The sequence below is a fragment of the Hymenobacter arizonensis genome (genome assembly GCF_900115775.1).
GTDB lineage: Bacteria > Bacteroidota > Bacteroidia > Cytophagales > Hymenobacteraceae > Hymenobacter > Hymenobacter arizonensis.
This window is the reverse complement of record NZ_FOXS01000001.1, coordinates 1,435,952-1,551,294: the sequence shown is the minus strand read 5'-3', so window position 1 is coordinate 1,551,294 and position 115,343 is coordinate 1,435,952. Positions and strand designations below refer to the sequence as shown.

Below are 115,343 nucleotides of genomic sequence, written 5' to 3'. Positions count from 1 at the left end.
CGCAGGAGCGTGCCAGTAGCTGAGCAGGCTACTTGGGGCGGAGCGGCCGTGCCGATGAAGAAAGATGGCGTGGTGGTGAGCTCGATGCCTTGGCCCGGCTGCGAGGTTTTGGTGCCGTTGAGGGAGTAATCCCACTCGTAGCGCTCCACGGTGCCCACATTGGTAGCAGCTGGGAAGCTATAGGTGGCATTGGCCTCTTCAACGTTGTCGATTAGGGCCTTGGCCCACAATACATATATGTACTGGCCGTCTTTGCGAAAAGCAGCTCCGTCGATGTTGCTGGGGAGGGCAAGGGCGGTGGTGCGGGCGGCATCGTAGTAGTAGCCGTAGAGGAGTTTGGAAGTGGTGGAGAAGGCGCGGCCTAGCTGGAGGATTTTGGTGGAGCCGGGCCCGTCGCGCTTAAGGTTTTCGTAGAGGCCCATCAGGCCAATTTCTTCGCCGCCTGACACAGAAGTGCCCGGGGCAGGCGCGTTTACGGTTTCGCCAATTTGGTACAGGTAGAATTGCTTGATATCATGCTTCTGGGTGAGCACCAAGGCCTTGATGCCAAAGTTGCGCTGCCGCTCGTCAGAGCTAGTGCGGTCGCCGGAAGTGCGGCGGCTGACGTTGGATTCGCTCAGCGTCAGCAGTTTCTTGGGGTGGGTGGTGCCGTTGTAGCCATACTTGTCGAGCACGGCCACCATTTCGTCTTTGTATTGAATGACTCTGTTGGCCGAATAGTCAGAAGTGCGGGTGTAGCGGAAACCGCCCAAGTCGTTGTCCCATTTGTGTAGCGCATAGTTGGGATAGGCGTGGTAGCTGAGCACGTCGAAGTAAGCGCCGCCCTTGCGGGAATATTCGGGGGTGACAGCGCCTTCGTTGGGGTTGTCGGTGTAGCGCATCAGGGCATCCACGTACTCTGGGTAACCCACGCTGGTCGATACGTAGGCCTCGGGGTGGTACTTCTTAACCACCTCGTAGGTGATGCGCAGCATGCGGATGTAGTGGTAGAACGGGGCCCGGGTGTTCAACTGCTCGTCGGGGGTAGGGGCACGGGTAAGCCAAGCGGCGGCGCTAGCGCCGTTGGCAAAGTCGGGCTCGTTGAGTACCTCCCAGAAACGAACCTTGTCGCCGTAGTTGAGCAGCAATTTGTAAACGTAGATGGCGTAGTAATTGGTCGGATTGACGGTGCCATCGCTGTTCCAGATAGGAGCGTATAGATTGGCAAACAATTTTGAAGAGACGGCCTTGTCAGAATAAGTATTCCAGTCGCGGTGCGAATCGGAAGGTCCTTCGATGAAGCAGGTCAGTTCCTTCATGCCCAGTTTATTAACGTAGTTGTCAAACTCGTTGACGCGAATTTTGTAGCCGAACGCTTCAACAAACCACTCGGGCAGGGTAGGGCGCACCGAGTGGCCGCCCGTTGCCTGCAGCAAACCAGCGAGGGCTTCATCAGTCCAAGTGGTACCATAGTAGCCGAGGTTAGCGCCGTACTGGTAGTTTTCGGTGTATGGCCGCACGTATTCGTCGGCGGTTTGGGCCAGGGCCGAAGGCCCGGCAAGACACAGCCAACAAAGGGCAATGAAGGTTAGCTTTTGGAAGAGGTGTTTCATGCGCTAATAATGATGAGTGAGGTAAGTGAATAGATTATGAATCGAAAAGAATTAAACTAATTGCATATTAAAATGTATTATGCTATTGTTCGACTGTCTCTGATTCGCTACTTGAACTTATGAAGAAACCTTGTGAAGTCGTCGTAAAACTTTAAATTTCCTTGGAATATTATATGATAAGCCATTTATTATATCTTTTGTACAAAATAGGATGAAGAAAATATAACAGCTAAATCTTGCCGTGAATTTGGACAAAGGAGGCAGGGCCTAGGCAGGTTCAACAGCCAGTTAACACAGGCTATTGGGCATATAAAATTGCGAGGGATGTATGCCGGGCGCAGGGCAGCAAGGGTTGACTCACGGCTTGCCCGTACCCCGCTTCGGCTTTTTGCGTAACCTCAAGAGTTGATAACCTTTTCAGTTCGCATGAAAATTGTTCTTACGCTTGCCCTTCTGCTGGCCACAATCAGTTGTTCTTCGCCGTCGGCGCAATCGATGGACGCCGGCGGAGTGCCAACAGCGCCCGTGCCCACCGGCGAGCCAGGCTATGTGAACGGGGTGCTGCCCCTGGACCTAAGCACCATAGTGTACCAGCAAAACAACGTGAATGGACCGCCCACTGAGCTGTTTTTCCCGAAGGATAAGGACCCCACCAACACGTTTAATCCCGGCCACGGGCTGCTGCTGAATGAGCACACCATTGTGATTGACTTTCCGCCGCAGTGGGACACCAAGAACCTAAAGCTGCGTATTCTGGACGGCAAGGGCGAATTTGACCCCGGGCAGCGTTATTACGCTGTGGCTCGTGGCAGCGGAGGCGCCGAGAAGCTGGTGCACACCTTTACGGGCAAGCGCTACAACGAAGTGGAAACCGTGGAGCTACCCCGCGATGTGGTGTACGAGCGGCTGGTGCTGCGCGGGCCGAAAAACGCGCAGCCTGCCAAGCTTGAGATTGTGGGCGACTACCGGCCGTTTAAGCCGGTTAAGTACCAGCGGCCGCGAGCCCCGCTGGCCGATTTCACGGGGACCAATGCCTTCCCCTGGAATTTCAATATGCCCGACGGCGGCTCCATTAGCGAAGCGAAATATGGAGCCATGCGCGACGTGTTTGGGGGCGTGCTGCGCATGTACATAGAGCTGGAAAAGTTTGTCCCGGCAGTGGGGCAGCACCAGTTCCGGTACTGGAATCTGGACAAGGTGGCCGGCCGGGCCCGTGCCGATAGGAAGGAATTGATGCTCACGTTTGTGCATGCCACCAAGCCAGAAATGGAGACCTGGCCCAAAAACAGCTACGAGGGCAAGGAGTTTCTCGACGTGGATGCGTCACCCCACAACTTTACCGCCGACTACATGCAGGAGGCGGCCTACAAACCCTCGGGCGAAGCGGCCTACCAAATGGCGGCTCGCTATGGGTTCAACAAAAGCATTCCGGATGCCAACCTGAAGCTATATACCGTGCCGGAATACCCCAACGCGCCGGTGGCCCAGCCCCGCAAGGGCCTAGGCTACGTGCGCTATTACGAGGCGCACAACGAGCTCGACAAAGACTGGAAAGGCCTGAGCCACTACATGAGCGGCTGGAAAATGGGCCTGCACCAGTCGGTGGTGTACGACGGGGCTCAGGGGCGCCTGGGACCTACCTGCGGCATCAAAACCGCCGACCCCAGCGCCATTGTGCTGAATGCTGGCCTAGCCAAAGCCACGCCCGATGCCTTCCGGGGCATGATAGACTGCTGGAAAAAAACGCGCGGCTACAAGCCAGACGGCACCCTCGACATTCCGCTGGACCAGTGGAACTACCACCAGTATGCCACCGACGGCGGCGGGGCCCAGCACAACGGCAAGCAGACTCGGGGCATTGCCCCAGAGAACAGCCGGTTGGGGGCAGCAGCCAAGCGTATGGTCGATTTCTCGAATATCTACGGCGGGGGCAAGCCCGTGGTGATTACTGAAACCGGCTACGACGTGCACCCGCAGTCGCCGCTGGCGGCGGTCCGGGCCAGTGATTTGACTGCTTACCCCAAGCGCGAGCTGATTCCGCAGGCCCGCATTCACCTAACGCAAGGGGTGTGGTCGTTGCGAACGCTGCTGGAGGTAGCGGCCCACGGCATCGACGGCATTGCGTGGTACCAAGCGTTCGACGATAATGGCAAGGTGCCTTATATATACCAGTCCTGCGGCATGCTGAACTCGGACAACACCCGCCGGCCGGCGGCTGATTTTCTGATGCAGACCCAGGCGCTGATGGGCAAATACAAGTTTCAGGAAAGAAAGAGTGAGAACCCGCGGGTTGATATCTGGGCTGATGGGATGGAGCGCATGGCGGTGCTATGGCTGCCGGTGGAAGATGATAAGAAAAGCACGTATGCGCTGACTCTTGAATCGAAGGGAGTATACTTTACCCCGGTGGTAGGGGCCGACCGGATGGCCCAGGCCAAGCTGACGACGAAGAACGGCGCGGCGGCCGTGCCGCTTAGTGAGCTGCCCGTGTTTGTGCCATTGGCGGGTGTTGCGGCTACCAGCGGCCCAGCGCAGCCCCAGGCTGCCAAGAAGAAATGAGGCGGTAAGACTTTTGGATGGCGCCGCAGTGCTCTTGCTGCACCGCGGCCAGTAGCTTTACCCGCCTGCCAGCTCGAAGGTGGCGCGGGATTCCCACTGCTGCCCGTTGTGGCGAAAGAGCGTGAAGGTGCGCACCTCGAAGGTGGCCTCGTAGGTGCGAGCGGCAAAGAGCTGGCGCAGTTCCGGAACCTGGGCGGGGGGCAGGTCGCGGGTGGCCAGGGTAAGGTGGGGCGTAAATGGTCGGCTTTCAGGCTTGACGTCGGGCAGCTGGGTGCGGCACCACTCCATGAGGGCCGCGTGGAATTGCTTTGCAGAGGCGGGCTCACTCACATGTACGAAAAGCGTGCGATTGCCGAACCAGGCAAAATTGCTGAGCCCGACCCGGAAGGACGGCTGTGTTGCGGCGAAAGCAGCAAGCGAGGCTGTGCAGCGGGCTTCAAAGTCGTCGTCGGCCCGCAGCGGGGGCACTAGGGTGATATGGGGCGGCAGGCGCACAGCATTGCGGCTGCCGGTAAGGCGATGCACCTCCTGCTTTAGCGCCCAGGTTTCGGAAAACACGGGCTCGAGTGGGAGGAGCGCAACCAGGTAGAGCGTCTTCATTACTGGTAACTATGATGGACAAGGCTTCTTACGAGAAGACTTAAGCCACCGGCGGCCTATTGACTTTGCTTTGCTGAATAGCAAATTCCATGACTTAGGAGCAGGATAGTTGGTAGCACATAGCTTGCTAGTCAGCATAAAGCAGACTTCGAGCAGGTATGTTGTCGCGCAAAGTCACGAAACCTCACGGCCAGGATTTCAAAGTAACGAGGAGAGAGGGAGGGATTGCTCTGACAATTGCAGACTCATCAAAGAACGAAGCATAAATCATTAGTATCAGGTAGATAATGGTTATTAAACCATAAATTATAGACATAACAAGTAAAATAATTAAAATAATTATTGGAAAAATGTTGATTTAGGTAATTAGTGTTGTTAACTTAGGGTACTCTAAAGAAAAACTATAGTCTTCTGTGTGCAACAGTTCAGCTATGGTTCATGACCTCGCGTGCCGACCAAGACTATGGGCGGAGTAACGGACAAAAGCACTGACAAATGACCCGAATAAGTCGGGCGAAGCTTAGTGTCGATTGCAGAGTGCGTCTTAATGCTTGCGCCCGAAAATGCTTCAGGGCCAGCGCAGGTAGACCCCAAATAACATCACCATGTATGGGCTTTTCATAGCTGTCAGCTATGAAACAGGGCTTTTTTGCCCTGCGATTTTAGCGCTGTGAGCGCCGGGGCACTGTGTGTGCACCCCAGGCCAACTGCTGTCTGGCAGGGTTTATCCCCAATTCAATTTTTTACCCTTTTCACTTTCACTTATGTAATCATGAGAATTACACGCCTCACACCTAATCTTTCGCAAAGCGGATGTTGCCCGGTCCCAGTCAGGACATATACTTCCGCGCTGCCCCTGAGGGCCAGTATTGCCTCCAGAGGGATTAAAGTGGCCACGAGCTGGCTGCACTTTCTGCTATTTGTGTTCACGGTATTATCATTCTCTGGTTCAGCACTAGCACAGACAAGTACATTCAATCTGCCACCGGCCGACCGCTGTACTTCCAAGGACCTGGTGGTAGAATCGGCGTCTGTGGCGGGGCCAGGGTGCCCCACCTGTGCACCCGGTACCCCAATCACGGCGCCGCTGACCATAGCCATTAACAACAAAACGGGCTCAATACGAACCTCTTTTGCCTTTTTTGGTACCATAACCCGAACAACAAGCGCGGGTGTAACCACTACTGAAAGCATTACGGGTTGCGTAGGTCCTGTGCCCGCCAACACAATTACATCTTTTACGTCGGGCACCCCCACCGGAGGTACCCTTCAACCCATTACCTATGTATGTGGCCAAACCTTGACCCTAACTGACCTCTACCTGGCCTGGACTGACGCCTCCGATGGTGCAGCCCGGCAATGCCCACTCGACCCATCTAAAATTGCCCCCAAATGCGGAACCGCTCCTTCTATTTTAATTAAAACCCCGCTGACCGCTTCGTTGAGCGCTGCTCCAACTTGCACGGGAGGCAGCATCACGGTTAGTGCCAGTGGCGGTACTGGTCCTTATGAGTACAGCATCAACGGAGGCTCGTCTTATCAGAACAACGCCACTTTCAGTGGTCTTTCGGCCGGTAGTTACAGCGTAATCGTTCGGGATGCCTCGAGCCCAACGCGCTGCACTTACACTGCCGGGCCTATTGTCCTGACGCCTCTGCCCACGCCCGCTGCTCCTACTGTGAGCGTGAGTGCGGCTACCTGCACCGCGGGTTCGGTGGCCACCATCACCTCAAGCACTGCGGGCCTGGAGTTTAGCCTCGACGGTGGGGCGTATGCTGGTTACCCTGCGGGCGGCTATGCCAACCTAAGCGCCGGGCCGCATACGCTTAGGGCTCGGAGCACCGACGGCTGCATCTCGGGCCCTACATCCTTCACTATCCAGGGCAAATTGCCCTCGCCCGGCGTACCGGCAGCTACCGTGGTGCAGCCCACCTGCGTTTCGGGCAGCGGCACCGTGAACGTGACTTCGCCCGTGAGCGGGGTGGTCTACACGCTGACCAGCGGCGGCACGACCCTGACGGCGGTTAGCGGCGTGTTCAGCAATGTGGCTCCGGGTTCCTATACCCTGACGGCTACCCTTGGGATCTGTTCTACTAGTGCGCCCAGCCCCATTGTGGTGAACCCGCAGCCCGGCACTCCTGCCACGCCAGCAGCTACGGTGGTGCAGCCTACGTGCTCAGTGGCCACCGGCACAGTAAACATTACCTCTCCGGCTTCCGGAGTAACCTACACCCTGACTGGGCCGAGCCCGGCTACTACCGTCCGCACTGCTAGCACGAACCCTTATAGCTTCGCCAATCTGGCCCCCGGCACCTACAGCCTGACGGCCAGCAATGCTGCCGGCTGTGTAGCCGGACCGGTTAGCGTGGTGGTGAACCCGCAACCCGTAACTCCAGCCACTCCAGCCGCAACCGTAGTGCAACCAACCTGCCTGTCGGGCAGTGGCACTGTGACGGTGACTTCGCCCGTGAGCGGGGTGACCTACACGCTGACCAGCGGCGGCCCCACTCTAACGGCTGTAAACGGCGTGTTTAGCAACGTGGCTCCCGGGTCTTATACCCTGACAGCTACGGTAGGAGCCTGCTCGGCCAGCGCGCCCAGCCCAATTGTGGTGAACCCGCAGCCCGGCACTCCTGCCGTGCCTGTAGCCACGGTGGTGCAGCCTACATGCACGGTAGCCACCGGCACTATTAGCGTCAGTGAGCCCATTGCCGGCTACACGTATACCCTGACTGGACCGAGCCCGGCTACTACCGCCCGCACCGCTAGCGCAGCCCCCTATAGCTTCGCTAATCTGGCCCCCGGCACTTACAGCCTGACGGCTACCACCGCAGCCGGCTGTGTATCCGGCGCACGCAGCGTAGTGGTGAGCCCCGAGCTGGCGACCCCCGGCGCGCCTACTGCTACCGTTGTGCAGCCCACGTGCGTTACCCCAACAGGGACCATCAACGTAACTAGCCCCAACAACACCTACACGTATACCCTCACCGGCACCGCTCCTGTGCGGGCATCCATTACCAGCACTACTGGTATCTTCAGCGGGGTGGCCAGTGGTGTGTATAACCTCACCGCTACCCTCGGCAGCTGCACATCGGGCGGTACTTCCGTAACCGTTAATGGCACGCCCAGTGACTGCTTTGGCAAGTTCTGCACCCTTACGCAGGGCGGTTACGGCAATGCCAACGGCCGGTTCTGCGGCGGTCCCCGCCGTACCGACTTGGTTAACTCACTCCTGGCTCAGGGCTCGCTCACCATTGGTTTTGGCTCCCGTACCATCACCTTCCTGAGCAACCAGGCCGACTGCATCATCGCCCACCTGCCTGCTGGCGGAACGGCCAGCGCCTTCCCCAGCAGCTTAGGCAACCAGAACGGCTGCACCGGCAACCTGACATCGGTACTCGACAGCAGAACCGACCGCTTCAACAACGTGCTCATTGGCCAGACCCTGACCCTGAGCCTGAACACCCGCCTCGACGCCAACCTGGGCGGGGTGCAGTTGACCCCAACAATGGTTACCTATGGGGCTACCTCCTGCGGCAACGATGCCCAGCCCATCCTCACCGACGTAGTCACGCGCACCATACCGCAGTCGGTTATCACTTACCTCAACGCTACTGGAGGTGCCACCGTGGCCAACCTGCTGAACCTTGCTAACCAAGCTCTGAGCGGTGCCAGTGGCCTGCCCAGCCACAGCGATATCAACGCTGCAGTGAGCGCCATCAACGAACTCTTCGACAACTGCCGCTTCACTGGCCAGCCCCCGGTGTGCAATGTTATGCCTCCAATGGGCACGGTGGCGCAGCCCACTTGCGCCGTAGCCACCGGCACGATTAGCGTTACGGCGCCCATTGCCGGCTACACCTACACGCTGACCGGCCCCAGCCCCGCTACCACTACGCGCACTGCCGCCGCGGCACCCTTCAGCTTCGCCAACCTGGCCCCTGGCGATTACCGCCTGACGGCTACCAATGCCGCTCGCTGCACCTCGCCGCCCACTATACTCACTGTGAATCCGCAGCCGGTTACGCCTGCTACTCCGCAGTTCACTATCACGCAGCCAACCTGCACGGTGGCAACTGGCTCGCTGTCCGTTAACAACCCCGTAGCCGGCTACACTTACACCCTGACTGGCACCTTGCCTGCGCGGGCACCGGTATCAAACACCACGGGCATATTCCCGAATTTGCCCGGCGGCTCGCAGTACTCGCTTACTGCAACCCTGGGGGCTTGCACTTCCCTCCCCGCAAACATCCAAATCCAGCCACAGCCCATCACGCCAACTGCTCCAGCAGGCACGGTGGTGCAGCCAACCTGCACGGTGGCAACGGGTACCGTGAACGTGACTTCGCCAGTAGGAGGCTTTGCGTACTACCTCACCGGCACCAACCCGGTACGGGCCGCAGTTAGCAACACCACGGGTATTTTCACCAGTGTAGAGCCCGGCATCTACAGCCTGACGCGGCTCAGCACTGCCGGCCCTGGCCCTGCTTGCATGTCGCCCGGCACGCCAATAACCGTGAATCCCGCGCCCATTTGCCCCATCCAAGGGTGCACGCTGGGTTACTGGAAAAACCACACCGACCGCTGGTGCAATACTTATAGCACCACTACGCTCTACGGCTCGGTGTTCACCAGCGCCCCCAGCCAAGTTCGGAGCCTCAACCTACTGGAGGCCCTCAACCTGGGCGGTGGCGGCATCGAGAACCTGGCCCGGCAATCGGTAGCAGCGCTGCTGAACATCTGCAGCAACGATGTGAACTACAACCCGATGTACGAAGGCAACACTGCGAAACTCATCGTCGATGTAAACGCTGCTTATATGAATGCCACTGCTGGCTCGCTGGCTAGCACGCTGGATTCCTACAACAACGCGGGCTGCCCCATGGGCGGTACCTCGGCCACCACGGCCAGCCTGACCTTGGGCGATGGCAGCGCAGCTGAAAGAGCCATGGGCATCTACCCGAACCCCTTCTCGTATCAGGCTTCGGTAGAGTTCACGCTCGGCAAATCAGAGCGCTACAACCTGCAAGTGCTGGATATGAGCGGCCGTGTGGTGAGCAAAGTGGCCACCGGCGTGGCCGAGGCTGGAACGGCCTACCGCTTCCAGATTGAAGGCCGCGATTTGGCCGAAGGTGTGTACATGGTTCGTCTGATTACCGACAAGTCGATTCAGACGCAGCGCTTGGTGCTGAAGAAATAGCCAAGCCAGGGTGAACAAAAAGACCGGCAGCTGCCAAGCTGCCGGTCTTTTTGTGTGAATACTTTGGGCCAGTTACCTGAAGCTTACGACAGACGTCGCAACCCCATTACCCCAATGATGATGAGGCTGGTAAAGAACAAGTGTTGAAGCGTAAACGGCTGCTTCAGCACGAGGGAGTCAACTACCATCAGGCCGACTACCGCCAGTGCCATCCACGCAGCATAGGCCGTGGCCGTGGGAATCTGGCGCATGGCCATCGAGAGGAAAATGACATTGCCGAGCCCGAAGGCGATGTAGGCCAGCAGGGGAATAATGGGCGCGAGGGTGGAAGGCTCCGATAGCGAGTTTACCCAATCCACTTCCTTGATTTTCTGCATATTCAGGGCTTTCAAACTATAGGTCCAGCAGACCTCCAACAGCGAAGCCACGAATAAGTAAAACCAATGCATAAGTACGCGTACTAGAAAAGGAAAGAGCGGCTTAGGCCGAAACTCTTGAGGGATTGGTGTCGGTGGTCACGACTGGTGTGCTGCCGGGGCCGCGTCGCTTGGCCAGGGTGCGCAGACGGCGCCCCAGCACCGGCAAAAACAGCTGGTAGCGCCGGTAAAATGGATAGCGCCGCTGCAGCTCCCGGTCATCGAAGCGCTTCACCGAAAACACGTGCTGCATGAAATAGTCCTTGGGAAAGGCGTAGTAGAGGCCCCACTTATCCGGCTTGTGGCCGGGCAGGTAAGCGGTGCCAAACATCCAGTCCCAGAACGCGAACTTAGTCGAGAAATTGGCGTGGTATACTTCCTGGTGGTCGGCGTGGTGCCAGAGGTGCATCTCGGGGCCGTTGAAGAAATACTGCAGCCGCCCGGATTTCACGTCGACGTTCGAGTGAATCCAGATGCCCCACACCGCATCAATCAGCGCCTTGATGGGCACCACCACCGGGTCGGCCCCCAGCAAAATGATGGGCGCAAACTCTATGGTTTGGTTGATGAGGATTTCGACGGCGTGGGAGCGGGAGCCCGCCAGCCAGTCGACCTGCTTGCCGGAGTGGTGCGCCTCGTGGGTGCGCCACAGCACGGGGCTGTGGTGCTGCCAGCGGTGAAACCAGTAGATGTAGAAGTCGTGGGTAATCAGGAAAAACAGCACCTGCACCCACACCGGCCAGCCGGTGACGAAGTTCAGCTTCGAAAACGAAAAGTGCTGGTCGAGGGGCAGGATGATGTAGTCGAAGATGATAATCTTCAGGAAGAAGCTTTGCACGAGGGTGTAGAGCACCAAATCGGTCCAGAAGCCCTCGCGGAAAAACGGCAGTCCCTTGCGGTAGGGAAAGCGCCGCTCCAGCATAATGACCACGACCACCCAGCTTAGCAGGATGGCCGTGGTGACGATTTCGACTTGTTTCATATCCTCAGCCAGCTAGTTGCCAAAACATTCCTTGTTTCAGACGCCCTCAGCCGCGTTTTGTTTTTCAGAAGCTGCAATTTTATCGGCCGGGGCCCTAGGCACCCACCGACGACTGCTCGCGCCGGAGCCGGCGGCGCGGCTCCAGTTCGCTGTCGTACACCTTCTTGATGCCGTCGCCGAAGCCGGCTTCCACGTCGCGGATGTCGCGCACGAGCTTGGCCATGCCACCGGGCTCCACCGAAGCGGCATGGTCGGAGCCCCACATGGCGCGGTCCAGGGTGAAGTGGCGCTCCACAAAGCAGGCACCCAGGGCTACTGCCGCCACGGTGGTGGCCAAGCCGGTTTCGTGGCCCGAGTAGCCAATGGGCGTGGTGGGGAACATGGCTTGCAGGGCGGGCACCATGCGCAGGTTCAGCTCCTGGGGCGGGCAGGGGTAGGAGGAAGTGGAGTGGGCAATCATCAGGTCCTGATGTCCGACCCATTCCACGGCCTGGTTGATTTCGTTCAGCGTCGACATGCCGGTGCTGAGCATAAGCGGCCGGCCGGTGGCGCGCACGCGGTCGAGCAGGGGCCGGTCGGTGAGGGAAGCGGAGGCCATTTTGTAGAGCACGGGCTTAAACTGCTCCATGAAATCGACGGAGGGCTCGTCCCAGCAGGAGGCAAACCAGTCCACGCCCAAGGCCCGGCAATAGTCGTCGATGGCGGTGTATTCTTCGATGCCGAACTCGGTGCGGCGCTTGTAGTCGATGTAGGTCATGCGGCCCCAGGGGGTGTCGCGCTCCTTTTCCCACTGGTCTTTGGGCACGCACAGCTCGGGGGTACGCTTCTGAAACTTCACGGCATCGCAGCCGGCGCGCACGGCCTCGGCAATGAGCTGCTTGGCCAGGTCCAGCGACCCGTTGTGGTTGATGCCGATTTCGGCGATGATGTAGGCGGGGTGACCGGCTCCGATGAAGCGGTTCTTTCCGATTTCGACAGCATTCATAATGCGTAGGGTTAAGGCGTTCGGGGTGGGTGGGTTGAGGGAAAGGAGTACTGGCCGGGGCGGCTAGTACTGGCTGCGGAGCAGTTGGCGCTCGATAAAAACTCGTTGGCGCCCCGCGTTGTCGGGGCTCTTGCTGGCGATGATGAGTTCGGCCAGCTCCCGGAAACAGCCGTGGCCGCCGGGAGTAGTGCAGTGGTAGTGGGCCACGTGGCGGGCAAAGTCGGTGGCATCGGCCGGGCAAGCCGCCAGCCCCACCAGGCTCATAATTTCCACGTCGTTGGTGTCGTCGCCAATGAAAGCGACTTCAGCCGGAGTAAGTTGTAAGCGGGTAAGAATTTCCTGCAGGCAGGCGGCCTTGTCTTTCACGCCCAGGTGCAGCTCGGTGATGCGCAGCTTGTGGGCGCGCTTCACCACTGAGGGCGAAGTTTCGCCGGTAATGATGCCCGTGGCGATGCCCTGGTTGCGCAAGCGCTCCACGCCCATGCCGTCGCGAATGGAAAACTGTTTCATTTCCTCGCCGTGGGCGGAGTAATACACCCCGTTGTCGGTCAGGACGCCGTCCGAATCGGTGAGCACCAGCTTGATGTGGCGGGCCTTGGCTTGAATGAGGGCAGTTTCCATAGGTAGCAGGGTGAGAGTTGAATAAACAGCAAAAGTGACTGTTTAGCTTATAGAGGACTCTAGATGTAAGTTTATGAAATAGTTACGAAATAGATTGTCCCTTTATTCAACCGAAATCAGATGGCTGTCCACCCCCCATCAACGACCAAGTTGGCCCCGGTCATATAAGCGGAAGCATCGGAAGCTAGAAATACCACAGCCCCTTGATAATCCGTTGCTGCGGCCATGCGACCCAGCGGCGTCTTGGCGCTGTACTGTTGAACAAAAAAATTATCCTGATTATTTTCCACGCCGCCCGGCGACAGCGTGTTTACCCGCACGCCGCGCTTGCCCCAATACGCCGCCAAATAGCGCGTGAAGCTGATAACGGCGCCCTTCGTGGCGGGGTAGGAGGGTGACTTGTAGAAGGTCTGCTCGCCCTGAGCGTTGATGTAGATGCTTTGGTCGGGTCCCACGATGCCGTAGGTGCTGGCCACGTTGATGATGCTGCCGTGGCCCTGCTCGGCCATGGGCGTGCCCAGCACCTGCGCCGCCAGGAAAACCCCCGTCACGTTCACCTCAAGGGATTTCTGCCAGGTATCGAGCGGGAAGTTCTCGAACTTAGATAAGTCGGCCGCCAGCGCAGGGTTCTCGAACATGTCGTTGATGGCAGCATTATTGACCAGCACATCGATGTGGCCGAACTGCGCCAGAATCTGGTCGCGCGCTGCTGTGAGTGATTCTTTGCTAATCACATTCACGGAAAGCGGCAAGTGCGGGCCGCCAGGTAGCTCGCTTGCTACTGCGGCACAGGCTTCGGCGTTGAGGTCGGCTACTACGACGTTGGCGCCAGCCGCGGCGAGGGCGGCGCAGTGCTGGCGGCCAATGAGCCCGCAGGCGCCGGTGACGATGGCGGTTTTGTTGGTTAGGGAGAAAAGGTCCATGTATGGGGACGTTCAAACGGGCGCCTCACCCCCTAGCCCCCTCTCCGAAAAGGAGGGGGGGAACTAGACTTCTAGTTGTTTATAGTCTAGAAGTAGTGAGAACAGCGACTCGTTTATGAAAATGCTAAAACTAGAAGCTAGTCCCCCCTCTCCTTTTCGGAGAGGGGGCTAGGGGGTGAGGCGCCCGTCAGAACGACCTACTTCGCCTTCACCGGCGCCGCATTCGTCACCTTGCGGAACACCGCTTCCACAGGTTCGCCCAGCAGGCGGCTGGCCACGTCACCGGCTTCAATGGCCTCTTTCAGCAACGGCAGCACGTCGCGATAAGCATCGAGAGTGTGGGCCACGTCGGCATCGGAGTGCGAGAAGCACATGTTGTGGAAGCCGCCCCACATAATGCCGCGCTTGAACAGCTCCTGCTGCATGAAGGCCTTAATCTCCATGGGGTTGCCGGCCGAAGCATCGAAGGTTACTATCGTGCGGCAGTCGTAGCCGTAGCACTTGGTGTACTGGGTCAGGCCCAACTCGGCGGCGATTTCGTTGTAGCCGTCCTTGAGCTTTTTGCCTTGCTCGGCGAGGCGGGCGGGCACGTTCTGCTCGCGCATTTCGGCGATGGTGGCCATGGCGGCGGCCATGCTCAGGGCTTCGCCTCCGAAGGTGGTGAAGAAGAAAACGTCTTGCTCAAAGAGCTCCATCACGTCGCGGCGGCCAGTGAGCAGGGCAATGGGCATGCCGTTGGCGAAGGCTTTGGAGTACACGGCCAGGTCGGGCGTGATGCCGAAGTACTCCTGCGCGCCACCCACGGCGATGCGGAAGCCGGTCCACATCTCATCGAAGATGAGCAGCGTACCGTTGGCCTTGCACAGGGCGGCTACCTCGTGCAGGAAGTTGTCTTTGGGCGCGTCGAAGATGAAGGGCTCCAGAATGACGCAGGCCACATCCTCGTCCAGCAGGGCTTTCAGCGAGTCGAGGTTGTTGTACTCGAAGGCAGCAGTCAGCTCCTTTATTTCCTTCGGAATGCCTTTGTCGCGGCTAGTGGTGCCGATGTACCAGTCGTGCCAGCCGTGGTAGCCGCAGCACAGCACCTTGCCGCGCCCGGTGAAGGCGCGGGCCACCCGTACTGCCGCCGAGCACACATCGGCACCGGTCTTGCTGATGCGGATGCTTTCAGCATTGGGAATGATTTCGTGAATAAGCTCCGAGAGCTGCACTTCCAGCTCGTGCATCATCGAGAAAGTGATGCCGTCCTGCAGCTGGGCCCGGATGGCATCATCGACGCGCGGGTAAGCATAGCCCAGCGAGATGGGGCCGATGCCCATCTGGTAGTCGATGTACTTATTGCCGTCTACGTCCCAGATGTGGGCGCCTGAGCCGCGCTTCACGTACTTCGGCGACACGCCTTTAGTGTACTGGCCGGGGCCTTTGGCGAGCGTTTGCGTCACGGGCGTCATGATTTTTTGCGCGCGGGCATACAGCTCATCCGACTTCGTGATGTCGGGATAATTCTCGTTGAAGGAAACGGTGTTGGGCATGGCTATTTTGTCATCCTGAGCGCAGCGAAGGACCTTATCACCTTCGCGCAGCATGTGTTAGTAATTCTGACGAAAGCAGCCGTGATAAGATGCTTGCTTCGTCAACATGACAGACGATTTTGTTACTCGGCAAATTGATTTTCCAGCACGGCGGGTCCGGCTGAAATAGTAGCGCCCGACTCGCCCAGCGCTTCGGCAACGCGGCGGGCAATGTGCTGACCGGTAAAGCCTTCGTGCTCCAGCACGGCGCTCAGGCGGCCGGGGCGGTACCACCGCTCTTCCAGGGCCAGGGGCAGCACCCGAGTTGTGAGCTGGTTGCGCAGCAGCACCTCAGCCAGAATAGAATACAGCCCGCCGGTGATGAAATGGTCTTCCACTGTCACGATGAGCGAGCCGCGGCGCACTACCTCAAGCAGCGCTGCTTCGTCTATCGGCTTGAGACTGCGTAGGTTGATGAGACCCACGGATTTGCCCTGGGCCTGCAGCAGCTCGCGGGCTACTAGGGTTTGCTCGAAGAGCATGCCGTAGGTGAGAATGGTTACGTCGGTGCCTTCGGCCACGATTTCGGCCTTGCCCATTTCGAACGGGGCGTGCTCGTAGGTGGCGGGGCGGGTGTTGATGCGCACGTAAGCCGGAGCGGGCGAGGCCCAGATGGCGGGCAGCATGGCGAGCATGTCGGCTTCGTCGGCTGGGGCAAATACCGTCATGCCGGGGATGCCGCGCATCAAGCTTACGTCCTCAATGGCCTGGTGGGTGGGGCCGTTGCCATCAGATAGGAAGCCGGGCACGAAGCCGCTCAGCTTCACGGGCAGCTGGCCAATGCCCACGTCGGTGCGGATGAATTCGAAGGCCCGCAGCGTGAGGAAGGTGGCCAAGGCGTGCACCACCGGCACGCGGCCGCGCAGGGCCAGCCCGGCCGCGGCGCCAATGAGGGTTTGCTCAGTAATGCCGGTGTCGATGAAGCGCGGGCCCAGCACGGCGGGCAGGTTGCGGATGAGGGCGCGGTTTTCGGCCGTCATCACCACCAGTCGCTCATCGGCGAGGGCGGTTTCTTTGATGAGTTCTTCGTAGGTCATAGAGTGTAGCGTTAAAACTTCTGTCATCCTGAGCTTGCGAAGGACCTTATCACGTTCGCATCAGCTATGAATACTGCGAGGCGTGCTGGCGTAATAAGGTCCTTCGCAAGCTCAGGATGACAAATGGGAATAGGTCAGCGTACCGTGAGCGTTTCGCTGGTCAGCGTGGTGGCTTCCTGGCTGTGCAGCTCGCGCAGTAGCTCTTCCACTTCCTCGCTAGAGAAATTGCAGAACCAGCGGTCGGCGCGGGCCTCGATGCTGGGGAGGCCGCGGCCGCGCACCGTGTCGCAAATGATGACGGAGGGCTTGGTGTCGGAGAAGGGCAGGGCCGAGAAAGCAGCTTCCAACTGCTCGAAATCGTGGCCGTCGATGCGGCGGACTTCGCAGCCGAAGGCTTCGAACTTGGGTGCCAGGGGCTCGAGCGGAATCAGGTCTTCGGTAGCTACGTTGGCCTGGAAGTGGTTGCGGTCGACTACCAGCGTGAGGTTGTTGACTTTATGGGCGCTGGCTACGAGTAGCGACTCCCACACCGTGCCTTCGTTCAATTCGCCGTCGCCGGTAATGACGATGACCTTGTTGTCCTGACCGCGCATGCGGCAGTCCATGGCCACGCCCAGGGCCACGCTGGGCAGGTGGCCCAGGGAGCCGGAGTGAAACTCCACGCCGGGCACGTTGCGGTTGGGGTGCCAGTAAATGTGGTCGTCGGTGCTCAGGTGCTGGTTCAGCCGGTCCTTATCGAGGAAGCCCAGTTCCACGAAGGTGCCGTAGAGGGCCGGCACGTCGTGCCCCTTCGAGAGAAACAGGTAATCGCGCGTGGGGTCGGTGAGGTTGTCGGGGCGCACGTTCAGGCAGTCGGCGTAGAGGTATACCAGCAGGTCGGCGCAGGAGAGGGAGGCGCCCGTGAAGCAACCGCCATCGGTGCTGAGGCGCACAATGTGCTCGCGCACGCGCAGGGCCAGTTGTTGGAGGTGCTCTTTTTGCTCTAGTTTCATAGGTTGGGGAATGGTCAGTTGCCAGTTCAAGCTGTTTAGTTGATTAAGTAAATCATCTTGAATGTCATGCAGAGCGCAGCGAAGCATCTCGCGTGCTTAAGTAATTAGCTACCCCAAGCGAGATGCTTCGCTGCGCTCTGCATGACATTCAAGATGACAACTAAATTTTACGAGTTTGAGAAGGGTCGACGGTTTTCAATTCGTCGAGGTGGTTACGGTACCAGTTTACTCCGGCATAGCGGGCATTGAGCTGCGCAATGTCGGGCCGCTTGTTGAGTAGTGTCAGAATGTCGTCGAGGCCGAACGCTGGGTTGCTCGCGTAGAGCGCCTCGTAAACGGCATTGATGAAGTCATAGTCTTCGGGGTAGTCAATGGTCCAGCGGTGGCTCATGGAGTAGTCCTGGCCGGTGTCCCAGGCCACGTTGCCGAGGCGGAAGCGGTCGGAGTTTTCCCAGAAAAAGGGCGTGGTGTGCTCACGCTCCAGCGGGCGGCGGGCTTCGCGCCAGGCAGTTTCCAGAGCCGTAAAGGGCATTACTTCTACGTCGTTGCCATCGGGGAAAGTGGCGGGGTGCAGGTTGCTCACGAAGTCGTAGCGGTCGGCGAAGTGCAGGTAGTAGCCCACTACTTCGTCAATAATAGCCGGGTCGATGAGCGGGCAGTCGGATGGGATTTTCAGCACCACATCGGCGCCGTAGTGGCGGGCGGCTTGGTAGTGGCGGTCGAGCAAGTCGAGGGCATCGCCGCGGAAGCATTCCAGGCCGTGAGCGGCGCAGCACTCGGCTACGGCATCATCAGCAGCGTCGGTGGTTGTGGCTACCACCACAGTGCCAGCCAGATGGGCGCGCTGTACTCGCTCTACCATGCGCACCAGTAGGGGCTGGCCGGCCAGGGGCAGCAGTATCTTTCCCGGCAGGCGGGATGAACCCATGCGGGCCTGCACAACAGTCAGGATACTTGGTAAGTGCATGATTTAGAGAATTCTGATTTCCAGTTTAGTACTAGGAGGTATACGATTGGTATTAGGAAGTTTAAACAACCTTGTTCGGCACAAAGCTTCGTTGGGATATCCAGTTCATTGCACTGCAAACGAACTGTCGGCTTCCGTAGAAGTGGCGAAGGCCTCGGGCTGATACTGGCGCAGGAAGGCGGGGCCACTGCCTCCAAAGCGGCTAAAGCTGCGGCAAATGGCGGCGATGCGCCGGGCTGAGGTACCGCCATTCTGCCAGGGCTGCTTGCGCTTTAGGTCTTCGACATCGAAGTAGGAGTGCACCGGCTTGCCCAGGCCCAGGCCCACGTACACCACGGTGGAGTACTGCGTAATTAGCTCCGAGCAATTGGCAATCATGTGGTCGGTGTTGCCTTCGGTATAAATCATGGTGTCAGCCGGGGCGTTGGCTCTGATTTCGGCCACGGCGCGGTCCATTTTCTCATTGGGGTGCAGCTTGAAGAGCAGGGGCCGGCCGGCCGCAATGCGCACGCACTCCCGAATAAACTTGGGGCGGTTTTCGGGGGTGAAGGTTTCGCGCAGGTCGGAGGTGGCCACCATCACGTAGCCGTGGTGCGGAAAGTCGTTGTGGCGCAGCTGCTCCACGTTGTCGAAGTTGGGGATGCCCGTTACGATGAGCTTGTCGCGGTCGACGCCCACGTAGGCAAAATGCTCTTTGTACCCTTCCGAGGCCACGCAGTAGATGTCGCAGCAGTTGGCCAGGCCATTGAGCGCCGTGCCAATGGCTAGAATGGGCATCCAGTTGAGCTTGCGGACGAGGCGGGCCCACCAGTTGAGCGGGTCGGTCATGCCTTCCTGCACGAAGATGGTTTTGGTGCGGCGCACCAGCGGCCAGGGCACTATCACGTCGGAGCAGCACACCACCAGGTCGTAGGTGTTGCCGAATTGCCGGGCCTCAAAATCGTTGTTGAGGCCGTGCTCGGCCAGGTATTTATCGGCCTTGGCCTTGATGGCGCCGGTGACAATGGTTTTGTCGAGCCCGCCGGTTTTTAGCAGAAACTCATAGAAGGGGCGCTGCCAGCCGTCGTAATAGAGCTGGCTGAAGTAAGGGTCAAATTCGTCTTCCAGCAGCTGTGCAATCTGGTGCATCTGCGTGGTTTGGTTGGGCGAACCAATGAGAAAGAGAACCTTTTTTCGAGACATGCAGAAAAGAGAGAAGCGGGCAGACAATGGAGTTGGCAGCCACTGGTTATCAGGCCGGCCAACACGGCTTTGCTAGCAGCCAGCAGCTCGCCACCAAGCACGCAGCGCAAGCCAATGGTCTTGCTGGTAGCAGGGTTGCGGCTGAGGCGGAAACCAAAGCGTATGGGCAAGGTACTGAACAGCCGGCGAAGTAAGCAAACGGCCCTGGCCAGGGCAAAGCGCCTGCATTAAGCAATTGAGAAGGTTCTCACACCCTTAGCCGGCCGTATCAATAAACAAATAGATTTTATCAATTAATGCTCATTGCTAAGGAGAAAGCCAAGGTTTGGGAAGCAGGGCAGAAGCCGGCCTAGGATGCCGCCGCTGGCCTGGCCCCAAAGCCAAGCGCGCGCGTACCCAGCCACAACGTTTCACTCGGCATTATACTTTAGCCTAGGGCAATTTTGGGACGGCGTTCAGGTCGGATTTTGCTCCGGCTGAATTACGGGGAGGCTGAGGGAAGCAATGGTGCCGCGGCCGGGGCGAGACACCAGCTCGAAGTGCCCGCCCAGAAGCGCCGCACGGTTGTAGAGGCCGGCCAAGCCAATGCCCTGGGCGCTGCCTACCGCGGTGGCTACGTTGAAGCCGCCACCGTCGTCCTCCATGCTGATGTGCACGTGGTTGTCTTCGTAGGCCACGTGCAGGGTGGCTTCCTCGGCGCGGGAGTGCTTTATCACGTTGTTCAGCAGCTCCTGCACCATGCGGTAGATGGCCACCGTGAGCACCTGCGGCAGGGGGCGCTCCAGGCCGGTGAGGTAGAGGCTGAGGAGCAGCTTGGCGGGCGCCACGCTTTTGGCCAGCTTTTGCAGGGCCACGGCCAAGCCAAAATCTTCAAGAATGCCCGGGGTGAGCTCAAACGAGACCGTGCGCGTGGCTTTGATGGCGGTTTCCAGCAGCTCCAGCGCCTCGGTAGTGGTGGCGGCAGTGGGCGCGCTGCCGTGTTTCTCCAGGTGCAGCTTGGTGGCGTAGAGCAGCTGCCCCACGCCGTTGTGCAGGGCTTCGGCAATGCGCTTGCGCTCCACTTCCTGGGCCATGAGTATCATGCGGAAGGTTTCGGCCTGCTGCTGGGCTTTAAACGAGGCCGCAGTGGCGTGCAGGCGGTTGCGCTCCGTCACGTCGCGCAGCAGGAGCAGGCCGCCGGACTTGTCGGCGGCCTTGGGGTTGGGCAGCGGAATAGCCGTCAGCTCAAAATCGCGCGGGGGGCCATCGAGGGAAAAAGCTTGCTGGAAGCGGGGCCGGCGAGTGCCCGCGTCCAGCAGGTGCTCTACAATGTGGCCGGGCGGCGAGTCGCGACTAAACGGCAGGCAGGCAAACACATCCTGGCCCAGCGCCTCGGCTTCGGGGCGGCCGGTGAGGGCTTGCATGGCCCGGTTCCAGGCGGTGAGGCGGCCGGCATGGTCGAAGGCCGCCACGCAGTCTACGTGGTGGTCGAGCAGGCTTTTGGTAAACTTTTGCTCCTCGCACAGCTGGGCCTTCGCTTGCTCAGATTCGGTGACGTCGATAGAAAACAGGACGCCCTGCTGGCTGTGCTCGTCAAAGAAGCCGTGGTTCTGAAAATGCACGCGCTGCTGCGGCGTATCGGTGCTGCCCAGAAAGCTGACGGGCTGGCCGCTCAGCATGCGCTGCATGGGCTCGGTGAGCGCCGGAAAGGCCTCGTACACGGTGCGGCCCTGCAGGGAGTTGTCGGGCAGGGAGAGGCGGTGCAGGCCGGCCCCGGTCAGCTCCAGGCACTCGCCCGCGGCCGAGAGGCGCATAAACACCACGGGCAGGTTCTGCAGAAACTCCTGAAACTGGCGGTTGCGGTAGCGCAGGGCTTCTTCGGCCAGGCAGCGCTCGGTCACGTCCCGCACTAGCCCAACCAGGCACTCGGGCCGGCCCTGGGCATCGTACTGCACCTTGGCGTGCGCGGCCAGGTAGTGCACCGAGCCGTCGGGCCAGAGCACGCGGTGCTCAATGTCGAGCGGCAGGCCGTGGCGAATGGTGGCCTGCAGGGCCTGCTGCATGAGCACGACGTCGGTGGGGTGCACGGCATCCTGCAGCACGGCAAACGACGTGGGGCTGGGGTCATGGGGCCGCCCGAAGCAGGCCTGGGCCTGGGCGTCCCACTCCAGGGCGTTGGTGGCAAAGGCCCACACCCACACCCCGGTGCCGGAAGCGGCCAGGGCCAGGTTCAGGCGGTCGTCGCTGCGCTGCCGGCGCTCTACTTCCTCGCTCAGAGGCGTTATGTCCATCACGGCCAGCTGCACGGCGGGGGCGCCGGCCAGGTTGGTGCCCACCACGCCATCCACGTGCGCCACCAAGCGGGAGCCGGCGGCCGTTTGCAACACAAACTCGGCGGCATGGCGCTGCCGGGTGCTCAGCACCGTGCCGAAGAACTCCAGGAAGGCGTCGCGGCTCTCGGGGCTCACAAACAGCAACAGGCGCCGGCCGCTCAGCTGCCCGGCCGTGGTGCCCAGCAAGCGGCCGGCGCGTTCGTTGAGCTGGGCAATGGTGCCATCGGTCCCAACGGTGAACAGGGCCGCTGGGGCAAAGTCGTAGAGGGCGGCAAACTGGGCCCGCGCCGCTTCGGCCTGGGCCCGCGCCGCTTCGGCCTGGGCCCGCGCCGCTTCGGCCGCCAGATGGGTGGCGGCCAGCTGCTCGTTCTGCATTTCCAGCTCTAGCTGGTGCAGCTGCAGCGCCTCAATTAGTCGTTGCTCTTCGGCGAAGGTGCCGGGCGGGGCCGGGGTGCTGGGGGCTGATGGGTTGGGCATGGCAAGCGAAGAGCAAAGGCCCGTTACTTAATCAAGCCATCGGCTAGCGCGATTTTGACCAAGGCGGCCGTATTCTTGGCCTGCGTCTTCTCCAGAATGTTCTGGCGGTGGGTTTCCACGGTGCGCTTGCTGGTAAACAGCTGGTCGGCGATTTCGGCGTTGGTCAGGCCTTCGGCAATCAATTGCAGCACTTCCATCTCGCGCTTCGACAGCAGCTGGCTGCGCACCGCGCTGGCCGGGGTGACGTTGGCGTTCCAGTCCAGCACCTTGCGCAGCATGCCCAAGCCAATCTCGGAGCACAGAAACAGTTTGCCGTCCATCACCATGCGGATGGCGTGAATGATTTCGTCTTTGCCGGTGCTTTTGAGCAGGTAGCCGCTGGCGCCCGCGTCCAGCATGCGGCCAATGTAGAGCTCCTCGATGAGCATGGACAAGGCCAGTATCCGCACCTCCGGGTACTCCTCGCGCAGGCGCAGCGTGGTCTCGTAGCCGTCCATAACGGGCATGTTGACGTCGATGAGCACCAGGTCGGTTGGGGTGTCGGGCAGCTGGTCGAGCAGCTCCTGGCCATTGCCGGCCGTACCCACTACCTGCACGGCCGCTTCCCGTTCCAATAACGACCGAATGCCGTCCCGCACAATGGGATGGTCATCGACTAAAAAGATACGAATCATGGCGGTACAGATTAAGAGTAGCAGAAACCAGCACTGTCTCAAGAAGAGCGCCGAATTCTTCTTTAAACGTTAAGTACGCGGGCTTAACCCTCTTATTTGGGTTGATATCAGTACTTAACCAATGGGAAATCAGTAATGAACAATTCTAGTTAAGTATTTCACGCGCCAAGCCTACGTATGCTGGCTTCGAGCTAGTTCAATAAAGCTGGGCCGGGTTTGGCTTACTCGTCCTCGTCGGGCAGGGCCTGCCAGAAGGCCAACACCGAAGGCGAAAGGCGAGCCGCCAAAAACTCGGTCAGGGAGAAGCCACGCCCCTCCAGCAGAAACCGCTTGAAATCGGGAATTGCGCGGGCCGAGGCCAACCCGCGCGACTCGGCGTGGGCACGGCGCGCGGCCGACAAGGTGGCCAGCCACGCCGCAAAGTCAGCCGGGGTAGCTGCCAGGTGGCGGGCCTCGCGGTAGTAGAGGTAGGTAGTGAAGGCAATGTCGCCCAAGGCGCCATGTGGCATGGCGAAGTCCGGGTTTGTGTTCATCGGAAACCAAAAACCATAGATTCTGCCCCGACTCAGGACCCGGCCGGGGAGTTCCACAGTGGAACTGTTACAAAGTTCCATTGGGTTTTCGCGCAGTTTATCCCACCAAATACGGGTTGTGAATGAGACGTTTACTGATATTGGCTGCGCATAAGTCGCCGCAAGGCCAACGCAAACGCCGTAGGCCAACCTACTTGTTTAGCACCCGAATGCTGGTTCGCCGGTTCAGGGCGCGGTTGGTAGGCGTGGTGTTGGGCACCAGGAAGCTCTGGGGGCCATAGCCCCGCGTTTGCAAGCGGGCAGCGGGCACGCCCATGCGGGTCAGGGCCTGCATGGTGGCGCGTGCCCGTTCGGCGCTGATTTGGTAGTTGAACACCATGCGCCCGGTGCTGTCGGTGTAGCTCCCAATGAGGAGTTGGGCGCGCGGGAAGGCTTTGAGCAAGCGGGCCAGATTGCCGAGTTGCTCCGCCGACTCGGGCAGGAGCGTGGCCGTGCCGGGCTCGAAGCCAATGCGGTCCAACACAATCCAGCGCCTGCTGGGGCCGATGGTATCGAGTAAAGAGGCCGACCCCAGCAGCCGGTAGAGCCGTCTCTCCGTCGAGTTAGCCCCTGCCAACAAGCGAGTGCCATCGGGCAGTGTGATAACGGTTTCGGGGCCCGTGTTGTAAATAAATACGTCGCGCGAGGCATCGTAGCTGCCAGCAGCAGATGCCAATGCCGATGTACGGCTTGCCCCCCGGGCCGTCAGTTTGCCCGCCGGGGCCGTCGCCTTGTTTGGAGTATTGGGGCCGGTGGCATTGTCAGGGCCCGGGGCTTGGTCTGCCGCCAATGGGTTGTCAGCGGTTTGTGTTTGCCCAATAAAGCTGCGGGCCAAAAAATACCCTGCGCCCATGGCCAGCAGCAGAAGCAAGCCCCAGCGCCAGTTTTGCCGCAGCAGCTCCCAGCCCGGCGCCGAGGACAACTTTGCCGCCCGCGCCGGCCGAGGCGATGAAGCCGGAGCAGCACCAACGGGAGCGGAACTGACGGGCGACGGTGGCAACGCAGGCTTAGCCGGGGGCGGGGTTTGAGCCGCAGGCATGGGCTTGGCGGGCGGAGTGGGTGCAGCCGTCACCGTCGGCGCTGCGGGCGCTGGCACCTCCGGAGGCCTAGCAGCTACTGGCGGCGCAGGGGCCTTGGCCGGCGACGCTGGCGCGACAACTGGTGCCACAGGCTTTGGGGTCAGTGGCACTGCTTCCTTCGCCTCCACTGGCGGCGCTTTAGGCGGCGAGTCTGGTTGCGCTAATGGCGCGGCAACGGGCTTTGCCATCGGTGCCGGCTCTGGCTTAGCTTCAGCTGTGGCAGGGTACGTATCGCCCAGCAGCACGGGAGCAGGCCGGGTGAATTGATTGGCCGATGATGTTGGGGCCGGCATCGCTGGCTGCGCAGGCTTCACAGTTGGTGGCGCAGTAACGACTGGAGCAGGTGGTGCTGGCGGGGGCGAAGCCGGTGGCTCTGGCACAACCGCTGCTGGCACGGGCGCAGGTGGCGCGGGCAGCGGAGCAGCCACTACTATGGGCGCGGGCACCGTCTCTTCCTTAGCCACTGCTATAGGCTTGGCCGGCGGTGTCGGGTCAGGTAGCGAGGCCGGGGAAGCCACCGGCGCTGGCACTATCAGTGGCTCAGTAGTCACCTCGGGCTGCGATGCGGCTACCGGCTTTGCTGTTGGAGTTGGCACCGCCGCGGGCGCGGGAGGCCTTGCCTCGGGCTGCGCGGGCGTAGGGGCCACCGCAGGCTGGGGCCGCGCATCGGCAAGCGGGGCAGCAGGTGCTGAAGGCGCTGGCGTAGGTTTGGGCGGTACAGCAAGCTCGGGGCTGGGCTTCGCAACAGGCGCTGGCTTTGCTTCGGTTGGCGGCGGTGGGGCTGGCTTAGCGGTATTGGTCTGCGTAGCGGCTGCTGGCATAGGGGCCGGGCCGGGCTGGGGGCGAAGGGCAGTTTGAATGGCATCCTTCAGCACGGCCGAGCCGATTATGTCCTTCTGCCGACGCAGCCAGTTGGCGAGCTCAAGCGGAGAAAACTCGTTTTCAACGGCTGTCTTCTCCATTTCCCGCAAAATGGTTTTGGCTGCCATGTGCACGAATGTCCGGCTGGCGCTGGGCTGAATTCCAATTTGCGCGGCTATCTGGCTGACGATGCTGCTGTAAGTAGGGCCCAGCAACTCAACTAAGGGGTTGGCCCCAGGCTCGACATCGGGGGCTTTTTCAGCGGAGCCAGCTGCGGGGTTCTGGGCCGCCGAGTCGGCGGGTTGCACCACCAGGTTGTAGAGCGCCGCTGGCGTGAGACCATACTCTAGCTGGGTTAATAAGCCTTTGAGCAGCAGGGGAGTTGCTTTGTTCAGCGCGGCGAGAGTGCTGGGCTCGGGCTCGCCCACCAAGGTGCCTAGCTCGGCAACGAGGCTGCTGGTAAACCAGGCTTTCACCGTATCGACTAAACCATTATTCATAAGTGGAACCAGTTGGATGCCAACGGCCGCAAACCCGGGAAGTGGGTTGCCGCTGCCGTCGACGGTACCTCGGTGCTGCGGTGCCGTCAGGAGTATAAACTATTGCGGCACCTATACGTGTACTCTTGAAAATTAAAAGTGTTAAAAAATGTGGTTAATGTGTTGTGGGGCAGCTGGGTATAAACAATCAAAATGGCTACTCTTCTAAATAGTGAGCCAGTCCCCGCGCCACTGCTGATTCTCAACCAAGGTGCCCACCGCTCAAAAAGCGTGGCTTGGGTAATCCATTCTGCTTTGAGCGGAAAAAGGTTCGGGATTTTATAGTAAGCTCCCGCTTAAGACTTTGTTATCATTTGATAATTAGCGCAAAGAGTACATGAGTATTAGCCTCTAAACAAGCCAGCCGTTTGAATGGCAAGACTTCAATTTAAGTAATCAACTGCTCCCAAACGGTTCCGGTTTTGAAGTGGCCGCCACGCCAAGCTTGGTTGTAGAGCTTACTTTTGGGGTTGCTATGAATGACCCGGAAATCCGCGCCCTGCTCTACCCGCTGCTCACCGGCGGCGTGTACGTCGACGAGCTGCCCACCGGTACCACCCGCGCCGATGTCGTGCACATCACGCCCGATTTCATGCACGGCTACGAGGTGAAGGGCGACGGCGACACCCTGCAGCGCGTGGCCAACCAACTCCGCTGCTACGGCGAGGTCTACGACTTCGTAACGTTCATCGTCACTGAAAAACACCTGCCCAAGGTGCTGCCGCTGCTGCCCGAATGGGTGGGCGTGCAAGTGGCCACTGCCGACGGCCTGCGCCTGCACCGCGCGGCTGGCTACAACGCCACCGTGGAGCGCGCGCCCCTCGCCGCCCTGCTGCTGCTAGAAGAAGTGAAGCAGTTTCTGCTGGCCCGGGGCCTGGCCGGCGCCAGCACCCTGCGCAGCCGCGAGGTGGGCCACTACCTGCGCACCACGCACACGGTGCCGCTTTCCAGCCTGGCCCAGTACGTGCGCGACCGCCTCATTGCCCGCCTGCCCGAGCGCCTGCTCATGCGGGCCGAGCGCAAAGCCGAGCGCGAGCGCCTGCCGCCGCGCAAGAAAAAGGCAAAGCGCAAAAAGCCAGCGCCCCGCAAAAAAGCCCGGGCCGTTTAGCTGGCCGTCACCGCCAGCGCCGCAAGGGGCAGCTACTTCTTTTTCAATGCCGCTGCCACGGCTTGATTCAAAAGAGGCGCCATCACCCGGTAGCCGGCCAGGTTGGGGTGTACACCGTCCTCCCCATAGGCTTTCTTCAGGCCTAGGGTTTCGTCGGCCAAAGCGCTGTGTAAGTCGAGGTAGACTATTTTCTGCTGGGTGGCGTAGGCTTTGATTTGCTGGTTGAGGGCCATGATGTGCGGGGCGGGCTGCAGGCCCTTGCGCCACCAGAAGTCCGTGGCGGGCGTCACCGAGCCCAGCACCACCCGGATGCCGTGGACCCGTGCCAGCTCGGCCATGGTCATGATGTTGTTCAGGGTAGCCTGCTGGTTGTAAGGCCCGCCGTTCTCCGCAATGTCATTGATGCCGCCCAGGATGACCACCACGGCGGGGCGCAGGTCGATGACATCGGCCCGGAAGCGCACCAGAAGCTTGCCGGTGGTTTGGCCGCTGATGCCGCGCCCAACATAGGCGTAAGGCTTTCCGCCAAAAAAGGCCGAATCGGCTTTCACCCAGCCCTCGGTGATGGAGTTGCCGATGATAACCACGCGGGGCACGCCGGGCGTGGGCGGCGGCAGGCGCTGGTTGGCCGCGGCGTAGCGCTGCAGGTAGGCCCAGTCGTTGCGCAGCAGGTATTCCTGCTGGGTGCGGTAGGCTTCGTCGGCGGCTTTTTTGGCAGCCTCGGGGGTGGGCTGCTGGGCGTGGGCCGCCAGCGGCAGGAGGGTTGCGGCCCACGCCAACAAGCAGATGGGCGGTAGTTTCAGATACAAACTCATGCTGCTAGTACGCCAAGCGGGCTTAGTTCACCACAAAGGTCATAATGGAATGGGCTGCCGACGTGCTTTTGGCTCCCTGGCCGGCCAACCTCAGTTGGAACTCCAGCGGCTGGTCGGTTTGGTTCATCACCACCACGGCCACACTGCCGTCGGGGTTGCGGAAGGCCGTCGTTTGCAGCGCGTCGCGGTTGGCCGAGCTAATGATGCGCTTGGCCCCCGGGCGAATGAACTTCGAAAAGTGGCCGATGTAATAGTAGGCGTTGGTGTAAATCAGCTTCCCGGTCTTCGTATCGCCAATGATGGGGGCGTAACAGAAGTTGCCCACGTGGTTGGGCCCGCCGGTTTCGTCGAGCAGCACGTTCCAGTCGGTCCAGCCCACGGTGCCGGCGTTGAAATCGCCTATCATCGACATGCCGTACTTCTCGCCCAGGTCCCAGCGGTCAACCTTGGCGAATTCAAATTTCTCCAGGCAGCCTTCGGTAAAGAGCAGGTTTTTATCGGGGTAGGCTTCGTGCACGCGCTTCACGTTGTCGAACTGCATGGCGCTGCCGGTCCAGGTTTCGTACCAGTGGTAGCCGATGCCCCACACGTACTTGGCGGCCTGCGGGTCGTCGAGCACGGCGCTGGCGCGCTGGTACAGCAGGTCGCGGTTGTGGTCCCAGGCAATGAGCTTGCGGCTGCCCAGCCCGGCCTTTTGCAGGGTGGGGCCCAGGTAGCTTTTGATGAAGTCCCGCTCTTCTTCGCCCGTGAAAATGCAGGATTCCCACTTCTGAGTAGCCATGGGCTCGTTCTGCACCGTGAGGCCCCACACCGGAATGCCCTGCTGCTCGTAGGCCCGGATGAACTTCACAAAATAGTCGGCCCAGGCCTGGCGGTACTGCGGCATCAGCTTGCCGCCGCGCAGCATGGTGCCGCTGTCCTTCATCCAGCCCGGGGGGCTCCAGGGGCTGGCGTAAAGCGTGAGCCGGCCACCCGCCGCGGCCTGGGCCTGCTTGATAAACGGAATGCGAAACTGCTCGTCGTGCTTCACACTGAAGCTTTTCAGGGCTTCGTCCTTCTCGGCCACGTAGGTATAGCTGCCGCTGGCAAAGTCCGAGCTGTGAATGCTGGTGCGGGCCAGCGTGTAGCCAATGCCGGCCGTGGGGCTGTAGTAGGCCCGCAGCAACTCCTGCTGTTGGGGCTTGGGCAGCTTGGCAAAGGTTTCGGCGGCGGCATCGGTCAGCGCCCCACCAATACCCAGCATGGTCTGAAACGTGTGGCCGGGGTCGACGAATACGCACACCTGCGTTTCCAACGGTTGCTCGGCGGCCTGAAACGTCAGGTCGCCGGCGGCCGAAAGGCGTAGGTTTGTGTTGGCTGCCGTGGCGTAGATTTTCGCTGTTTTGCCCTTCGCGGAGTAGGGCGTGGGACTGGCGGTTTTTGCGGCTTTTTGGGCCGAGGCCGTGCCCAGCCCGAGGGCCGACAGCAACAGCAGGGAAAGGGAGAAACTGGTCATGAAAGTGAGGCTGAGCTGAGCAAATGTAGGCGCCTTGTTTTCAACTAATTTTCCTCAAAATCATTGATTTCAGCCGCCTGATGCTCGTTATGCCCGTGTTCATACACTTACCGCACAACCGCCGGCTGGGTGATACGCCCACCCAGCCACCCCAGGCTTTGTTATTGACCGCTTGCCAACTGCTGTTAAAAAACAATCAGAAAACCAGCGAAAAAGCCATAACACGGACGCTTAAACCACCCTACCATACGAAAGTGCCCACCGCGCCCCCAGCCAGCCGCGCCCCCGCCGCTTTGCCCCGGAACCGGAGGTTGAACACTTGCGGCTGGGCGGCGGTATTCAGCACCACCAGCACCGTTTGGCCATTGGGGGTCCGAAAGGCCACGTTGGGCAGCGTTTGCGGGCCGTTGGAGGCGATGCGCCTGCTGCCCGGCCGCACAAACTTGCTGGCGTGCGCAATGATGTAATACGCCGGGTTGCGCGTTACCGTGTTGCCGGCCAGAGTCAGGGCGCCCAGGCATTCGGTGCAGCCGCCGGGGGTGTGCGGGTTTTGCTGAGGGTCGGCGGCCAGGTTCCACTCCAGCACGGTGCGGGCCCAGTGGCGGGTGGCCCCGATGATGAGATTGTTGGTGTGCCAAGCCAAGTCGGTCGGAAACTTGCCGGGCGCTCCAATCCATTGCTCGGTGAAATAAAGATTCTTGTCGGGGTGCGCGTCGTGCACCTGGCTCAGGGCCTCGATGGAGCCCGCGTAGAGGTGAAAAGCCGAGCCGTCGACGTATTGCCGGGCCTCCTGGTCGTTGAGGATGGCAATGGGGTAATCGGGCCGGTCGGCATTGTGGTCGTAGGCAATAATTTTGGTGTCCAGCTTCTCTGCCCGGAAAGCTGGCCCCAGGCTGTGTTTAATGAACTCGGCCTGCTGCTCGGCCGGCATGAGCAGGCTCGGGTTGTTGCCAGGGTGCAAGGGCTCGTTTTGAATGGTGATGGCGTCGATGCGCACACCCTCGGCCCGCATTTCCTGGATGTAACGCACGAGATACCGCGCGTAAGCATCGTAAAACTCAGGTTTCAGACTGCCGCCCTTGGAGTTTTCGTTGGTTTTCATCCACGCGGGCGGCGACCACGGCGAAGCCATGATGTCGAGGCGGGGAGCAATGGCCAAAATCTCCCGCAGCACCGGTAGCAGGTGCTCGCGGTCAGGCGCGAGGCTGAACCGGGCCAGCGTGGGGTCGGTTTGTCCGGCCGGCAGGTCGTCGTAGCTGAACACCCGCTCATCGAGGTCGGAAGCGCCAATGCTCAGGCGCAGGTAGCTCACGCCAATGTTGGAACCGTCGGTGCCGAAGAGCTCCTGCAGCAGCCGGGCGCGCTCCGGGGCTCCCATGCGGTGCAGAAGCAGGGCGCTGCCGCCCGTGAGGCAGTACCCAAACCCATCGATTTCCTGGAAGATTTTGGTGTCGTCAACCGCAATGGTGGGCTGGTTATTGGTGGACGCGCCGAACCGCAGCAGTCCCGCTTGCCGTTGGAATAAAGCCGATTTATCGGGGGTGGTAAGCCATAGCGTGGCCGAAGTGGCGGTTTTGGCTGCCGCTTGGCGGCGCCCGGGCTGTTGGGCGTGGGCGGCCAGGTGGGCCAGCAGCAAGGCGGCCAGCAGCCAGCGGTGGAAGGAGGGAGGCATAGGCCGGCGATAAAAAGGGCCGCTATGGTGTTGCAGCCGTCCCGAAGGTATTGCGGCCATTCGTATTGGCGCGTGGTTGGTGCCGGTTTGCGGGCTGGTTGGGGCGCGAACCACAGTGCAGGCGCTGCCGCCAGCCCGGCCAAAAACGCAAAAAGCCCCGGTGCGGGTGCACCGGGGCTTTGCTGTAGAGAGAGGACTCGAACCTCTAATTGTACTAGCGAGATAGGCTAGCGCGTCTGCCAGTTCCGCCACCCCACAAGGTTTGTTGATGTAAATGTAGTCAATCCTTTCGCCGAATGAAAGCGAAAAGCTGAATTTACCTTGCGTTAACAATCTGTTTATGAGGAATTTTACTGCAAACGATTGTTGCTCTCAAACCGCCCACACCTAACTGCTTTGCAGCAGCTCCACATCGCTTGCTCAGCGCCGTCTCCTTTACCTTTGAGGGAATAAATAGTTAAAATAGTGAGTGAAAATCTCATTCGCAAAATCATCCATTTGGACATGGATGCATTTTACGCCTCGGTAGAACAGCGAGATAACCCGGACCTGCGCGGCAAGCCCGTGGCCGTGGGCGGTGCCCGCGAGCGGGGCGTGGTGGCGGCGGCCAGCTACGAGGCCCGGCAATTTGGCGTGCGGTCGGCCATGCCGTCGACCACGGCGCTGCGCAAATGCCCGGAGCTGGTGTTCGTGCCGCCCCGCTTCAACGTGTACAAGGAAGTGTCGCGACAGATTCGCGCCATCTTCGCCGAGTACACGCCGCTCATCGAGCCCGTGTCCTTGGACGAGGCCTACCTCGACGTGACGCACAACCTCAAGGAAATAGCGTCGGCCACCCAGATTGCCAGGGAGATTCGGGCAAAAATCCTCGCCGAAACCAATCTGACGGCCTCAGCCGGCATTTCCTACAATAAGTTTCTGGCCAAGCTGGCGTCCGACTACCGCAAGCCCAACGGGCAGTTTGTGGTGCGGCCCGAGCAGGGGCTGGCCTTTGTGGAAGGCCTGGCGGTGGGGCAGTTTCACGGGGTGGGCCCGGTCACGGCCGCCAAGATGAACCAGCTCGGCATCTTTACCGGGGCCGATTTGCGGGGGCAAACCGCCGAGTTTCTGCAGCAGCAGTTTGGCAAGGCGGGGCGCTACTACTTTGCCATTGCCCGCGCCCAGGACCACCGCCCCGTGGTGGCCGACCGCCTGCGGAAGTCGGTGGGTTCCGAGACCACCTTCGCCCAGGATTTAACCCTGTTTCCGGACCTGCTCGACGGCTTGCGGCCCTCCATTGAGGAAGTGTGGGAGTACTGCCAGCGCACCAGCATTCTGGGCCGCACCATCACGCTGAAGGTGAAATACGCCGACTTCCACCAGATAACGCGCAGCCGCAGCAGCGTGAGCCCCATTCCGAGCCAGGCCGTGCTGGAGCGCATTTGCCGGGAATTGGTCGAGTCGCTGTTTCCGCTAGCCAAGGGCGTGCGGCTACTGGGCGTGTCGCTCTCCAACCTAACCAACGGGCAGGAGGCTGCCGGCCGCCAGCTCACGCTGAGCTTTTGAACCGGCCCGCCCGCTAGAGGTAGGAAGATGGATAGGGCAAGCTCGTCGGGATAGAAGCAGGGTTGGCCGATATGCGGAGGCTGCTATTGAACAAGGGAGTAATTTGAGGTGTCTATCAAGGTGAGTAGCGGCTGCGCCGGGGTCGTTGCTTGGCCTTGGCTGGTTTCTATTGGCGGCAACTGTTACCTTCCGCAACCCTATCGGTTACATTTCGACTTTAACCTAATATTTGGTGTGATTCTGGATATGTAAGCCGTATGCTTGCGACCCGAAGCTCGCCGCCCACCCCGCCGGCCTTGCAGACTTCGCGGCTTCCACCTTTCCTCTAAACTTTCTTCGCATGCAAGCTTCTCGATTTAAGGTAAGTTTATACGCTTCGCTGGCCTTGCTGGGGCTGGCGTCTTATTCCGTTTATCAGGGCACGCCCCCGCGCAATCAGGTGCTGCTCGGCACCATGCTGCAGGGCCTGAGCGTGGCGCACTACCAGCCCGAGAAGCTGGACGACCAGTTCTCGCAGCGCGTGTTCGACCTCTATCTCAAGCGGATAGACGTGAACAAGCAGTTTCTGCTGGCCCCCGAGGTAGCCCAGCTCCGGCAGTTCCAAACCAAAATCGACGACCAGCTAAAAAACGGCACCCAAGAATTTCTGGACGTTACCAGCCAGATTCTGGCCAAGCGCACGCTGGAAATTCAGTCCCTGTACCGCCAGATTCTGGCCCAACCCTTTGATTTCACGGTGCAGGAAACCTGGGAAACCGACGCCGAGAAAGCTACTTACGCCCCCAGCGCTGCCGCCCAGCGCGAGCAGTGGCGCAAGCAGCTCAAGTACCAGACCCTGGCCCAGCTCTCGGAGCTGATGGACGAGGAGGCCCGCAAAAAGGACAAGCCCCTGGCCGCTACCAAAGCCGGTGCCACCCCCGCTACCACCATGGAGCGCGCCCGCACGCCCGCCGAGCTGGAGGCCGAAGCCCGCAAGCGCGTGCTGAAGTACTACGACGAGTATTTCGCCGACCAAATGAAAACCGACGCCGATGACCGTCTGGCCGCCTTCGCCAACGTCATAGCCAACACCTACGACCCGCACACCGAATACTTTGCGCCCATTGCCCGCGACAACTTTGACATTCAGATGTCGGGCCGCCTGGAGGGCACGGGCGCCTTGCTGCAGGAAGACGCCGGCCAGCTTAAAGTGAGCGACATCGTGGTTGGGTCGGCCTCGTTCCGGCAGGGCGAGCTGAAAGTGGGCGACATTATTCTGCGCGTAGCCCAGGGCGCCGCCGAGCCGGTGAGCGTGGAAGGCATGCGCTTCGAGAAGGCCGTGAAGCTGATTCGCGGGCCCAAGGGCACCGAAGTGCGCCTCACGGTGCGCAAGCCCGACGGCGCCACCGCCGTTATTCCCATCATCCGCGACGTGGTAGTGATTGAGGAAACCTACGCGCAGTCGGCCATCATCAAGCGCGATGGCCGCAACTACGGCTACATTCACCTGCCCAGCTTCTACGCCGACTTTGGTGGCAAAGGCGGCCGCAGCAGCGCTGCCGACGTGAAAGCCGAGCTCGCCAAGCTGAGCAAGGAAAACGTGGCCGGCGTGATTCTCGACCTGCGCTACAACGGCGGCGGCTCGCTGCAGGACGCCGTAGAAATGGGCGGCCTGTTTGTGCCCAGCGGCCCCATGGTGCAGGTGAAACCCAGCCGCGGCCCCGCCCAGGCCCTCAACGACAAAGACCCCCAGGTGCAGTACGGCGGCCCGCTGGTGGTGATGGTGAACAAGTACAGCGCCTCGGCCTCCGAGATTTTGGCGGCAGCCATGCAGGACTACCGCCGCGGCGTGGTGGTGGGCAGCACCACCTACGGCAAGGGCACGGTGCAGCAGGTATTCGACCTCGACCGGGCTGTTTCAGCAGAGTTTAAGGGGCTGATGCCGCTGGGCTCGCTCAAGCTCACGCTGCAAAAGTTCTACCGCGTGAACGGGGGCTCGACCCAGTTTAAAGGCGTGGTGCCCGACATTACCCTGCCCGATGCACTGGCCGCCGTTGCCAAAGGCGAGCAGGAAATGGAGTACCCGCTGAAGTGGGATGAAATTGCCTCAGCCAAATTCGAGCCCACCAACACGCGCCCGGATATTGAAAAGCTACGGGCCGCCAGCGCCGCCCGCGTAGCCGCCAGCCCCGGCTTCCGCCTCATCACCGACGCCTCGGCCCGGGCCGCGGAGCGCCGCAAGCAAACCAGCCTGTCGCTGAACCTGGCCGCCTACCGCACCACCCAGCAGCAGGCCCGCGACGCCAACAAGCAGCAAACCGCCGCCCAAAACGCCCTGCCTGCCCTGGACGTAAATCGGCTCACGGCCGATGCCAGCGCTGCCGGCACCGACTCGGTGGCGACCAAGCGGGTGGCGCGCTTCCTCAAGCCCCTGCGCAAAGACGCGGCCCTGGCCGAAGCTGTAGCCGTGATTGGCGACGCGCTGTAGCAGCACCAGCAGTACCATCAAACAGCCCCCGTCGCTACCCAGCGGCGGGGGCTGTTTGATGGTACTGGTGCTTGCCTAAACCCCTGCAGGTCGCTGGTGTGGTACTAGTGAGCGGCCAAGTGGTTATCTTCTCATTTGTATGCTCATGCTGAAATCGGCAGCATCTCGCTCGCGCCGACTGTCATGCTGAGCTTGCGAAGCATCTTCTCGCTAATGAACAAGTAGTTGAAGCGTGATAAGATGCTTCCTGCGTCAGCATGACAAACGGTTAGGTGACTGCAGCGAGTGAGCTGTTTGGCTACTATGACCCACGGTTCGTTTCGCTCTTGCCCGCCAGCGAGGCAGCAGGCGCAATCTGCTCCGTTGTACCCTGCTATTTGCATTGATTTACAGCAAAACCGGTGCGCAAAATGAGGCACTTGCAGGCCAAAAAGGCATACGTTGCCTCGCAATCTGCGTATGGACTGGCACCTCCACTATGTGTCGCGCTTATTATTCGCCGCATGCCTGCTCCCACCGCTGCTTCTTCCGCTTCGCCTGCCAACCTCTACGATGTTTTTCCGCAGGATGCCCTGCTGAGCGGAATTTTTGAAGCGTCGCTTACGGCCATAGCCTTGTACCAGCCCGTTTGGGACGCTACGAGCAGCAGCATTGTTGATTTTAACATTCTAATGTTCAACGCGGCGGCTCAGCGGATACTCAGCCAGCCCGAGCGCCCTACTGCTTCCTACCTCCAGCTGTTTCCGCATACGGCGGAGAGCGGCGTTTTTGCTTTTCATTGCGAAGCCTTCAAAAGCGGGCAGCGAACCCGCATGGACGTCAACTACCAGGCCGACGGCCTGGATAATTATTTCCGGCTGTCGGCCCTGCGCGTGGGCGAGGGCTTGTTGGTGAGCTTCACCGATTCGGCCGGGGAAAGCCGCAGCCAGGTGGAAGTGGCCCTGCGCGAAAGCCAGGCCCGCGAGCGCGCTGCCCTGGCCGAAGCCGAGCGCCAGCGCAGCTCGCTGCACAACACGTTTATGCAGGCGCCAGCCATGATATGCATCTTCGCGGGGCCAGAGCACGTGTTTGAGCTCGTCAATCCGCAGTACCAACAGCTGGTGGGCGACCGGCCGTTGCTGGGGCGGGCCATTCGGGAGGCCATGCCGGAGCTGGCGGGTCAGCCCGTTTTCGGCCTGCTCGACGAGGTGTACCAGACCGGGGAGAGCTTCCGAGCCAACGAAATGCTGGTGCAGCTCGACCACGCCAATGCCGGAGCTACAGAGTTCGAAAAGCGCTACTACAACTTTATCTACCAGGCCCGAACCGGGGCGAGTGGGGCGCCCGACGGCATTATGGTGTTTGCCTACGAAGTGACCGAGCAGGTACTGGCGCGGCAAAAAGTAGCACAGAGCGAAAAACTGTCACTTATTTCCAACCAGGAGTTGGCTGCGGCCAACGAAGAGCTGCAAGTCGCCAACGAGGAAATCCGGGCCAGCAACCAAGACCTGTTCATCACGCAAATGGCGCTGCGCGAGCTAAACCACGAGCTGGAAGCGCGCGTGGCCGACCGCACCACCCGCCTGGAGCGCGCCCAAAGCGAAACGGAGCGGCAGCGCTCGCGTCTCGAGCGGTTTTTTATGCAGGCCCCGGCCGGTATTTGCATCCTCGACGGCCCGGATTTGCGGTTTGAGCTGGTGAACCCGGCCTTCCAGGCCCTGTTTCCGAGCCGCCGGTTGCAGGGGCGACCCATACTGGACGCAATGCCCGAGATTGCAGAGCACGTGGTATACCAGTCGCTTCGAAAAGTGTATAAGCTGGGCATCACTCACGAGGAGTTCGACATGCTGATTCCCTTGCAGAACCCCCAAACCGGGCGTTTGGAAGAGCGGTACTTCAACTACACCCAGCAGGCCCGCTTCGATGAAAACGGACAGATTGACGGCATCATGGTGTTTGCCTTCGAAGTGACCGAGCAGCTGCAAACTCGCCAGCGCAACCAGGCCCTGCAAGCCGAGGCCCTGCACGCCGCCGAGCAGCTGGTGCGCCAGCGCGAAACCCTGCACCAGGTGTTTGAGCAAACCCCGGCGCTGGTGTTCATTGCCCGGGGCCCCAATCACTTCATCGACTACGTGAACCCGGCTTACCAATCGCTCTTCCCCGACCGGGTGCTGGTGGGCAAGCCCACGGCCGAAGCCATTCCGGAATCGGTGGAGGGCGGCTTCGTGGCCTTGCTCGACCAGGTGTTTGCCACCAACAAGCCTTATTTTGGCAGCGAAGTGCTGGCCAATGGCCACGCCGCCGCCGGGGACTCCCGGCCCCGCTACCTGAATTTTACCTACCAGGCCTACCAGGAAAACGGCGTGACGGTGGGCGTGTCTTCGTTTGCCTTTGATGTGACCGAGCAGGTGCAGGCCCGCCAGCAGGCCGAAGCCTTGCAGGCCGAGGTAAGCCGGCGCGATGCGCAGCTGCAGGACCTGTTTGAGCAGGCACCGGTGGCCATTGCCGTGTTTCGCGGGCCCACGTTCATCATCGAGCTAGCCAATCCGGGCATGCGCGAGCTGTGGGGGGAGGCGCCCATTGAGGCCCTGGGCAAGCCGCTGCTCGAAGCCATGCCCGAGCTGCAGGGCCAAGGCTTCGACACCCTGCTCCGGCAGGTGCTGAACACCGGCGAAACCTACAGCGCCCAGGAGCAGCCCATGCAGCTGCTGCGCTACGGCCAGCTCGAAACCATCGTGCTCGATTTTGTGTACCAGCCCCTGCGCGAAAGCAACGGCACCATTACGGGCGTGGCGGTGGTGGCCACCGAAGTAAGCGAGCAGATGGCCGCCCGGGAGCTGTTGGCCCGGGCCAATACCGAGCTGCTTGCCGCCAACCAGGCCGTGAGCACCCGCAACGAGGAGCTGGCCACCGCCAACGCCCAGCTGGTGCGCACCAACCAGGACCTCGACAACTTCGTGTACGCCGCCTCGCACGACCTCAAGCAGCCCATCAACAACCTGGCTGGGCTCATTGAGGAAATTCGCGTTGGCACCGTGTTCAACGACCCGGAAGAGGGAAGCATGCTGATGCCAATGGTCGACGACGCCCTGCGCCAGCTCGCCACCACTATCGACGACCTTGCCGCCGTGGGCCAAGCCCAGCGCATGCCCAACCTGCCCGCCGAAACCGTGGCCCTCGACGAGCTAACCCAGGAAGTGCTTCAAACGCTGCAGCCTCAGGTGCAGGCCGCCCGCGCCCGCGTCACCACCGACTTTGCGGCCCGCCCCACCATCACCTACGCCCGGGTGAACCTGCGCACCATCTTGCTCAACCTGCTGAGCAACGCCCTCAAATATTCTGACCCTGCCCGGCCGGCCCGCGTGCACCTGTCGTTGTGGGTGGAGGAAGGCCGCCCCGTGCTGCTGGTGGAAGACAACGGCCTGGGCTTCGACGTGCAGCGGCACCGCAGCGAGCTGTTTCACCTCTTCCGCCGCTTCCACGACCACACCGAGGGCACGGGCGTGGGCCTCTACCTCGTCAACCGCATTGTGCAGAGCAACGGCGGCCGCGTGGAAGTGGAAAGCGAAATAGGGGAGGGCACCACGTTTCGGGTGTATTTGTAGCGGCAGAAGCAGCTAGACAACTGAGCGTTTTAACGGGCCCTGCCCACGCCAGCCGCATTTCTACCGGAGCTTGCCCTGCTTGTTGAGCGTTGCTAATAGCACGGGGTTGTTGCGCCGGTCTTCAATGGTTACGCCTTGCAGTGGACCGGGGTACCCCAGCTTCAGGGAAATTCTGTTGCCCGTGGTCCAATCAAGGTCCATGGTGATGGAATGGTCGCAGGACGAGCTGGAGTAGCCCGGCTTGAAAAAGCCGTAATAAATGACTTTTTTATCGACCGTGACCGCAAAAGGCGTTCTGTCTCCCAGCGCTTTCGTTTTCTGAACGGCAGGGTCCGCTAATTTGAATTGATAACTGGTTTTGGCGTACTCCAGAATCTCTTGGTTTTGGATGATGGCGGCGTCTTCCAACACTGCGGAGGAAGCGTCTATTTCGCACTTTCCAGCCGTGAGCTGATACGACTTGAGCAGATAGACCTCAACCGTTTCTCCGGAATTGGAGTTATCCTTTTTGCACGACACGCAGGCGGCCGCCATTGCCAGAATGAGTACGAGCTTTGTCATAGTTGAGTATCTTGATTATCAGGTTCGATAAAGATAAACAACTCGCCTAAACCGTATACACAGCTAGCGCCAGCTAGGCGAAATGTGCCTCGCACCAGCTACTATCAATACCTCAAGTTTCTTCATGAAAGCCTTCATCTTCGACCTCAACGGGACCATGATTCACGACATGGAATACCACACCCGCGCTTGGCAATACCTATTTAACAACGACTTGGGTGGCAATTTTACCTGGGAGGAAGTGAAGCCGCAGATGTACGGCAAGAACCAGGAAGTGCTGGTGCGCATGTTCGGCGCCGACCGGTTTACGACCGCCGAAATGGACCGGCTTTCGCTGGAAAAAGAGCGGCGCTACCAGCACGAGTTTCTGCCGCACCTGGCACTGCTGCCGGGGTTGCAGGAGTTTCTGGAAGCCGCGCACCAGCAGGGCATTCCCATGGCCATTGGGTCGGCGGCCATTCCGTTCAATATCAATTTCGTGCTCGATAACCTAAAAATCCGGCACTACTTCCAGGCCATTGTCAGTGCCGACGACGTGGAGCTGAGCAAGCCGCACCCCGAAACTTTCCTGAAGGCAGCCGCGCAGCTCGGCGTAGCGCCCGCCGACTGCATCGTGTTCGAAGACGTGCCCAAAGGCGCCGAAGCCGCCCACAATGCGGGCATGAAAGCCGTGGTGCTTACCACCACCCACGAGGAGGCAGAGTTCGAGGCCTTGCCCAACGTGCTGCACTTCGCCCCGGACTTCACGGATGCGTTTTTCAAAACGTTGGTGTAGGTTCACGTGGCACTGCTGGGTGCTCGGTTGCTGTGTTACGGCAGCACCTGCATCCGCACCGCGGAGGGGTGCTGAGCATCGTGGTAGAGCTTAATGGTGGCTTTCTTAAAATCCTTGGCATCGGCCGTGGCGATGGGTACGAACTGCTGCGGATTGCGGTCGACAAGCGGAAACCAGGTGCTTTGCATCTGCACCATGAGTCGGTGGCCTTGCTTGAAAGTGTGCAGCACATCGGGCAGCTCGTACGTCACTTTGGTGGGCTCGTTGGGCTTGAAAGGCTCGGGTTTCTCGAAGCTGTTGCGGAAGCGGCCGCGCATGACCTCGGCGCGCACCAGGCGCTGGGTGCCGTCGGGCTGCTCGTCGATGACTTTCACGATGAAGTCGGCATCGGTGCCGGAGGTGCTCACGAAGAGGTCGGCGGTGAGCGGGCCGGCCAGGGTCAGGTCCTGCGGCAGCGTTTCGGTATGGAAGGTGAGTACATCGGAGCGCTTAGCGGCGAATCGCTGGTCCTCAATCATGTACTCGTTGTTGCGCTCGCCGTGCACGCCGCTGGTGTAAGGCACCGGTTTAGCAGGGTCGCTGACGTATTGGGTCGGCTTCGGTGTTGTGGTGGGGGATGTGAACGCCAAGCGGCCGGATTCCTGAAAATACACCGTCCGGGGCTCGGCGGGCGCGGGTGGCCAAGCCGGGTAGGTTTTCCATTCGTTGGTGCCGGTGTTGAACACCGTGGCTTCGGCCGGATTAAAGGTGCCTTTGTCTTTCAAATAGAAGTTGAAAAACGGCGTTTCCAGCGTTTCGCGGAAGGTTTGGGCGGTGTTGCTGCCGAAGCGCAGGGGCCCAAAGGTGCTCCAGTCGGGCCGGGCCCAGGCGCCGTGGGTCCAGGGGCCCATCACGAGGTGGTTGGTGGCGCCGGGGTTCTGCTTTTCAATGGCCTTGTAGGTATTCAGGGCGCCAAATAGGTCCTCGGCATCGAACCAGCCGCCTACTACTAGCACGGCGGGTTTTACGCCGGTGAGGGCCGGGCGAATGTTGCGCGTCTGCCAATAGACGTCGTAGTTCTCGTGCTCCAGATACTCGTTCCAGATACGGCCCCGATTGTTAAAGTACTTGGTTCCGTTGGCGTTTTTGAGGGGGCCCAGCTCCAGAAAAAACTTGTAGGCGTCCTTGGTTTCGAACTTGAACAGCTCCTTGTATTCGGCCACCGGCTGGGAGCGCGGCACATCGAAGTAGTTCAGGAAACCGAAGTTGTCGAGCAGGAAAAACGCGCCTTTGTGGCGGGCATCGTCGCCCATAAACTCATCTGTGACTGGCGCCTGGGGCGACACCGCTTTCAGGGCCGGGTGGGCGTTGGGCAGCGCGGCGGAGGCGTAGAAGCCGGGGTAGGAAATCCCTATCAGGCCCACCCGGCCATTGTTTCCGGCAATGTTCTGCAGCAGCCACTCGATGGTGTCGTAGGTGTCAGTGCTTTCGTCGTGAGGTGGCTTGGCACTGGCCGGCTGGTTTGGGGCGAGGGCCGGCGTCATTTCCTCAAACTGGCCCTCGCTCAGGTAGCGGCCGCGCACGTCCTGGTGCACAAAAATGTACTTCTCCCGCGAAAGCTCCTGGCTGGGCCCCGGCCCGCGCCGGCGGTACTTGTCCTCGCCATAGGGCCCGGCCGAGTAGGGCGTGCGCTGCATTAAAAACGGGTAGGGAGTGGCTGCAGACGCATCTTTGGGCACGTAAATTACTGTGTGCAGCTTCACGCCGTCGCGCATGGCAACCTGGCGCTCCAGCTTAGTGTAATTCTCTCGCACAAAGGTGGAATCCGGGGCGCGCGACTGGGAGTAGGCGGCGGGCGCTGCCGCGAGCAGGGCCACGAGTAAAGAGCCGGTGAGGATTGGGTTAGTCATGCAGAAAACAGGGTGGAAAGTTGGAGTGAGGCGGAGGCGGCAAAGTAAAGCAAGCGGCCGTTAAGCATCTTTGGCGCGCCATGGGAAGTCCGTCAGTGCACCTTGCAGCTTGTGTAGTAGAGCCTGCAAGCGGTATTAGAACGGTGTAGAGACGCAATATTTTGCGTCTTGGCGTACGCGCCTTTTTGGGTGCTTGAGGTGAATATCGTTCGGGCATCGTTCAACGCCGAGACGCAAAATATTGCGTCTCTACACCGTTCTTATTGTTCTTCTGCGGGGGCTGGCACCGGTCACCGTCCCATGCGCACTGTTGTATCAAGGCGCTGGGTGAGCAGGAAGCGGCGGTATTCCTGGCGCAGGCTGGCTTCTTCGCGGCGTTGTTGTTCTTTCTGGAAAAACCGCACCTTGTACTTCTCGCCGGGCGCCGTGCGGCTGAGGTTGATGTAAGTGAGCTTGCGGTTGGCGTTGCGGGTGGTTTCGCCCTCCTGAATGCGCTCAACGCGCTTGCTGTTGTTGCCAAAAAGGGCCTGCAGGGGCTTGAGGCCAATGAACACGTTGGTGCGGCCGTCCAGGCCGTAGCGGCCGCTCACGGCCAGGCTGCTGAGGTTGCTGTTCAGGCGCAGGTCGGGGATGAGCACCTGGCCGTTGGCCAGAATGAATTCGCTGCTAACGGGCTCGAAGAACAGGTGGCTCGTGCGTTCAGATTTCATAAACTTGAGCGCCTCCATCAGGGCCTCCACGTTCAGCAGCTCGAGGTTGCGAAACTCGGTTTTCAGGTAGCCGGCCGTTTGCAGCAAATCGGGCAGGAATTTGGGGCCGAGGTCGGTGCGCAAGTCCGCCACGCCGCGCAGGGTGCCCCGGATGTTGTCGCCGCCCAATACGTTGAGGCCCATGGCAGTGGCGGTAGCAAACAGCGCCGGCAGTTGAATATCTTCCAAACGAACCTGCGCCTGGGTGGGGTGGTGGGCGCGGTTGGTGGTGCTCACCATCAGGCCGCGCAGGCTGATGCGCCCTTCTAGGGCGTTGAGGGTGCACTGGTCGAGGCGGGCCTCGCCTTCGAGCAGGTGCGATACCAGGCGGAGCTTGCTGCCTTTGATGGCGGCGTAGCGCACCTCGTCGGCCTCCACGCGCAGCACCGCGCTAAGGACGCCGTTGGTGAGCATCGATTGGTCTTGCGGCGTTTGTTGCCGCTGGGCGCGGCGGGTGGCCTGGCGCTGCACCCGCGCCACGGTGCGGGCGGTGGGCACCGAGTCGGGGGGAGTAGTGAGGCTGGCCACTAGGGCCAGCAGGCGTTGCAGGTCGAGGGTGGCGTAGCGCAGGGTTACGTCGGCGTCGGCGGCGGTCAGGCGCAGGTTTTCTACCTGGGCGGTGGCGGTGGCCTCGCCCTTGCCGCCTTCGGGAGTCAGAAATCGCAGGAAGGGCACGCGCAGGCTGGCGCCCGCCTTTTCCAGCCGGAGCCGCACGTTGGTAAGGCTTTCGTCTTCGGGCAGCTGCACCTTGTCGATGTCGACGCTCACCCGGCCGTTGGCGGCCAGCAGCAAGTCGCGCAGGGCCGGGCTAGCCGCCCCCGGCGTCCGGGCCGGCGTCCGGGCCGGCTGCTCGGGGCGGGTGAAGCGGGCCAGGAATTGTTCATAATTAAGCGTGGCGAAGCGCACCGCCACCTGGTACTCCACGGGTGCCACGTCGTTGTCGGGGTCGGTGGGCCACTCCACGTTGCCCCGCACATTGCCGCCCCACACCCGGCCGGCCAGGTTGCGGAGCTGCACCCGCTGGCCGTTGTGGCGCACGGTCACGGCCAGGTTGTTGAGCGTGTCGCTGGACAGCAGCAGGCGTTGGCAGCGCAAGCTCACGTCGAGGAGCAGGCCGGGCGGAATGAGCTGGCTGCCCAGCGTGGCGGCCAGTTGGGCCCTGTCGCGCGGCGACTTGCCGGGCAGCGGCACGCTGGTGGGGGAGAAGTCGGGGCCGCTGGTACGCGGGATGGGCCGCAGGAGCGTTCGCAGCCGGTCGGTTCGGAGCTCGTCGACCGCAAAGCTGCCGTTGATGGTGGCCGTGGGGTGCTGGTCGGTGAGGTATTCGTAGAGGTAGGTGGTGGTGGCCGAAGCCTGGAACCGCATGTCGTTGAGCACGCCCGAGGCATCGGACAGCCGCACGAGGCTGTCGCGCAGCCCCACCGTTACGTTGAGGCCCGAGATGTCGGCCCCGCGCACAGGCACGAAAAGCGAAGCGTTGCGCAGCGTAACAGTCCCGCGAATGGCCATGTTGCGCTGCAGCGGCAGCGGGTCAAACCGGCCCGCCATGGGCGGCAACAGGCCGTGCAGCCGCAGGTTGACATCGGCCACGCCCTGGCGGGCCCGCCAGTGCCCGGGCGCAATGAGGGCCGCTATTTCGCGCAGCTCGGTGCGCCCCTGAAAGTGACCGGTGAGGAAAGGCCGGGTAAAGTCGCGCAGGGTGAGGGCAATGTTGAGCTCACCGGCCGGGGAGTAGATGCGGCAGTGCTGAAGCGTGAGCACCGTCGAGGTGATGTTGTGGTCCGGGCCGTTGTCGTAGGTGCCCTCTAGGTCCCAGCGGCTGATGCGCTGGTCGGGCTGGGGCCACTGCAGGCTGGCATTGCGCAGCTTAAACGTCAGCACGTTGCGCGGGGTGATGGTGGGGCCGCTGAGGCCCGTGATGCGGTAGCGAATGTGCGCCCGGCTGGGGCTGGTGGCGCCGTCCAGGTGGGGCTCGAGGCGCGGGGGCAGGGCGGCGCGCAGCACGTCGGTGAGGGGCTGGTAGCCCACAAACTGCAGCTGCAGGATGGTGCCAACGGGCTGCTGAGGGTCTACCCGGTGGGTGCCGCTCACCCGAATAGTGTCGCCGTTGAGGGTGGCGCGGGTGTTCCAGAGCAAGCCTTCGCGGTTTTTGAAGGTGTAGCGGTAGTTGACCCAGGCCTGCACCGGCCTCCGCTCAAACAGGGTGCCGGTGCGGGTGCGCAGGTAGCTCAGCTGCCCGTCCAGGGTGCCGGTCACGCGCAGCACGCCGCGCTGCAGGCGGGCCTTCAGGCGGGCTTGCCGCACCTCGGCCCCAAAGGCACTGCGCGAATACCCGTTGTGCGAGCTCATGCGGAAGTTGTTGACCAGCAGCTGGTCCAGCACCAGGTTGAGGGCAGGCGGGGAGCCCGTGCCCTTGCGGCGCTTGCCGCGCAGGCCCCAGGCGTGGCCCAGGGAGTCGACCCGCTCCTGAAAATCAACATCGGTAACCACCAGCCTGGTGACGTGGACTTTGCCCCGCAGCAAGCTAGTCAGCTGCAGGCGCATGTCGGCCCGGCCAACGCTCAGCACCGGCACCTGCTGCCGGAAGGACGTATCGGTGAGGCTGATGTTCTGAATGGAGGCCGTGAGGTGCGGGAAGTCGCGCCACGGCGAGAATTCTACTTCGAAAGGCCCCAGCACCAGCTCGGAGTTGTGCGTCAGGCCCTCGCGCACGGTTTGGGCAATGCGTTTGCGCCCGTACTCGCTGCCAAACAGCCACACTGCCACACCTATCCCCACCACGCCCAGCAGCAGCACCGATGCCAGTAGCCGACGGACGGGGAATGATTTCATAGAGGGAAGCTGCAGAATATGCTACCTGAACGCAGGTGTAACACAAAAAAGCAATGGAAGGTAGATGGGTTGAAGCTAAAGCGCCGGCCATAACCCCAGCCGTATGCAAAGCTATAACTACGCAAAAGCCCCGAGCAGGGCTGCTCGGGGCTTTTGTAGACTGCTCATTTATGTTCACTTTATAATTTGTCTGTCATGCTGAGCTTGCGAAGCACCTTATCACATTTTAACGATTTGTTCTGCCCTGATAAGATGCTTCTTGCGTCAGCATGACAGCTGATTGCAATGACGGACAATGAAGGGCCATAGCCAAGCCAAGGCGAACTAGCGCCCGCCGCTGGCCCCAGCGGCTGCGGGCTTGAGTTGGGTTAGCAACTCCCGCACGGCGGTATCGAGCTGCACATCGCGCCCGGTATAGCTTTCGCCGATGGGGCGGGTCACGGCCACGTCTACCGGGCGGGGGTTCATTTCCATCACCTTGCCGTCGCTGGTGGCGCGGATGGTGCTGAACGGCAGGCGCAGGCTGGAGCCATCGAGCAGGGTAGCGGCCGAGGTGAAGATAATCCAGCCCGAGGTGGGCTCGCCTACTACTTTGCCCAGCTTCTCCGCCCGGTAGCCTTCGGTGAAGTCCTCGGCGTCGGAGAGGGAATGTTGGTTGGTGACGAGCACCGTGGGCAGCTCCAGGGCGCGCTGGCCCAGGGCCGAGCGCGCGGGCTGGGGAATGGGCTGGCTGCGGGTGGCCATGCTCAGGTAGCTGCGGCGCGAGAGTACGTCGATGGCGTACACGTTCACGAAGCCACCGTTGTTGTTGCGCACGTCCACTACCACGCCGTCGCGGCTCATGTTTTCGGCGTCGAGGTCGAGGTAAAGCTGGGCCAGCGCCCCGGCCGACATATCAAACATGTGCACGTAGCCCAGGCGGCCGCCGCTGACTTTGGCCACGTAAGCGCGCCGTTCCTCTACCCACTGGCGGTAGTCGAGGGCTTTTTCGGTCTCGCGGCTTAGAGGGCGTACTACCACGTCGCGCTCAGCCAGAGCAGGGGCGGCGGGCGCGGCGTCTTTCGGTTTGCGCTTGCTGGTTTTCGCTGCCGCTACCGGAGCGGCGGCGGTGCCCACGCGCATGGTCACGCGGCGGCCTACTTTGTATTGCAGCAGTTCATCGAGGTTGGTGCCCGGCGTGATGGCGCGGCCATCTACGGCCAGGAGCACGTTGCCGGGGCGGATGCCCGCCAGGGCCGCCGCACTCAGGGGCAGCACGGTGCTCACGCGCAGGCGTCCGTTCTGCTCGTATTCGGGCGCGTCGAAGCGCAGGCCCAGCCGGCCAGTGGCGGCGGGTACTGCACCAGCGGCCGGGGCCGGCGGGTTCGCGCCGGAGTGTGAAGCGTTAAGCTCGCCAATCATGAGATTGGTGAGGCGGCGGGCTTCATCGGGGGTGCGGGCGCCGGCAATGAGCGGAGCGTACAGGTCGTGCTGGGTTGCCCAATTAGCTTGGTTGAAAGAGGGCTCGTTGAAGAAATCGCGCAGCAGGCCCCACGACTGCTCAAACACGACCATCTTCTCCTTTTCGAAGTCCACGTCCATCTCGGCCGACACGGCCAGGGCTCGCGCCGTGCCTTTGCCGGCCTCCACCGGCACTACCCGAATGACGCCCTGGTCGAGGTAATAGATTTCCTTGCTGTCGGGCGAAAACTGCGCGTCGCGCTTGGCGCCAACGGTGGAGGTGAGCTGGCGCACCACGGCCGGCTCCTTGCTCAGCTCATCGAGCGGAAAAATGTAGAGGTTGGATTGGTTGGCTGAATACGCAGTCAACAGCAGCCACTTGCCGTCGGGGCTGATGCTGTGCGAGCCTACGTTCACGCCCACAGGCAGCAAGCTCAGCCGCCGCCGTATGTCTTCAAACACCACGTTCACGGGAGGCTTTACGGCCTTGGCGGGTTGGCCAGTGGCCAGGCTCGGAACAGGTTTTTTACCGGCGCGCAGCGTGTCAGTAGGGCCGCCGGGCAGCACCGGCGGGCGGGTCGTTGTGGCCGGCTTTATGGACGGCGTCGCGGGGCTGGGGCCGGGTTGGTCCTTAAATAACTCGCGGAACTGGTCTTCGCGGAAACGCGGCGTGCGCGGTAGCAGGTCGATGCGGGCCACTTGGGCGTCCTCGGTGCGCTGGCCGGTGTCGAAGAGCAAGAACTTGCCATCGGGGCTCCACGAAACCGTGTTGGTGTTGGTATTGGCCACGAAGCTTGCCGCGCGAGCGGGGCCACCCGCTACAGGCACCACGCTCACGTTGGTGAAGCCGCGGGCGCCCTTGGGCAGAAACGCCAGCCAACGGCCATCGGGCGACCACGCAAAGCTGCGCTCGGCCCGGAGCGGGGCCCGGCCGAAAATACCTTTGGCTAGAGACTTCTCCTCGTTCTTGGCTATGTCCAGCACCCGCAGCTCGGCGGCGTCGCGCTCAAAGGCGAGCTGCTTGCCATCGGGCGAAAACGTGGGCGCTGCATCGTTGAGGGCCGAGTTGGTGAGGCGGATTTCCTTGCCCGTGGCGAAGGTATAGCTGTAGATATGCGACGGGCCGTCACGCTCCGACACGTACACCAGCCGGCGGCTGTCGGGTGCCCAGGCCAGGTCGGTTTCGGGGGCGGTGGTCTGCGAAATGCGGGTGGCCTCGCCACCATCAGTCGCTGAGGCGGCAAACACTTCGCCGTGCACTACAAAAGCCACTTTGGTGCCATCGGGCGAGAGGGCGAGCTTCTGCAGGCGGTCGGTAAAGCGTATGCGCTCCACGGCGGTCCCGGAAGGTGCTCCGCGCCGCTGAATGGCCACTTCGCGCACTTGCCCGTTGTCGGTGTCCAGGGTCCAGAGCTTGAAGTTGCGTTCAAAGGTAATGAGCTTGCCATCGGCTGAAATGCTGGGCCAGAGCACGCGGCCATCGGTGAAGGAGGTGACGGCTTTGGGCACCGACTTGTCGCCGTTCGCGCCCAGCACCCAGATGTTTTCGTGGCCGTTTTGGTCCGACATGTAGAAAATGCGCTGGCCACCCTGGCCCCACATGGGCCACAGCGCCCGGGAGCCGCCGCCCGTGAGGGCCTCGTAGGTGGGCACGCCGTTGGGGCCCTCGCGCCGCAGCGTGATTTCCGACTCGTCTAAGTGGCTGTGGCCGTGGCGCCACCACTGGCGGTCGCCGTTGCCGCGGGAGCTGAAGGCTAGGGTTTTGCCATCGGGGCTGGGCGCGGCAAAGAATTCGTTCGCATAGCGGTCGGCGCTCACCGGCGTAGGTGTGCCCCCAGTGGCTGGCACCCGGTAGATGTCGTTCATGCTGGCGATGTCGCGGCTGGTGGATGAGAAATACAGCCACTTCCCATCAGCGGACCAGTTGTCGAGCTGGTCGGGCGCATCGTCGAAAGTGATGCGACGCAGCTCGCCGGTTTCCAGGGTCAGCACGTAGATGTCGCCGTTGCCGGTGCGGGTCGAGATGAAGGCCAGGGAGCGGCCATCGGGGGAGTAGAGCGGGCGGCTTTCGGTTGCCGGGTGGGCCACCAGCAAACGCGCTTCGCCGCCTGCTATTGGGCTGGTCCAGATATCACCGCCCGACACAAACGCCAACTCGGTGCGGTTGGGTGAAATGGCTGGCTCTGAGAAATACGGCACCGGGGCCGGGGCCGCTTGGGCCGGGGCGGGCATTCCGAATCCGGCAGCCACGGGCAGCACTCCCCAGAATACAGGGGTCATCCATGCCTTCCGGGTTGAAGGGGAAAACTTGAAAGCAGGCATTGATTAGAGGCAGTTAGGTAAACGTTATTTCATATAGTGGACACGGGCCATCACTCAGCTAAGGTAGGCCGGAGTGCACGCATCCTGTATTTTATGTGAGTTTAATTTGGTGGGGTATTGGGAGGACTGAAAACGGAATGGCCCCGCGGCGTTTGAAACCGCGGGGCCATTCCGTTTTGAGAAAGTAACATCTGGCAATTGCCTTGACGGTGATGCTGAGAGTAACCGAACTGCAGGTCGCTCCCTTCATGTAGCGCGTCTGTCATGGTAACACGTCTGTCATGCTGAGCCTGCGAAGCACCTTATCACCAATGAACAAGTCGTTGAAGCGTGATAAGATGCTTCGCAAGCTCAGCATGACAGACGATTAGGATTACTACCCCACGCGAGATGCTTCGACAAGCTCAGCATGACGTGCTTTCTTCAGTGTGTTGTTTCGAGCAGACTATTGCTCCTCCACTTCACTCACAGCGTCGGCGTGGGTAGTGGCTTCGTAGGTGTCGGCGTATTTAAAATCGTCAAGCCAATAAGCAGAGCTTACCACTTCAAACGTAATTGAATTCGCTTCGGTATTGACCGTATTTAATTCCCAAAGCATAGACGCTGCTTCAGTGAATTTATCGCCTTCCAATTGCGTGGTGAATAGCCGATTTACTAGTGCCTTGTCATCCATGCCCTGGGCCAAGAGCCGCATCAGCGGAGCCGCGGGTGAGTCTGTCAGAATAGAAATATCCTCCGGATTTTCAGCGGTGCACTTAACTTGAAACTGTACGGCTTGCGTGCGGGGAAAAGTGCCGTTGTAGGCAGTGTGCAACAATTCGGTGGCTTTGTAAAAGCCTTTGTGCAGCGGCAATTCCGGGTTTTCTTCCCAGAGTTTTTCCGTGAGCATTTGATGCCCCAAATTCTCTATTTGACCCGCATTTAATTCCTCGGGAAATAAATAGGTCAACACTATTTCGGCGGCTTCGCGGGGCTCCATGTCGGTGAACGACATGAGGCACATTTCTTTTAATTCGGCCTCCTTTATTTCGTCTGGATTATCATAATTCATCTTCTTTAGAAGCTCTTTATAATCCGTGTTCTGCCAGGAGTTTGGCAATTCTGATAATGAGGTAAAGGATAAGCGCTCGACAGTGAACTTATGCATGGTAATGGGCTAACAGTAGGTTTCAGGGAATTTGCTGAGTTGCTGGGTGGATGCACCCGCAACAGCTGCGTTTACGCGCAAAGCCAGCAAACAACCGGAATAGACATGTAGAGACGCGTATTCGCGTCTTGGCGTTGAACGATGACGTCGAATCAATTCGAACGGCGCGGACGACGAGACGCGAATACGCTTATGCGCTTATCGGCAGGGTAAACAGAAAGCAGCTGCCCTTTTCGGGCTGGCTTTCTACCCATAGCTGGCCGCCCTGCGCGCTGATGAACTCCCGCGAGATGCTCAGGCCCAGGCCCGAGCTGCCGCCCTGGGCGGTGTGGCTGGGGCCGTCGGCGAAGCGCTGGAAGATGCGCTTGTGGTATTCGGCCGGGATGCCGGGGCCGCAGTCTTCCACGCTCACGCGCACAACTTCGCCCCATGGCACCACCCGAATGACCAGCGGGGCGCCCGTGGGCGAGTAGCGAATGGCGTTGGAAAGCAGGTTGATGAGCACCCAGGAGGTTTTTTCTACGTCGCCGTGGATACTCGGTAGACCGTCGGGCAGCTGCACGTCGAGCTGGAGCTGCTTGTCGTGGAGCTGGGGGTGCACGGTTTGGAGGGCGTAGCGGATGACCTCACCCAGCTCCATGTCTTTGGGGTTGAGCTTGATGCCAGCGCCGGCATCCAGGCGCGCCACGTCGATGAGCTGGCCCACCATGTTGAGCAGGCGCTGGGTTTCCTCGGCGATGCCGGTGGCCAGGCGCTGGCGCCCGGCGGCGTCGGTCCGTTCGTTTTGCAGCAGCATCAGGCTGAGCTTGATGCTGGCCAGGGGCGTTTTCAGCTCGTGCGAAATGGTGGCCAGGAACGACGATTTCAGCTCGTCGAGCTTCTTGAAATCGGAGACGTTTCGCAGGCAGAAGATGTGGCCGGCCGGGCTGGAGGGGGCACCCGGGCGGTGGCGGGTGTTTTCGATGGGGCTAATGCTGAGCTGAAAATGCGGGGAGCTGCCTTTGTGCGGAAAGTCAAACACGGGGTCGGGTACGTCGTCGTTGGCGAGGTTGGCTTCGGCCAGGGGCACCAGCAGCTCGCGAAACTTCTCGTGCTTGGCCGCTACGGTTTCCGCCGATTTGCCCACGAGGTCGGTGGGGGAGAGGCCGAGCAGGTCGCAGGCCACGGGGTTGGCCAATACGATGGTTTTTTGCTCGTCGAGCAGCAGGAGGCCTTCGTCTAGGCTTCTAACCAGGCTGTCCATGCGGATGCGCTCGGTGAAGAGCTCGGCCAGGATGGCGTGTCGCTCGTCCTGCGCCTGGCTCAGCACGTGGTTGACGGCCGCGGCGATGGTGCCCACTTCGTCGTGCCGGCCCACGCCTACGCGGTTGGTGGGGCCGGGGCCAGCCACCTGCTCCATGTCGGCGGTGAGGCGGTAGAGGGGGCGCACCACAATGCGCGGTAGCCGCACCATCATGGTGATGCCCACGGCGGTGCCGGCGCCCAGGAAGGCCAGCACGGTGCTGCGCGCCATGTTGAAGTCGGACGGCTCCAGGGTGTGCCCGCCTTCTTCAAGGTAATTGATGGTGAAATGGGCCGCGCCGCCCAGGCCCAGCAACAGCAGGAGCAGCAGGAAGATGCTGAGGCGGATTTTGAGTTTTAGGGACATGGTTGTTCAGACGACGGAACCTCACCCCCTAACCCCCTCTCCCGTGGAGAGGGGTGACTAGTTTCTAGTTTTAGAAAGTAGTGTTTTGAAGGTTTCGGAGAGAGAATGGCTGGATAGTGGCTAGAACTAGAGGCTAGTTCCCCCCTCTCCACGGGAGAGGGGGTTAGGGGGTGAGGTTCACGCGGGGCGGATTACTCCAGCCCGTACTCCTGCAGCTTGCGGTAGAGCGTGGTGAGGCCGATGCCCAACCGTTTGGCTACGTCGGGCTTGTTGCCTTCCAGCTCGCCCATCAGCTTGCCAATGTGGCGGGCTTCCAGGGCGCGCAGGCTTTCGTCGGCGGCGTCGGCGCCGGGCTTGGGGGGGCGGCCCAGGGCGTGGAATTCGTCGGGGAGGAAGTCGGCGGCCAGGGGTTCGCCGGCGGGGGCGAGGATGGCGGCGCGCTCGAGCACGTTTTTCAGCTCGCGCACATTGCCGGGCCAGGGGTAGCGTTGCAGCAATCTCAGGCAGTCGGATTCGAGGCCGGGGAGGCGCTTGCTGAGCTTGGCGGCGAAGTACTGCAGGAAGTGGTGGGCCAGGGGCGGCACGTCGGCGGGCCGGTCCTTGAGGGGCGGCACGTGGATGGTGAACACCGAGAGGCGGTAGTACAAATCGGGGCGGAAACGGCCTTCGGTGGCTTCCTGCTTGAGGTTGCGGTTGGTGGCGGCCACCAGGCGCACGTTCACCTTGGTGGGCTTGGTGTCGCCGAGCTTGGTGAACTGCTGCAGCTCGAGCACCCGCAGGAACTTGGCCTGCACGTTAAGCTCCAGCTCGCCGATTTCGTCTAAGAACAACGTGCCGCCGTTGGCTTCTTCCAGCAGGCCTTTCTTGTCGGTAAGGGCGCCGGTGAAGGCGCCTTTCTTATACCCAAACAGCTCCGATTCGAGCAAATCTTTGGGGAAGGCGCTGCAATTTACCGCCACGAAATTCTTGCCCTTCCGCCCGCTGGCCTGGTGAATGGCCTGGGCAAAGAGCTCCTTGCCGCTGCCGGTAGGCCCTTCCAGCAGCACGGTGCTGTCGGTGGGGGCTACTTGCTGGGCCAGTTTCTGCACCCGCTTCAGCTCCGCCGATTCGCCTATCATGGCCTCGAAGGTGTACTGCTGGCCCACGCGGCGCTCCAGCTCGGCCACGCGCTTGCGGAGGCGCGCTTTCTCGGCGGCGCGGTCGACCACTACCACCAGCTGCTGCTCAAAATCGCCCTTGGTGAGGTAGTCGAACGCGCCGAGCTTCATGGCCTTCACGCCGTCGGGGATGGTGCCGTAGGCGGTGAGCAGCACCACTTCGGCTTCGGGGGCGGCGGCTTTGTAACGCGGGAGCAGGTCCACGCCGTGGCCATCGGGCAGCTTCACGTCCGATATCACGAGCAGGATGTCGTCGGCGTGTTGCTGCAGCAGCTCTAGGCCGCGGTGGGCGTCGGGCGCTTGCAGCACGGTGTAGCCTTCCAGCTCCAGTACCTGGGCCAGCAGCTGGCGCAAGCGCGCTTCGTCGTCGATGATGAGCAGGGTACCGGTGGGCATCTTTTAGAAGGTAGAAAGGATTAATTCTTGGTGTGTTATTAGAACCTGTGGCCCTGCAGCATCAAAAGTATCTGCTTGGATAAGAAGTAGCAGTCGAGTGGCGCGTTTACCTTTCCGCCATGCCTACTAAAGAAAGCCGTGAGTTGTATCTATTGGAGAGGTTTCTTCCTGAGCTATTCTCGGATACTTACATCTTGTCCCAGCCGGCACCGCCTTTGCCCGATGCTATAGTTCAGGTAAGTGGGAAGAAGATTGGAATTGAAATGACGGCGCTCATACTAGATGAACAGTCGAGAGAGCGGGAAGCAAAACAAGACGCTATTCTAAATGAAGCACAAAAGCTGTTTGAGAAACAGCTTCACTTGCCGCTGCACGTCACTGTTGATTTTTCAGAATCAGGTAATTGGAAAAATCTTGAGCGAAAGCAGGTTGCGGGGCTACTTGCCGATGTTGTTAAACGATGCGTGTTAGCCGTGAAAGACCTTCCCGAAAGTCAAACTGAATTCACAATTCGAACAGAGGCGTTTGTTCATCCTTGCATTCACAGTGTCAGTATCTTCTTCTTAAGTCGGCTTACCGTTCCTTGCTGGACGCCAATCACAACTTTTTGGGTGCCTGATGCTCCCTTAGAGAAGATTCAGGAAATTATTAACAGGAAAAGTAAGAATGTAAATGGCTACTTGACCGGTTGTGATGAAGTGTGGCTTTTGATGCTAGAAACGGGTAGTCCTTCGTCTTACTATGACCATTTTGAAAAGCTACAAGAAGTCGCATTTGACAGTGGTTTTGCACGCACCTTAATTGGTCGAATTTCAAAAGGAGAATTGGTGACCTTACAAACAAAACGTGCTCTATAAAATCATTAAGCACTAACTCGAATCTCATTCTTAATATGCTCCACAAACTGGCCAAACTCCGGTTCGGCTTCGACGTTTTCGTGCCAGGCGAGGCCCATTTCGGCTAGGTTGTATTGGTGCTGGGGGCTGATGGTGGCGCCCGGCACGAGGGCCCCGGCCGCGTCGTGCTCGTAGCCGAGGAGCCAGAGGCGGTCGGCCAGGGCGGTGGTGGTCACTATGTCGTGCGAGACGATGATGACGGTGTTCAGCTCGTCCATGGTCGTGACTTCGACGATGATGCGTTTCACCTCGTCAATCATGGCCACGTCGAGGCCGGAGAAGGGCTCATCGAGCAGGATGAGGTGCTCGGAGCAGAGCAGCTGCTGGGCGATGGCCGCCCGCTGGCGCTGGCCGCCCGAGAGGTGGGCTGGGTACTTTTTGTGGTGCGGCGCGAGGCAGAACCGCTCCAGGTAGGACTCGACGTGCTGGCGGGCAACTTCGGGGGCGTGCTTGCGCTCGGCAGCCACCAGCAGGTTGTCGTAGAGCGTGCGGTGGTCGAACAGCGGGTAGCGTTGCTGCACGAAGCCCACCATGCCGGGCCGCGCGGGTTGCTGGGCTAGGCCCACTTCCACGGTGCCGGCGCTGGGCGGAATCAGCCCGGCCATGATGCGGCAAAGGACCGACTTGCCGATGCCCGAGCGGCCGTAGAAACCCACGACTTGGCCCTGGTGCATTTTGGGGCGGGTGATGTCGAGGATTTGGGCGTTGATGTCGCGCAGGACCAGCTCGTTGTTGAAGGACATGGAGACGCCGTTCAGGGTGAGGACGGGGTCTTTGTAGGCGTGGGTGTGGGTGGTCATGAGCGGGTGGGCGCCTCACCCCCCGGCCCCCTCTCCGAAAAGGAGAGGGGGAGCCACGGAGGCTTGGGTTAGCCGTTGAATTGATTGAAAAAATTCTGAATGATAAGTGGTCAGGCTCCCCCTCTCCTATTCGGAGAGGGGGCCGGGGGGTGAGGCGAACGTCAGGCGGTTCCTAAAGAGGAGTAAGGGAAAAACACCCTTCTCAATAGCACAAACACATAGTCCTGCGCGGCGCCAGTGGCCAGAATCACCAGCTGAATGGCCAGCACGCCATCCAGGTGCAAATACCGGTTTTGCTTATACAGCAGCAGGCCGATTCCGCCCTCTGACTGATACAGCGTTTCGACCAGCGTAATCATGGTCCAGATGATGGCGAAGTTTTGGCGCACCACTTCCAGCATTTCGTCGAGCTTGCCCAGCACCACCACTTCCCAGAAGCTGCGCCACTCGCCCATGCCCAGGGTGCGGGCGTGGTCCATTTCCTCTTGCGTGGTGGTCAAAATCACGCTCGTCATGCCCGTGACCAGGTACACCGTGGCGCCGAAAATGAGCACCGAAAGCTTCACCTGGTGCCCGGAGCTCACCATCAGGGCCATGAAAAAGGTGAGACCAGTGAGGGTGAGGTAGCGCATCTTGGAGGCCGCGTAGGCAATGGGCCGGAAGAAGGGCAGCGCCGTGAGGTAGGAGATGCCCAGCGCCAGCACCGTGGCAATGGCCAGGGCCTGCAGCGCCGTGGTCATGCTGGCCCACAGCTCCTGAATGAGGCCTTGGGTGGTGATGAGGTCGCCCAGCGAGCGAAAGACTTCGCCCAGGCTGGGGAACAGCTGCATGGGGTAGAATAGCCACACCAGCAGCAGGAGGGCCACCTGGCCGGCCACCATGGTGGTGAACAACAGGCGCGGCGGTTGGGCGTTGGGGGCGAAGAGCGTTTTCATTGGGAACGAAGAAAGGCGGTCAAACTCCCCTCCTCAGACGAGGAGGGGACGTCAAACCGCAGGTTTGACTGGGGTGGTTGACTCGTTGAACGTCTTGTTTGCGGGGCGTTTGGGTAGTCGTTTGGCAGTCGTTCGGGTATCGTTCAACGAATCCAACCACCCCCGTTCGAGCCGTTGGCTCGAACATCCCCTCCTTATCCAAGGAGGGGAGTTGTCGTTCTAGTTGCCCAGCACAATCTCTACTCGGCGATTCTTCGCTTTGCCGTCAACCGTAATGTTGCTGGCCACGGGCACGGTGGCGCCGTGGGCGTACACCTGCACGCGGCCTTCGGGGAAGGCGCTGCTGCTTTTGGCTTGCAGCCATTGCTGCACGGCCATGGCGCGGTCTTCGGAGAGTTGCTGGTTGGCTTGGGGGTCGCCGGTGTTGTCGGTGTGGCCGTGCACGGCTACTTTGAGGCGACCGGCTACCACCAGGTCGTCGAAGAGTTGGTTGAGTTGGCGCTCGGCGGCGGGGGTGAAGGTGCTCTTGCCGCTGGTGAACTCGATGTTCCAGGCGCGCTTGCTCACGCTGCGGCGGATTTCATCGTCGGCGGCAAACTGCTGGGTTTCGGCCGGGGCCACGGTTTTGCCTTTGTACTGGGCCTGCAGGCTCTTCAGGGGCGTGAGGTCCAGCATCTCGTCGAGGGGCACGTAGCTGGGCAGCTCCTTGGGGTAGAGCCGGCTTTGCACGTCGCCGAAGGTTTTGTACACGGCGGCGTAGATGTTGGTGCCGCCTTCATCCAGGCCAAACAGGTTGAGGTTGTCGCTGAAGTTGAAGGCTTTGCTGCCGCCCAGCTCCACTACTTCGCCGTTGCGGTCGGCTTCACTCACGCCCTTGTAGTACTTCAGCCAGTAGGCGCCGGGCTTATCCTGGTCGCCGTACACGGTCGCCGAAATGTCGGCGGCGCGGGCCAGGGCTTCGGGGTGCGATTTTACTTGGTCGCCGGCCACGGCAAAGGCCGTCATCAGGCCCAGCACTTGCTTGGGGTGGGCATCGTACCAGCGCTTGGTCGTCACCATGATGTTGGGCATCTGGTTGGAGTAATCCTTGGTCGACACGATGTTGACGAGGCCGCCGCGCTGCTTGGCAATGTTCACGTCGCCGGGCGTCCAGGTGGCCACGGCGTCGGCCACCACGTCGGTTTTCACGCCGGTGTTCTTGCCATTCAGCACCTTGGTGCGCTCTTCGGGCTTGCCAAGGATGTACTTTTCGGCAGCCACCAGGAAGTCGGAGGCGGCCATGAAGTTCACGGCGTCGGGGTCGTAGGTGGTTTCGTCGGGGTTTACTTTCAGGCCGTTGTCGGCGCACCATTTTAGGGCAATGTTCTGGTCGCCGTCGCGCAAGTAGCAGGCTATGGTTTTGCCCAGGGCTACTTTGGGGTTGTCGAGCCATTCTTTGGGGGCCATCAGCTTGTCTTCGCCAAAGGATTTGCCCACCGAGTAGGGGATGATTTGCAGGCTGGTGCCAGCCTTCTGCAGCTGCGTTTGTACGGCCGAGAAGGCGGGCAGGCCGTCGCCCATGATGCTCACAATCAGGCCCGGCGTTTCGGGGTTGTTTTGTAGGTCGAGGGCGTTTTTCACCAGGTCTGCCTGCATTTTGCTCACGTCGTCCTGGCGCACAATCTGCAGGTCGAGGCCATTGGCGGCCATGCTGGAGCCGGTGGTGGTGCGGGGGCCGCCGTTGGCCAGCATGCCGGCCATCTGGCTGTTCCAGGCCATCACCTCCCACACGACTTTGGTGCCCTTGTCGGCGGGCGCGGTGCCGGGCATCGGCGCCAGCGGTACCACGATGTTGGCGCGGTTGCTGCCGGTAGCCGCGGGCAGTTCAATCGAATTGAGTAGGACTGACTGCGTTTCGGCTTTTTTGAATACGATTCCGCTGGCTATCAATTTATTGATGCCGAAGTAAAGGGCGGCTACGATAAGCAGGCCGATTACGATTTTACCACGTGTTGTCATTTCAGTGAAGAATTAAGGAATGATGGCGCAGGGCTTTGCCCTGTGCCGATTATTGACCGGCCTCTGGCCGGCTGACGGTGAGCGAGGCTACCGAAAGGCATTCGGGTCGTCCGGAGGTGCGGGCCGCAGGCCCGCGCCATCGTGTTGCCTTGGCTCGCCCAGCATGCTCACCAAGCAGCAGGCCAGCAACAGGCTAATCAAGCAGGCTAGAATAGGCATCATCGGAAGCTTTCTTAGTGGCGGCGTAAGACTGTTGCGCCTGCGGCTTTTCATTAAGCACGGCGTTGAAATCGCCGTTTTGGTACTTGGTGAGCAGGCGCTGGCCCTTCTCGCTCATCACGCCGTTCTGGATATCCATCTCCTTCACGAACTCCTGCGAGTAGCGCATGGCCTGCTTGATTTGGCCGAGCCGCTGGGCCATGTCCTGGGCCACGCGGTCGGTGGCGAGGTCGAAGAAGTACTTCTTGTCGGGGTCGCCGCGCAGGATGTTCATGGCGGCGCGCATGCCGGAGCTGGTGCGTTTCACTAGCTCGTATTCGTCTTTCAAGAGGTTTACTTTGAATTTGCTGCCGTCAATCTGGCGCAGGGCGGCTTTCAGAATCTGGCGCATCACCACGCTCACGTTGGCCGTGGTGGTGGCCATGGGCTGCAGACGGCGGTTGTAGTCTTCAAGCTGGGCGGCACGGCTGGCGTAGCTCTCGGCCATGTCCTTCTCGCCCTGGCGGGTGGCGGAGCTGGCCAGGGCCAGATATTCCTTCATCTGGGTGGTGTTGGCGGCCAGCTTGCGCTTCACCAGCTCGTGGGCACCTTCGATGTTGGTCACTTCGGCGTCCATCTTCCGGGCTTCCTGCTCGGTGTTTTTGATGTAGTCTTGCATGATGCCGATGGGGTCGGTGTTGACGAAAATGCCCGCCATGGTGCGCAGCACGCGCTGCCCGGCATACCACAGCCCGGCGTGAATGCGCTTGTTCGTGACCAGCAAAAACAGCACAAACAGCATCCCCAGCCCAATGCCCAGCTTCACGCTGTTGAAGACCATGTCGACCAAAAAGGGCAAAATCACGCCCCAGTAGTACACGGCGGTGCCTATCAAGCCAACCAGCACCACGCGGCCGGCCACCTTTTCGGGCTTCTGCCACTTGGGCAGCCCGGTGTCGTTGTCAGAAGAAGTAAGTAGCGTATTCATGGCATTAAGCGGTTTGAGAATTGGTGGAAGGAGAGGGGTTGAGGAAGTTTTGGGCGGCCTGGCGGTGGGCCTGTAGCTCGGCCGCCGCGGCGGCATTGGCTAGCTCGTAGGAGGCCAGGGCGGCCTGGGTCTTTTGCCGCTCGGCCTGCGCCTGCTGCTGGATTTCGCGCAGCTGCTGGCTTTTGCCGGTTAGCTGCTGGGTGAGGCTTGCTACTTCGGCTTGCAGTTGGTTTTCGCGCTGTTGTAGTAGCGCCAGCGGACCGGGTGGAGCTTTGGCATCGGGCGTTTCGCCTAGCTTTTCGCGGTGGCGCTGCAGCACCTTGGCGCGGTCGTCGGCCAGCTTGTGAGCCAGCTGCTCGGCCGAGGCCAGCAGCGTGGGGCGGTCTACTCCAGTAAGGGCGTTGAAGGCGTTGAAGGCCGTCTGGTAGAGCAGGGGGCCGGTGAGGCCACTGCTGGCCATGCTGCCCACCATCTTGGTATAGGTGCCGAAGTCCTTGCCGTCGCCGGCTAGCAGGCTGGCGATGTGGTCGAGGTGGCGCTGTTCGGCCTGCGTGACGATTGTCGCCGACCCGGCCGAGTCCTTTGCGGCGCCTGCGGCTGGCTGGGCCGGAAGCGGCTGCGGTGCCGGAATAGCAGCTTCGGCCGGGGCCTGTCCATCGTCTTCGATGAAAAAGCCCTTGGCGACTTTGGTGAGGTTGTTAAGGATATCCATGGCAGCGTGTGTTTGGTGACTTCCACGCTATGCCAATACCAGTGCCGTTTCCGTAATTAATTTTCGGATGCTGTGTCTATTGATTGATATTGAGAGTATTAAACAAAAAATCCCCGCCGAGCACGGGGCTCAGCGGGGATGAATTTTTCCAAAATGGAAAGGCTAATTTTTCATTTCAATAATGGTAGAGCATGTAGAACGTCATGCTGAGCATAGCCGAAGCATCTCGCTCGCGCCGCCTGTCATGCTGACGAAGGAAGCATCTTATCGCCTCTGAATGACCGTTGTGGTGTGAGAAGGTGCTTCGCAAGCTCAGCATGACAGACGATTGTAATTGCTGCGGCACGCGAGATGCTTCGGCTGCGCTCAGCATGACGTTCAAAAAGAAGCGTCGACTCAACTACAATTTTAGCAAGCTGAAAAGCCCAGCAGAATGCCCACTTCTCTGAGCCTACTACGCCACAGCCGTCTGCGGCATCCGGCGCAGCAGCCACTGAAACAGCTTTTCCGCGTCATCTTGATGGAATAGCTCAGTACCGGAATTCATGGTAGCCGCCGAGCCGCAGGCCACGCCCAGGCGCACGGCCTCGCGCACGGGGCGGCCCTGGCAGAGGGCGAACACCATGCCGGCCACCATGCTATCGCCGGCCCCCACGGTGCTGCGTTTCTTCACGCAGGGCGCCGCAATGTGCTCCTCCTCGTCCTTGGTGACGAGGTAGGCGCCGTTGGCTCCCAGTGATACTACCACGATTTCACATTTGCCCGCGTTAATAATGGTGCGGGCAGCATCGGCGGCCGATTCGGTGTCTAGCGATTCGGCCCCCACCAGGCGGCTCAGTTCGCCCAGGTTGGGCTTTAGCAGGAACACCCCTTCGTTCACGGCGCTTTGCAGAGCCTTGTCCGAGGTGTCGACAATGAGCTTGGCACCCACGCTGCGGGCCCAGTGGGCAATCCGGCCCATGAACTCGGGCTCCATGCCGGGGGGCAAGCTGCCGCTGGCCACCAGCACATCGGGAACGGGGTTTAGTCCGGCCAGGGTGGCCAAAAGCTGGTCCTGCTCTTCTTCGAGGAGCAATCTGCCGGGCATGCCGAAGCGGTACTGCTGGTTGTTGGAAGCATCTACTACGATGAAGTTTTCGCGGGTCCAGCCTTCGGTACGCACCGGCTGAATGGCAACGCCCTCGTCGGTCAGCAGCTGTTGCAGGATTTCACCGGGAGGGCCGCCAGCGGTGAACACGGCCTTCGAATCGATGCCCAGACGCTTAAGCGCGCGCGCCACATTGATACCGCCGCCACCGGCTTCAAACTTGGGGGTTGAGCAGCGGATTTTATGGTCCGGCACTATCTGGGGAGCCACAGTGCTCTTGTCGATGGCCGGATTGAGGGTGAGGGTGACAACGTTTTTCATTGCAGAGAGTGCGTAGGTTTCGATTGTCTTAACGGAAGGCGTGCACCTCACGATGCCATAAATCAGTATTTTCTGGCTTGTCCGGCCACCTAGCGCAACACTATTGCACCAAAATCATGGCCGAGCTGGCGGGCACCTGCAAGGCCGCGCCGGCCTGCTCTACCCGGCCAATGCCTTTTTCCTTGAGCTGGTCGCCGCATAGCACCACTGTGTACTTGCCATCGGGAATGGGCACGTTCACCGGCGTGCGGTTGCCGTTGAATATCACCACAATGTTCTGCCAGGCATCGCCGCCGGCGTGGTCTTTCAAACGATAGGCTATGGTGCCGGCGGGCACGTTGGGCAGAAACTCCAAGTGCCGCTGCACCAGCTCCGTGGTGGGCAGGCGGAAGGCTGGGTGCGCGGCCCGCAGCGCAATCAGCCGGCGATAAAAGTCATACACCGACTGGTACCGGGCCTTACGGCCCCAGTCGAGCTGGTTCACGCTGTCGGGCTGGTTGTAGGAATTGTGTGAGCCGCCCTTGGTGCGCAGAAACTCATCGCCCACTGGCAAAAACGGCACTCCCTGCGACGTGAAAACAATAGTGTTGCTCAGCAAATCCATCTTAATCAGCTCTTCCTCCGAAGCCCCGGGGTTGGCTACTTTGAGCTTATCCCAGAGCACCCGGTCGTCATGGCAGGCCACGTAGTTGATGGCTTGCGATGGCGAGGACGCCCAGGGTGCTTTGGAGTAATTCACCTTTGCGTAGTCGAGTTGCGGGTGCTGGGTGGCGGCCACAATGCCAAACTTCACGCTTTCTTCCAGGCCGGGGTGGCCGCTGGCGAAGCCCGGCTCGGTCTGGTGGGCGTAGTGGCCCTTCACGCCGTCGCGCAGCTCGTCGCCGAAGGCCGCAATGCGCGGCAGCTTGCCCACGTTGGCTTTCACGGCGCGACGGGCTTCGGGCAGGGGCGAGGGGCCGGCGGTCCAGCCTTCGCCGTACACGAAAATGGAATGGTCCTGCAGGTCGAGCGCCACCCGCACGGCACGCATGGTTTCGATGTCGAGGATGCCCATCAGGTCGAAACGGAAGCCGTCGGCGTGGTACTCTTTGGCCCAGTACGCCACCGATTCCACAATGAGCTTGCGCACCATGGGCCGCTCCGAGGCCACCTCGTTACCGCAGGCCGCGGCATCAGACAGGCTGCCGTCGGGCTTGTGGCGGTAATAGTAGCCGGGCACCAACTGCTCGAAGCTGCTACGGGCCGCGTCGGCGGTGTGGTTATACACCACGTCGAGCACCACGCGCAGGCCCTGGCTGTGCAGGTTGCCCACCATTTGCTTGAACTCCCGGATGCGGGCGGCCGGGTCGGCAGCATCAGTGGCGTAGGTGCCTTCGGGCACGGAGTAGTGCAGCGGGTCGTAGCCCCAGTTGTAGCGGTTGGCGCTGGCGGGCAGGCTCTCGTCGATACTTGCAAAGTCGTTGGTGGGCAGCAGGTGCACATGGGTGAGGCCCAGTTCCACCAGGTGTTCGAGGCTGGTGGTCACGCCGCCCGGGCCGCGCGTGCCGAGCTGGGCCGCGCCCAGGTACTTACCCTTCTGCCGAATGCCCGACTGCGGGTGCATGCTCAGGTCGCGCAGGTGCACTTCGCCAATCACGATGTCGGTGAGCTGCTTCAGGGCTGGACGCAGGTCGTCGGCCCAGCCGGGCGGGCTCACCGTAGCAGGATTGAGCACGGCGCCGCGCTGGCCGTTCACGCCCACGGCGTGCACATAGGGGTCGGCCACTTCGGCCCTTTTCTTACCCTTAATCGTAGCCTGCACGGTGTAAAAGCCGGTGGCGCCGGCCGGCAGCGCGTAAGTCCAGGTGCCACCTTCGGCCTTCGTCATAGGGTAGTCGGCCTTCGCGGTGCCCCCCGTGCCAGTAGCGTACAGGCGCAGCTGCAGGGCCTCGGCCGTGGGGGCCCACACGCGCAGGGTGGCCTGAGCGCCGCGCCAGGTCAGGCCGAGGTCGGGGCCGTTGTAGGTCGGGTACTTGGTGAAGTCGGGGAGGGGCTGGGCCGGGGCGGTGGGAGCAGCGGAAAAAAGCACAAGCAGCAGCAAAAGCGGACGAATCATACTCGCAAGTTCAGACTTAAGACAGAATGAACGGCTAACTCCCCTCCTCAGCTGAGGAGGGGATGTTCGAGCCAAAGGCTCGAACGGGGGTGGTTGACCTCGTTGAACGACACCCGAACAATACTAGCACGATTCTACAGCGAGTTGTTCCACCATCGTTCAACGAGTTCAACCACCCCAGCTGGCGCTTCGCGCCAGCGTCCCCTCCTTAGCTAAGGAGGGGAGTTTGATGTTCAATCTCCAGCTTCGTCCCGACCGATAAATCGCCCCTCGCCGTCGATACAATTCCCCTCACAGTCGGTTTGGCCTGTACTTGGCCCTCTCCATTGGTTAAGTTTGTTTAGACTCTTTCCCATAACATGGCTGCACTTCCGCCCCGTCCTTACCTCACACCGCTCATTCACGTGCTGGTGTGGGGGCTGTTCGGACTCACTTTTTTGCTGTTCCAGCCTCTCACGGGCCGGCTCGTCATGCCCCCGGAATTCTGGTTGAAGCAGGGCCTGATGTTCTGCGTGTGGGTAGTTTCCTTCTACCTCACCGCCAAGGTCAGCGTGCCGAAGCTGCTTTTCCAGGGACGCACCGGCTGGTTTGTGCTAACTCTGGTAGGCACCACCTTGGCCGTGGTGCTCATCAGCCGTTTCCTGGAATCAGCCCTGAACCTACCCGAGCTGCTGGACAAAGCCTTCGAAGCCGCGGCAGGCCGGCCCCGCCTCCTGCGCCAGACCGGGCCGCGGTTCGATTCCATGGGCCTGCTCATCTCCATGTTTGTGCAGGGCATTGCCACCAGCATCACGGTGGTGCAGAAGTGGCAGAAAGACGCTCAGATACGCCAGAGCCTCGAGCAGCAGCGCGTCAGCTCCGAGCTGTCGGTGCTCAAGGCCCAGATTAATCCGCACTTCTTCTTCAACACCCTTAACAACATCTACGCCCTCACGCTGCTCGACGGCGAGGAGGCCCGCACCGCCATTCACCGGCTCTCGCGCATGATGCGCTACGTGCTCTACGACACCGCCGGCGGCTTCACCCTGCTCAGCCAGGAGGTGGCCTTCGTGCAGGACTACATCACCTTGATGCAGCTCCGGCTCGATGACCGGGTAACCGTCACCTTCGAGCGCCCCGACCCCCTGCGCGACGTGCCCGTGGCGCCCATGCTGCTCTTGCCCTTTCTCGAAAATGCGTTCAAGCACGGCGTGGCCGCCACCCAGGCCAGCCACATCTACATTGCCCTGCGCCAGCCCGCCCCCCAGACCATAGAGCTGGAAGTGCGCAACACCCGCCTAATGCTACCCTCCACCGACCTCACGGGCAGCAACGGCATCGGCTTGGCCAACACCAGGCGGCGCCTCGATTTGCTGTATCCCGGTCGCTTCAACCTGATGGTCGACGACCACACGCCCACCAACGAGTTTCTGGTGCACCTAACCTTACAAGTCGCATGAGCAGCCTGCCGCCTCTCAAATGCATTGCCGTTGACGACGAGCCCCTGGCCTTAGGCCTGGTGGCCTCGTTTGTCCAGAAAACGCCATTTCTGGAGCTGGTGGGCCGATTTGGCAGTGCCGTCGAAGCCCTTAAGTACCTCCACGAGAACCCCGGCACCGTCGATTTGGCCTTCCTCGATATTCAGATGCAGGAGCTCACCGGCCTGGAGTTGGCCCGGGTGCTGGGCCCCAGCGGCCCACGGGTCGTTTTCACCACCGCTTTCAGCCAGTATGCAGTGGAAGGCTACCGCGTCGATGCCCTCGATTACCTGGTCAAGCCCTTCAACTACGAAGAATTCCTGCGGGCCGCAGGCAAAGCCCGCGCCTACGCCGAGCTCACGGCAAACCATGCTCACTCGCCCGCTTCAAACGGCCCGGAGGAAGAAGAGTACCTATTCCTGAAAGCCGACTACCAACTGGTGCGGGTGGCACTCAGCGACATCCTATATGTGGAGGGGCTGAAAGACTACGTTAAAGTCCACCTCAAAAGCACGCCCCGGGCCTTGCTCTCTCTCATGAGCCTCAAGGCCATGGAAGAGAAGCTGCCTGTCCGCCGCTTCATGCGCATCCACCGCTCGTTTATCGTAGCGCTCGATAAAATCGAAGCCGTGCGCCGCCTCACCGTGCAGATTGGGGCCGTCACCATTCCGGTGGGCGACCAGTACAAGGATGCCTTCATCCAGTTTCTGAGTCGCTGGACCTAAAAACCACCGAGGGCAAGCAGGCAGGTACAGGGCACCGGGCTCGGTAAGTCAGGTAAATGAAAGTGCGCGCCCACCAAGTCCAAGCGCTGGCTGCTAATGCAGTCGGGTGGGCAAGGTGTGCCCTTTTCTCGGAGCCGTAGCGGCGGCTGTAGGTTATAAAACCCTTGGCGCAATAAAACGGGCTGGCTATACGATATATAGTGAGAAACCAGAGCGCACCTTCCCTTTTATATTCAAAATGGCTGTTGTTCTGATTGTTGAGGTAAACGGGAGTGCCTTGCCGCTTCAATCGACCTGCGAAATAATGGACCAATGGAATGGATTCCAGGGGCATGAGTATTAAATATTCAGATTTGCTGTTATTATACTCCTCCGCGGTGTGCTCTTCAAGGTGATTGTTAATCAAAGCATAAGATGCATTTCCGATTTTGATAATATTTAAACAATGGTAAGTGTATTGCCAGGAGTAAGATAGATAGTAATTTCGCACGTTTTAATTTTGCAATGACTCTCTTTTTTAATCTTTCTACCACCTAAAACCACATGACGAAACTTCTTACAATTCAATTTAAGGTTGGTAGGATAGCAATACTGTCAGCCTTATTCGCCGCACTTTCGTTCTCGGGCTTTGGCCAAACCATAGCCCCGGGCTTGGTCATAAGCCAGGTGTACACAGCAGGAGGCCTTAATAACGCCTTGTTTCAGCATGACTTCATCGAGTTGTTCAACAACTCGGCATCCGCAATCAATGCTTCGTCTTACACGGTGCAGTATGCTGCTGCTGCAGGCACTACGTGGACCAAGTTCAACATTCCGTCCAACACGACCATTCCGCCCTACGGCTACTTCCTGATTCGAGCTGGCTCAAGTGGTGCCAGCGGCGCGCTGTTTCAATTTGATGACGATGTCAGTACCAACCTAGCGACTGCCGCGGGTAAAATTGCCCTTGTGCAGGGCAACGCTACCCTAAGCGGGCAGCAGGATACCCCCAGTCGTAACGCCAGCGTCGTTGACTTTGTAGGGTACGGCACTACTGCGAATGCCTTTGAGGGCACTGGTCCGACACCCGTTCCTTCTATTATAAACTCAGTGGCGCGCCAAGGAGGTGGCCTCGTGGATACCGACGACAACGCAGACGATTTTCAAACGCAGACTCCCGACCCGCGGAGCTCTGCCATTGTCACCTTTTACACCAAGGCCACCGGCGTACTCAACCAGCTTGCCACCTTTGGCAAAAATGCCAATGGTAGTGGGGCGGCGCCCAGCAGCTTCTCGGCTCCCAACCAGCTGTTCTTTGTGAGCGGCACCGCTCGCACCATTTCCGCCGACTGGACCGTTTCGGGCCCCCAATCCAAAGCCGTGTTGCAGCCCAATGCCTCTTTTATAGTGCCAGCTACGGCTAAGTATTCAGGTACCCTCGACCTAGGCAGCGCAGCCACGCTGGTTCAGAGCAATCCGACTCCCGAAGTTTTGAAGCTTGACGTGGTGAGTGCCACCAGCACTGTTGAATTCAACCAAACTGCCACTTTCACCGTGCCGGCCCTGGGCGCGCCTGGCTACGGCAACCTCACCCTACGCAATGCCACCAAGCAGTTCGACGATACCACTACGGTGGTGCGCGGCAACCTGCTGGTGGGCGGCGCGGGCCTCACCACCACTCTAGCCGGAAACACCACCCTAACTTCTATCGTCAGCCTGGGCGGCAACTTCACCCTGGCGGGCACTGTGACTTTTAACCCTCTGACAGCCAACGACCGGTTTTCCCTAGTGGCTACCAGCCTCGGTGCCGGCGCCCCTCAGGTGCTGAACGGCGGCGGCAACGTCATCAAGCTGTTTCGCTTATCAACAGCTACAAACCAGAGGGGCGTGACCCTGGCCGACAACAACAATCTGGAACTAGGTAGCGGCTCCGGAGGTGGTTACAATCTGGGTAATAATTCCGTTCTGACCTTGGGCAAAAACACCACGCTGAGCTTTCCCGTTGGGGCCACCGCAACGGTGGGCGGAAACGGCACGCTTGCCGTCGACCCGACCACCAATTTGTCGTTCACCAAGACCAACACCGGCGCAGTGGGCACATTACGCCTGACCCCCAGCAGCTCGCAGCTCAATAATCTGACGTTGAACACTACCAGCAGCACTAGCATTCTTACACTAGGTTCTGACCTCACTGTAAGCGGAACTCTCACGGTGAATAACGGCGTCCTTGCGGTTGGCAGCACCACTACTGGGTCCGTACTAAACATCAACGGCCCCCTTGTTACGACGAGTACGGGTTTTATTCGCGGGAATACGACTGGCGATTTGCGCATTGGTGGTAGTGGTGCCCTGGGCTTGCTCTATGTCAATGGTGGCAACAATGCTCCCTTCCGCAACTTCACCCTTAACCGCCCCGGTGCCACTCTAACGACAGTCAATACCATGACGGTGAACAATGCCTTTCTGGTCGAAAACGGCATCTTTAACATTGGCGGAGGCGCCAACCTCATCCTGAATGGCACTGTGAGTGCCATTGGTAATGGCCAGCTAAGCGGCGTTAGCACTTCGGGCCTTGTCATTGGGCCATCAACGACTTCCAGCCCCGTGGGCAGCATATCATTCTCCAGCACCGCCGGCGTACTCGGAACCTTGACCTTGAATCGGATTGGTCAAACCCTGACGGTAGTAGGCAGCCCCCTGGATGTAACCACTACGAACCTCTCGGCCGGTACCTTGGCGTTGGGCAATGATGTAGCCCTCACCATTCGGGGAGTTCTCACTGTGCCCGACCAGCTTATTGCCATGTTTGCTGGCACGCCCACTTCCAGCCTCAACTTCGTTGGCAGCGGGGCGATTGGCTCCTTGGCCTTTGCCCCTGGGCAAAACACGTTGCTGTCGCTCACGATGAACCGTCCCCTTAGCACTACTAATCCTAATTCTGGCCCTCCAACGGTGCAGCTCACCACCGACTTGCGGGTAAATAGCCTGACTCTTACGAACGGCCGCATTTTTGTGCAAAATGCCCATAAGCTGGAGGTACTGCCTGGTGGCAGCCTCACAGGCGGAGGAGACAACAGCTATTCAAACACGCTTACGCTGCCGGCCGTAACCAATACTGCTACTCCCAGCATTCAAGTGTCTTTTCCCCTCGGCGTAAACATGCAATACCGCCCGCTGGTGTTCACCGTCACCGACGCCGTGCCAGGAACGGCGAGCTATACCGCCCGTCAAGTCGAAGCACCCTCGCCACAGCGGACTTTGCCGCCTACGCTGCTGCGTGTGTCGCAGATTCGCTACTACAATGTAGTTAGGGAAAACTCTAATACGGGCTCTGGTATTACTAGCAGCGTTTTGGATAAGGCCGTAATTCAGCTCAGCTACAATGTCTCCGACCGTGTCACGACTGGTAACGCCAGCTTGCTTCGCGTTGCTATGGCTGACCCCGCCGATGACTCTCGTTGGAAAGACATTGGGAGCACTGGCGGTCTCGGCACCACTGTTACCTCGCAGTCATTCCCGGCTGGTCCGCTAGGCGACTTCACCCTGGCCACCGATATCACTACCTCGCCTAACGTTAACCCCCTGCCTGTAGAGTTAGTGCGCTTCACGGCCACCCGCCAGGCTGGCGGCGTGCAACTGGCCTGGGGCACCGCTACCGAAAAGAACAGCGACTATTTCGACGTGCAGCGCAGCCTCGACGGCCAAACGTTTGTGCCCGTAGCGCGCATGGCGGCCAATGGCACTAGCAGCCAGCCCCACAACTACGCCGCCTTGGATGCCAAAGCCCCCGCCAGCCGCCTCTACTACCGCCTGCGTCAGGTTGACCTGGACGGCACCGTGGCTTTCTCCCCAGTAGTAAGCGTGTCCGGTACCGGCGCTCCGCTTGAGCTAGCGCTGTATCCTAACCCCACCACCGACCGCATCACCATTGCGGTGCCTGCTGCCAGCTGCCGCACCTACCGCGTACTCAACACCCTGGGCCAAGTAGTTGACCACGGCGATGCTGCCACCGCCGACCCCGTCGTAGCGGTACACCGCCTGCCAGCCGGCACCTACATCCTGGAGCTACGCACGGCCGCAGGCCGCCAGATGCGCCGCTTTGTGAAGAACGATTAAGAATAGGAGACTCTAGACTTCGACAGATTGCAAGTCAGCATAACAAAGAAGCCCCCGCAACAGCAGGGGCTTCTTTGTTATAAAACCAACTGTTTTCAAACAAGAAAAGCCACTCGCAGGAGTGGCTTTTCTTCTTGTGTTCTTGCAGTGAGTCGTCTACAAAATCCGTGGAATCCGAAAAATCCGCATGAATCCGTGGTTTAGACAGAGAAGCTTTCGCCGCAGCCGCACTCACGCGAAGCGTTGGGGTTGTTAAACTGAAAACCCTTGCCGTTGAGCCCGTCGGAGAAATCCAGCTCGGTGCCAGCCAGGTAGAGGAAGCTCTTCATGTCAACCACTACGCGCACGCCTTTATCTTCAAACTCCTGGTCCATGGGGCGCACTTCGTTGTCGAAGTCCAGCTTGTAGCTCAGGCCAGAGCAGCCGCCACCTGCCACCGAGGCGCGCAGGCGGTAAGTGTCGTCGAGGTGCGCATCGGTCATCAGACGCGTCACTTTCTCTTTGGCTTTATCGGATACAGTAATCATATCGGTAGGGGCAGAGGCAAGTTCTACTCGTAATATCAGGAATGCGTGTGCAATTTAGACAAATTATAAACAAGCGAAATATTTTCTTTGTTCACTTGCCCATCTCAAACAGCGCAACTCGTTAGGAGCTTGGATTCAGCACCACGCTAAATACCGTGATGGCGTTCAGGTCGCGACCAAAGTAGAGCTTGTCCAAGGCCTCGTAAGCATTGTGAGCCCGGAAGTAGGAGGTTTGCAGCTCCTTATCGCCGCGGGTGCGCCACTGCAGGGTGAAGGAGCTTTCGTTGTCACGGTAGCGGCGCACGTAGTCCTGCATTTTGCGGAGGCAGTCCACCTCGTCGTGTCCGGTTTCGTAGCGGAACAGGAAGCTCTGGTGGTGCCGCGGGTTCACGGTAATCAGGTCGAGGCGCGTTTGCCCTTCCAACTGCCGGTACTCAAAGCGCAGGTTGCCGGGCTCCATGCCTAAGTGCTGCTCAATCTCGCGTTGCAAGCGGGCAACTTCGTATTCGTCGGTCATCTAATGACGGAGGATGTGGAATAAAAAACGTCATCCTGAGCGTAGCGAAGGACCTTATCACATCAGAACGACAATCGTTCGACAGTAATAAGGTCCTTCGCTACGCTCAGGATGACAGAATTATAACCGGATTAGTGGTGCGAAAGCTCCAGGGCAGGCATGCCGTTTTTCACGCGGTAGTCCGAGATAGCTGACTTGATGGCATCTTCAGCGAGTACCGAGCAGTGAATCTTAACGGGCGGCAGGGCAAGCTCTTCCACAATCTCCATGTTGTCGATGGCTAGGGCCTCGTCAACGGTTTTGCCTTTCAGCCACTCTGTAGCGAGCGATGAAGAAGCAATGGCCGAGCCGCAACCGAAGGTCTTAAACTTGGCGTCGGTGATGGTGTTGGTGGCTTCGTCTACCTCAATTTGCAGGCGCATTACGTCGCCGCACTCAGGAGCGCCCACGAGGCCGGTGCCTACGTTCTTTTTGCTTTTGTCCAGCGTGCCCACGTTGCGGGGATTGCTGTAGTGGTCAATTACTTTATCGGAGTAAGCCATGGCTTTTTTGGAGTTATAAGTTAAAAGTTATGAGTTACGAGTTAAAAATTGGAGCCATGAGGGCAAAACTGCCAACTCATAACTCATAACTTTTAACTCATAACTTTTTAGTGTTCTGCCCACTCGATTTTGCTCAAGTCGACACCTTCCTTGAACATCTCCCACAGGGGCGACATTTCGCGGAGCTTGGTTACGGCCTCTTTTACGTGGCCGATGGCGTAGTCAATTTGCTCGTCGGTGGTGAAACGGCTCAGGCCGAAACGCAACGAGGAGTGAGCCAGGTCGTCGCTCAGGCCCAAAGCCTTAAGTACGTAGCTAGGCTCCAAAGAGGCCGAAGTACAGGCCGAACCGGACGAAACGGCCAGGTCTTTCACGCCCATCATGAGGCCTTCGCCTTCCACGTATTTGAAGCTGATGTTGGTAACGTGGGGGAGGCGGTGCTCGCGCGAGCCGTTCACGTAGCTTTCTTCCAGCGTCAGGAGCTCGCGCTCGAGGCGGTCACGCATGGCGCTCAGGCGTGCTGTGTCGGCTTCCATTTCCAGCATAGCCAGCTCACAGGCCTTGCCCAGGCCCACAATGCCGGGTACGTTGAGGGTACCCGAGCGCATGCCGCGCTCGTGGCCGCCACCGTCCATCTGGGCGGTAACCTTTACCCGCGGGTTCTTACGACGCACGTACAGCGCGCCGACGCCCTTGGGGCCGTACATTTTGTGGGCTGTGAAAGCCATGATGTCGATGCCATCGGCAATCACATCTACTGGAATCTTACCCACGGCCTGGGTGCCGTCCGTCATGAACAGGGCGCCGTGCTTGTGAGCAATCTTGGCAATCTCGCGGATGGGCTGAATGGTGCCCGTCTCGTTGTTGCCGTACATGATGGTAACGAGGATGGTCTCGGGCGTCATGGCCGCTTCCAACTCTTCCAGGCTGATGAGGCCTTCTTCGTTTACGGGCAGGTAGGTAACGCGGCCGCCGAGCTTCTCGATGTGCTTGCAGGTGTCGAGCACGGCTTTGTGCTCGGTGGTGGCGGTGATGACGTGGTTGCCTTTCTGGCTGTACATCTCAAACACGCCCTTGATGCCCAGGTTGTCCGACTCGGTAGCGCCCGAAGTGAAAATGATTTCCTTGGGGTCGCAGCCGATGAGCTTGGCAATCTGGTCACGCGAATAGTCAACGGCTTCTTCGGCCGCCCAGCCAAAGGGGTGGTTGCGGGAAGCAGCGTTGCCGAATACTTCGGTCAGGTAAGGCATCATGGCCTCCAGCACCCGGGGGTCAAGGGGCGTGGTGGCGTTGTTGTCGAGGTAAATGGGGAGCTTAAGCATTGCGCGCAGCGGTAAAGCAAGGTGGTAAACCAGCGAATAACTGGACCCCTGTAGAACACAGTTGCAGGGTAATCAGTTTTCTTTGGCCCCACAAAAGTAGATACAATCTAAATAAGGAAATGCGTGGACGTCCGGCAACGGTTCTAATTGCTCGATAAAACGACCTTTTTGCACCGGTTAGCGCCCTTTCGCCCTTTTCTTTTCGCTCCTCATGCTTACTAATCTCGAACACCTCGGCCTGGCCGTGAACGACCTGGAGGCCGCCACTGCTCTCTACACCACGCTGCTAGGGGTGGCACCCTACAAGAAAGAACACGTGGTCAGCGAAGCGGTCGACACGGTTTTTTTCCAAATAGGGGGCTCCAAAATTGAGCTGCTGGCCGGCACCTCGCCCGAAAGCGCCATCACCAAGTTCTTGGCGAAGAAACCGGAAGGAATTCACCACGTCGCGTTTGAGGTCGATGACATCCGGGCCGAGATGGCGCGGCTGAAAGGGGAGGGGTTTGTGCTGCTGAACGAGGAGCCCAAGCGCGGCGCCGATAATAAGCTCGTGTGCTTTGTGCACCCGAAGAGCGCCGCCGGCGTATTAGTGGAGCTCTGCCAGAGCATTAAGTAGCGTGAACTTTTAGTCCGCGAGGAACCAGCTTTCATCACCACTTACTCGCGGACTAAAAGTCCGCGCTACATCACATGAACCGTTTTCAGCAAGAAGTAGATGCCGCCGTAGATGCCCTGCTACTGCAGCAAGTCATTTTGTACCCCACCGACACGGTCTGGGGTCTGGGCTGTGATGCCGAAGCGCCGCCCGCCGTGAAGCAGCTTTACAAGCTGAAGAACCGGCCCGAGGGCCAGCCAAGCATCGTGCTGGTGGCCGATTTGGCCATGCTCCGGCGCTACGCCGCGCAGGCGCCCGACGAGTTGGAAGAGCTGCTGGAAAACGAAACCCGGCCCACCACCTACATCTTGCCGGCCAGCCGTGCCATAGCGCCTGGCCTGGTGGCGCCCGATGGCACCGTGGGCCTGCGCGTGGTTAAGGACGAATTTTGCTTTAAAGTGGTGCGGCGCTTAGGTCACGGCCTGGTCTCTACCTCGGCCAATAAAGCCGGTGAGCCGGCTCCCGGCGTGTACACTGAGATTGATGCCGCCATCCTGCGCGGGGCCGACCACGTGGTGAACTGGCGGCAGGAAGACGCTACCCGGGTCGCGCCGTCGCGCGTGGTGCGGCTGGGCGAGGGCGGTAAGTTGGAAGTGGTGCGCGAGTAACTCCCGCGCCACTCAGTAGCGCACGCGCAGCTCCATAGTCGTGCTCATCGACGGGAAGCGTTTCCAATGATTGGCGGCGCCGTAGCGGTAGAGGTGCGTGGCGAAGGCCGGCATGAGCAGGGGCAGGGCCAGCTGCTTGCCGTGGCGAGAGTGGCTCACCCATTCTACCGTCACGGCTACGGCGTTGTCGTCCACAAATAAGTTGGTGTCGCGCAGGTTCACCTGCACGCGGCGGGCGCCTTTTCCCACAATTTGCTTGTAAATAGGTTGCTGCAACAGCGGGGCGCTGGGTTCGCCATTGCGCAGCTGGTACACGTTGATGCGCAGCTGCACGGTGTCGAAATCGTTGGCGGAGAGCACAAATTCAAATTTCTCCAGCCAGGCGCCGCGCCGGGGTAGCTGAAATACCCTTCCAATTTCGGAACCGACGTTCAGGCCCGGCTACGTGCCCAGCGCAAAATTGGTTTGCAGGTTGGTGCGGTAGCGGTGGGTGCCGATGCGCGCCGAATCGAGCCCCCTAGCCCGCACGGCTACGTCGGCCAGGCTGACCGAGGCTTGGGGCAAAGCCACCGTGACCGGCGCTGGCGGCAGGGCCACCAGCGACCAAGTGCGGCTGGCGTAGCCCAGCAGGGCAAAACGCAGCGAGTCGGTGGGCGTTACGGTGGCCGGCAGGCTCAGGCGGAAGCTGCCGTGCTCGTCGGCCACTGTCCCAACGCCTTGGCCCACCACGCCAACGGTGGCATACCCCAGCGGCTGGCCAGCGGCGTCGGTGATGAGCCCCGCGAGCAAGCGGGGTGCCGTGGCTTGCGCAGCAGCCGGGCGCGCGGGCCAGGCCGCCAATACCAGCAGCAGCGGAACAACGCCGACAGCACGCGCCGCCGTGGCACTAGCCGGCTGCAGGCGGCGCTTGTACCAGCGCACGGTGCGCGTAATGAAGATGGTGCCGATGATGGTGGGGGCAATCCAGCCAGCCAGTCCGGCCCACTGCGGCGCGTCCGTCGGCAGCCACCGGCCGAGGTTTACCACCACAAAAGCCGTAAACGTGGCGATGTACGAGCCGCCCAGGCGGATAAAGTGGCGGAAAATCCACGGCGTGGGCGTGCTAACTGGTCTGGGACGCAAGCCGTGCACGGTGTCGAGGCCGGCAAATAAGCAGATAAGCACGCCGAAGAAGCCAAAAAGTACCGCCTGTAGCCACACACCGGCCGCTAGCATCAGCAGGCCAACCACGGAGGTAACGGCCGCTAGCACCACATCACTGGTCAGCAGCGTCGCGCTGTGGCGGCGAGCTGCCCGCCAGCCACTGAAGCTCAGGTAAAAGCTCAGCACCGCTACCCCCGTCAGCATCAAACGGCCAATGGTGAGCGGCTGCAGCAGGCAGAGCACCACGGCGGTAGTGGCCACGGTTATCATGCAGTAGACGTAGAGGCGACCGGCTCGCACGTGGGTGTTGCCGCCCTTGCGGCCCAGCATGGGCACCAGGCCGGCAAACAGGGAGGTGGCGCCGGCAGCAATGTGCAGGCCCAGCACCATGCGCACGGGCAGAGCAGTGGCGGCGAGGGCGAAGAAGGGGGCGGGGAGCAAGGCTAGCAGCATGGCAACGGGGCTTTTGAGCGGAACGATGTAAAAGTGTCGCCGACAGGCCCGCGGCCCAACTGGCAGTTGCCGAACCGTCGGATAAGCCCGACGGGATGTTGGAATAAGCTGCCGGCCCGTTGCCGGGGCTTTGGTTGGTGGTATGGTTGCTAGCGGGCGGTTTCCGACCTTTGCGGCCATGAAGACGCCCCAACTGCCCGAACTGCCCATCTTCCGTACCATCGCCGAAGCTGCGGCCGAGCTGCAGCAGCCGGCCTATGTTATTGGCGGCTACGTGCGGGATTTGGCCCTGGGCCGCGACAGCAAGGACATCGACGTGGTAACAGTGGGCGACGGCATTGCCCTGGCGCAGGGCGTGGGCGCCAAGCTGCCGGGCCGCGGCCGGGTCACGGTGTTCAAGAACTTCGGCACGGCCATGCTGCCCACCAAAGAGGCCGGCGAGATTGAATTTGTGGGGGCCCGCAAAGAGAGCTACCGCGCCGACAGCCGCAAGCCCGAAGTGGAAGCCGGCACCTTAGAGGAAGACCTGGCCCGCCGCGATTTCACCATCAATGCCCTCGGCCTGAGCCTGAATGCTGACGACTTCGGCGCCCTCGTCGACCGCTACGACGGCATGAAGGACCTGGCCAGCAAAACTATCCGCACGCCGCTGGGGCCCGACGTCACTTTTTCCGACGACCCGCTGCGCATGATGCGCGCCATCCGCTTTGCCAGCCAGCTCAACTTCGACATTGAGCCTGACACTTTCGACGCCATCATTCGGAATAAGGACCGGATAAAGATTGTGTCGCAGGAGCGGATTACAGTCGAGCTCAACAAGATTATCGAGTCGCCCACGCCCAGCTACGGCTTTAAGCTACTATTTCAAACGGGGCTGCTGCACCTCATTTTCCCCAAGATGGCGCTGCTCCACGGCGTGGAAAAAGTGGGTACCCACGCCCACAAGGACAATTTCTACCACACGCTGCAGGTGCTGGATAATGTGGCCGCGGCTGGCGGCGACCTTTGGCTGCGCTGGGCCGCCGTGCTGCACGACATCGCCAAGCCCGCCACCAAGCGCTATGACCAGCGCGTGGGCTGGACCTTCCACGGCCACGAAGACAAGGGCGCGCGCTGGGTACCGGGCATTTTTGCCGAGCTCAAATTGCCGCAGGGCGAAGAAATGCGCATGGTGCAGAAACTGGTGCGCCTGCACCTGCGCCCCATTGCGCTGGTGAAGGAAACCGTGACCGATTCGGCCATCCGCCGCTTGCTGTTTGAGGCCGGCGAGGACATCGACCGCCTCATGCTGCTGTGCCGGGCCGACATTACCAGCAAGGACCACCAGCGTAAGGAGCGCTACCTCCGCAACTTCGGGCAGGTGGAAGAGAAGCTAAAGGAAGTGGAGGATAAGGACCACCTGCGCAGCTTCCGCCCGGTTATTACCGGTGAAATCATCATGGAGACCTTCGGCCTGAAGCCCTCACGCGCGGTGGGCGAGCTGAAGGAAGCCGTGATGGAAGCCATTCTGGAAGGCACCATCAAAAACGAGATGGACGAGGCCCTGGCCTTCCTGCTGCGGCAGGGAGCGGCCAAAGGACTCTCGCCCGCAGCCGCCGGCTCCGGGTCCGACGGTTCTACCGGGGCCACCGCAACGGCAGGCGCGGCTCAGGAGCGTCCGCGTCCCTGAGCCTTAGGGCTGCGGGCAGAGGCGAGCAAGGGCCTGGCGGAGTACGGCGGGGCCATCGGGGCGGTATAGGAAACCATGGCCACCTTTGGGCACGGCCTGCAGCTCCCAGCCCGGCGCCTGGGCACGATGGGCCGCGTGCGCGGCTTGCACGGCAGCGTAGGGGTAAAGCGTGTCGTCTTCGGCGCTGAACTGGAGGCAGGGTTTGCCCTGGCCCAAGCGGCCAATGCTGGCACCCAGCGGCAGCTCCGGAGCCGGCGACAGCGCATAGAAACCGCAAAAGGCGTCGGGCCGCTGGCTGGCAAACCACAGCGCGGCGCTGCCGCCGTTGCTCATGCCGCCTAGCACGGGGCCGCGCGGGTCGGTGCGGTAGCGCGCCTGCACTTCCCGCACCACCGCCACAATCTGGGCAAAGGCAGCTGGCTGCTTCACCCAGCCAAAAGATTGGCGGCCAAACGGGTAAACCACTAGCGCGTTTGAGGGAGCGGCGGCAAAAATAGGTTCTTCCACCACGTCTGGGTCGGTGTGCCCGAACTGCGGGGTGCTCACTATGCCGCCGTGCAGGTACACCACCACGGGCGCCGGCTTGGCTGGGGAGTAGCCGGCGGGCACGCGCACCAGGTAGGGCATCCGCACGGTGTCGTTGGGCACTGTGCTGAAATAAAGCGCGTATCCCGGTTGAGCAGCGGCCATTTTTCCGCGCTTGCGCTCGGAGCTGGCTGGTGAAGGAAGCGCGCGAGCCTGCGTTTCGCGCAGCCAGCGTGCCTGGGCAGCGTTGGCCGCCGCCGCTTGCTCTGCCAATGCCAGCCGCATCGCGGCCAGCCAGCGGGGCCACGCGGCCTCGGCCTGGAGGGGAGCCAGGGCCGGGTCTTGGCTCACGTTATCAAGGTCTTTAGGCGTCATGCGCAAGGGCCGGTGGCGGCTGAGCTGGCCCAGCCAGCGCCAGGCCAGGGCCCGTCGGGCCGGGCAGGCCGCTGCTGCCGTAGCAGCACCAAAAAGCTCGAATTCGTTGGCGCGGGTACTGTCGCGCGCAAATGCCTGCTCGAACAGGGCCGCGGCACTGCACGGATTTTGGGCCTGCAGCTGGGCGCCGCCTTGCTCCATCAGATGCTCGTAGGTGGTGGAAGTTCCAGCCTGCGCCTGCGCCGAGGCTGCCCGCCCCGCTAGCAGGGCATACGTTATTCCCAGTAGTAACAATGGTTTCATAACTCGATTTGGTGTGGTGCTACGCCACGGTTGATGCAAACTTTGCGCCTGCGGTTGCCCGGAAGGAAGCAGTTGTTTTGCCTCGCCGGTGCTGCCTTATTGCGCTCTGAGACAGGCCCAAAAACAAAATGGACGAAGCCCTGACCTCCCTGTTGCAGCAGGGGCAGCCAAATGACTTCGTCCGGAAGGAGGCATAGTTCACTCACCAAACTAGGCCTGTCTTCTTTTTCTGTTTTATTGAGTGAGCGCGATTAGGATATACGGCAATGTTTCCATTTAGGGCCAAGTAAAAGGGGGAATAGCTACAGCCCACGACCGACAAGTAAACTTGTAATTGAATGCTAGAAAGGCCGGGCAGGCCGGGATTGGCCTTTTAACTAGGTAACAAGTCCTATGGATGCACTTAGGCAGACTGCGGTTGCCTCGCGCCTTGGGTATTGTTGATAATTACAGCCGTTTCACGCTGGAAGGGCCGGTAGCCTCCACGCGAGAGGTGCTGGGCTGGCCGCTGTAGGCAATCTGGCTGGCACCCACGGCATCGCCCTTAATGCTCTCCGTGACGTGGAGGCGGGCCTTGCACACGCCGGCCAGGTCGACGGTGGCGGTGCGGGCCTGCAGGTTGGCGGCGGCGAGCTCGCAAGCACCGGCAGCGTCGAGGTCGAGGGTGTTGACCGAGCCACTGGCCGTGGTGCGGCAGGCGCCGGCCTGCTCAATTTTCAGGGTGCCGTAGCTGCCGTTGAGGCGCAGGTGGCTGGCGCCTGCCTGCTCCACTTCCAGGCGCTCCTGGCGGTCGAAGCCGCCGAGGTCGGCCTGCACGCTGCCGGCCAGCTCGAGCTTCTCAATCGAGGGCATTTCCACCCGAATGAGGACCTTTTCCTCGCCGCGTTTCCAGTTGCGGCCAAAAAACGAGGTGTTGCGGGGGCGGATTTCCAACGTGTTGCCGCTGCGGTTCACCCGCAAGTCTTTAATAATGTCTTCGTCGCCCCCGGCTTCCACTTTGAAGGCATTGCCCTTGCGCACTACCACGCGGTAGCCACCCACCACCAGCACTTTGTTGAAGCCCTGCTCTTCGAAGGTGCGGCGGGCGCTGCCGTAGCTCTCGAAGTCGGTGTTGAAGGAAGGTGCGCCGCCGTAGTTGAGCCGAAGGCCGCTGCCGCTGCTACGGTCCTCGTCGTCGCCATCGTCCGAGCTGCTGTCGTCGTCATTGTCATTAATATCAATGTTGATATTCACATCGTCGTTGTCCTCGGTGGTGGTCGAGCCGGCGGTGTCGGTATCGGCGCAGGCTATGCACTCGAGCTTGTTGCCGCGCAGACGGTAGCGGTGCTGTTCGGGGTTGCTGGGGCGGCGGTTGTTTACAAAGTGCTCGTCGCGGAGCATTCTGTTGGCAAAACGCTCGCTCAGGCGGAAGGTCCGGTCGCGGGGCAGGCGCAGGGTTACCGTCATTTCCTGGTTGCGGTACTTGGCTCCGGGCAGGAAGGAGAAGTGGTCGTCGAGCACCAGCGAAGAGTCGCCGCTGGCGCGCACCGTGTAGTCAATCGAGGTAAGAGCGTTGCGACGGGCTTCGTCTTCGCTGGGGCCTTTCGAACCCAGCAGGCGCAGTACTTCCACTGTCCGGCCGCTGTCGGCAGAGGCAAGGCGCACGTTCACCCGCTGAGCCCCGTCGCGGTCTACCCGGCGGCCTTCAAGCATAATTACCGGGGTGGTGATGGCCGGATAGCGCTCCAGTTGCTCTACTTCAGCATCGTATTGGTACTCGCGGCTCTGCTGAGCCACGGCCATGGTTACTCCCACAATGCTGAGCAGCCACAGGCCCAGCAGCGACAAACTTGCAGTGCGGGACAACAGCGAGCGGCGCAGCAGCAGGTTCAGGCCACTAAGGAATAACGATAGCGCAGGGATGCCAAAGGCGAAGAAGCCCGCAATAATGCCCCATACGGGAATGCCATTGAGCATTACGTGGGCAGGAGCATCTCCCATGTGAATGTGCTCAGAGTTGGGAATCAGACCGATGCCGGCGCCCAAGAGAATGGCCAGCGTGAGGAGCAGCGAAAAGCCCGTAATCGTGAGCAGCACCCCGGCTACTATCCGAATGGCCGAGCCGGCAAAGTCAACTAGTGGGCGCAGGCCCCGGGCAGCATCTTCTACAAACGCCCCCACCGGCCGGTTGGTGGTGGTGGGGGCATCGCTAAAAGCCGAGTTGCGCAGGCTGCTGTCAAAGCCTTCCAGGGTCACGGCGTCGCCGCGCATCCGCATCTTGTCCGAAACCGTTTTGGCTTCGGGCAAGACTATCCAGAGGATGATGTAGAGAATGAGGGTGAAACCTCCGGCAAACAAGCCGGCGAGCAGCAGCACCCGCACTAAGGTTACGTCGATGTTGAAGTAAGCCGCCAGGCCCGAAGACACGCCTGCAACTTTGGCGGTGCCAGTGTCGCGAAACAGCTTGCGGCCGGCCAGCGGCCCCTGGTTCAGCATGGCCTCGTTGGGAGCGGGCGCGTCGTAGCGCTTGGGCAGCACTATCCAGAGGATGATGTAGGCTAGGAAAGCCCAGCCCCCGAAGCCGGAAAACCGAAACTGGCCGCGCCCGAAGTCTTCGAACATATGGAACAAACCCGGTAGCAGGAACACGAGCACAATCCAGCCCAGCCGCACCCAGATGGGGTTGATGGCGAAGTACTGCGCGATGCCGGCCGCTACCCCAGCCACGCGGCGGTGGGCCATGTCGCGGTAGAGGCGGCGGGGCTCCGTGGCCGCGGTGGCCGCGTCGCTAGCAAAAGCACCTTCCGGGCCAAAAGGACCCTTGCGGCCAAAAGCGCCTTCCGGGCCAAACGTGCCTTGGGGGCCAAAGGGCCCGTTGGGGCCGAAAGTGCTGCCCGAGGCAGTGGCCTGGGCGGTTTCTTCCACGTCTTCGGCGTCGAGGTCGTCGGCGGCGAAGTCGCTCACCCGGCCCATCTTGGCAGTCATGGCTTCAACGTCGGCCAAGGTGATGACCTGTTTGATGGAAGAAGTACGGGCCGAGAAAAGCTCGGCGATGCGCCCCTCAATGTCCGCGACGATGTCTTCGTGGCCGCGGTAGCTGGCAAAGTGCGCCTTTACCTCGGTCAGGTAGCGGCTGAGCACCTCATAACCGTCCTCCTCGATGTGAAAGATAATTCCTTGCAGATTGATGCTGATGTTCTTTTTCATGACAAAAGGCTGAAAATCGGCCGTTTAAATTCTGGTGAGTGAAGAAGGAAAAAGACGGCTAAATCAAGCAGTAGGCTTCGTCGGGGCACTGTGCCGGATGATGCCCACCGACGCGGCCATTTCCTCCCAGGTATCGCGCAGTTCGGCCAGAAATTCGCGGCCGGCATCGGTCAGGGTGTAGTATTTGCGGGGCGGGCCGCTGGTGCTCTCCTTCCAGACGTAGTCCAGCAAGGCAGCATTCTTGAGGCGGGTTAGCAGTGGGTAGAGCGTGCCCTCCACCACTATCATGCGGGCCGAAGTCAACTCCTCCAGCATGTCGGAGGCGTAAGCTTCGCCGCGGGCGATGATTTCCAGGATGCAGAATTCAAGGATTCCCTTGCGCATCTGAACCTGGGTGTTCTCGAGTTTCATGGGCGTTACGAATAGCTAGTGGGTGAGAAACAGTACAAATGTATGGTAGGTACTTTGTAACGCAAGGTACTGGATGAATAATTCCATCTTTAGCAATTAAGTATTTCGCTAGTCACTGATTATCAGTGATAAAATTTTTATAGAAACTTCGTCTTCTTGCTACCTTCACATGGGCCGGGCCTTCCAGCTGAGGCCAAACTGCTCGATGCAGGGACTCGAGAAGGAGAAGAGAGTATAGAAAGTCTCACTTATTGACCCGCTTCTCTTGAGCGTCCAATTCCATTTTAACCCCGACTTTCAGCATGGTTCAGCTAGCGCCCGCCGCTTTGGCTCGAAATTGGTGGGTCCGACGCACTTTAATGAATTAACTTGCGTTCCGTCAGCGAAATTCTTACCCGCTTTCTTACATATGCTCCAACTCTCCTCTGCCGCTCGTGGGCTGTTTTTTCTGGGTGCTACCGTAGCCCTGGCATTGCCAGCCACCGCTCAGTCTACCAAAACACCCAAGTACAGCAACGAATTTTTGAACATTGGCGTGGGAGCCCGCGCGCTCGGAATGGGCAAGGTGCAGGTGAGCTTGGCCGACAACGCGACCGCCGGCTACTGGAACCCGGCGGGTCTCACCAACCAAACCCACAAATACGACGGTGTGCTGATGCACTCCGAGCTGTTTGCCGGTGTGGTGAAAAACGACTTCGGCGCCTTTTCCATGCCCCTCGATGACAAAAGCGCCATTGGGGTGAGCGTGATGCGCTTGGGCGTCGACAACATTGCCGACACCCGCAACCTCATCAACGAATACGGCTACATCGACTACAGCAAGATTGAGCTGTTCTCGGTGGCCGACTACGCCTTGCTGCTGTCGTACGCCCGCAAGCTGGGCAACGTGGAAGGCCTAAGCGTGGGCGCCAACGGCAAAATCATTTACCGCAACATTGGCAAGTTTGCCAGCGGCTACGGCTTTGGCATCGATGCCGGCGTGCAGTACAACCACAAGGGCTGGAACCTGGGCCTGATGGCGCGCGACATCACCACCACCTTCACGCAGTGGAACATCAACGCCGAGGAATACACCAAGGGCATCAACAACACCATTGCCAACGGCCCCGACGCCATTCCCACCAACAGTGCCGAAATCACGCTGCCGCGCCTGGTGCTGGGTGCCGGGCGCCGCTTTGAGCTGCCCAAGCAGTTCTCGGCCCTGGTAGCCGTCGACCTGGAAGCCACTACTGATGGCCAGCGCAATACCCCCATTTCCACCAAAGCCGTGAGCGTGGACCCCCGCATCGGCGTAGAGTTTGGCTACAAAGACTTGGTTTTTCTGCGCGGCGGCGCCGGCAACTACCAGAAGATTCAGAACTTCTCGGCCAACAGCAGCGGCACTTTCGACAGCAACTGGAAGGGCCAGTACAGCGTGGGCGCCGGTGTGGCGGTCAGCGGCCTACGCGTCGACCTGGCGTTGTCGCGCCTGGCCGTAGAAAAGTTGGGAAGCTCTTCGCAAACCAATTCGCTGATTGTATCGCTCGGCTACGGCTTCAAATAATAAAAATCGCCCCTGTGCCGTGCGCAGGCCTGCTTTAGGGTAGCTTACTGGCTACCTAATCCTACTAATAGATATACTCTACCGATTGTATGGAAAAGAATGTTACTCGTAAAATGAGGGAGTTGAGATGGGCGCTGTTGCTGCTGTTTGGCCTGTTTAGTGCAGCGGCCCAGGCGCAGTCGGGCCCCTACGGCAACGAATGGATAGTGCCCAGCCAGCAATACTATAAAGTGCAGGTAACCCGGGACGGCATCCACCGCCTGAGCTTCCAGTACCTGACCCAGGCCGGCCTTAGCAACATAGACCCCAGCCGCCTGCAGCTTTGGCGCCGGGGCCGTCAGGTGGCCGTCTTCCAAGGCGGAGCTCCCACTGTGTTCGACACCAACACTTACCTGGAGTTTTACGGGCAGCGAAACGACGGCCAGCTCGATGGAAATCTATACAAGAACACCACCGACCAGCCTCATCAATTATATAGCTTTTACACCGACACGGCCGCTTATTTCCTTACCTACCCGGGGGCCACGGCCCCAGCCGCCAAGCGAATGGCACAGCCGGTAGCAGCCGGTGGCACTCCGCACGCCTGGCGCTTGGCCACTAGTCTTAAGCTGGAAACCAACCTTGTGAGCGACGCCGCGCGTGGCTCAACTTTTTTGCCATGGGTAGAGCCCGGCGAGGGCTACTTCTCATTACTCTTGGCGGCAGTCTCGACAACCACAACTGATTCGGTGCTGCGAGCAGTGGTGTCGACGACCGGGGCCACCGCTCCCCGCCTTGAGGTCGGCATAGTAGGGGGCACGTTTGCGCCCCACAACATTGAGTTGTTGGTGCTTAATACTACCACCAACGTCTATCGTTCGCTGGACCGCTACGTTTTTACGAATTACAACAAGGCTGGTGGCAAATACATCTTGCAGCCGGGCGAAGTTGGGCCTAATGGCTTGGTAACCATTCGCTATTCGGCCAGCACAACCGGCACAGGTACGTCGTCCGATTACTATCGCCGGAGCTTCATACGGGTAGTCGCCCCGCAGGCCAACCGCTGGCTGGGGCCGCGCCGACAGCTGGCTTTCGCCAGCGATTCTCTGCTAGGTGGTCCGGCTACTTTCGAGGTCGATAGCATTCCGGCTTCCGTGGTCGGCTACGACATTCACGACCCTTGGAATGTGCAGCGCATTGCGCCCACTGCCGCTACTACACTGGGGGCGCTGGGGCGCCGATTTGTTTTCCCAAGTGCTACCGCGGGCCAGTCGCGCCGACTGCTGCTTGCCGATACGCAGCTGCCATTCGTGCCCCTACCGGCTAGGCCGGTGCGCTTTCGAGCCATAAATGCGGCAACAGTCAACTTCGCCATTGTGTCGCACCGCCAACTCTACGGTCCGGCTCTGGATGGCACCACTCCAGTAACCAACGCAGCTCGGGAGTACGCCAAGTACCGCGCATCAACAGCCGGGGGAAGCTACGATACGCTGTTGGTTACGGCTTCCCAGCTGTACGACCAGTTTCACTACGGCGAACGGTCGTGGCTGGCCTTGCGTCACTTCGGCCTGTGGCTGGCCGCGGGCAACCCCAACAACCCCGACCGGTACCTGCTGCTGCTCGGGAAAGGCATTGTGCCCTCAGAGCCGCTGATTGCTGGCAGTAATCGTAATAATCTCTTTACAGCCACTACCGCTCGCGGCACTGGTGAGCGCGGCGTTGACCTGATACCGACTAGTACCCGGGCGGTATCGGACAACATGATTACGGCTGATTTTCAGAACAACGATTTTATTCCCAAGCTGCGAACCGGCCGCTTGACCGTTGTTGCACCGCAGCAAATCATGAATTACCTGGGCAAGCTGCGCACGCACGACGCCTTGGGTCCCGAGCCATGGCGCAAAAATGTATTGCACCTAGTGGGAGGGATAAATGCAGGTGAGATGGCTTGGTTCAGGAGCATTATGGACCGCAACAAGCAGCTGGTAGAACGGCCGCTGTTTGGAGGCCGTGTTTCCTCAGAATACCGGACCAACGTGTTGCCCGTTAGCCTCAACATATCCTCTTACTTGAACGAAGGGCTCTCGCTCATCACTTACTTTGGCCACGGGTCAAACAACCGGTTCAGTCTTGATTTTGGCGTGCCCTCTGACCCCACCAACAACTACAATAACATTGGGCGATACCCCATCTTTTTCTTGAATGGGTGCGAAGGAATCCATTCGTACACTGCTGCTCCCACAATTTTGGAGGACTGGCTGTTTACCCCGCAGAAGGGAGCAATAGGAGCCTTGGGCGAGTACGGGTTGAGCTACCCCGACCGCCTGGAAATAGCTGCGGATACCATCTACAAGCTCATGTTTAGCAATCCGCAAACTTATGGGAAGCCCATAACTGCGGTGTATGCCGATGCCGTAAGACGGCTGCAAAGCACTCCCTACTTCACCGATGACATTGGCATGGAGCAACTGCTGGGCACAGGCTGGCACGGCGACCCTACGCTGGCTTTGTTTGCACCAGAACGTCCCGATTTTATTGCCAGCGCCGCCACTATGTCCGTGACGCCCGCCCCGGGGCAGGGCCCAGTTAAAGCCTCTTCTACAGAGTTTGTGCTCAACGTTGGGGTTTCCAACCCCGGCAAGGTGACCTTCGACCCGCTTGAAATCAGGATAACCCGCACCTATTCGGCTAGCTCGGGGCGAACGCCTCAGGTTTACTCCTTGTATACCCAACGGCAGGCATGGCGGCGCGATACCACTTATGCTTTTACCCTGCCCAATACCCTGGCCGAAGCGGGTGTGAGCACTTTCAGGGTCGACCTAGACCCCAACAACCGCATAGCTGAGTTGAGCGAAACCAACAACACCGCCCAAATTGACTTCACCTTCCTGCAAGGCGGCCTCACCGTTGTAAACCCCACCGAATTCGAAATTGTAAATAATGCCCAGCCACGGCTGGTGGTGCAGAACAACGACCGCAACGGGTTGCAGCGGGGCTACGATTTTGAGTTGGACACGGTGCCCACCTTCAACAGTGGAATTCGGGTAGTGGCGCCCCTTATCACTTCTGGAGTGATAGCCGAATGGCGGCCTGTGCTGCCCACTGTAGCCTCGCGCGACAGCGTGGTTTGGTACTGGCGTTCACGTTTTCATACGCCGGCTGTGGGCGAAGACGGTACTTGGGTCACTTCCTCATTCCGGGTTATTCCCACCAGCCCCGGTGGCTGGTCACAGAGCCACCATGGCCAGTTCAAGCGCACGACCCGCACGGGTGTCGACGTGAGTGCACCGAGCGGAGCATGGGCCTTTGCCTCCAACCGGATTCCGCTGGTGATGCGCACCCGCGGCGGCGGGGTGGTGCGGTCAGCGCCGCAGTTCAGCACCTTGATTGGAGCCGGAATCTACCTGCAGTCGGCCGGTGCGCCCCCCACGGTAAGCGGCTGCGGCGTGAGGTCGCCCAACTTGTTGGTGGCCGTGTACGAGCCCGGTGGCTTGGCCCCCGTCGACATGCCTGCAACGTACCAGCGTTGCGGAAGCGCACCCAACTATTTCTATTACTTCTCGGCCAGCGACCCCGTAGGCGGGGCCGCGCTTGATACCCTGGATAACCTGAACTATAACAGCGCGCGTCAGCAGGAGTTGGCCGCTTTCCTGGCTGCGGTGCCGGCTGGTTCCTACGTTGCCGTAGTTTCGGCCAACCGCTTGCGCTATTCCTTGCTGCCTGCGGCCCTCAAAGCGTCGTTGCGAACCTTGCTGGGCTCGCAGCTGATTACCCAGCTGGCCGATGGTGAGCCGCTGGCCTTGGTAGGCCAAAAGCTAACGGCTAGCACCGGCCGCCTCGTGCGGGAAACCGGACCCGACCGCACCCTCACCGTTGCGGCTTACGACCAGACCATTGAGCTGCGCGACAGCCTGCAGCAGCGAGCTACTGCCGGCCGGATAGTATCGCCACGCATTGGCCCTGCCAAAGAATGGCTGAGCCTATATTCCACCATTCGCACCTTAACTCCCACTGCCCAGCGCACCCTCAGCGTAGTGGCCATTGATGCGACGGGCCGCGAAACAGTGGTGCTGCCTACCGTTACTTCCTCAGCGCAGGCGCTGTCTACTGTATCGGCCACGCAATACCCTTACCTCCGTTTGGAGCTGGCCCTCGCCGACTCCGTGACCCGTGTGCCGCCGCAATTGCGCCAGTGGCTTGTAACCTACCGCGGCCTGCCCGAAGGCGTGGTGCGGCGCGACTCAGTGCCGGCCACTACTTACGCAGCGGCCAACCTGTTTCGCCAGGCAACTACAGGAACTGGCATCATCAGCTTCCCGGTAAAGTTTCAGAACGTATCGAATGAGGCCTTCCTGGCGCCGTTGAAAGCCCGGGTGCAGCTTCGCAACACGGGCACAAACACGGTTGTAAACACTCAGGAACTTACACTTACCAGCCCCCCGCTAGCCGCCGGGGCCATGGCTACTTTCAATGTTCAAATTGACATGAAAGGCCGCTTTGGGACGTTTGCCATTGAGGTTTTCGTAAACCCTCAGCTCCAGCCCGAGCAGCTGTACACCAACAATGAGCTGCTGCTGGAGCCCTTCACCGTCAATGATAACAATGTACCCCCGACCTTGGACGTAGCGTTTGATGGTCGCCACATTCTCAACGGCGACCTGGTTTCGCCAATGCCGGTCATCAACATTCAACTCAGCGACGAAGACAAGCTGCGCCACATTTCCGACCGTTCGGTGTTCACTGTGACGCTGATTAGGCCGGGCTCATCCACGCCAACAGCCGTCGACCTCAACGGCTCAAACATTAACTTCACCGTGGACAAGACCAATGGCAGTGTGGCCAAGCTCGAATACCGCCCCGGCCTCAGCGCTCCGCTGCCCGATGGCATGTACACGCTGCGGGTACAGGGTCGCGACCCCAGCAACGCCAGCGCTGGCTCTCAGGATTTTCAGGTGAAATTTGAGGTAGTTAACGCTTCCAAAATCACCAACGTTTATCCTTACCCAAACCCCGTGGTGAGCAAGGCCCGCTTCGTGTTCACGGTGACCGGCCAGGAGCTGCCGCGCAACATGAAAATTCAGATTATGACCATCACCGGCCGGGTGGTGCGCGAGATTTTCATGAACGAGCTGGGCCCCCTGCACATTGGCAACAATATCACCGATTATGCCTGGGATGGCACTGACTCCTACGGCGACCGCCTGGCCAACGGCACCTATCTCTACCGCGTGTCGCTCGACGACCCGAACGGGCAGTTTGGCCGCCGCGAAACAGCGGGCGATACCGCCTTTAAAAACGATTGGGGCAAGCTGGTGCTGATGCGCTAATCAGCCGTTTCTTAAATTAAAAAGCCCCGACTCTGCTAAGAAGTCGGGGCTTTTTTATGGGTGAGAATGAGAGGTTTTGAGGTGTATGCGCCGGTCCGACCGCCCTAGGCGGTCCGACCCGTTGTCGTTGCCCCGGTCTCGTTTCCGCTTCAATCGGTCGGACCGCCTAGGACGGTCGGACCTTCACATACAATTAAGTTGGCCTTCTTGTAACGACAGCAATCCTAGCGCCGCTGCAGGGTCACGAAGCTGAATGCGTAGGCGTGCTGCTCATCTACTTCGTGCCGCTCGCGGCTGATTTCCTGCCACTCGCTGGGAGGAGGAGTTGGGAAAAAGGCGTCGCCCTCAAAGTTATGGTGCACTTCGGTGAGGTAGATGATGTCGGCCGTGGGCAGGGCCTGCTGGTAGATTTCGCCGCCCCCAATCACGCATACTTCTTCGTCCAGCTCGTGGGCCCGGGCCAGTGCTGCCGGCACCGAGGCGGCGGTTTCGCAGCCGGGAGCCGTCCAATCAGCCTGGCGGGTCACCACAATGTTGGGGCGCTTGGGCAGGGCTTTGCCAAGGCTGTCGTAGGTGCGGCGGCCCATCACCACGGGGTGGCCCACGGTGAGGCACTTAAAGTGCTGAAGGTCGGCCGGAAGCCGGCCCCAAGGGAGCTCTCCATTCAAGCCAATCACTCCATTTTCGGCCACGGCCACAACGAAGAAAACCATAGTATCAGGTGGTATTTATGAGGTAAGAAAGGGAAAGTTGCTGCTTAAGGAATTAGCATCAAGTGCCTACCCGGGTAGGCACTACGCAGGCAGCTTGAAGCCCAGCAGAAGCTCCTTTACCGGAAGCCGCTTCTTGCCTTCTAGCTGCACATCGAGGAGGTCCAGCCAGCCGTCGGCGGCGGCTACGCGCAGGTGGTGTTTGCCGTCGGAAGCCCAGGTGCCGGGGGCAGGCAACTGTTCTGCCGCGGCATCTGCAGGTAGGGTTTGCGCCCGGAAAATCTTCAGAGTGCGCCCATCGGGCAGGGTAGCAAAAGCGGTGGGAGTAGGGGAGAGGCCGCGGACCCAGTTTACCAGTTCTGTGGCGGGCCGAGTAAAATCGAGGCGGCCGGTTTCCTTTTGAATCTTGGGGGCTGGCCGCAGGTTGTCGCGTTGCTCCTGTGGAGTGCTGGGGGCATTGCCGGCCGCAATGGCCTCTACTGAGCGCCGAGCCAGGGCTGCACCGGCCGTCTTAAGCTTGTCGTACAGGCTGCCAAAATCGTCTTCTGGCGCGATTGGCATGCGGTCTTGCAAAATGAGGTCGCCAGTGTCAATCTCATGGCGCAGAAAAAACGAGGTAACGCCCGTTTCGGTGTCGCCGTGCATCAGGGCCCAGTTGATGGGCGCCGCGCCTCGGTACTGGGGCAGCAGCGAAGCATGAATGTTGATGGAACCCAGCCGGGGCATGTTCCACACCGCTTCGGGCAGCATACGAAAAGCCACCACCACCTGCAAATCAGCCCCAAAGCTTTTCAACTCTGCCTGGAAATCTTGCGACTTCAGGTTGGTAGGCTGTAGCACCGGCACGCCGTGGGCTTCGGCCGCTACTTTCACTGCTGAAGCTTGCAGCTTGCGCCCGCGGCCAGCCGGCCGGTCGGGTGCCGTAACCACGGCAACCACGCGCCCTCCAGGCCACTCCAGCAGACTTTCCAGGGTAGGCACCGCAAAATCGGGCGTGCCCATAAAAACGATATTCAGCATTCTGTTTTTAAGTTGTACTTTATTCTTTATCCCTTACCGGAGCTATTCAAGCAGGTCGACGACTGACTGCCTACAGCCAGCAATAAATGCTACCGCTCGGGATACAGCAAATACTTGCGCCGCAAGGTTTTGAATTTGCCCAGGCCGGGCTCCCAGGAAGCGCGGATTTCGGCTTCTGACTTTCCGGCTATCACCTGCTCGCGCAGTGCTTTGGTGCCCGAGAGCTGCTCGAAATACTTGCCGAAAAAATTCGCCTTGTCGGTACTTTGCTTATAGAAGTCGAGCAGGTATTTCAGGACCAATCCCGACGATTCGCGGGTTGGCGCATCGGTCAGGCTGAGGCCGTAGCACTGCTTGCCGTTGAGTGGCGGGGTAGGCGAGCCTGCGTTAGGCTTGGGCGTGAAAGAGAAAGGCCGCGAGGATGGCTGCGAAGGGCTACCAATAACTTCGAACGGCGTAGAGGTACCACGGCCCACACTCACGTTGGTGCCTTCGAACAAGCAAATGCTGGGATAGAGCCGCACCGACTGGTAGGTAGGCAGGTTGGGAGAGGGGCGCACGGGCAGGGGGTAGGCCGTGGCGTGGGTGTAGCCGGTGGCCATGGGCACCACAGTAAGCTGGCAGGTTTTGCCGCCGGCCAGCCATTTCTCGCCGTTTATCATGTTGGCCAGCTCGCCCACCGTGAGGCCATGGGCAATGGGCAACGGGTCGAGGCCAACGAAAGACTGGTGTGCGGGCTCCAGAATGGGGCCGTCCACGAGGTCGCCGTTGGGGTTAGGGCGGTCGAGCACCAGCACGGGCTTATTGAGCTCGGCCGCCGCCTCCATTACGTAGTGCATCGTGCTGATGAAGGTGTAAAAACGCGCGCCCACGTCCTGAATGTCGAACACCAGCACGTCCACATCGGCCAGCATTTCCGGGGTGGGCTTTTTGGTTTTGCCGTACACCGAGCGCACAGCTACGCCGCTGCGGGCATCGCGGCCATCCTTGATGGTGGCCCCGTCGGCTTCTTCACCCCGAAAGCCGTGCTCGGGCGCAAAAATAGCCGTCACGTTGACCCCCCGGGCCCGTAGGGTATCTACCAAAAAGGCATTGCCCACGCGCGAGGTCTGGTTAATAACCAGGCCCACGCGCTTGTTTTTGAGCTGGGGCAGGTAGTTGTCCAGCCGCTCCGCCCCGACAATAACGCGCCCTGTGGGTGGCGTTTGGTCCGCCGCAGAGCGCGCTTGGGCAGTGTCAGCCGGTGGGGTGGCCGCTGTGGTGGCCGGGGCGCTCGAAGTGCCGCAGGTGGGCAGCGCCAGCAGGAGCGACAAAATGGATTTTGCGGAAATACCGAGCATAAACGGGGTTGGAAAAGGCTAAATAAGCAGTGCTGGCGGGTGCTGCGCCAGAGAAGCTAAGCGGCAACGTGCCCGATACCGGTTGAAAACGTAGCTTTACGGTCAAATAATGAATGTCGCCCGCTACATTTCTCAGAAGATTGACGGAGGAGCCGATTCCGGTTCGTTCACCTCGTCGGTCACAAAAATAGCCATCATCAGCATTGCCATGGGTTTGGCGGTGATGGTAGTGTCGTTTGCCATCCTGCAAGGTTTTCGCAACGAGATTCAAAATAAGATTTTCTCGTTTGGCTCGCACCTGCAAATCTCGCGCTACGACACCAACAATTCGTTAGAGGTGGCTCCCATTGGCAGCCCTCGGCTGGTAAAGCAGCTGCACGAGTTTCCGGAAGTAAAGTCCACGCAGCCCTTTGCCGTCAAAACGGCCATCATCAAAACCAAGGACGAAGTGCTGGGCGTGGTGCTAAAAGGCATCTCCGAAACCGACGGGCCCTCGCCCATGCGCGAGAACCTGAAGAACGGGAAATTCCTCAGCTTCCCCGACTCGGCCGCCAGCGACGACGTGCTGGTATCGCGCAAGGTGGCCGACAAGCTGCGCCTGGTTGTCGGCGACAAAGCCTTGTTCTACTTCATTCAGAACCCGCCGCGCATTCGCCAGTTTCGGGTTAGCGGAATCTATTCCACGGGTCTCGACGAGTTTGACGAAGTGTATGTCATCGGTGACATTCGGCAAATTCGCGAGCTGAATTCGCCCGCCTGGCCCGACTCCCTCATTGGGGGCATGGAAGTGGTGCTGAAAGACTTTACCACCCTGGACCGCACGGCCGACGCGTTCTACGAAAACCTGCCCTACGACCTCAAAATCGATAAAATTACCGACCAATACGCCCAGCTATTCGACTGGCTGCAGCTGCTTAACCGCAACGTCATCATCTTTCTGCTGCTGATAATTTTTGTGGCCACCTTCAACATGGTCGCCACCATTTTTATCATGATTCTGGAGCGCACCAACATGATTGGCATTCTGAAAGCGCTGGGCGCCACGGATAATCAGATTCGCCGGATGTTCTTTTTCCGAGGGCTTTCACTCACGGTGCGGGGCATGCTCATTGGAAATGTAATTGCCGTGGGTTTCTGTGCTTTGCAATACTACTTCCACATCATTCCGCTCGACCCCGAGAACTACTATATGGACCGGGTGCCGATTTCCTGGGACCCTAAAATGTTGATTATTCTCAACGTTGCCACGTTTGCAGCCTCTCTGCTGGCCGTGCTGATTCCCACCTACCTCATTGCGCGGATTAAGCCAGTGGTGGCTATCAAGTTCGATTGATGTCTGAACCACGGATTCGTGCGGATTTTTCGGATTGCACGGATTCTGTAGATGGTTGATTTTAATGCGTTAAAAGCAAAAGGGCCACTCATTTGAGTGGCCCTTTCTGTTGTCCAGTAATGCTGCTCGCTGATGCAAGAGAAACTCTAGTGTTGTCTACAAAATCCGTGCAATCCGAAAAATCCGGAGGAATCCGTGGTTCAGATAAGCTGGCATTGCAGCACAATATTGGGGTCGGGGCACAGCGAGGCCCAGGCTTCCCGCTCGCTGGGCCGGGCCACCCCGGGAAAATCGCCCACGCGTCCTTGCATGTCGGCAATTAGCTGAAAATGCAGGTGCGGCGGCCAGTCGCCATTTTCCGGATACGGGCCCACGGAGGCGAATGCCTGACCTTTCACTAACTCTTGGCCCACCCGCAGCGCTGTCCATTCCAGGCGGCTAAGGTGGCCGTAGAGGCTGTAGAAAGTGGTGCCGTCCAGTTCGTGCTGCAGAATTACGGTGATGCCGTAGTCGCCGTAGGTGGCGTTATCGGCCAGGCTGTGAACCCGGGCCGCCAGCGGCGCCAAAACGGGGGTGCCAGCAGCCATCCAAACATCGACGCCCAAATGCAGGGAGCGCGCTTCTTCCTGGGCACCGGGGCCAAAATGCTGGCTGCGGCGATAGATAACCCGGTTTTCCAGGTAGCCACCAACGCCAATGCGGGCGTTTTTCTCGGCCAGCATGGCATTTACCACTGTTTCGAAAGCAGCCGTGTCGCGTAGGTCGGCGTGGCAAATCATGGGGTTGTTGTCGGTCAAATCGAGGCGAACAACGTCGGAGCCGTTCAGGTCGACGGGCAAAACGGGACCAAACTCGGTTTGGTGCTGGCGCAGGAGGGAGGCGAGTGGCAAGGGTTGAGGGGCGATAATCGAAAGGGAAATTGAACCTTGAAAATGCGGCGGGGCTCATTCAACAGTTTCCCGGAGTTAGCTGTTAGATGGCAGCCGCGGCGGCAAGTTACCTTTGCGGCCGAAGCCGGGCCACTCGTGCAACGGGTGCCGGTTAAATTTTTGTCATTTATAAAGTTCGGGAACCTGAAAGGCTGCGTTTATACGTAAAATTCCCACACCACCATTCCCCCGCATGAGTTACCAAACGCTGACCGTAGTTGAGCTGACCCAGGAAACCGCCGATTCCGTTACCATTCACTTAGAGCGACCCGACCGGGCGGCCATTTCTTGTCGGCCGGGCCAGTTCCTCACGCTCATTCTGCCCTGCGGCCCGGGTGGCAAAAAAGAGCGCCGCGCCTACTCCCTCAGCAGCACACCGCACGAGGCCCCGCGCCTATCCGTGACGGTGAAGCGCGTGACGGGCGGCCTAGTAAGCAACTACTTACTAGACACGGTGAAGGTTGGTCAGCAGCTGGAAGTGATGGAGCCCTTGGGCAACTTCACCCTCAGCCCCAGTCCCAAAGCAGCCCGCTCACTGGTACTCATTGGGGCCGGCTCGGGCATCACCCCGCTCATGTCCATGCTCAAAGCCGTGCTGAAGACCGAGCCCAATAGCCACGTGCTGCTGATATATGGCAACCGCAACGAGGAATCGGTGATTTTCCAGAAGCAGCTCGCCGAGCTGGAGGCCTCCTCCGGCGGCCACTTGCAGGTAGAGCACGTGTTTAGCCAACCCCTGAACCCGGGTGGCGCCCACCGCCACAGCGGCCGCCTCAACCGCACCATGATGCTGCGCATTCTGGAGCAGCGCCACCAGTTTCCGGCCGAGCAGGCCGAGTACTTCATGTGCGGCCCCGAAGGCCTGATGGTGGAGGCCCGCGCCGCCCTCGACTTGCTGAACGTGCCCGAGTCCCGGATTCGCCGCGAAAGCTTCGTGGCCAGCGGCGACACGGCCGAGGCCATTGCCGGCCCGCCCAGCGGCCACGGCGACGTATCGACCAGCCCCGCCGACGACACCAAGGCCACCCGCAGCGTGACGCTTCAGTACGAAGGCAGTGAATACATCATCGAGGTGCCGACTGGCAAAACCATTCTCGAAACGGCCTTGGACCAGGACATCGACTTGCCGTATTCCTGCCAGGCCGGCCTTTGCACCGCCTGCCGCGGCAAGTGCCTCAGCGGCAAGGTGCATTTGGATGAGCGCGAAGGACTTTCCGATTCCGAAATGAAGCAAGGCTACATCCTGACTTGCGTGGGCCACCCCATGACCGACGACGTGGTGATTGAAATCGGATAGGCAACTGAGTTAAGAGTTAAAAGCAGGAGGGAGGTGAGCCTGTGGCACACAGCAAGGGCGCCTTTACCCTAACCCATAACTTTTAACTTATTTTCCGTCCGGCGCATGGTTTGCTTCGTAAAGCAAAGGCTGTGGCCAAGGCACCTGTTACCCGAGTTCCTTCTACTACTATTGTATTATGACGTTAATTGCTGAACCTACTGCCGAGTCGGCTACCGATACCAGCCGGCCGCCGCGCCAGTATCTGCCCGAGGATTTCATTGTAACCGACTGGGCCGCTATCGAGCCCTTTTTTCAGGAGCTGCAAGACCGGCCGGTGTACACCCCGGCCGAGCTGGAGCGCTGGCTGCTCGACCGTTCCGAACTGGAATCGGTGCTCAGCGAGGACCTGGCGTGGCGCTACATTCGCATGACCTGCGACACGCAGGATGGCACCCGGGCCGAAGCCTTCCAGTACTTCGTGAACGAGGTAGAGCCCCAAGTGGCGCCCTACGACCACGCCCTGAATGAAAAGATGCTGGCCTCGCCGCACCTGGCCGGGCTCGACGAGCGGCGCTACGGGGTGTTTCTGCGTTCGGTGCGCCGGGCATCGGAGATTTATCGGGTTGAGAACATACCGCTCAAAACCGAAATCAGCACCAAGCAGCAGCAGTACGCCGCCACGGTGGGCGCTATGAACGTGACCCTAGACGGCCAGGAGCTAACGCTGCCCCAGGCTGCCGACCGCCTCAAAAACCCCGACCGGGCCGTGCGTGAAACGGCCTGGCGCGCCATTCAGGCGCGCCGCCTGCAGGATTCCAAACCACTCGACCAACTCTTCACTGAGCTTGTGGGCCTGCGCAACCAAGTGGCCCTAAATGCCGGTTTCAGCAATTTCCGCGACTACATGTTTGCCGCCCTGGGCCGGTTCGACTATACCCCGCAGGACTGCTTTGACTTCCACCGCGCCATTCGCGAGACGGTGGTGCCGCTCATCGATGACTTCGACCTGGAGCGTCGGCAAGACCTCAACCTGCCTGCCCTGCGCCCCTGGGACCTCGACGTGGACCCCAGCGGGCAGCCCCCGCTGCTGCCCTTCGGCACGGGCGAGGAGCTGCTGGAAAAAACCATCACCGTTTTCCATAACCTGGATTCCTACCTGGGCGACTGCCTGCGCACCATGCGCCAGATGGGCCACCTCGACCTGGAAAGCCGCAAAGGCAAAGCCCCTGGTGGCTACAACTACCCGCTGGACGAAACGGGCGTGCCCTTCATCTTCATGAACGCCACCAGCAGCCTGCGCGACGTGGTAACCATGCTGCACGAAGGCGGCCACGCTGTGCATTCCTTCCTCACCCGCGGCCTGCCGTTGGGCGCCGACAAGCACCCACCGTCCGAAGTAGCCGAGTTGGCCTCAATGAGCATGGAGCTTATGAGCATGGACCAGTGGCACGTGTTCTTCCCGGACGCCGAGGACCTGCGCCGGGCCAAGAAAACCCACCTCGAAAGCGTGCTCGAAACTTTCCCCTGGGTAGCTACGGTAGACAAGTTTCAGCACTGGATTTACGAAAACCCCAACCACACTGAGGCCGAGCGCCATGCGTGCTGGGTGGAGATTTTCGACCAGTTCAACCAGCGCACCGTGGACTGGAATGGCCTGGAAAACTTCAAGCCTTTCCTGTGGCAGAAGCAGCTGCACCTCTACGAAGTGCCGTTCTACTACATTGAATACGCCATGGCCCAGCTCGGCGCCATTGCCGTATGGCGCAACTACCGCCAGAACCCCGCCGAGGGCCTGGCTGCTTACAAGCGTGCGCTGGCCCTGGGCTACACCGCCCCCATTGGGCAGATTTACGCCGCCGCGGGCATCCGCTTCGACTTCAGCACCGATTACCTGCGCACCCTGGCCGACTTCGTGCGAGAGGAAATGGCCGCGCTGTAGTCGAGCTGTTCATCCTGTTTTAGGCAAAAGAGCCCCCGCGTATAGAAACGCGGGGGCTCTTTTGCTTTTACATATTACCACATCTCAAAACCATTTCTTCTAAACAAGTGAGCGTCACCAGAGGGCTTTCTGCGTTGTCGGACGAGCCTTGCTGCACCAAATTATAGCTGATGGACAGCACCTGTCCTTCTCTTTGCTTGGGCAAATACGCTCGCCAAACTTTGCCCGACGGACGCAAACGCTTGCCATTGGTTAACTCCAGCGTGGTATGCTCGGTGGGGCAAGCGGCCGTTCTGCCGTAGCAAAGCCGCACAGTAGCAGCCGTGGCACACGACCCTTTAGGGCTAATGTCTTCTTTGGAAGCGCAACCGGCCATCCCAGCAACGACAGCCAATTTAAAAAGGGTCAACAACTTAGAAGAGAAGCGATTTCGCATAGCGTTAGGTGCTTGAAGTGTGGGTGCTTTTGCGGTTGACCGGTTCATTAGTTCAGGGGTTGCATCACGTTCAAAAGAAAAGGGCCGGCATGTCTGCCGGCCCTTAGTGCTATGCTTGAGGTATGAGGTTATTGAGCGCCGAGCGTGAATAAAGGCAAGGGCTTGATTTGAGCATATTTGCCGCCCAACGATTGCAGTTCGGCTTGGTGCAGCTTCAGGTAGTTGTTGTACTGCTGAGCGGCGCGGTCGTACTGCACGCGGAAGCCAACTACCCCCGCGTCGAGTTGCTGCAGACCTTCCACGAAGTTGCGAGCGTTTTCAGTAGGGGCGTTGCCGTCGGGCGCCGCCACGGGCAGGAGCACCCGAAACAGGGAGTCCTGGGCTGCGTCGTACTGGTCAATCAGGTCGGAGCTGGCCATGGTTTGCTGGGTGTAGCGGCGAACTTTGAGGCGAGTATTGGCCTTTTCCAGGCCCTGCAGCTGCGCAGTATTGGCACCGGGCTGGCTTTTGAGCTCGCGCAGGAGCAAGCCCGTAACGCCAATTTTCTGGTCGTCGCTCTCAGTCATGTTGCGCCATTTGAGGTCCACGGAATCGCGGAGCACGTCAAATTGGGTTTTTACTGCAGCCTTGGAGGCCGGGTCCATCACAGCGCTTTTGCTGCTGTCGCGCTTGCATGAGGCCGCGCAGGCCGTGAGAATCAGCAGAACAACAACTGCGGACTTAACGGTAGGAATCAAAGAGGTAGCCATCAAGGGTAAACACAAATGGGTGAAACAGCGGGTGCAATAACTCTACACGGGCTTGAATTGCTCAAAAAGCTGGCGGCAGTCGTGGCAATAGTGCACGGCCCGGCACAACGTAGCCCCAAACGGCGTACGGAGCTCTGTATTGTTGCCGTTGCAGTTGGGGCACTCGGCGTACTCCAGAAAATCAAGGTCAAGCACCTGGTTGCCAAGTACCGGCGGGGGCGACAGCTTGTGCTGGCGCAGGGCCTGCCGGCCGGCTTCGGTGAGCATGTCGGAGGTCCAGGCCTCGCGCATGCTGATGTTGACTTCAACTGCTGGCACGCCGTGGGCTAATAAGGTGCGCTCTACGTCACGCTTCATGTAGTCCATGGCCGGGCAACCAGCGAAAGTGGGCGTGAGTTCCACGGTCACCTTGCCCGTGTGCTCATCCTGCTCTACCCGGCGCACCACGCCCAGATCGATGAGCGAGATGGTCGGTATTTCCGGGTCCTTCACGGCTTGCAGCCAGTCCATTATCTGGCTTTTGGCTACTAGCTGATGGCTATTGGCGTGGTTCTGCATGATGATTTTATAAGTCAAGCTAACAGCCATCAGCTAGTAGCCAAAAGCTCAATAAAGGCTACCAGTCGGCCGTAGGGTCCAGGCGAAAGACCTCGGCCATTTCGTCCAGCAGGGGCTGCAGGTGCTCGGTGTGCTGCCCGTAGCGGCCGCCGGCTACCGGCGTCAGGGCCAGAATGTCTGGTACTTCGAGAGCCGTTTGGGACAGGACTTTGGTGATGCTTTCCAGCCAGCGGCTGCGCAATTCGTCCTCGCCAATGAATAAACCAGAGCTAATGATTTCCGCTTCTGCCTCCGTTTTTTCGAAGATGCCAAGTGCGTAGGGCAGCGTGAAGTTCAAGGCGTTCTGCATGCGCTCGATGGCTTCTTCAGTGGCCGTGCCGAGGCGCTTCATCCAAGTGTTGGCGTGCAGGGCGTGGTACTTCAACTCGCCGCGGAGCTTGCGGGCCACCTGGGCCAGCGGCTCGTAGCTGCTGGTAGCCAACGCCTCGAAGCGCAACAGCTCGGCGTGGTCGAACAGAAAGTGACGCGTCAGGCTGAAGTCGTACTCCCCAATGGGCAGCTCCACCAGCTGACAGCAGTGAAACTGCGGCGCGTTGCGCGTAAAAGCCACCGTGTCAGGCTCGGCTTCGCCCAGCTCGTGCAGCAGGGTGTAGAGAGCCAGGCTGTGGCCCAGCTTATCCTGCGCCATGCTCGAAAAGGCAATGTCTTCTTCCAGAATGGGGCCCAAGCCGTTCCATTCGGAGTTGCGGTGGCCCAGAATGAGTTGGTCGTCGGCGAGGCGGTATAAAAGGTCGAGTTTGGGGTCCATGTACTTATTGATTTTCGGCCTTAAACTTTTCAATCCGGTCCTGCACCTTGTAGGAGATGGCGTCGCGGTATTTTTTCTCGGGCGTGGTGGTCCAGATGTCGCGGTCCTCGTCGTCGGAGCGCAGAATGTCGGCCGAGCGGGCAGCCCACACATTCACTACCGGGCGCTGCTCGCCAAACACGGCTTTGGCTACTTGCAGGGCATCGGCCGGGGAGCTGGCGCGCACCTTGCCCACGTGCTGATGGGCTTTGCCGCGCTTTTTGAGATGGAAAATATCGTAGTCTTCCTCGCCCGCCGCGTAGGCAGCTTCTTCACCAGCAGTGTCGTCGGTGTAGCGAGAATCAGGGGCTGGGGCGGCGCTGCTCTTTGCCAGCAAAGGCAAGGTATCGTAGGCCGATTCGGTATCCCCTACGTAGTCCGTTAGGGTGATGGCGGCGGTGGGCACCACCCACAGGCCTGTGCAGGCAAAGCGGCGGCTAAACTGCTCTTTAGCAAACAGAAAAGCCACGTCGGCCTCCGGGGCATGCACCGGTCCCACGTACACAAACGGAGCTCCCTCTTTTTTCTGATGAAAAACCTCGTAGGTACCAAATTGGTCGAGGGCTTCCTTGGCCACTGCCGGAGCGGGGGCGTCGGGCAGGCCCAGCCGGTTCATGCGCGGGTCGTGCGATTGTATCATCTTACACTTAACAATTATCATTTAACAATTATCAGTTGAACAGCTCGTTTACCAACGAGCTGTTCAACTGATTCAACATTTGGCGTTCATATCAATTGATATTCAGAGGTCAAAAAACCTGTTAAATGTTAATTGATACATGTTAAATGATTAAGCTAACGGGCGCACGTATTGCGTTTTGGGCGTGAGCAGGGCGCGGCGCACCCAGGCGCCGTTTTCCTCGGCGGCGCGGCGCACAGCAATGCGCTCGGCGTTGCAGGGACCGTCGCCGTTAATCACGCGCTTGAAGTCTTCCCAGTCGGGCTCGGTGAATTCCCACTGGCCTGTTTCCTCATTTTTGCGCAGGTTGGCATCGGGCAGCGTCAGGCCAATTTCCCAGATTTTGGGCACGTACATGTCCAGGAACTGGTTGCGGCACTCGTCGTTCGACGCCATTTTTACCTTCCAGCGCATCAGGATTTCGGTGTGTACCGACATCTTATCCGAAGGGCCGAAAAAGGTCATGATGGCGGGCCACCAGCGGTTGAGGGCTGCCTGCATCATTTCGCGCTGAATGGGCGTGCCCGTGGCCATGTGCACCACAGCATCGTGCCCGTACTTCAGGTGAAACGCTTCCTCGGCACAAATCCGGTCGAGGGCGCGGCAGTAGGGACCGTAGCTACCCTTGGCGTTGGCGAGCTGGTTGACAATGGCACCGGCATCAATCAGCCAGGAAATAACGTTCGAGTCGGCCCAGGTAGGAGTGGGGTAGTTGAAAACGTTGGAGTACTTGCTCTTGCCGTTGATGAGGTCGGTAAGCATCTGCTCGCGGGTTTTGCCCAGGGTTTCCGCCGCCGAGTACAGCAATTGCGCGTGGCCTACTTCGTCCTGCACCTTGGCCATCTGAGCCATTTTGCGGCGGAAGCCGGGTGCACGGGTAATCCAGGTGCCCTCGGGCAGCGAGCCGATGATTTCGGAGTGCGCGTGCTGCTCAATCATGCGGGTGAGCTGCTTGCGGTAGAGGGCCGGCATCCAGTCGCCGGGCTCAATCTTCTCGCCCCGGGCAATGCGGGCCTCAAATTCGGCCAGCAGGATGGGGTCTTCGTTTTCAAGGCCGGTAACGGCGGTGGTCGGGAGGTCGTGGGTGCTGGCGGAACCGTACATGAGTGGTGGGATTTTAAGGTTAAGAGCTAGAGAGGGCAGCTGCTACTGCAGCCCGCGATACGTTATTTATTGGTCAGTAGCCCGCCCAGCAACTGCTCGGCTAAGCGGTGGGCGATGTCATCGGGCGACAGTTTCCCGTCGGGGCGGTACCAGGCCGGCAGCCAGTTGAGGCTGGCTAGCAAGGTGAGAGCGGCAAAAGCGGCGTCGGGGGCATGCAATTCGTTCGCTGCAATGCCGCGCTGTATCAGTTCGCGAAAGGAGGCTTCATAGCGGTCACGCAAGGCCAGGAACTCGGTGCGAGCAGGCTCACTTAAGTGCCGCCACTCGTGCAGAAATACAGCCGAGGCTGCGCTGTCGCGGGTAAGCACTCGCACGTGCGCTTCAATGGCCAGCCGCAACTGAGTAGCAATGGGGGCAGCAGTATCCAGCGTAGCGGCCGCAAAGCCGGCGAAAAAATCTTCGGCCAAGCCAAAGCACACACGGTGCAAAATTTCTTCTTTCGACTTGATGTGGGAGTACAAGCTGCCCGCTTCCAAACCCAGCTCGGTGGCCAGCTCGCGCATGCTGGTGGCCGCAAAGCCGCGCGCCCGGAAAAGGGCCGTCGCAGTACGGTCAATCTGAGCTTTGCGCGAACGGATAGGAGCAGCAGTAGCCATAATTCAAAACAAAGATATACTTACTAACGAGCGTTAGCAAGTTAAAGTTGCGATTAGCACAGCCTAGGGTAAAAGAGTAGGTGTTGAGGTTCATTGAATTGAGATGAAGGCCTTCGAAGGCCAACGAAGGATTGATGGTTTAGGCCGCTGATGGCGCGGGGGTGTGCCCCGTGCCTACTATACGCGGGCCTCCGGCCCGTAACGTCCGAACGACTCGCGCTAGACTCGTTCAACGACTGCCGGCCAGAGGCCGGCGAATAAACGGCACGGGAAACAGCCCCGCGCCATCAATGCCCAGCTGCGTAACATCAGGGTGTAACAAGCTCAAGTCCTGATGCTGAAATCCCAGGATAAGTGTCTCATTTGTTTATGGGCGTACTTTTACGCTTCAACCAGTGCTAGTGGGGCTATCATAACAGCTGTCTGATTCTGCTCTGCACAGCAGGGCTTACTACCCAGCTCAATACGCTGGCGACTATCAAATACTAACTTCTGTCTTCAAAATGTCTGAACTCACGCCCCTCAACGCCATTGGCGAATTTGCTCTTATTCGCCGTCTGCAGGAAGGAATCAGTGTGCGCCAGCCCAGCACGGTGTTGGGCATTGGCGACGACGCGGCCATTATAGCCCCCACGCCCGGCAAAGAGCTGGTGATGACCACCGACTTGCTGGTCGAAGGCATTCATTTTGACCTGGCTTTTAGTCCGTTGCGCCACCTAGGTTATAAGGCCGTGGCCGTGAACGTGTCGGATGTGGCCGCCATGAACGCCCTGCCCACGCAGCTGGTGGTGGGCGTATCGGCCGGCGCGCGCTTCACGGTGGAAGCCATTGAGGAGCTGTACGCTGGCATGCGTTTGGCTTGTGAGGCCTACAATGTAGACTTAGTAGGCGGCGACATGACAGCTAGCCGCGGCGGCCTTACTCTGGCCATAACCGTGCTGGGCGAGGCGCCCGCCGGTGAAGCAGTGCGCCGCAGCGGCGGCAAGCCCACTGATTTGCTGTGCGTGAGCGGCGACCTTGGCGGGGCCTTCCTGGGTCTGCAGGTGTTGGAGCGCGAAAAGCAAGCTTTCTTAGCCGACCCTGAAACGCAGCCCGAACTGGCCAACTACGAGTACGTGGTGCAGCGCCAGCTGCGGCCCGAGGCCCGGCTCGACATTGTTCACGAGTTGCGGGAGCGGGGCATCCAGCCCAGCAGCATGATTGATATTTCCGACGGGCTGGCCTCGGAAGTCTTGCACCTGTGCACGGCCAGCGGCACCGGTGCCCGGGTTTTCACCGAATTCCTGCCCTTGGCTAATCCCACCCTGGAGGCGGCGGCTGAGTTTAACCTCGACCCTATTACCTGCGCTTTGAACGGCGGCGAGGACTACGAACTGCTGTTTACGGTGCCCGTGACGGACCACGAAAAGCTGAAAAACCACCCCGATATCACCATCATCGGGCACCTCACAGCCAAGGACGATGGCGCCAACCTGGTGACTAAAGCTGGTCAGGCTGTGCCGCTTCAGGCACAGGGTTGGACGAGCTTTTAGCCTGACTCATCGAGAAGGGTCAACCTTGCTTTAAGCGCTGCCGTTACGAGAGCCAATTAGAAATTGCTATGTATGGCACGCTAATTGTTTTTCGCTGCCATACGTGGAAAGTTCCTCTCAACTTAAATATTTCAGTCATGAATAAGCTCGCATATTTCTTCAGCCTGATTGTGCTGCTCGGTACCATGTTTAGCTCGTCTTCGGCCCAGGCCCAGGACAGAAAGGGCTGGAGCCCGCAAGCCAAAGGCGCCGTAATTGGCGGCCTGGGCGGGGCGGCCGCTGGTGCCATCATCAACAAGCGGAACCGCCCCGTGGGTGGCCTGGTAGGTGGCGTGGTGGGTGGCGGCGTAGGCTACGCCATTGGCAAGAACACCGATAACAAGCGCAAGGAGCGCGCCCGCATTGCAGCTGCTAACCAAGCCGCTGCCAACCGTGCTGCCGCCAACCGCGCGGCTATTGCCCGCAACAACGGCGCTGCCAATCGTGCAACGCCCGCCAACGCTTCTTACAACAGCCTCGCTGCTACTCCCGCGGCCGGTGCGTTGGCTCTTAGCGCTCAGGATGCTGCAGCGCCCATGGTTTCGAACTCGGCCTATTTGCCCAACAATGCCTACGGCGACCCTTCGCACCCCTACGCTACTTCGGAGTACCGTCGTAAGAGCTGGTAATTGTTCCAATCAATTAAAATCTAAACCCTGAGCGCATTCGCTCGGGGTTTAGCCATTTTGGCCCCTTACCATAGGGGTGAAATTGGCGCCCACATTTACTTCTTCTCAACCAACACCTCTTTCACTTTTTATGAAAGCCCTCCTGTATAGTTTGCTCGTTGCCGCTACGCTTACCTCCTGCTCAAAAGCGGATGAAGCCGTCAACATCCAAAGCCTGAACCAAGAGTTTATCGGCGCCTGGAACAGCAAGGACTCTGGTAAAATAAACGGCTTCCTGGCCGATGATGTGAGCTTTGTGCAAGGCAGCGCCCATTGGAAAGGCAAAGGCGAAGTGTCGCAGAAATGGGTGAACGAGACGCTGCCCACCATCGGCAATTTGAAAACCAGCGTGGTGAGCTCGTCGACCGACGCCAACACGGCTTATGAAGCCGGCACCTTCGCCGTCGACGTGCTGCCCGAGGCCCCCGGCGAGCCCCGCGGCTACGGCGAAGGCAACTATATTTTCCTCTGGAAAAAGAGCGACGACAAGACCTGGAAACTCAGCTACGCGCAATTGGAAGACCTGCCAGTGCAGCGTCGTTAACAGTACCGAATCAATAGCGGCATTATTATAAAAAAAAAGGTCCTGCCGAACTCGGCAGGACCTTTTTTTTTATGTGCTGGCCAAGCGAGGTTGTCGCTGGTCGTGGTTACGCTAACGCGCTAAACCCAAAGAATCGCGCCAGGCCACATCGGCGTTGTTGTGGGTGCGCCAGTAGTCGAGCATGATGCTACGGCGGCGCGTGGCGCGGGTAGTGAGCAGGCGCGGCTGGGGGGTGCCGGGGCCGTCGAGATAAGTTTCTTCCCACCCTAAAATGCGATGCGGAAAGGCCTGCTCAAAGTAAATGCTTAACGTGTGCTGCTTGTGGCCGGCGTAGGCAATGGTGTACGCCTGGGAAGGGGTGCCGCCAGCGGACTGCTGGTTGGAAGGAGCGGGGCGCAGGCTGGCCGTGGCCGCTTCGGGGCGCAGGGGCAGGTGCTGCAGGCGGGCAAAGGCAGTGCTGGGCACCAACTTAATATTGCCAATGGGCAGGCCAGTTGGGTTCAGGCGAATGCGATTCCAGAGCTCGTCTTCGAGCAGCGTAGTTTCCAGCTTGGTTTCGTTGTCGCCTTCGCTTTCGAAGTACGATTTCTGGGAAATGTTGTAGCCTTTGGGGCCCAGGTTGAGTTGGGTGAAGACGTGGCCGCACCATTCCTGCACCGACAGGCTCACCTTGGGAGTATGCGGGTCCTTGGCCAGGTCGAGCGGCGTGAACGTGGACGTGACGATGGAGTAGGGGTAGACGCCGGTGTTGAATTTCTTGTTGAAGTTCAGCTTAAGCACGGGCAGGCGGTCGGCTGGATTAGCGGCGGGGTTGTCCAGCTTCACCTGTTTCTTGCGGGAGAAATCTTCGGTTACGAATACCAGCACGGCCTCGCCCTTGTGCAGCTCACCGTAGCGGGCCTGGGTCAGGTCGTAGCTCGTGAGCTCGGCTTTACCCTGGAACCAGTAGCTGCCGAACTCCGGTGGGAGCGGGGCGGCTTGCGCTGGTGGCGTGTCGGTGTTGGGTGTTGAGGAGCACTGCGCACCAATTAGGAGCACGGCGGGTATCAGGAGCAAAGAACCGGAGCGCATGAACATAATTGGAGTGTTATCGGCTGCTGTAGAGATGCGAACCGAAGGTCGGCGTAGCCAAGTGTCGCGTCTCGGCATCGTTCAGTTAATCTTCGGGGTAGGGGACGAAAACGAATTTCGTGAACTCCTCATCAAGCACGAACAGGCAGCAGAACTCGTCGGCGTCTTTGTAAGTAGCCTGGAAACCCTCGACGCCTTCTTCGCTGATGATGCCTTGCTGCACAAACAATTCAAGGTAGCTGGCGAAAACGTGCCACTCCAGGTTGAGCTCATCGGCATTTACCAGCAGGCCGCCCAAGGGCACTTCCTGCTTGGCAAAAACGAAGATGGGGTATTTGCTGAAGTCGCCCTTGCGGATTTGGGAAGAAGCTTCGAGCAGGGTATCAGACACGACGACAAAATCCTTGGTGATGGTGCCGAGGTATTTGCCGTTGAGTTCGGGGTCGTTGAAGTAGTCCATGTGGGGTAAGTGAACTCGTTATTTCACCTGTCATCCTTAGCTTGCGAAGGACCTTATCATGTCCTAACCGCGAGAGGTTTCAGGTTTGTAAAAAAAGCCAATGCGGATTGTCATTAGCAATTAAAGTGTCTTTTTTAGCCCGAGTCCAGCCTTTCAATTCTTTCTCGCGCGTTATCGCGGCTGTGATATCAGAGTACACTTCAACGTGCACCAGATTGTAGCAGAAGTAACGCCCTGCGAAGGTTTGAGTTGAGCCCCGATTGGCGTAGTGCTGGGCCATGCGGTCGGCAATATTATTTGTGACACCAATGTATAACACCGACTTGCCTGGATTAGTGGTGATGTACACGTAATAAGGCATGGCGGGACTCGATTAATTATTTGTCATCCTGAGCTTGCGAAGGACCTTATCACGTTCGCGCCGTTTGGAATTTACTGCAATACGTTCCGGCGTGATAAGGTCCTTCGCAAGCTCAGGATGACAAAAGGTTTATTTCAACTCCAGCGCTACCACGTTCTCCACATGGTGGGTGTGTGGGAACATATCCACTGGCTGCACGCGCGTAACTTTATAGGCAGCATCCAATAATTCCAGGTCACGCGCCTGGGTGGCGGGGTTGCAGCTGATGTACACGATGCGAGGGGCACGCAGCTCAAGGAGGCGGGCTACTACGTCGGGGTGCATGCCGGCGCGGGGCGGGTCGGTGATGAGGACGTCGGGGCGGCCGTGGCGGGCTGTGAACTCGGCGGTGAGCACGTCCTTCATGTCGCCGGCGAAGAACTCGGTGTTGGTGATGTTGTTGATTTCGGCGTTAACGTGGGCGTCGGCCACAGCTTGTTCAACATATTCCACGCCGATGACTTTGCGGGCCTGGCCCGACACGAAGCTAGCAATGGTGCCGGCGCCGGTGTAGAGGTCGTATACCAATTCATTGCCGGTAAGCTCGGCGAACTCACGGGCCACTTTGTAGAGTTGGTGGGCACCTTCGGAGTTGGTTTGGTAGAAGGACTTGGGACCGATGCGGAAGCGCAGGCCTTCCATCCCTTCCTCGATGTAGGGCTTGCCGTGGTAGGTTACCACGTCGAGGTCATGGAAGGTTTCGTTGCCCTTGTTATTGAGCACGTAGTTGAGCGAGGTGATGCCGGGAAACTTCGCAATGAGGGCATCGAGCAGGGTTTCGATGGCTTCGTCGGCGTGGTAGCACTGCAGAATCACCATGATTTCGCCGGTGCTTTGGGCCGTGCGAATGATGAGATTGCGCAGCAGGCCGGTCTGGCGCACGAGGTTGTTGAAGGGCAGCTTGTGCTCGTGGGCATAGTCGCGCACGAACAGGCGGATTTCGTTGCTGGGCTCGGCCTGCAGGTGGCAGTGCTGCACGTCGATAATCTTATCGAAGCGCGCGGGCGTGTGGAAACCCAGCACCTCGCGGTTGTACTGCGTGGTGTCGTCGTTTATCTGCTCGGTGGTAAGCCAGCCGTTGTCGCTGAAGGTGTATTCCAGCTTGTTGCGGTAGTAGGTGCGCTGGGGCGATGGCAGGATAAAGGGAATCTCGGGCAAGGTCACTTTGCCGATGCGAGTGAGCTGGTCAATCACCTGCTGCTGCTTGTAGCGCAGCTGAGCGTCGTAGGTGAGGTGCTGCCATTTGCAGCCGCCGCAGGTGCCAAAGTGCTGGCAAAACGGCGTGGTGCGCTCTTCGGAGTAGGAGTGAAACTTGACGGGAACGGCTTCTAGAAAGCTCTTCTTTGCTTTGGTGACGCGGAGGTCGACCACATCGCCGGGGGCCACTTGCGAGACGAAGATGACGAGGTTTTCGACGCGGACGAGGCATTTACCTTCGGCCACCATGTCCTGAATTTTAACGTTGCGGAGTAACTCGGCGGGAATATTTTTTGCTCTGCTCATAGAACTACAAAACTACTGTCTGAACCACGGATTCATGCGGATTTAGCGGATTGCACGGATTTTGTAATTGGCGCGGTTTCCTTGCTCGCCATGCAAAATGAAAAAGGCCACTCATGCGAGTGGCCTTTTTTGGGTTTAACGCTTGATATAACCTTAGTATAAGCGTCCACAAAATCCGTGCAATCCGAAAAATCCGCACAAATCCGTGGTCCTACTTCACAATCTCGAACCAGTTTTTGAGGTTGGTGCCGTTGGGGAGTTTCAGCAGGTAGAAGTAAGAGCCGGCCGGAGTCTTGTCATCGCCGCCCCAGTTATTCTGGTAGTTGGCGGTGCTGTAAATCTCGCGCCCCCAACGGTTGAACACGGTGAACGTGTTGCCAGGGTAGAGCTGAATGTTGTCAATGACAAGCACATCGTTCTGGCGGTCGCCGTTCGGGGTAATGATGTTGTAGGTTTTGGTTAGGCCCTCGAAACGCACCGTGGCTTCGTTGGAGTTAGAATTCATGTTCAGCGGGGTGCCATTGATAAAGGCAATTACCCGGAAATTCTGTTCAAGACCAACACCCGTAGCCGTTGCGTTGGCATCGGTATTGGAGATGGTAGCTTGAAGGGTAGTGCCCGGCACGCGTCGAACTTCCGTTGCAGCACCGACATCGGCACGACGTACGATTATGTATTCCGATACTTGGGAGCCGACGTAGGCGTTCCAGGTGAGCGTGATGCTGCCTTGGTCGCGGCCGCCGGTGCCGGGCACGGCGGTTGCTACGAGGCGCACGGTTTGCACTACGCTGCTCGATAGGCGCGTGCCGCAGCCGTTGGTAAGGTCAAGGCGGTACTCGTAGGTGTTGGCGTCGGCGTTCACGCTGTTGTTATCGGTGTAGGTAGTAGCGGAAGCGGGCGCCTGGCCCACCATAACGAAGGTTCCCGTGCCAGCCACCCGCCGCATGATTTGCACTTGGTTGGGGGTGTTGGCGCTGTTGGGCGCGCGCATGGTGAGGACAATGCGGTTATCGCTGCTTATGTCAACTGAGCCTAAGGTCAGGGCCACGCTGGGGCTGTCGAACAAAACGGCGCGGGTGGCTACCGGGCTGGGGCATAGCGCTGGGCTGGCGCTGATTTCGGAGGCACTCACGCTGTAAGGGCCCGTCGGGTTGAACTGAACCGTTACCTGGCTGCTGCTGCCACCGGCCGTAACAGTGCCGCCCACCACCGTCCACTGGTAGGTGGCGCCTGCGGTAGGGTTGGCAATGGCGTAGGCCTGCGGGGTAGCTGTGTTGCACACGAAGCCCGAACCGGAAATAGTGGGCAAGGCCGGCGTGGGGGCTACCGTGAAAGGCATGGTGATGGCCGGCCCGGTGCAACCCGTGGCCGATGTTTCGCGCACCGTGAGGGTGTAGGTGCCGGGCGCCGGAATAGTGGCCAGGGTGCGGGTGCTGCCGGTGCCCGCGAGTGGAATATTATTTGAAGCGGCGCTGGTCAGCTGGAACACGTAGGTGGCGCCGGCCAGGCCGCCGGGCAGCGAGAAGGTGACGGGGCCGCTGCTCTGGCACACGCTGGTGGGGCCAGTGATGGCCCGCGCCTGCGGCGAGGGATTAATCAGCACCTTCAGGGTATCGGATACGCCACGGCAGATGCCGCCGGCCGGGTTGCTGGTTTCGGTTACTACAATTTTGACGACGGTGGGCACAGTTACAGGCGCCCAGTTCACGGTCACGGTGTTTTGAGCCGTACTCACCTGCGTGCCCCCAATGATTTCCCAGGCATAGCTGGAGCCGTTGGTGAAAATGCCGCTGCGGTAGGTATAAGGCCCATCGGCCTGGCAAACCGACTGCGGCAGGGGTACCACCGCCGTGATATCGCCGGGGCCCGTGGGCCGCACGGTTTGCAGGCGTTGGTTGATGATGACGGGCAGCGTGGTGGTATCGGAAGAGCAGCCCTGGGCGTTGAGGCGGAACACTTTAACCGAAGCACTGTTGGAGGCAGCTCCCCAGTTCACGGTGATGGCGGAAGTGCCCTGACCGCTGGCAATGGTGCCGCCGCTAACCAGCCAAGTGTAGGCGGTGGCAGCCGGCGTTGGCACTGCATAGGCAATGCCCGTAACGGTAGGGCATACCGAGACAGGGCCTGTGATGGCCTCAGGCGCCGGGCGGGGGTTCACGGTTACTACTACGGTGGAGGTAGCGGTGCAGCCAGCGGCGTTGGTGGCCGTCAGGGTGTAGGTGATTGTGGTGGGGGCGTTCGCTGAGTTCGGCAGCGTTACGGTGGGCTGGGCAGCGGTGGGGCTGCTCAGGCCAGTGGCCGGGCTCCAGCTGTAGGTATAGCCAGCCAAAGCCGGAGTGCCCAACGGGGCCGAAGCAACACCCTGGCAGGCGGTGAGGGCTGGCCCCGCGTTGGCAATAGCTTCGGGGCTCACTGTCAGGCGAATGGTTTGGGAGCTGGTGCAAATGGCATTTGCCGACACCGTGAGGGTGTACACCGCAACGATGGGAGCGCCGGTGGAATTAGGCAGCGTCACGGTGGGGTTCGCTACGTTGGGGTTGCTCAGGCCGGTGGCGGGGCTCCAGGTATAGGTGTAGCCGGGTTGGGCCGGTGACCCCAGCGTGGTGGCTATGCCTGGGCAGATGGTCCGGTCCGGTCCGGGGGCGGCCGTGGGCGGGGGCGTGACGGTCACGGTCACGCTGCTCGAGATGTTGCAGGTGCCATCGGTACCCACCACGGTGTAAGTGGTGGTGGCAGTGGGCGTAACCGTAAGGGTGGTGCTGGTCGAGCTTTGCCCGCCACCGCTCCAGGTGTAAGTGAGGCCGGGAATGCCCGCCACCGTAAGTGTAGAGGAAGCGCCGAGGCAAATGGTCGGGGCGCTGGCCGTCACGGTGAGAGCGGGCAGAGGCCGGATGTCTACGGTTTTAACTATCGAATCGGTGGGGCAGCCGCGCGAGGAGATGCCTTTCAGCACCAGGGTGCCGGTGGTGTTGGCGCTGGCCCAGGTTACTTGCACGGCACTGGTGCCTTGGCCACCGGTGATGGTGCCGCCCACCACGCGCCAGTTATAAGATGCCGGAACGGGGCCGCTGGCAGTATAAGTGCGCGAGGTGGCCGGGTCGCAGACCGTAGCCGGCCCGTCGATGGCATTGGGGCCCAATGCGCGGGTGACGGTGATGCGAAAAATGTCAGAAGCGAGGCGACCGCCGCAGCCGTTGTCCTTCACGGTCACGCCCAGGTCGTAGGGGGTGGCGCGGGCATTGCCGCAGGTTGAGTTGAACACAAACGTGCCCGTGACGGTGCCCGTGCCCGAAGCCGTGGCCGTACCCGTGAGGTTGCCGGGCGTCACGGTGCCCGTGCTGCCATTGAACGTGCTGTTGAACGGCCCCGGGCCGTCGAGCAGGGCACTGTTCACGGTCATCACCAGCGGGTTGTTGCTGGCCTGCGTGGCGGTGATGGGAATGCTTAGCGACTGCCCTTCCTCAATGGTGTAGCTGCGGGGCGTGACCACGGCCGGGGGCAGCAGGGGAGGCGGGGTAGGCGGACAGGTCGAGACCACGAGCTGCAAGTCGCGGCGGGTGGTGCCAATGAGAACTTCCCGGCCGTTGATATTGCGGTACTCCGACACGTCGACGGCCACTACGTACAGGCCATTGGCAGTGGCGCCGTACCGGGCCACGCCGGTACTGGCATTGATGGTGGCAAAGTTGCCGGCGCCTGCCCCAAACGGATTGATGGCGCTATAGGCCGAGTTGTAGGCAACCGGCGGCGGCAAGGGCGGCATGCTATTGACGTTGGTGCGCTGCCCGTAGGGGCTGCCGAAAGAATACACCAGCCGGTCACCGTCGGCGTCAAAAGCGTTGTTGAGCGTGATGGTGGTATCGTTTTGGCACACAATGGCTACGGCAGTGTCCGAGAACACGGGCGAGCTATTGGGAATCAGCGGCGGGGCCATGCTCACGAATAGCGTGAGAGGAGTGTTGCCGGGGTCTCGGATGTTGGTAACCGTGTTGTTGCGCGCCTGCACCGAGTACACGGCGTAGTAGCCGTCGAACGACACGGGCAGGTTGACGACTTGCACGTACTTCAATAGGTAGAACGGCTGATTCGGACCTATCACCGCGCAGCCCGCTGGCACCGGCGGAAGCACCGGCTGGGGGTTTGCCACCCCTTGCCGTGGGGCCGTATAAGTTCCGATGCGGCTGCCCGTGGTTTGGTTGTAAATCTCAACCTGAGCAAAGTTTGGATACGCAGCAATGCCGTTTGGATTGCCAACCGTGTACAAGCCGTTGCTGTAAATGGTAACGGTGATTTCGTAGCGGAACGGGTTGCCCGCGGGGCCGTTGGCATCGAGGTAGCGGTAGTTCATCTCGCCTCCCAGCAAGTGGGTAGCCTGCGCTGGGCGTGCCCCCAGCACCAGTAGTGCCAGCAGCATTATCAACCCAAAAGAACGCCGGAGTAGGAGTGTTGACATATATTAATAGAAAGAGGGGTAGTTTAGTAAGAAGCTAACGCACTGAGGCATGTGGAGGCCCGAGCAGGCCGGCCAGTTTTTTCCTGAGTCGCTAAGGAAAGGGATTTGCTAAGAGAATAATGATGCAAAAGCTTCCCGGGGCAAAGTTGGTACTTGGTGGTAGGTCAACTCCGGCCCCCGGCAAGAGTGGCTAGTCGCGCACCACGCGGCGCATGGCCGTCTGGCCTTGGGCATCGCGCAGGCGCAGCACGTACACGCCAGGGGCCAAAGAACTTAGGTCGAGCTCCGCATCGGCGGTGGGCGCCAGGCGCAGAGCGGTGCGCAGCACGGTGGCCCCAAGCAGGTTCTGCACTTCGGCGGTGTAGCGGCCGGCGGCTTTGGCGTCGGGCAAGCTCAGGAAAAGACGGCCGTCGTGGGTGGGGTTGGGGAAGAGGCTGAGGCCGGGCAAAGCCTGGGCCTCGCGGGTGGCCAGGGGCTGCACGCGCAGCTGGTAGTCTTCCACCTCGGCATTGAGGAGATTCACAATGCAGGGGGAAGTAAAGTTGTTGCTGGCCACACTTGTTATCCGCATGCGGGTGTTCAGAGGGGTAGTTCCGGTGGGCGCAAAGAAGTTGGCCGTGAACGTGGCCGAGTTAGGCCCGTTGGTTGTCGTGCCATCGGCCACTAGCTCCCATGAATCGAAAATGCCGTTGGTGTTCCAGTCAACCCACACCGACGTGCGGTGCACAATGGACAAGTTGGTCACCACCGTAAGGTTAATCTGCCCGCCCGAAGCGACGATAATGGGCTGCGCCGCGTAGCTGGCGTAGCCACCGGTGGCGTTGCCGGTTGTGTTGGTATAGGCCGGCACGGCATTGGAAACCCGCACGGATGTCATCCAGAAGGGGCTGGCTTGCAGCATGCCGCCGGGCCCAATGCCCCCCGTGCCATTCGAAGGGCAATAATTCAGGCAGGGAATCGAAACAACCACGGCATTGAGGCGGGTGATGCTGGCCGTGCCGTAGGTGTTGGTGGCCGACAGGGTCACGTTATAGGTGCCCGAAGCCGAGTACTGGTGCGTGGGGTTTTGGAGGGTGCTGGTGCCGCCGTCGCCAAAGTCCCACAGCCACGAGGTAGGCAGGTTGGTGGTGAGGTCGGTGAACTGCACGGGGTTCACGCAGCCGCCGGGCACGTAGTTGGTGCTGAAGTTGATGCTGGGCGGCATGGTGTTGGGCCGCGCCACCACCGTGTAGTCCTCGGCCTGGCCGCTCACGGGGTTGGAGCAGGGACCGGGGTTGTTGCCAATGGCGTCGGCAATTACCCGCAGCCGCAGGGGCTGGTGGAGCACGGTGCCGGTGGGCAGGTTCAGGTTGGTGGTGGCGCCGGGGCTGGCCACGTTCGAGCCCTGATAAATCAGCTCGTCGGCGGCCAGCGTGCCGTCGTTATTCTTGTCCAGATACACCCGAATGTCGTGCGGGTTAACCCCGCCCGTGTTGATGGTCATCGGATAGCTCACGCCGGCAATCAGCTCGGTGCGTTGGGTGCAGGTAAAATCCTGGTAGCCGGCGCTGCCATCGGCCGAGGTGCTGTTGATGGTGTTCAGCTCGAACCGAGTGATGCCGTAGTTAGCGAAGTAGTTGACGGTCTGGGGCGTGCAACTGGCTGCTACGGGAACGTTGGCGTTGTACACAATGCTAGTGGCCGCACTCGTGTTTGTGCCCGCCGAGTTGGTGGCGCGAAGCGTAACGGCATACGTACCGGCCGTGGTGTAGCAGTGGTTGGGGTTTTGCGCGGTGCTGGTGGTGCCGTCGCCGAAGGTCCAGAGCCAGGCCGTGGGCAGGTTCTGGCTGGCATCGGTGAACTGCACGCAGCCCGTGCAGGTGATGGTGGCGTTGGTGGTGAAGGCCGCCATGGGCGGGCTGGCGTTGGCCGAAAGGGTTACGCCATAATCCTCGTGCTGCGAGTACAGGGGCGTTGAGC

81 protein-coding genes and 1 tRNA gene (2 of these 82 running past the window's edge) are annotated in these 115,343 nt (G+C 60.1%); 22 read left to right on the top strand and 60 right to left on the bottom strand.

What is annotated here, in order from left to right; all coding sequences use genetic code 11:
* Positions 1–1,592, bottom strand: partial view of a PA14 domain-containing protein gene (locus BMZ66_RS06430; RefSeq protein WP_092670129.1) — the 5' portion only. The gene continues 1,291 nt to the left of window position 1, outside the view; the window shows 1,592 of its 2,883 coding nt (coding positions 1–1,592); its start codon is at positions 1,590–1,592; its stop codon lies off the left edge, out of view.
* Positions 1,593–2,018: 426 nt separating this feature from the next.
* Between BMZ66_RS06430 and BMZ66_RS06425 the strand changes: the two genes are divergently transcribed.
* Positions 2,019–4,151: a hypothetical protein gene (locus BMZ66_RS06425; RefSeq protein ID WP_143080077.1), complete on the top strand. Its 2,133-nt coding sequence runs from the start codon at positions 2,019–2,021 to the stop codon at positions 4,149–4,151.
* A 57-nt stretch (positions 4,152–4,208) separates the two neighbouring features.
* On the opposite strand, the gene BMZ66_RS06420 is transcribed toward BMZ66_RS06425, so the two are convergent.
* Entirely contained in the window at positions 4,209–4,751 is a 543-nt protein-coding gene (locus BMZ66_RS06420) for a 2'-5' RNA ligase family protein (RefSeq protein WP_092670125.1), read from the bottom strand.
* A gap of 1,300 nt (positions 4,752–6,051) precedes the next feature.
* Here BMZ66_RS06420 and BMZ66_RS06415 point away from each other — a divergent pair.
* A complete protein-coding gene (locus tag BMZ66_RS06415) occupies positions 6,052–9,951 on the top strand; it encodes a T9SS type A sorting domain-containing protein (protein WP_177204612.1) in 3,900 nt (1,299 codons plus the stop codon).
* An 83-nt stretch (positions 9,952–10,034) separates the two neighbouring features.
* Here BMZ66_RS06415 and BMZ66_RS06410 read toward each other — a convergent pair whose 3' ends face one another.
* The 14 genes from BMZ66_RS06410 to BMZ66_RS26240 form a co-directional block, all read right to left on the bottom strand.
* The gene (locus BMZ66_RS06410) at positions 10,035–10,400 is read right to left on the bottom strand and encodes a DMT family transporter (protein ID WP_092670121.1); all 366 of its coding nucleotides are present in this window, start codon (positions 10,398–10,400) and stop codon (positions 10,035–10,037) included.
* A gap of 31 nt (positions 10,401–10,431) precedes the next feature.
* Positions 10,432–11,349: a sterol desaturase family protein gene (locus BMZ66_RS06405; protein ID WP_092670119.1), complete on the bottom strand. Its 918-nt coding sequence runs from the start codon at positions 11,347–11,349 to the stop codon at positions 10,432–10,434.
* A gap of 94 nt (positions 11,350–11,443) precedes the next feature.
* The gene (locus tag BMZ66_RS06400; RefSeq protein WP_092670117.1) at positions 11,444–12,334 is read right to left on the bottom strand and encodes an N-acetylneuraminate synthase family protein; all 891 of its coding nucleotides are present in this window, start codon (positions 12,332–12,334) and stop codon (positions 11,444–11,446) included.
* A gap of 63 nt (positions 12,335–12,397) precedes the next feature.
* Positions 12,398–12,955, bottom strand: coding sequence for a KdsC family phosphatase (locus BMZ66_RS06395; protein WP_092670115.1), 558 nt, complete (start codon positions 12,953–12,955; stop codon positions 12,398–12,400).
* 116 nt (positions 12,956–13,071) lie between these two features.
* Positions 13,072–13,878: an SDR family oxidoreductase gene (locus BMZ66_RS06390; RefSeq protein ID WP_092670113.1), complete on the bottom strand. Its 807-nt coding sequence runs from the start codon at positions 13,876–13,878 to the stop codon at positions 13,072–13,074.
* Between the two features lie 197 nt (positions 13,879–14,075).
* Positions 14,076–15,410: an aminotransferase class III-fold pyridoxal phosphate-dependent enzyme gene (locus BMZ66_RS06385; protein ID WP_092670315.1), complete on the bottom strand. Its 1,335-nt coding sequence runs from the start codon at positions 15,408–15,410 to the stop codon at positions 14,076–14,078.
* 122 nt (positions 15,411–15,532) lie between these two features.
* On the bottom strand, positions 15,533–16,486 hold the full coding sequence (locus BMZ66_RS06380; protein WP_092670111.1) for a transketolase family protein: 954 nt from the start codon (positions 16,484–16,486) through the stop codon (positions 15,533–15,535).
* Positions 16,487–16,620: 134 nt separating this feature from the next.
* Positions 16,621–17,478 carry a transketolase gene (locus BMZ66_RS06375; RefSeq protein WP_092670313.1) on the bottom strand — a complete coding sequence of 286 codons (858 nt, stop codon included), beginning with the start codon at positions 17,476–17,478 and terminating at the stop codon, positions 16,621–16,623.
* A gap of 160 nt (positions 17,479–17,638) precedes the next feature.
* Positions 17,639–18,445, bottom strand: a complete 807-nt coding sequence (locus tag BMZ66_RS06370) for a cytidylyltransferase domain-containing protein (RefSeq protein WP_092670109.1) — start codon at positions 18,443–18,445, stop codon at positions 17,639–17,641.
* Positions 18,446–18,550: 105 nt separating this feature from the next.
* A complete protein-coding gene (locus tag BMZ66_RS06365; protein ID WP_092670107.1) occupies positions 18,551–19,627 on the bottom strand; it encodes a hypothetical protein in 1,077 nt (358 codons plus the stop codon).
* A gap of 455 nt (positions 19,628–20,082) precedes the next feature.
* Entirely contained in the window at positions 20,083–22,416 is a 2,334-nt protein-coding gene (locus tag BMZ66_RS06360) for a PAS domain S-box protein (RefSeq protein ID WP_092670105.1), read from the bottom strand.
* A gap of 23 nt (positions 22,417–22,439) precedes the next feature.
* Positions 22,440–23,090, bottom strand: coding sequence for a response regulator (locus tag BMZ66_RS06355; protein WP_092670103.1), 651 nt, complete (start codon positions 23,088–23,090; stop codon positions 22,440–22,442).
* Between the two features lie 221 nt (positions 23,091–23,311).
* Complete coding sequence (locus BMZ66_RS06350; RefSeq protein WP_092670101.1) at positions 23,312–23,623, bottom strand: hypothetical protein; 312 nt, start codon at positions 23,621–23,623, stop codon at positions 23,312–23,314.
* A gap of 190 nt (positions 23,624–23,813) precedes the next feature.
* Positions 23,814–26,102: an OmpA family protein gene (locus BMZ66_RS26240; RefSeq protein WP_092670099.1), complete on the bottom strand. Its 2,289-nt coding sequence runs from the start codon at positions 26,100–26,102 to the stop codon at positions 23,814–23,816.
* A gap of 514 nt (positions 26,103–26,616) precedes the next feature.
* Here BMZ66_RS26240 and BMZ66_RS06340 point away from each other — a divergent pair.
* The gene (locus tag BMZ66_RS06340; protein ID WP_092670097.1) at positions 26,617–27,249 is read left to right on the top strand and encodes a sce7726 family protein; all 633 of its coding nucleotides are present in this window, start codon (positions 26,617–26,619) and stop codon (positions 27,247–27,249) included.
* A gap of 32 nt (positions 27,250–27,281) precedes the next feature.
* Here the strand turns inward: BMZ66_RS06340 and BMZ66_RS06335 are convergent, their stop codons facing one another.
* The 4 genes from BMZ66_RS06335 to BMZ66_RS06320 all read right to left on the bottom strand — a co-directional run bounded on the left by BMZ66_RS06335 (position 27,282) and on the right by BMZ66_RS06320 (position 31,489).
* Positions 27,282–28,064, bottom strand: a complete 783-nt coding sequence (locus tag BMZ66_RS06335) for a GDSL-type esterase/lipase family protein (RefSeq protein WP_092670095.1) — start codon at positions 28,062–28,064, stop codon at positions 27,282–27,284.
* Positions 28,065–28,086: 22 nt separating this feature from the next.
* Positions 28,087–29,559 carry a glycoside hydrolase family 30 protein gene (locus tag BMZ66_RS06330; RefSeq protein WP_092670093.1) on the bottom strand — a complete coding sequence of 491 codons (1,473 nt, stop codon included), beginning with the start codon at positions 29,557–29,559 and terminating at the stop codon, positions 28,087–28,089.
* 241 nt (positions 29,560–29,800) lie between these two features.
* Positions 29,801–31,231, bottom strand: a complete 1,431-nt coding sequence (locus BMZ66_RS06325) for a glycoside hydrolase family 30 protein (protein WP_092670091.1) — start codon at positions 31,229–31,231, stop codon at positions 29,801–29,803.
* 182 nt (positions 31,232–31,413) lie between these two features.
* Positions 31,414–31,489: transfer RNA gene (locus BMZ66_RS06320), tRNA-Asp, on the bottom strand.
* 207 nt (positions 31,490–31,696) lie between these two features.
* Here BMZ66_RS06320 and dinB point away from each other — a divergent pair.
* From dinB to BMZ66_RS06300, 3 genes are all read left to right on the top strand, one after another.
* Entirely contained in the window at positions 31,697–32,776 is a 1,080-nt protein-coding gene (gene dinB / locus BMZ66_RS06315; RefSeq protein ID WP_092670089.1) for a DNA polymerase IV, read from the top strand.
* A 340-nt stretch (positions 32,777–33,116) separates the two neighbouring features.
* Positions 33,117–35,243 carry a carboxy terminal-processing peptidase gene (locus BMZ66_RS06310; RefSeq protein WP_092670087.1) on the top strand — a complete coding sequence of 709 codons (2,127 nt, stop codon included), beginning with the start codon at positions 33,117–33,119 and terminating at the stop codon, positions 35,241–35,243.
* A gap of 503 nt (positions 35,244–35,746) precedes the next feature.
* Entirely contained in the window at positions 35,747–38,827 is a 3,081-nt protein-coding gene (locus tag BMZ66_RS06300) for a PAS domain-containing protein (RefSeq protein ID WP_177204611.1), read from the top strand.
* 60 nt (positions 38,828–38,887) lie between these two features.
* On the opposite strand, the gene BMZ66_RS06295 is transcribed toward BMZ66_RS06300, so the two are convergent.
* Positions 38,888–39,388: a hypothetical protein gene (locus BMZ66_RS06295; protein ID WP_092670081.1), complete on the bottom strand. Its 501-nt coding sequence runs from the start codon at positions 39,386–39,388 to the stop codon at positions 38,888–38,890.
* Between the two features lie 124 nt (positions 39,389–39,512).
* Here BMZ66_RS06295 and BMZ66_RS06290 point away from each other — a divergent pair, with 124 nt between their 5' ends.
* Entirely contained in the window at positions 39,513–40,163 is a 651-nt protein-coding gene (locus BMZ66_RS06290) for an HAD family hydrolase (protein ID WP_092670079.1), read from the top strand.
* A gap of 35 nt (positions 40,164–40,198) precedes the next feature.
* Here BMZ66_RS06290 and BMZ66_RS06285 read toward each other — a convergent pair whose 3' ends face one another.
* The 6 genes from BMZ66_RS06285 to BMZ66_RS06260 all read right to left on the bottom strand — a co-directional run bounded on the left by BMZ66_RS06285 (position 40,199) and on the right by BMZ66_RS06260 (position 53,743).
* A complete protein-coding gene (locus tag BMZ66_RS06285; RefSeq protein ID WP_092670077.1) occupies positions 40,199–42,052 on the bottom strand; it encodes a CocE/NonD family hydrolase in 1,854 nt (617 codons plus the stop codon).
* 290 nt (positions 42,053–42,342) lie between these two features.
* Positions 42,343–45,633 (bottom strand): AsmA-like C-terminal region-containing protein, encoded by a 3,291-nt coding sequence (locus BMZ66_RS06280; RefSeq protein ID WP_092670075.1) that lies wholly within the window; start codon positions 45,631–45,633, stop codon positions 42,343–42,345.
* 324 nt (positions 45,634–45,957) lie between these two features.
* On the bottom strand, positions 45,958–49,353 hold the full coding sequence (locus BMZ66_RS06275; RefSeq protein ID WP_092670073.1) for a S41 family peptidase: 3,396 nt from the start codon (positions 49,351–49,353) through the stop codon (positions 45,958–45,960).
* Positions 49,354–49,840: 487 nt separating this feature from the next.
* Complete coding sequence (locus BMZ66_RS06270) at positions 49,841–50,542, bottom strand: hypothetical protein (protein WP_143080075.1); 702 nt, start codon at positions 50,540–50,542, stop codon at positions 49,841–49,843.
* Positions 50,543–50,732: 190 nt separating this feature from the next.
* Positions 50,733–52,190: an ATP-binding protein gene (locus BMZ66_RS06265; RefSeq protein WP_092670069.1), complete on the bottom strand. Its 1,458-nt coding sequence runs from the start codon at positions 52,188–52,190 to the stop codon at positions 50,733–50,735.
* Between the two features lie 191 nt (positions 52,191–52,381).
* Positions 52,382–53,743, bottom strand: a complete 1,362-nt coding sequence (locus BMZ66_RS06260; RefSeq protein ID WP_092670067.1) for a sigma-54-dependent transcriptional regulator — start codon at positions 53,741–53,743, stop codon at positions 52,382–52,384.
* 119 nt (positions 53,744–53,862) lie between these two features.
* Between BMZ66_RS06260 and BMZ66_RS06255 the strand changes: the two genes are divergently transcribed.
* A complete protein-coding gene (locus BMZ66_RS06255; RefSeq protein ID WP_092670065.1) occupies positions 53,863–54,600 on the top strand; it encodes a hypothetical protein in 738 nt (245 codons plus the stop codon).
* 5 nt (positions 54,601–54,605) lie between these two features.
* Here the strand turns inward: BMZ66_RS06255 and BMZ66_RS06250 are convergent, their stop codons facing one another.
* From BMZ66_RS06250 to pulA, 7 genes are all read right to left on the bottom strand, one after another.
* Positions 54,606–55,439 carry an ATP-binding cassette domain-containing protein gene (locus BMZ66_RS06250; protein WP_092670063.1) on the bottom strand — a complete coding sequence of 278 codons (834 nt, stop codon included), beginning with the start codon at positions 55,437–55,439 and terminating at the stop codon, positions 54,606–54,608.
* Positions 55,440–55,600: 161 nt separating this feature from the next.
* The gene (locus tag BMZ66_RS06245) at positions 55,601–56,374 is read right to left on the bottom strand and encodes an ABC transporter permease (RefSeq protein WP_092670061.1); all 774 of its coding nucleotides are present in this window, start codon (positions 56,372–56,374) and stop codon (positions 55,601–55,603) included.
* A gap of 219 nt (positions 56,375–56,593) precedes the next feature.
* Positions 56,594–58,372 (bottom strand): OmpA family protein, encoded by a 1,779-nt coding sequence (locus tag BMZ66_RS06240; RefSeq protein ID WP_092670059.1) that lies wholly within the window; start codon positions 58,370–58,372, stop codon positions 56,594–56,596.
* A 193-nt stretch (positions 58,373–58,565) separates the two neighbouring features.
* Positions 58,566–59,558 (bottom strand): hypothetical protein, encoded by a 993-nt coding sequence (locus BMZ66_RS06235; protein ID WP_092670057.1) that lies wholly within the window; start codon positions 59,556–59,558, stop codon positions 58,566–58,568.
* A 4-nt stretch (positions 59,559–59,562) separates the two neighbouring features.
* Positions 59,563–60,270, bottom strand: a complete 708-nt coding sequence (locus BMZ66_RS06230) for a hypothetical protein (RefSeq protein ID WP_092670055.1) — start codon at positions 60,268–60,270, stop codon at positions 59,563–59,565.
* 454 nt (positions 60,271–60,724) lie between these two features.
* Positions 60,725–61,678 carry a 1-phosphofructokinase family hexose kinase gene (locus BMZ66_RS06225; protein ID WP_092670053.1) on the bottom strand — a complete coding sequence of 318 codons (954 nt, stop codon included), beginning with the start codon at positions 61,676–61,678 and terminating at the stop codon, positions 60,725–60,727.
* 100 nt (positions 61,679–61,778) lie between these two features.
* On the bottom strand, positions 61,779–63,773 hold the full coding sequence (gene pulA, locus BMZ66_RS06220) for a type I pullulanase (RefSeq protein ID WP_092670051.1): 1,995 nt from the start codon (positions 63,771–63,773) through the stop codon (positions 61,779–61,781).
* Positions 63,774–64,132: 359 nt separating this feature from the next.
* Between pulA and BMZ66_RS06215 the strand changes: the two genes are divergently transcribed.
* The 3 genes from BMZ66_RS06215 (at position 64,133) to BMZ66_RS06200 (ending at position 70,050) form a co-directional block, all read left to right on the top strand.
* On the top strand, positions 64,133–65,212 hold the full coding sequence (locus tag BMZ66_RS06215; protein ID WP_092670049.1) for a sensor histidine kinase: 1,080 nt from the start codon (positions 64,133–64,135) through the stop codon (positions 65,210–65,212).
* Positions 65,209–65,955 carry a LytR/AlgR family response regulator transcription factor gene (locus BMZ66_RS06210; protein WP_092670047.1) on the top strand — a complete coding sequence of 249 codons (747 nt, stop codon included), beginning with the start codon at positions 65,209–65,211 and terminating at the stop codon, positions 65,953–65,955. The genes BMZ66_RS06215 and BMZ66_RS06210 overlap by 4 nt, the downstream gene beginning before the upstream one ends.
* A 543-nt stretch (positions 65,956–66,498) precedes the next feature.
* The gene (locus tag BMZ66_RS06200) at positions 66,499–70,050 is read left to right on the top strand and encodes a lamin tail domain-containing protein (RefSeq protein ID WP_092670043.1); all 3,552 of its coding nucleotides are present in this window, start codon (positions 66,499–66,501) and stop codon (positions 70,048–70,050) included.
* A 200-nt stretch (positions 70,051–70,250) separates the two neighbouring features.
* Here BMZ66_RS06200 and BMZ66_RS06195 read toward each other — a convergent pair whose 3' ends face one another.
* The 4 genes from BMZ66_RS06195 to BMZ66_RS06180 form a co-directional block, all read right to left on the bottom strand.
* Positions 70,251–70,577 (bottom strand): HesB/IscA family protein, encoded by a 327-nt coding sequence (locus BMZ66_RS06195; protein ID WP_092670041.1) that lies wholly within the window; start codon positions 70,575–70,577, stop codon positions 70,251–70,253.
* Between the two features lie 121 nt (positions 70,578–70,698).
* Positions 70,699–71,094, bottom strand: a complete 396-nt coding sequence (locus BMZ66_RS06190) for a hypothetical protein (RefSeq protein WP_092670039.1) — start codon at positions 71,092–71,094, stop codon at positions 70,699–70,701.
* 131 nt (positions 71,095–71,225) lie between these two features.
* Positions 71,226–71,636 (bottom strand): Fe-S cluster assembly scaffold IscU, encoded by a 411-nt coding sequence (gene iscU / locus BMZ66_RS06185; RefSeq protein ID WP_092670037.1) that lies wholly within the window; start codon positions 71,634–71,636, stop codon positions 71,226–71,228.
* A 107-nt stretch (positions 71,637–71,743) separates the two neighbouring features.
* A complete protein-coding gene (locus BMZ66_RS06180; protein WP_092670035.1) occupies positions 71,744–72,958 on the bottom strand; it encodes an IscS subfamily cysteine desulfurase in 1,215 nt (404 codons plus the stop codon).
* 211 nt (positions 72,959–73,169) lie between these two features.
* On the opposite strand from BMZ66_RS06180, the gene mce reads away from it, so the two are divergent.
* Positions 73,170–73,574: a methylmalonyl-CoA epimerase gene (gene mce / locus BMZ66_RS06175; RefSeq protein WP_092670033.1), complete on the top strand. Its 405-nt coding sequence runs from the start codon at positions 73,170–73,172 to the stop codon at positions 73,572–73,574.
* 74 nt (positions 73,575–73,648) lie between these two features.
* The gene (locus BMZ66_RS06170) at positions 73,649–74,221 is read left to right on the top strand and encodes an L-threonylcarbamoyladenylate synthase (RefSeq protein ID WP_092670031.1); all 573 of its coding nucleotides are present in this window, start codon (positions 73,649–73,651) and stop codon (positions 74,219–74,221) included.
* Between the two features lie 12 nt (positions 74,222–74,233).
* Here the strand turns inward: BMZ66_RS06170 and BMZ66_RS06165 are convergent, their stop codons facing one another.
* Entirely contained in the window at positions 74,234–74,581 is a 348-nt protein-coding gene (locus BMZ66_RS06165) for a hypothetical protein (protein ID WP_092670029.1), read from the bottom strand.
* An 81-nt stretch (positions 74,582–74,662) separates the two neighbouring features.
* Positions 74,663–75,817: a carboxypeptidase-like regulatory domain-containing protein gene (locus BMZ66_RS25500; RefSeq protein WP_177204610.1), complete on the bottom strand. Its 1,155-nt coding sequence runs from the start codon at positions 75,815–75,817 to the stop codon at positions 74,663–74,665.
* A gap of 178 nt (positions 75,818–75,995) precedes the next feature.
* Between BMZ66_RS25500 and BMZ66_RS06155 the strand changes: the two genes are divergently transcribed.
* Entirely contained in the window at positions 75,996–77,486 is a 1,491-nt protein-coding gene (locus BMZ66_RS06155) for a CCA tRNA nucleotidyltransferase (protein ID WP_092670027.1), read from the top strand.
* Positions 77,487–77,489: 3 nt separating this feature from the next.
* Here the strand turns inward: BMZ66_RS06155 and BMZ66_RS06150 are convergent, their stop codons facing one another.
* From BMZ66_RS06150 to BMZ66_RS06140, 3 genes are all read right to left on the bottom strand, one after another.
* Positions 77,490–78,689, bottom strand: coding sequence for an alpha/beta hydrolase-fold protein (locus BMZ66_RS06150; RefSeq protein WP_092670025.1), 1,200 nt, complete (start codon positions 78,687–78,689; stop codon positions 77,490–77,492).
* Between the two features lie 447 nt (positions 78,690–79,136).
* Positions 79,137–81,875, bottom strand: a complete 2,739-nt coding sequence (locus BMZ66_RS06145) for a GIN domain-containing protein (RefSeq protein WP_092670023.1) — start codon at positions 81,873–81,875, stop codon at positions 79,137–79,139.
* Positions 81,876–81,938: 63 nt separating this feature from the next.
* Entirely contained in the window at positions 81,939–82,286 is a 348-nt protein-coding gene (locus BMZ66_RS06140) for a PadR family transcriptional regulator (RefSeq protein ID WP_092670021.1), read from the bottom strand.
* A gap of 409 nt (positions 82,287–82,695) precedes the next feature.
* On the opposite strand from BMZ66_RS06140, the gene BMZ66_RS06135 reads away from it, so the two are divergent.
* Both BMZ66_RS06135 and porU2 read left to right on the top strand, forming a co-directional pair.
* Complete coding sequence (locus BMZ66_RS06135; protein WP_092670019.1) at positions 82,696–83,829, top strand: putative type IX sorting system protein PorV2; 1,134 nt, start codon at positions 82,696–82,698, stop codon at positions 83,827–83,829.
* Positions 83,830–83,918: 89 nt separating this feature from the next.
* The gene (gene porU2, locus BMZ66_RS06130) at positions 83,919–89,135 is read left to right on the top strand and encodes a putative type IX secretion system sortase PorU2 (RefSeq protein ID WP_092670017.1); all 5,217 of its coding nucleotides are present in this window, start codon (positions 83,919–83,921) and stop codon (positions 89,133–89,135) included.
* 224 nt (positions 89,136–89,359) lie between these two features.
* Here the strand turns inward: porU2 and BMZ66_RS06125 are convergent, their stop codons facing one another.
* The 3 genes from BMZ66_RS06125 to BMZ66_RS06115 form a co-directional block, all read right to left on the bottom strand.
* Entirely contained in the window at positions 89,360–89,848 is a 489-nt protein-coding gene (locus tag BMZ66_RS06125; RefSeq protein WP_092670015.1) for a dihydrofolate reductase, read from the bottom strand.
* 81 nt (positions 89,849–89,929) lie between these two features.
* Positions 89,930–90,865, bottom strand: coding sequence for a methionyl-tRNA formyltransferase (gene fmt, locus BMZ66_RS06120; RefSeq protein WP_177204609.1), 936 nt, complete (start codon positions 90,863–90,865; stop codon positions 89,930–89,932).
* A gap of 89 nt (positions 90,866–90,954) precedes the next feature.
* Positions 90,955–92,205 carry an exo-beta-N-acetylmuramidase NamZ family protein gene (locus BMZ66_RS06115; protein ID WP_092670011.1) on the bottom strand — a complete coding sequence of 417 codons (1,251 nt, stop codon included), beginning with the start codon at positions 92,203–92,205 and terminating at the stop codon, positions 90,955–90,957.
* Positions 92,206–92,314: 109 nt separating this feature from the next.
* Between BMZ66_RS06115 and BMZ66_RS06110 the strand changes: the two genes are divergently transcribed.
* Complete coding sequence (locus BMZ66_RS06110) at positions 92,315–93,538, top strand: ABC transporter permease (protein WP_092670009.1); 1,224 nt, start codon at positions 92,315–92,317, stop codon at positions 93,536–93,538.
* A 200-nt stretch (positions 93,539–93,738) separates the two neighbouring features.
* Here the strand turns inward: BMZ66_RS06110 and BMZ66_RS06105 are convergent, their stop codons facing one another.
* Entirely contained in the window at positions 93,739–94,428 is a 690-nt protein-coding gene (locus tag BMZ66_RS06105) for a peptidoglycan DD-metalloendopeptidase family protein (protein WP_234794986.1), read from the bottom strand.
* Between the two features lie 232 nt (positions 94,429–94,660).
* Here BMZ66_RS06105 and BMZ66_RS06100 point away from each other — a divergent pair, with 232 nt between their 5' ends.
* Both BMZ66_RS06100 and BMZ66_RS06095 read left to right on the top strand, forming a co-directional pair.
* Positions 94,661–95,764 carry a ferredoxin--NADP reductase gene (locus BMZ66_RS06100; RefSeq protein WP_092670005.1) on the top strand — a complete coding sequence of 368 codons (1,104 nt, stop codon included), beginning with the start codon at positions 94,661–94,663 and terminating at the stop codon, positions 95,762–95,764.
* A 178-nt stretch (positions 95,765–95,942) separates the two neighbouring features.
* Positions 95,943–97,685: a M3 family oligoendopeptidase gene (locus BMZ66_RS06095; protein ID WP_092670003.1), complete on the top strand. Its 1,743-nt coding sequence runs from the start codon at positions 95,943–95,945 to the stop codon at positions 97,683–97,685.
* A gap of 67 nt (positions 97,686–97,752) precedes the next feature.
* Here the strand turns inward: BMZ66_RS06095 and BMZ66_RS25065 are convergent, their stop codons facing one another.
* The 7 genes from BMZ66_RS25065 to BMZ66_RS06065 form a co-directional block, all read right to left on the bottom strand.
* Entirely contained in the window at positions 97,753–98,121 is a 369-nt protein-coding gene (locus tag BMZ66_RS25065) for a hypothetical protein (protein ID WP_143080074.1), read from the bottom strand.
* Positions 98,122–98,249: 128 nt separating this feature from the next.
* A complete protein-coding gene (locus BMZ66_RS06090; RefSeq protein WP_143080073.1) occupies positions 98,250–98,870 on the bottom strand; it encodes a hypothetical protein in 621 nt (206 codons plus the stop codon).
* Between the two features lie 42 nt (positions 98,871–98,912).
* Complete coding sequence (paaD, locus tag BMZ66_RS06085; protein WP_234794985.1) at positions 98,913–99,458, bottom strand: 1,2-phenylacetyl-CoA epoxidase subunit PaaD; 546 nt, start codon at positions 99,456–99,458, stop codon at positions 98,913–98,915.
* Positions 99,459–99,486: 28 nt separating this feature from the next.
* The gene (paaC, locus tag BMZ66_RS06080) at positions 99,487–100,236 is read right to left on the bottom strand and encodes a 1,2-phenylacetyl-CoA epoxidase subunit PaaC (RefSeq protein WP_092669999.1); all 750 of its coding nucleotides are present in this window, start codon (positions 100,234–100,236) and stop codon (positions 99,487–99,489) included.
* Positions 100,237–100,240: 4 nt separating this feature from the next.
* Complete coding sequence (locus BMZ66_RS06075) at positions 100,241–100,915, bottom strand: phenylacetic acid degradation b (RefSeq protein ID WP_092669997.1); 675 nt, start codon at positions 100,913–100,915, stop codon at positions 100,241–100,243.
* A 150-nt stretch (positions 100,916–101,065) separates the two neighbouring features.
* The gene (gene paaA, locus BMZ66_RS06070) at positions 101,066–102,058 is read right to left on the bottom strand and encodes a 1,2-phenylacetyl-CoA epoxidase subunit PaaA (RefSeq protein WP_092669995.1); all 993 of its coding nucleotides are present in this window, start codon (positions 102,056–102,058) and stop codon (positions 101,066–101,068) included.
* Positions 102,059–102,120: 62 nt separating this feature from the next.
* Entirely contained in the window at positions 102,121–102,714 is a 594-nt protein-coding gene (locus tag BMZ66_RS06065) for a TetR/AcrR family transcriptional regulator (RefSeq protein ID WP_092669993.1), read from the bottom strand.
* Between the two features lie 503 nt (positions 102,715–103,217).
* Here BMZ66_RS06065 and thiL point away from each other — a divergent pair.
* From thiL to BMZ66_RS06050, 3 genes are all read left to right on the top strand, one after another.
* Entirely contained in the window at positions 103,218–104,246 is a 1,029-nt protein-coding gene (thiL, locus tag BMZ66_RS06060) for a thiamine-phosphate kinase (RefSeq protein WP_092669991.1), read from the top strand.
* A gap of 137 nt (positions 104,247–104,383) precedes the next feature.
* The gene (locus BMZ66_RS06055) at positions 104,384–104,914 is read left to right on the top strand and encodes a YMGG-like glycine zipper-containing protein (protein WP_092669989.1); all 531 of its coding nucleotides are present in this window, start codon (positions 104,384–104,386) and stop codon (positions 104,912–104,914) included.
* A gap of 130 nt (positions 104,915–105,044) precedes the next feature.
* Entirely contained in the window at positions 105,045–105,497 is a 453-nt protein-coding gene (locus BMZ66_RS06050) for a YybH family protein (protein ID WP_092669987.1), read from the top strand.
* 111 nt (positions 105,498–105,608) lie between these two features.
* Here the strand turns inward: BMZ66_RS06050 and BMZ66_RS06045 are convergent, their stop codons facing one another.
* The 6 genes from BMZ66_RS06045 to BMZ66_RS26350 form a co-directional block, all read right to left on the bottom strand.
* Positions 105,609–106,568 carry a hypothetical protein gene (locus BMZ66_RS06045; RefSeq protein WP_214606953.1) on the bottom strand — a complete coding sequence of 320 codons (960 nt, stop codon included), beginning with the start codon at positions 106,566–106,568 and terminating at the stop codon, positions 105,609–105,611.
* 85 nt (positions 106,569–106,653) lie between these two features.
* The gene (locus tag BMZ66_RS06040; RefSeq protein ID WP_092669983.1) at positions 106,654–107,028 is read right to left on the bottom strand and encodes a hypothetical protein; all 375 of its coding nucleotides are present in this window, start codon (positions 107,026–107,028) and stop codon (positions 106,654–106,656) included.
* A 79-nt stretch (positions 107,029–107,107) separates the two neighbouring features.
* A complete protein-coding gene (locus BMZ66_RS06035; RefSeq protein WP_234794984.1) occupies positions 107,108–107,377 on the bottom strand; it encodes a GIY-YIG nuclease family protein in 270 nt (89 codons plus the stop codon).
* Positions 107,378–107,518: 141 nt separating this feature from the next.
* On the bottom strand, positions 107,519–108,931 hold the full coding sequence (rlmD, locus tag BMZ66_RS06030; protein ID WP_092669979.1) for a 23S rRNA (uracil(1939)-C(5))-methyltransferase RlmD: 1,413 nt from the start codon (positions 108,929–108,931) through the stop codon (positions 107,519–107,521).
* A gap of 211 nt (positions 108,932–109,142) precedes the next feature.
* The gene (locus BMZ66_RS06025; RefSeq protein WP_092669977.1) at positions 109,143–113,384 is read right to left on the bottom strand and encodes a PKD-like domain-containing protein; all 4,242 of its coding nucleotides are present in this window, start codon (positions 113,382–113,384) and stop codon (positions 109,143–109,145) included.
* Between the two features lie 190 nt (positions 113,385–113,574).
* Positions 113,575–115,343, bottom strand: the 3' portion of a protein-coding gene (locus BMZ66_RS26350; RefSeq protein WP_092669975.1) for a GEVED domain-containing protein. 514 nt of this gene lie beyond the right edge of the window; the window shows 1,769 of its 2,283 coding nt (coding positions 515–2,283); its start codon lies beyond the right edge, outside the window — the gene reads right to left on this strand; it ends in the stop codon at positions 113,575–113,577.

Bases quoted from the DNA above. Each gene is read 5' to 3' on its own strand.
- BMZ66_RS06425 (WP_143080077.1), top strand. From the start codon at position 2,019: ATGAAAATTGTTCTTACGCTTGCCCTTCTGCTGGCCACAATCAGTTGT.
- BMZ66_RS06420 (WP_092670125.1), bottom strand. From the start codon at position 4,751: ATGAAGACGCTCTACCTGGTTGCGCTCCTCCCACTCGAGCCCGTGTTT.
- BMZ66_RS06410 (WP_092670121.1), bottom strand. From the start codon at position 10,400: ATGCATTGGTTTTACTTATTCGTGGCTTCGCTGTTGGAGGTCTGCTGG.
- BMZ66_RS06405 (WP_092670119.1), bottom strand. From the start codon at position 11,349: ATGAAACAAGTCGAAATCGTCACCACGGCCATCCTGCTAAGCTGGGTG.
- BMZ66_RS06400 (WP_092670117.1), bottom strand. From the start codon at position 12,334: ATGAATGCTGTCGAAATCGGAAAGAACCGCTTCATCGGAGCCGGTCAC.
- BMZ66_RS06395 (WP_092670115.1), bottom strand. From the start codon at position 12,955: ATGGAAACTGCCCTCATTCAAGCCAAGGCCCGCCACATCAAGCTGGTG.
- BMZ66_RS06390 (WP_092670113.1), bottom strand. From the start codon at position 13,878: ATGGACCTTTTCTCCCTAACCAACAAAACCGCCATCGTCACCGGCGCC.
- BMZ66_RS06385 (WP_092670315.1), bottom strand. From the start codon at position 15,410: ATGCCCAACACCGTTTCCTTCAACGAGAATTATCCCGACATCACGAAG.
- BMZ66_RS06380 (WP_092670111.1), bottom strand. From the start codon at position 16,486: ATGACCTACGAAGAACTCATCAAAGAAACCGCCCTCGCCGATGAGCGA.
- BMZ66_RS06375 (WP_092670313.1), bottom strand. From the start codon at position 17,478: ATGAAACTAGAGCAAAAAGAGCACCTCCAACAACTGGCCCTGCGCGTG.
- BMZ66_RS06370 (WP_092670109.1), bottom strand. From the start codon at position 18,445: ATGCACTTACCAAGTATCCTGACTGTTGTGCAGGCCCGCATGGGTTCA.
- BMZ66_RS06365 (WP_092670107.1), bottom strand. From the start codon at position 19,627: ATGTCTCGAAAAAAGGTTCTCTTTCTCATTGGTTCGCCCAACCAAACC.
- BMZ66_RS06360 (WP_092670105.1), bottom strand. From the start codon at position 22,416: ATGCCCAACCCATCAGCCCCCAGCACCCCGGCCCCGCCCGGCACCTTC.
- BMZ66_RS06355 (WP_092670103.1), bottom strand. From the start codon at position 23,090: ATGATTCGTATCTTTTTAGTCGATGACCATCCCATTGTGCGGGACGGC.
- BMZ66_RS06350 (WP_092670101.1), bottom strand. From the start codon at position 23,623: ATGAACACAAACCCGGACTTCGCCATGCCACATGGCGCCTTGGGCGAC.
- BMZ66_RS26240 (WP_092670099.1), bottom strand. From the start codon at position 26,102: ATGAATAATGGTTTAGTCGATACGGTGAAAGCCTGGTTTACCAGCAGC.
- BMZ66_RS06340 (WP_092670097.1), top strand. From the start codon at position 26,617: ATGAATGACCCGGAAATCCGCGCCCTGCTCTACCCGCTGCTCACCGGC.
- BMZ66_RS06335 (WP_092670095.1), bottom strand. From the start codon at position 28,064: ATGAGTTTGTATCTGAAACTACCGCCCATCTGCTTGTTGGCGTGGGCC.
- BMZ66_RS06330 (WP_092670093.1), bottom strand. From the start codon at position 29,559: ATGACCAGTTTCTCCCTTTCCCTGCTGTTGCTGTCGGCCCTCGGGCTG.
- BMZ66_RS06325 (WP_092670091.1), bottom strand. From the start codon at position 31,231: ATGCCTCCCTCCTTCCACCGCTGGCTGCTGGCCGCCTTGCTGCTGGCC.
- BMZ66_RS06310 (WP_092670087.1), top strand. From the start codon at position 33,117: ATGCAAGCTTCTCGATTTAAGGTAAGTTTATACGCTTCGCTGGCCTTG.
- BMZ66_RS06300 (WP_177204611.1), top strand. From the start codon at position 35,747: ATGCCTGCTCCCACCGCTGCTTCTTCCGCTTCGCCTGCCAACCTCTAC.
- BMZ66_RS06295 (WP_092670081.1), bottom strand. From the start codon at position 39,388: ATGACAAAGCTCGTACTCATTCTGGCAATGGCGGCCGCCTGCGTGTCG.
- BMZ66_RS06290 (WP_092670079.1), top strand. From the start codon at position 39,513: ATGAAAGCCTTCATCTTCGACCTCAACGGGACCATGATTCACGACATG.
- BMZ66_RS06285 (WP_092670077.1), bottom strand. From the start codon at position 42,052: ATGACTAACCCAATCCTCACCGGCTCTTTACTCGTGGCCCTGCTCGCG.
- BMZ66_RS06280 (WP_092670075.1), bottom strand. From the start codon at position 45,633: ATGAAATCATTCCCCGTCCGTCGGCTACTGGCATCGGTGCTGCTGCTG.
- BMZ66_RS06275 (WP_092670073.1), bottom strand. From the start codon at position 49,353: ATGACCCCTGTATTCTGGGGAGTGCTGCCCGTGGCTGCCGGATTCGGA.
- BMZ66_RS06270 (WP_143080075.1), bottom strand. From the start codon at position 50,542: ATGCATAAGTTCACTGTCGAGCGCTTATCCTTTACCTCATTATCAGAA.
- BMZ66_RS06265 (WP_092670069.1), bottom strand. From the start codon at position 52,190: ATGTCCCTAAAACTCAAAATCCGCCTCAGCATCTTCCTGCTGCTCCTG.
- BMZ66_RS06260 (WP_092670067.1), bottom strand. From the start codon at position 53,743: ATGCCCACCGGTACCCTGCTCATCATCGACGACGAAGCGCGCTTGCGC.
- BMZ66_RS06255 (WP_092670065.1), top strand. From the start codon at position 53,863: ATGCCTACTAAAGAAAGCCGTGAGTTGTATCTATTGGAGAGGTTTCTT.
- BMZ66_RS06250 (WP_092670063.1), bottom strand. From the start codon at position 55,439: ATGACCACCCACACCCACGCCTACAAAGACCCCGTCCTCACCCTGAAC.
- BMZ66_RS06245 (WP_092670061.1), bottom strand. From the start codon at position 56,374: ATGAAAACGCTCTTCGCCCCCAACGCCCAACCGCCGCGCCTGTTGTTC.
- BMZ66_RS06240 (WP_092670059.1), bottom strand. From the start codon at position 58,372: ATGACAACACGTGGTAAAATCGTAATCGGCCTGCTTATCGTAGCCGCC.
- BMZ66_RS06235 (WP_092670057.1), bottom strand. From the start codon at position 59,558: ATGAATACGCTACTTACTTCTTCTGACAACGACACCGGGCTGCCCAAG.
- BMZ66_RS06230 (WP_092670055.1), bottom strand. From the start codon at position 60,270: ATGGATATCCTTAACAACCTCACCAAAGTCGCCAAGGGCTTTTTCATC.
- BMZ66_RS06225 (WP_092670053.1), bottom strand. From the start codon at position 61,678: ATGAAAAACGTTGTCACCCTCACCCTCAATCCGGCCATCGACAAGAGC.
- pulA (WP_092670051.1), bottom strand. From the start codon at position 63,773: ATGATTCGTCCGCTTTTGCTGCTGCTTGTGCTTTTTTCCGCTGCTCCC.
- BMZ66_RS06215 (WP_092670049.1), top strand. From the start codon at position 64,133: ATGGCTGCACTTCCGCCCCGTCCTTACCTCACACCGCTCATTCACGTG.
- BMZ66_RS06210 (WP_092670047.1), top strand. From the start codon at position 65,209: ATGAGCAGCCTGCCGCCTCTCAAATGCATTGCCGTTGACGACGAGCCC.
- BMZ66_RS06200 (WP_092670043.1), top strand. From the start codon at position 66,499: ATGACGAAACTTCTTACAATTCAATTTAAGGTTGGTAGGATAGCAATA.
- BMZ66_RS06195 (WP_092670041.1), bottom strand. From the start codon at position 70,577: ATGATTACTGTATCCGATAAAGCCAAAGAGAAAGTGACGCGTCTGATG.
- BMZ66_RS06190 (WP_092670039.1), bottom strand. From the start codon at position 71,094: ATGACCGACGAATACGAAGTTGCCCGCTTGCAACGCGAGATTGAGCAG.
- iscU (WP_092670037.1), bottom strand. From the start codon at position 71,636: ATGGCTTACTCCGATAAAGTAATTGACCACTACAGCAATCCCCGCAAC.
- BMZ66_RS06180 (WP_092670035.1), bottom strand. From the start codon at position 72,958: ATGCTTAAGCTCCCCATTTACCTCGACAACAACGCCACCACGCCCCTT.
- mce (WP_092670033.1), top strand. From the start codon at position 73,170: ATGCTTACTAATCTCGAACACCTCGGCCTGGCCGTGAACGACCTGGAG.
- BMZ66_RS06170 (WP_092670031.1), top strand. From the start codon at position 73,649: ATGAACCGTTTTCAGCAAGAAGTAGATGCCGCCGTAGATGCCCTGCTA.
- BMZ66_RS25500 (WP_177204610.1), bottom strand. From the start codon at position 75,817: ATGCTGCTAGCCTTGCTCCCCGCCCCCTTCTTCGCCCTCGCCGCCACT.
- BMZ66_RS06155 (WP_092670027.1), top strand. From the start codon at position 75,996: ATGAAGACGCCCCAACTGCCCGAACTGCCCATCTTCCGTACCATCGCC.
- BMZ66_RS06150 (WP_092670025.1), bottom strand. From the start codon at position 78,689: ATGAAACCATTGTTACTACTGGGAATAACGTATGCCCTGCTAGCGGGG.
- BMZ66_RS06145 (WP_092670023.1), bottom strand. From the start codon at position 81,875: ATGAAAAAGAACATCAGCATCAATCTGCAAGGAATTATCTTTCACATC.
- BMZ66_RS06140 (WP_092670021.1), bottom strand. From the start codon at position 82,286: ATGAAACTCGAGAACACCCAGGTTCAGATGCGCAAGGGAATCCTTGAA.
- BMZ66_RS06135 (WP_092670019.1), top strand. From the start codon at position 82,696: ATGCTCCAACTCTCCTCTGCCGCTCGTGGGCTGTTTTTTCTGGGTGCT.
- porU2 (WP_092670017.1), top strand. From the start codon at position 83,919: ATGGAAAAGAATGTTACTCGTAAAATGAGGGAGTTGAGATGGGCGCTG.
- BMZ66_RS06125 (WP_092670015.1), bottom strand. From the start codon at position 89,848: ATGGTTTTCTTCGTTGTGGCCGTGGCCGAAAATGGAGTGATTGGCTTG.
- fmt (WP_177204609.1), bottom strand. From the start codon at position 90,865: ATGCTGAATATCGTTTTTATGGGCACGCCCGATTTTGCGGTGCCTACC.
- BMZ66_RS06115 (WP_092670011.1), bottom strand. From the start codon at position 92,205: ATGCTCGGTATTTCCGCAAAATCCATTTTGTCGCTCCTGCTGGCGCTG.
- BMZ66_RS06110 (WP_092670009.1), top strand. From the start codon at position 92,315: ATGAATGTCGCCCGCTACATTTCTCAGAAGATTGACGGAGGAGCCGAT.
- BMZ66_RS06100 (WP_092670005.1), top strand. From the start codon at position 94,661: ATGAGTTACCAAACGCTGACCGTAGTTGAGCTGACCCAGGAAACCGCC.
- BMZ66_RS06095 (WP_092670003.1), top strand. From the start codon at position 95,943: ATGACGTTAATTGCTGAACCTACTGCCGAGTCGGCTACCGATACCAGC.
- BMZ66_RS25065 (WP_143080074.1), bottom strand. From the start codon at position 98,121: ATGCGAAATCGCTTCTCTTCTAAGTTGTTGACCCTTTTTAAATTGGCT.
- BMZ66_RS06090 (WP_143080073.1), bottom strand. From the start codon at position 98,870: ATGGCTACCTCTTTGATTCCTACCGTTAAGTCCGCAGTTGTTGTTCTG.
- paaD (WP_234794985.1), bottom strand. From the start codon at position 99,458: ATGGCTGTTAGCTTGACTTATAAAATCATCATGCAGAACCACGCCAAT.
- paaC (WP_092669999.1), bottom strand. From the start codon at position 100,236: ATGGACCCCAAACTCGACCTTTTATACCGCCTCGCCGACGACCAACTC.
- BMZ66_RS06075 (WP_092669997.1), bottom strand. From the start codon at position 100,915: ATGATACAATCGCACGACCCGCGCATGAACCGGCTGGGCCTGCCCGAC.
- paaA (WP_092669995.1), bottom strand. From the start codon at position 102,058: ATGTACGGTTCCGCCAGCACCCACGACCTCCCGACCACCGCCGTTACC.
- BMZ66_RS06065 (WP_092669993.1), bottom strand. From the start codon at position 102,714: ATGGCTACTGCTGCTCCTATCCGTTCGCGCAAAGCTCAGATTGACCGT.
- thiL (WP_092669991.1), top strand. From the start codon at position 103,218: ATGTCTGAACTCACGCCCCTCAACGCCATTGGCGAATTTGCTCTTATT.
- BMZ66_RS06055 (WP_092669989.1), top strand. From the start codon at position 104,384: ATGAATAAGCTCGCATATTTCTTCAGCCTGATTGTGCTGCTCGGTACC.
- BMZ66_RS06050 (WP_092669987.1), top strand. From the start codon at position 105,045: ATGAAAGCCCTCCTGTATAGTTTGCTCGTTGCCGCTACGCTTACCTCC.
- BMZ66_RS06045 (WP_214606953.1), bottom strand. From the start codon at position 106,568: ATGCGCTCCGGTTCTTTGCTCCTGATACCCGCCGTGCTCCTAATTGGT.
- BMZ66_RS06040 (WP_092669983.1), bottom strand. From the start codon at position 107,028: ATGGACTACTTCAACGACCCCGAACTCAACGGCAAATACCTCGGCACC.
- rlmD (WP_092669979.1), bottom strand. From the start codon at position 108,931: ATGAGCAGAGCAAAAAATATTCCCGCCGAGTTACTCCGCAACGTTAAA.
- BMZ66_RS06025 (WP_092669977.1), bottom strand. From the start codon at position 113,384: ATGTCAACACTCCTACTCCGGCGTTCTTTTGGGTTGATAATGCTGCTG.